Origin of the sequence: Parasphingorhabdus sp. JC815 (assembly GCF_040717415.1) — a bacterium.
Taxonomy (GTDB): domain Bacteria; phylum Pseudomonadota; class Alphaproteobacteria; order Sphingomonadales; family Sphingomonadaceae; genus Parasphingorhabdus.
Window position 1 is genome coordinate 230,687 of sequence record NZ_JBFEFM010000003.1, and the last position, 113,015, is coordinate 343,701.

Sequence of the window (113,015 nt, forward strand, 5' to 3'; positions counted from 1 at the left end):
TGACCAGAATAGCCAGCGACTGGACGAGGCATTTACCGTTGATGGCGGGGTGGCTTTTGCAGTGAGTGATCGGCTGTTGGTCGAAGGGCGGGTTGAAAATTTGTTCAACGCGCGCGTAGAAACCGCGATTAGCAACACGAATATTATAGAACGAGCATTTCCCAGAACATTTTGGATTGGACTTCGCTCCAGGATTGAATAGACATTCCCTATGGCCAGAAAACTTGATGACTTCTTACCCTATCAAATGTCCACTACATCGAATGCAGTGAGCGACCTGATATCCAATGACTATAAAAGCAAATTCGGTCTGAAAATACCGGAGTGGCGTGTCATGGCTGTTCTGGGCAGCCGAGGTGTTTCGACCCAGCGCGAACTGGTCGAGGCGACTTTGATGGACAAGGTGACGGTTAACCGCGCTGTCAAAAATCTGGTCGACAGGGCATTATTGGCGAGAAGCCCTAACAGCGCAGATGGCCGTTCCCACCATTTAATACTCAGCCAGACGGGTGAGAATCTTTATGATCAGATCATGCCCGCAGCAGAAGTGATGGAAAAGAAAATCATGCTGGTCCTCTCAGAAGATGAGCAGAAAACTTTGTCCGATATGCTGACCAGAATAAAGCAATCGGCGGATGATATTGCTAACGGCTAAGCGCCCGTTTTTTTTCTAATAAAAAGGGAGCGGTTGTTGAAAGCTGCTCCCTTTTTATTCTTTGGCCGGATAGCCCGCTTTACATCATCGAATCCGATATGGAACAGGCTGCCGGGCCAAGGATCACGATAAACAGCGTCGGCAGAATGAACAGGATAAGCGGGATTGTCATAATCGCGGGCAGGCGCGCGGCTTTTTCTTCGGCGCGCATCATCCGGTCATTACGGAACTCAGCCGACAGCACCCGCAAGGCAGAGGCAAGCGGTGTACCGTATTTTTCGGTCTGGATCATGGTTGTAACCACGCCTTTGACATGTTCCAGCGCAACACGATACGCCAGATTTTCAAAAGCCTGACGCCGTTCGGTCAGAAACCCTAGCTCGATCGAAGTGAGTGAAAACTCGTCAGCCAGTTCGGGGTAGGCATCACCCAATTCCCGTGCCACGCGGGCAAATGCGCTATCAACCGTCAAGCCGGCCTCTGCACAAATGACCAGCAGGTCAATCGCATCGGGCAGGCCCTTACGGATCAGATCGGTGCGCTTGGCAACCATGTTGTTCAGGTAAATATCCGCCGCTTTATATCCGATAATTGTCGCTCCGGCAAAAGCACCAAATCTTTTGATCGGTGACCAGTCAGGAAAATAATCAAAACCATATACCAGCAGCGCGGTGCCACCGCCCAATATTATCGGCAGCACGAGGCGGCTGAAAATAACGGCATAGACCCAGTCTTTTGAACGAATACCGGCTTGTGCCAGTCTCTGCTGCGATTCTTTTAACTGGTCGTCTTGCAATACTTTAAGGGAGGATAGCATGCCGCGCATACGGTCGGTTGTCTCGTTCTGCTGAACAAGTTTGGCGCGTTTTTTTGTGGTGGAGGCAGTAATACCGGCTTTTAGCTGTTCCCGCCGAGCGTTAAGCGATTTGACGCGCTTGGCCATGGGATCACGGACGGTTATGGCTGCATATATGGCAAAGACGGTGGCCAAGGTGGCAACAACAACCAATAGCGTTGCCACCCAGAGGACATCGATTCCCATTAATGTTGGACCGCTATCGGGCATTGCCTTATACCTTCCCCCTAAATCTCGAAGTTGACCATTTTGGCCATGATGAACACGCCGATGCTCATCCATGTCAAACCGCCAAGGCCAGCGATAATCAGCCGCTCTTCAGTGAAAAATCCGCTGAGATATTCAGGATTTACCGAATAAACCAATCCGAAAACAATGAACGGCAAAGAACCGACAATATAAGCGGAGGCCTTGGATTCAGAAGACATGGCCTTGATTTTGAGTTTCATCTGGCTGCGTTTACGCAGCACATCGGCAAGGTTCGCCAATGTTTCGGCAAGGTTGCCGCCGGTTTCGCGTTGAATAGCCAAAGTGATGCAGAAAAACTTGAATTCCGGAGTGTCTAGCCGCTTAGCACTTTCGCCCAGTGCATCTTCCATTGTCCGGCCAATTTTAATCCGGTCAACAACCTTGGTAAATTCCTCGCCAACCGGGCCGTCAATTTCCCTGGCAACGACGCCGATTGTTTCGGTAACGGGCAAACCGGAACGAAGCCCGCGAACCAACAGTTCGATGGCATCGGGAAAAGAGGCAGTAAATTTGTTTACCCGTTTGCCGATCAGGAAACTGACAATCATATGGGGTAAACCAAGACCGATTGCCGCGCCGCCGAACAAACAGAGCATCAGCGGTGCGCCCTTCAGCAAAAGCGCAGCCGCAACAATCGCAAATAAACCGCCGCAGACATAGAAAAATTGCGCTATTGACCATGTATAACCTGTGCGGTCCAAACGTATGGCCAGCGTATCGAGCCGGGATATATTTGCGCCGGCAGGCCGGTGGTTTTTCTTGCGTGCGCTGACGACCTTTTTAATCTGTGCTTCCATTTTGGCATTGGTGCTTTCCGAATGGCGGAAGCGCACTTTATCTAGCCGTTTCGCCTTTGCTGCCGCCCCGGAAGGGCCAGCAAATGCTAATATGACGAGGATCAGGAAAAGCAATACTCCTGTGCCCAATATGGTTGTCTGCATCATATCCATTATGTGCATCCTTGCCTATTCAAGAGGAAGTCACGCTGGTTCACGACCTGGCTGTCTCGCTCTCTTTCTTTTTCTTTGACGAGAGCAGCGATTTCATTCCGCCGAACTTGTCCATCAGGCTTGATTTGGCTTGGTCTTCGCCAATGTCTTCCCCGTTTGCACCTTCGACCGTTCCGAGTATCTGGTCCGACAAAGAAATAATCTTGCTGGTCGCCTTGCTCGCCTTACTCGCTTCGACAAAGGCTTGTCCCAGTTTGGCTGCGTGAGCCGCCGCTTTCGGGTCCGACGGGATCATGATGTCGATCTTGCGCTCGATGGAATTTTCAAAGTCCTGACGGGTAATTTCCAAGCTGCCTGATTGCACTTTATTGGCAACAACAATGACTTTGCTTTGCGCGGCATTTGATTTGAGCCATGAAAGCAAGCGAATGGCATCACGCGCAGATGCCAATGTCAATTCGGTGACAATCACAGTCGCGTTGACGTCACCCAAAAGATGCGGATAGTTGATCAACATATCGCGGGGCAGGTCGATCACTGTACATTCAAATGCAGCGCGGAACTCTTCCTGCAATTGGAAAAAAGCTGTTCCATCCGTCATCATCGGTGAGCCGATGGGGGCTTCTGCGGAAAGCAGCGACAGCTTGTCATTCGCTTTAATCATGGCGCGTTCGATGAACAGGCCGTCAATCCGGCTGGGATTGTCAATCGCGTCGGTCAGGCCGCGACCCGGTTCCAGATCAAGCGAGAGCGCGCCTGTGCCAAAATGGACATCAAGGTCAAGCATAGCAGTCAGGCGCTCATTGTTCGTGCTTAACAGCCACGCCAAAGATGTCGCAATGGTTGACGTCCCGACCCCTCCGCGCGTGCCGATAACAGCGGTGGAGATATGGGGCTTTTCACTGATATGCTCGTCCAATTTCGGAGCATTGAGCGTGGCTTGCGCGTGGCTCAATACGTCCCGCAATTGTTCGGGACTAAACGGTTTCAACAGATAGTCCTGAAGTCCGCTGACAATCAAATCCCGGTAAAGACGGACATCGTTAACCTGTCCCATGGCGATAACCACTGTGCCGGGTTCGCACACTTCGGCGAGAGCATTAATATCGGAAAGCGGATCACCGGATTCCGACAGATCAACCATCAGGATATTCGGACTAGCGGTAATGGACAATGATTGCACAGCACCGCGAAGACCGCCCTTGTGGCATTTGTCCGTTGGCCAGCCCATTTCTTCGATAACCGGGCGCAGCATGTCGAGTGTATCATCATCACAGACAAAGGCGGAGAACGGATCACGTCCGTTAACTGCGCCGGCTTTCCAGGGAGCGTTCATTATAGGCCTCCAGCTTTTTTGGCTTTATCACGATAGGCGCGAATGGCTTTTGATGCCTCCGCCTGGTCTTCTCCGTCACGGGTTTGACCGCGCACCAGATCTTCGGGATCGGCAATCATCGCCGCCATTGTGCTGTTGACTCCGCATCCGTAATTCTCGCTCGTGCGGGCCTGAAAATCGGTGTGGCTGCGGTTGCTCCAGTCGGGGCAGCCCGGTACGGCTGCGGTGGAACGTGAAACGACGATACGCATTGCGCCAGAAGGAATATGGCCCTGGGTTACAGGAGCAGTTTCGCTGACCAGCAGGCCTTTTTGTGCCACCAATGTTTCGACCGCGCTACGGGCTGAGGGGCCGGCACCATGGCCGGGGTCATCAATGGCGACGCGATCACCATATCCTAGTTCCAGTGCATCAAACCATCCGGCTAGGCGGCGAAACTCGCCATCGGGAAGAGAACCTGTTCCTGTGGTATTGACATCAAGAACGAAATGGGAGCGGGTGACGACCGGTTGCCGTTCGCTGTTCACGCTGCGATTGGCCGTCGTGCTACCGCATGCGGTAAGCGAAAGTCCGAGTGCTGATACAAGTGCTATAGAAACAAAACGCATGATGTTTTCTCCTGAAACGGACTATTTGTCGAAGCTGAAACCGGGGGCAGCACCGTTTGATTTACCGGCAGACTTATTCTTGGCAGGCGCGGACATGCTGCCCAGCGCAGGGCCGGTTCCAACCGGCGGAGCAACCGAGGGTTTCGGACGATCGCCGGTGCCTGTCGAGCTGTGCCGGTTCATAATGACCCGTTCAAAGTCATTGGCCTGTTTGAAGCCATCTGTCGGCAGGACAATATCACTGTCATTCACCGGTTTGACCAGATAGGGCGTAACCACGATCATCAGCTCGGTTTCATTTTTCCGATAGCCATCCGATTTGAACAAATTGCCCAGAACCGGCACGTCACCCAGACCCGGTGTCTTGTCGATTGTTGAGTTATAGTTATTTTGCATCAAGCCGGCGATCATGAAACTCTCGCCAGAGCCAAGCTCGACCGTGGTTTCTGCTTCGCGGGTCGTGATGGCCGGTATCTCAAAGTTATTCAGCCTGACTGCGCCATTGGACGAGATTTCCGAAACGCTGGGCTTGACCCGTATCGAAATGCGGCCATTGGATAGAACAGTAGGAGTATAAGACAGGCTGACACCAAATTCCTGATAGGTCACACTGATTTCACCCAGTCCCGACGACATCGGTATAGGGAAACGTCCGCCCGCAAGGAAAGTCGCGGTTTCACCGGAAATTGTAGTCAGATTGGGAGAGGCCAATGTCGTCGCCAAGCCAACCCGCTCCGAAACGTCCAATGCTGTCGAAATATCAAGGCCGAAAAGTCGTCCGGCCGCTGTTATAGTGTCCAGACCTACGGCCTGGTTGGTGTTGAATGTGGTTCCGCCCATACCGACAAACTGTCCGGTCTTCGTATTAAATGGCAGGGAGACAGAGCCAGCAGGCAAGCCAAATATATTGGATGCATCGAGTACCGGAAACCCGCTCGTGTCAAAATCCGTGATCGAGCCGAAATTCCGTCCGCGGGCAACGCCAAATTTAAAGCCGCCAGTGGTATCGCGGGTCATAATATTGCCGTTAATATTTTTGGCTAGCGAGCGGCTGACCTCAGCGAAACGGACTTTTAGATTTACCTGCATCGGTGTCGCGGTTTTAAGGCGGCTGACAACCCGTGTGTCTTCACCGACATAGGCCTGAACCAGATTTTCGGCCTCCTCGGCATCATCCGGATCGGCAATAGTGCCGGTCAACAAGACAAAATTATTGGTCGTGCTTACCGCTATTTTTGCATCCGGCATCGCCAGTCGCAGCATCTGGTTGACGGATGATATTTCGGCATCAACAGAAATTTCTGCGGAATAGACGACTTTGCCGGATCGGCTGGTCGCATAAAAGCTGGTCTGGCCGCCGGTTTTACCAAAGATATAGACTTGCCGGGGTGATCGCACCTGCACGTCGGCAATCTCATCATTGGCAATGAAAATATCTTCAATCGGCGCAGGAACCGTAATCAATTTACCACTGCCCACAGCAAGCGAGATCCGTGACTGGGGCGCAGTGACATTGGCCGATTGGGCATTGATCGGCGCTCCAGGGGTTGCAGCAAGCGCAAGCACGGCAGCGATGGTAGATAGTGCCACTTTTTTGGCAGAAATTACTGTTTGTGTGGACATTATTTGTCTCCAAACTTGACGTCGGTGACGTCATTACCGCGTGCGACCCGGACTTTTGGCCCTTCGGGCGTTTCTTCCTTGGCCAGCGGTGGCGGGGTGCGTGTTTCAAAACGAGACACTTCACCGCCGGTTGAATAGGTGGATTTTCTGGAATTGGGACGAGCGGCAAGCGTTTTTAGCATTGCTGCTTCTTCGGCCGGGTCATCGGTTTCGGGCAGTCTGATTTCGCCTGAAGCAATGGCTTCTTCAAGTTCAGCCGCACTATCGGTCAGCGACCGCAAAGACAGGCTTAATGTTCCCAATGTCTGGGCTACAGCGATTTTTTCAGCCATTTTCGGTGTCGCCTCCAGCGTCACTAACTTAGCCGTTTTCGCAATAGTTTGCCCGTCGTCATCCTTTGTCTGTGTAACGCGGTTGTCGGTAGCCAGAACCCGAAGGTTGCGAATTACCGTTTCCGATACTTTCAACTCTGGACCGTCACCCTTGATGGACTGTGTCAGCATCAGGTCAATGCGGTCACCGGGAAATACGAAGCCGGCCACACCCGTCAGGCTGGACACCGGAATAGTAACAGCGCGCATGCCGGGGCCGAGCGCCGCCGCCAGAAATCCGCGATCACCGGGGCTGACAATGGCACCTTTGGTAAGTGGCTGGCCAGCGGTGATGGCGATGCGTACAACCGTTCCGTTCAACGCTTCAATATCTGTGCCTTCTTTTTGGAAATAGGCTTCCTCGACCAGTTCTTCGGGCCATGGCTGAAAACTGAAAGCATCGGGTGTGATGATTGTGCCAACCGGCAGAGCGCGTGAAGCGACCAGAACTTCCTGACCCTGAACCTCTATCTTCTTCGCTTCCACCTGTGGCGCAGAAGCGCCGGTGAACATGTTCCGGGCGAGCAGGGCCGTGACCGCTGCCACTACCAATGCCCCGATGAGCAATATGAGTTTTTTCTTGTCCATGACGTCTTACGCCTCCTGAATGCCCTGCTGAAATCGATTTTATTGAAACGATCCGATGGCCGTATTTTCTCTTTCAAGTAAAATGGTTAAAATATCGTTCGTATATTATCCAAAGCCCCGCGAATGATATGGCGACGCCATAGGGAACCTTGACCGGACCTTGCTCTTTGCGGACTTTATGGGCAGTTATCATGAACAGCGTGAGCACACCGCCAGCGATTGACATGACCACCAGCAACTGGATCATGGTTAGCCAGTGAAGCCACAATGCGATGGCGGCCAACAGTTTGACATCGCCGCCACCCATGACGCCCATGGCAAAAAGCCCCGCAAATATAGCGAATACGAGTGTCGCAACGCCAATTTGCCACAGCATGTCGGGCCAGAAAGCCATGTCACTGGCTATCCAGAAAAGCGGCGCACCCAGCGCAATAGCCAGGTTGAGCTTGTTGGAAATATGACGGCTTTTGATATCCGTAATCGCCGCAACGATCAGTGCAATTGCCAATCCGCCCCAGAGCAAGTAGATGAGTTGTTCCCCGTTCACGGGAACAGCTTTAATAAAAATGCCTTACCAAATAGTAACCATGATGATTCGCGTGATGTCCCCCCGGATGTTTCCATGTAAACCGGAGCCTGTTTTTGAACCGACCGAACCCGCCTATTTTTGATCGACGGTCGGTTCCCGATGAAGTGCAGGAACTGGTCTGGCATGCGCCTGACGGCTGGGCGATCCGTCAGCTAGACTGGTTGCAACCGGATAAAAATGCACGCGGTTCGATATTGTTTATGACCGGACGAGCGGATTTTTACGAAAAATATCTTGAAACATTTAACGATTTTCATGCTGCTGGATGGAATATTACTTCGCCGGATTGGCGCGGGCAGGGTGGTTCGGGCCGGTGCGGGCCGCATCGTCATGTCGGGCATATCGAAAGTTTTTCGATCTGGGTGGATGATCTGACCGCTTTTTACCGGCAGTGGCGGCGCGATTATCCCGGCCCGCATATTGTCATTGGGCACAGCATGGGTGGCCATCTGGTCGCGCGCGCGCTTGCAGAGCAACGTATCCACTCTGATGCGGCGATATTATCAGCGCCTATGCTGGCTCTTGCAGGAGGCGGGATGCCGGAATGGACAGCGCATCTGGTCGCAAAGATAATGTGTCTATTTGGCCGGGGAAACCGCCGCGCTTGGAAAGTGAGCGAGAAGCCACTGGAACCGGAGGTGCTGCGGCAGGGCTTGTTGACCCATGATGCAACGCGTTATTCGGATGAGTTTTTCTGGTTCAAAGAGCGGCCTTTTGTGCGATTGGGACCGGGAAGCTGGCGCTGGGTAGAGCAAGCCTATGCTTCTGCGCGTAAGTTGCGGAACAAAAAGAATCTGAAAGCGGTGGATACGCCTGTATTGGTGCTGGCAACATCGGCTGATGAACTGGTGGATCATGCCACCATAGAACGCGCCGTTCACCTTATGCCCAATGCAGAAATGAAGCTGTTCGGCCCCGAAAGCGCCCATGAAATCTACCGTGAAGCAAACCCTGTGCGAAATGCAGCCTTGCAGGCCAGCTTTGAATTTCTAGATAGGGTAGCACCGCAAAAACCATTGCATGAGCATTGATTTATCATGAACTATGATGTCGCTATTATTGGTGCCGGAATGGCAGGGGCGAGCTTCGCCTATGAAATTGCTTCTGCAGTTTCTGACCAATATTCTATAATCATGCTCGAGGCGGAAGATCAGCCCGGTTATCATTCCACCGGGCGGTCGGCGGCATTCTGGACCGAAAGCTATGGCGGGCCGCAGATCCAGCCGTTGACCACGGCGTCTTTTGACTTTCTGAATGATCCGCCAAAAGAGTTTTCCCCGACCGGTTTTCTGGCAAAGCGCGGGGCGGTTAATATTATGCGTGATGGAGAAGACCATTTACTGCGTGGTTTTTTGACGGAATTTGCCGAAAGCGGTGTGACCATGACGCCATGGGAGCGGGACAGGATCACCGCGATCGTACCGAATCTGAAAGCGGGATGGGACAAGGCGGTTTATGAACCGGATTGCTGCGACATTGATGTGGCGGCTTTACACATGGCCTATTTGCGCGCTGCCAAGCGGCGCGGGGTGACATTATCCTGTAAAGCGCGGGTGGAAACGATTGAACATGTGGACGGCGCTTGGACAATAACCGCTGGCGGCCATGTCATCCGGGCGAAAAAAATTATCAATGCAGCAGGGGCATGGGCGGGAGAAATTGGCAGGATGGCCAGTGTCACACCCATAGAGATTCAACCGATGCGGCGGACGATGGTGCAGCTGCGTACCAACCCGCCATCAACGCCGGAAATGCCGCTGGTGGTTGCTCTGGATGGCAGTTTCTATTTCAAACCCGAAGCAGGCGGCAGCTTCTGGCTTAGCCCGCATGATGAAACGCCGGTCACGCCGGGCGATGCCGCTCCGGAGGAATGGGATGTTGCCGTAGCGATAGAGCGTTTCCATTCCGTCGTTGATATAGAGGTTGAGGCGGTGAGCCGTAAATGGGCGGGCCTGCGTAGCTTTGCGCCGGATCGTTTGCCGGTTTATGGATTTGACCCGCAGCAAGCCGATTTCTTCTGGTTCGCGGGGCAGGGCGGCTTTGGTATTCAAACGGCTCCGGCTGCGGCGAAACTGGCTAAATCGCTTTTTCTGGATATGGAACGCGAAGCCTGTGCGCGGTCGCTGGACGCCGGCTTATATGCTCCGGCGCGTTTTGCGGGCTGAATAATTTTTTACAAATCTGCCATTGCGTTCCGCGGCCTAAAGCGCAAAGAATCACTCGTCCGATAGAGACTCTTACAGATCAGGAAATGCCTAAAAAGGCCTAAAGAGGAGTGTAAAAATATGGCGCATACATTTGAGATTTATAAAGATAAAAAAAGCGAATTTCGGGTTCGTTTCAAATATAATAGCGAGATCATGTTCTCTACCGAAGGCTATTCAAGCAAAGCGAGTGCCGAAAATGCGATTGCTTCCATCATCAAATATGGTCCAGACGCTGAAATCGTAGATAATAGCTAGGCCATTAGCCTGTTAGAAAGGGTGTTCAAATCAAACACCGACCGATATTCCCGGCTTTTACGGGAATGATGGGATACGGGTTACGCTCTAGCTGCGATATTCATTGCCGCGTCGCTGGCCAACATGTCGGCGCGTTCGTTATCGGCGTCACCGGCATGACCCTTTACCCAGTGCCATTCGATATCGTGGCGCTTAACGGCTTCCAACAGATCCTGCCATAAATCGGCATTTTTAACTGGTTTCTTGGCTGCCGTGCGCCAGCCGTTTTTCTGCCAGTTGAACACCCATTTGGTAATGCCGTCTTTGACATAAGTGCTGTCGATGGACAGTTTGACCTTGCATGGCCGTTTCAGGGTATTGAGCGCTTCAATCGCTGCGCGCAGTTCCATGCGGTTGTTGGTGGTTTCAGGCTCTCCGCCCGAAATTTCTTTCTCTTTGGTGCCAAAGCGTATCAATGCGCCCCATCCGCCCGGACCGGGATTACCCTTGCACGCTCCGTCCGTGGCTATTTCAACGTAAGAAAGGTCGGTCATAGGGTGAAAACATCCGGATTCGCCTGATAAAAATGCAGGCGGTTGAGAAATGCCATCGGATCTTTGCGCGTCACCAGCGCATCGGCTGGTGTATTGATCCAGTCATAAGCGCGGGTCAGCAAAAACCGTAACGCCGCACCGCGTGCCAGAACCGGCAATGCAGCTTGCGCTGCCGGGCTAAGGGTGAATGTCTCCAGATACCCCCGGATCAAAGCCTCTGAAATAGCGGAATCAAATGTCGTGCCGTCATCCGAGAAACACCACGCAGCATGGGTGATTGCAACATCATAGGCGCGAATGTCGGTGCAGGAGAAATAAAAGTCGATCAGGCCCGTAACCTTGTCATCCAGCATCAGAACATTGTCCGGAAACAAATCGGCATGGATGACCGATACGGGCAATTCATCCGGCCAATGCGTATCAAGATAGTCCAGCTCCGCTTCGACCAGATCATGAAGGCCCGGTGCAATAGCGTCCAGTTCATCGGGGCCGCAATCAACTGCCAGCTTGCGCCATGTATCATGGTCCATGCTATTGGGCCGCTCGCAGGGAAAATCCTGCAACGCATCGTGCATCTCTCCCAAAGCGCGGCCCGTTGCATTGGCCTGCGCTGCTGTGGGCATGGTAACGGAAATGCCGGGCAGGAATTTGATCAGACAGGCATATCTGCCGTTTAACTGATGTATTTTCGTGCCCTGCTTATCTGCGATCATTGGCGGCACAGGGCAGCCTTTGTCAGCCAGATGATCAAGCATCGCGATAAAAAACGGCAGATCACCCGGATCCACCCGCTTTTCATAAAGGGTCAGAATGAAGCGGTCCTGCGTGGTTTCAATCAGGTAATTACTATTCTCTACCCCCTCCGCAATGCCTTTGGCAGAGACCAGACTCCCTGCATCGAACCGCCCTAGAAACGCGTCAATTTCTTCGGCACTAACCTTTGTATAAACCGCCATCAGGCTGCTTCAAGTCCGCGAGGGAGTTTAAAGACCATGCGTTCTTCAACCGTTTCAACTGTCTCTTCGTCAACAGTAAATTCTTGTCCCAGATGATCGATAACTTCACGCACCAATATTTCGGGCGCGGAAGCGCCTGCTGTTAAACCCAGTGTTTTGACACCCTTCATCCAGCTAAAATCAATCTCGTTTGCGCGCTGGATTAAATGGGCTTCTGTCCCCTCGCGCTGGGCGACTTCCACCAGACGCAGGCTGTTAGAGCTGTTGGGCGCACCGATTACCAACAGAAGATCACAGGATTTGGCGATGCCTTTGACAGCATCCTGCCGGTTGGATGTGGCATAGCAAATATCCTCGCCTTTGGGTGCAGCTATGGTGGGAAACCGTTTTTTCAGCGCATCAATTATGGCTCTGGTATCATCGACCGAAAGCGTGGTTTGGGTCAGGAAAGACAGCTTGTCCGGGTCTGGCGGGTCCAGCGTCGCAACATCATCCACTGTTTCAACAAGAGTCATCATGCCATCGTCCACCTGACCAAAGGTTCCGATCACTTCGGGATGGTTTTTATGACCTACAAAGATAATATGGCGGCCCGCCTCGACCTGGCGTTCGGCTTGACGGTGCACTTTGGATACCAGAGGGCATGTAGCATCCAGATAATCAAGGCCCCGCTCCTCGGCCTTATGAGGCACAGCTTTGGGAACGCCATGGGCAGAGAAAACGACAGGCACGCCGTCGGGCACTTCGTCCAGTTCCTCGACAAACACCGCGCCTTTATTTTTCAGTTCATCGACAACATAGCGGTTATGGACGATTTCGTGACGGACATAGACTGGCGGGCCATATTTTTTGATTGCCAGTTCGACAATTTTTATTGCCCTGTCCACGCCCGCGCAAAAGCCCCGCGGAGCGGCTACAAGCAAGCGAATACGGGGTTTTTCTGATTCTTGGTGTGTCATAATCAATGCCTTAGTGAAAAACGGAGGCGGCGAAAAGCCTGTCTGTTCATCCTATGGATGGTTGCGCGCTCTTAAAGGCATAGATAAGGGTTTCCATACCCTGAACAAGGATACAGTTTATATCTGTGTCGAACAGGACAAAAGGCAAGGAAGAAGCATGATATTCAACGGGCATTTCAAAAAGCTGTTATTGACGGGTGTAACGGTTCTGGCACTGGCAGGCTGTGCCAAGGATGGCGCGCTTGATGTTAGTTCAGGCGTAGGGGTCAGTGTGACGCGATCCGGTTGTCCGGCCGTTGCTGTTCCGGACCATACCGGCGATATCACCGTCTTTGATCCGGCTGGTAGCACAAATGCCAGTGCAATTGATGTTGTGGCCAATATTACCAATGTCCGCTCCACCTGTAACAGTGAAGGCCCGCGGATTTATACCGAGGCGACATTCGACATATATGCCAGACGGTCCCGCGCCGAAGGATCACGAACCGTAACGCTCCCCTATTTCGCAACCGTGGTGCAAGGCGGTACCGCAGTTGTTTCCAAACGGGTGAAAGATGTTACGCTGACTTTTGCTGACGGGCAATATCGCGCTTCGACTTCTGCTAAAGCCGGTTCCTATGTTGATGCGGCGGCGGCGCGGCTACCCGAAGATGTGGTTGAACGGCTTACCCGCCGCAGAAAGCCCGGAGATCCCGACGCTGCATTGGACCCGCTGGCCGATCCCGCTGTGAAGGCTGCGGTGACGCGGTCAACATTCGAGCTTTTGGTCGGGTTTCAGCTAACCCCCAAACAGTTGGAATATAACGCGACCCGATAAGGGCGACATAATAAAGCATGTTTAGAAGCATGTCCGCACTTTCATCCTTTGCTTGTCGGGGGATGGATAAGGCAGCTTCTTTGCATTTTTCGACCAGGCCGTTATGAGCGGGATTTATAAACCGGAAATCCTGACAAGCCCGGTATCTTGTAAACCCAGTATCAAATGAATCGGAAAAAATGATGTTGTTCCATATTTTTCAGCAGCATATTGAAAAGGCACTGGACGAGCTGGTGGTAGACGGGGATTTGCCCGGCGAGCTGGATCGCAAAAATGTCACATTGGAGCCACCGCGCGACGCTTCCCATGGTGATTTGTCGACCAATGCCGCGATGGTTCTTTGCAAGGCAGCGGGGCAAAAGCCGCGCGATCTGGCGGAAAAAATCGTCGAAAAGCTGAAATTACTGGACGATGTAAAAGCTGCGGAAATTGCCGGCCCGGGTTTCATCAACATGTGGGTCAGTGATGAAGTTCTTATCGCGGAATTGAAAGAAATTGCAGCCCTTGGCGCGGATTATGGCCGTTCGACCAAGGGACAGGGCATCACTGTCAATATCGAATATGTTTCTGCCAATCCCACTGGCCCCATGCATATGGGCCATTGCCGGGGGGCGGTAGTCGGTGATGCGCTGGCTGATCTTCTGGAGTTTATCGGTTATAAAGTAATCCGTGAATATTATGTCAATGACGCGGGCGGACAGGTCGATATTCTCGCAGAATCCACGCATATCCGCTATCGTGAAGCATTGGGCGAAACGATTCTGGCAATTCCCGAAGGCCTATATCCCGGTGATTATCTGAAGCCGGTCGGCTGGGCTTTGGCGCAGCAATTTGGTGATCAATATCGAGATGCGCCGATTGAGACATGGCTGCCCATCTTCCGCAAGGCCGCCGTTGCAGGAATGATGGATATGATCCGCGCTGATCTGGCGCTGCTCGGCATTAAACATGATGTATTTTCATCCGAGGCGGAATTATTGGAAGCCGGTAAGGCCGATGCGGCCGAGGCAGAGCTGCGCGCGCGCGATCTGGTTTATGACGGTATTCTGGAAAAACCCAAAGGCAAGACGGTTGATGACTGGGAAGCGGTGGAACTGCCGCTGTTCCGTTCGTCCCAATTTGGCGATGACCAGGACCGGCCGATCAAGAAATCCAATGGGCTCTGGACTTATTTTGGCGGTGATCTTGCCTATCATTTCCAAAAAGCACAAAGCGCTGATGAGCTTATTGATATATGGGGCGCCGACCATTCCGGCACGGTAAAGCGGATAAAAGCTGCGGTAGCGGCGCTGACGCAAGGCAAGACCAAATTCGACGTAAAACTGGTCCAGATGGTTCGCTTGTTGCGCGACGGCGAACCGGAGAAAATGTCCAAACGCTCCGGCAATTTCGTCACCATCGCCGATATGGTCAAGGAAGTCGGCAAGGACGCTGTGCGTTTCACTATGTTGACGCGCAAGGCCGACGCGCAAATGGATTTTGACTTTGTCAAAGTGACCGAAGCCTCACGCGACAATCCGGTATTCTATGTGCAATATGCCCATGCGCGGATTCAATCGACTTTGCGTAAAAGCGCAGCCGAAGATAATATCCACCCCTCGGCCGAGCATCTGGCTTTGCTGGGGGCCGAAGAACTGAACCTTATCAAACAGGCTGCACAATTTCCCCGCATCGTCGAAGCGGCAGCGGTCAATCGTGAGCCGCATAGAATTGCTTTTTATCTCAATGATTTGTCGGCGGCTTTTCATGCTTATTGGAACATGGGTAATGACCGGCCGGAGTTGCGGATCATCATCGCCAATAATCCTGAATTGACATCTGCGAGACTTTTCTTAGCCAGATATTTAGGACAGGTGATTAAAAACGGTCTTGCGCTGATGGGCGTCAGTGCTGCCGATAAAATGTAAGCAATATAAAATATTGAACACTCAAAAAAAACACGGGGTTTGAGTATGTCTAATGTGAATAATGACGGCCTGAATCTGGAGGATGACAATCGGCTGCCATGGCTGGAATCTGCCGAAAATTATGATGATGACGATGGGGAATATTCCCCTGTCAGGGTGGCCATATTTGTCGGTGTCGGCATATTGCTGTTGGCCGCAATTGTTGGCGCTATTTATTGGATGCAAAATCGTGATGCCATCGGGCTGAGCGGTGACGGCACCCTTATTGCCGCGCCAGAGGGCGATTACAAAGTGCAGCCCAGTGATCCGCAGGCCCGACAATTTGAGGGCGAGGGCGATGCCAGCTTTGCCGCCAGTCAGGGGCAGGGCACGACGGGAAAACTGGGCACGGCTCCGCCTGAAGAAGCGCCAATGAAAAATAATGCTCCTGCGACTCCATCTGCTCCAGATAGCGCAATGATACAGCTTGGCGCATTTAGTTCCTCTGGTCAGGCAGATAAAGCATGGCCCGGCTTCGCCCGTCGTTTCGCAGATATTGACGCTTTGCCAAAGAAGATCACACAAGGCACGGTTGAAGGCAGCACGATCTATCGTTTGAACGCAGTGGCGCCAAATCTTTCCGCCGCGCAGAAAATATGCAACAGTTTGAAAGCCGCTGGCGAAAGCTGCATTGTCGTTCCGTAAGAGGAAAACAGGGGACTCGCTGTGGATAATGGCGCTTTTCCCTTTACCGGCCTGCTAATTGCCCGCATGATATAATCATGCATTTGTGCGCGTTATTGGGTAGAGTAAGAATATGAAACCGGTTGTTTTTGGTATGTCGGCCCTGCGCCTGACGGCTGATGAAAAAGCTTTTTTCAAAGACGCCGACCCTGCCGGATATATTATTTTTGGCCGCAATGTCGAAAGCAAGACACAATTGCGGGCGCTAACCGATGAACTTCGCAATCTGCATGGCCGGGATGATGTCGCTATCCTGATTGATCAGGAAGGGGGCCGGGTGGCACGGATGAAGGAGCCAGTGTGGCCGCATTTTCCTTCAGGGGAAGTTTTCGACAAACTTTACAAAATTGCACCGGCCACAGCGATTGAGGCGGCCCGGATCAATGCACAGGCCATTGGCGAAAGCCTTCGTGAAGTTGGTATAACCGTCAATTGTTTGCCTCTTCTGGATGTACGGCAAGCTGATACGGCCGATGCCATCGGTGACCGCGCATTGGGCAGCGACCCGATGCAAGTGGCGGCTTTGGGACGGGCGGTGATTGACGGCCAGGCCAGAAGCGGTGTGGTCAGTATCGTCAAACATATCCCCGGCCATGGGCGAGCGGTCGTCGATAGCCATATGGAACTCCCCACGGTCAGTGCGTCTGCCGAACAGCTTGAAACCGACATTGCGCCGTTTCGTAGTTTGTCCAATGCCCCGATGGGGATGACAGCACATATCGTTTATACCGCATGGGACACAGAGCGATGTGCCAGCCTGTCACCGACGGTTATCGAGACTATAATTCGCGGGGAAATCGGGTTTGATGGGCTGTTATTCTCGGATGATCTCGACATGAAGGCGCTTAAAGGAGAAGTGCCGGAACTTGCGCGTGATGTGGTTGCGGCGGGCTGTGATATTGCCTTGAATTGCTGGGCGCGAATGGACGAAATGATCGGCATCGCGGACATGCTGGACGAAATGAGCGAGCCATCCCGCGTGCGGCTCGATAAAGCGATGGCGACACGTGATCCGGCGGGAGAAGAGGTTGAACTAGCCGAACTTCTCTCGCAAAGAGATGCGTTACTGGCGGCGGCCTGATGCAGCGTAATGCTGATCTCGATAGCGAAGCGGAAAGTTTTTTCTTCCCGCCACCTGTCGAGGAAGACGCGTCGCTAACACTAAATATTGACGGTTGGGAAGGGCCGCTTGACCTTCTGCTTGCTTTGGCGCGTAGCCAGAAAGTTGATTTGCGGGAAATCTCAATCCTTGAACTAGTGCAACAATATCTGAAATATATCTCCGAAGCGCAGAGTTTGAAACTGGAGCTGGCTGCCGATTATCTTGTGATGGCAGCGTGGCTGACCTATCTTAAATCCGGTCTATTGCTTCCCAAAGATCCCGAAATTGATCCCTCACCCGAAGAATTGGCGTTGCGTTTGCAAATGCGTCTGGAACGGTTGAACGCCATGCGAGAGGCCGGAGCAAGATTATTGACACGTGACCGGCTTGGTCGTGATGTATTTCCTCGCGGCGCACCGGAAGGCTTGCGGGTTGTAAAAAACCGCTATTGGCAGGCAGAATATTATGATCTGATCTCTGCCTATGGCCGTGTTAAACTGCGTGGTGTTCCGCCGGTCCATATCGTTAAACAACGGATGGTGATGACTTTGGAGGATGCTCTGACGCGGGTTTCCCTAATGCTGGGCGAAGCGATTGACTGGATGGATATACGCGACTTTTTGCCGCCAAATGCTCCGCCGCAGTTGCGAAAATCTGCGCTGGCATCAAGTTTCGTCGCGGCGCTGGAACTGGCACGGCAGGGTAAGCTGAAACTCAGTCAGGATGGAAGTTTTGCCCCGTTAAAGCTGAAAGCAAGCAGCGATGGATGAGCCAGTGAATGAAGAGCCCGGCCTTGCCATGGGGCAGCATCGAGAATTGGTCGATCGCGGTATGAATGAAATAACCCGCGCTGTAGAGGCGACTTTATTCGCGGCCGAAACACCTTTGACGATTGCCGATATTAAACTTTATGTCGGTGAAGATGCCGATATTCGCGGTGCGCTAAACGATTTGCAGAATGATTATTCGGGCCGCGGCGTATCTTTAGTCAAAACCGGTGACCGCTGGCATTTTCAGACCGCCCAAGATTTGTCCCACCTGTTGCGCCGTGAGCGCGCGCAGCTACGCAAACTTAGCCGAGCGGGGATGGAGACACTGGCAATCATTGCTTATCATGAACCTGTGAGTCGCGCTGAAATTGAAGCGATCAGGGGTGTTCAGGTTGCCAAGGGCACGCTGGATGTGCTGATGGAGACAGGATGGGTCCGTCCGGCAGGACGCCGTGAAGTGCCGGGCCGACCCCTTATTTATGCTACGACCGCTGAGTTTCTTACCCACTTCGGCCTGCAAAGTCGCAAGGAACTGCCCGGTATAGATGACTTGAAAGCCGCTGGATTGCTTGATCCTGTTGATTTGGCACTAGAGCGGCTTGAGATGGAAGCGGAGGATGAGCTCCCCTTCGATCAAGGGGCTGAACAAGACTCTGCACAAGAAAATGATGATGACCACGTAGACCCACTGGAAAGTGAGGCGTAAAGCGCCTAAGTATAGGGCCTAGATCAGGAGACTTTCGATGCAACCGAGTATTTGGCAGATTTTAATTGTAGCAGCATTGGTGCTAATTCTGTTCGGTCGCGGCCGGATTTCAGAGATGATGGGAGATGTCGGTAAAGGCATTAAATCCTTCAAAAAAGGCATTTCCGAAGAAGAGGAAAATGCAAAAATATCTGCCCAGATTGACAATAAGCCAGCCGATATCAGAGCAGATAAAGCAACCACCTCTGACAAGACTGCCGGTTAATGTCGGCCCGCCGGAATTAGCGGCGCACAGATATGTTTGACTTTTCCATATCCGAGATCGCGATTATCGTGATTATTGCTGTTGTTGTAATTGGCCCGAAGGAATTGCCGAGCGCATTGGCTACAGCAGGACGCTGGATGGCCAAGGCACGCGGAGTCATGGGTAATTTCCGTACCGGCTTTGATGCCATGGTCCGTGAAGCGGAATTACAGGAAATGGAAAAGAAATGGGCAGCCGAGAACGAGCGTATAATGCTCGAACATCCCATGGAAGCCACGGACGAACCGTCTATGCAGCATCTTGATGCTTCGGCTGAGAGTGATGCTTCGGCTGAGACAATTGTAAGCGATCAAAGTGAAGCAGATTTGCCGCATGATAACAGTGCGTCAGGCAATAAACCGGAAAATGAACCCGGCAAATGAATGATCCTTCCGCACCAGATATAAATGACAGCAAGGCTCCGCTGATCGAGCATCTGATCGAGCTACGCCAGCGTCTTGTGTGGGCGGTGGTCGCTTTGCTTATTGCTTTTGCGTTCAGCTTTTATTTTGCTGACGAGATATTCGGATTACTTGTCGTCCCTTTGACTGATGCCTTTCCTCCTGGGGAAGGCAGACTGGTTTATACCAAGCTCTATGAGGCCTTTTTTGTCGAGATAAAGGTTGCGATGTTTGCTGCTTTCTTTCTCGCTTTTCCAATTATTTCGAACCAGATCTGGGCATTTGTCGCACCGGGGCTTTATTCCAACGAGAAAAAAGCCTTTCTGCCGTTTCTCATTGCTACGCCGATATTGTTCACCGCTGGCGCGGCGCTCGCTTACTTCATAGTCATGCCGACTGCCTTCCGGTTCTTTCTGGGTTTTGAAGGGCAAGTGGGCGGAATGACACAAGAGGCACTGCCGGCTATGGGCGATTACCTTGATCTGGTGATGCGCTTCATTCTTGCTTTTGGGGTTTGTTTTCAACTGCCGGTGCTGCTGTTGCTGTTGAACCGGGCCGGGTTGGTCACTCGCGAACAGTTAAAAAGTCTGCGCCGCTATATGGTTGTTGGCGCATTTATATTGGCTGCGATATTGACGCCGCCGGATATAGTATCGCAATTCCTGCTCGGTATTCCGCTGATCTTACTTTATGAATCTTCACTTGCGATCATGTGGTTTACCGAGCGTAGGAACGCAAAGAAAAAGGCTGTCGAGTAAACAGAGCCTGATTGCATGATATTAGGGCTAGTTTATTACCTCTTCGCCCTTTTCACCGACCGATTCAATATCTTCGCCTGCGCCCTGTACAGTATTGCACGCTGCAAGAACCATGGTTGATGACAGGAAAAAAGTCATAATAATCTTACGCATTTCATTCTCCTAGCTGCCGGACATTTTATGCCGGTTATAAAGAGAAATGCGTAAGTCAGGCTTTTGTTCCGGCATCGATTGCATATTCGCAAGTTTAGCGGTCAATGCCGGAAAATATACGATCAGTCGATGGCGCGCTCACCTGCACGGCCAACGGATTTAATATCATCTCCGACACCCTGCACAGTGTTGCATGCGCCCAGCAAGAGCGTCGATGATATAATGATAGAAGCAATGATCTTTCGCATTTGGGTAACTCCTGATTCTGCGTTCAAGCGGAAATCCGGAGTTACCCGATTACCGCTAGAAACTAAACTTTGCGCTGATACGAATATCACGTCCTGCCAGCGGTACATAGTCTTTCGTGAATGAAGCATGACGACGCGCATTCACATCAAAGATATTATTTGCTGAAGCGAGCAAGGTTATACCGCCGTCTTTGCCCATTGGCCGCCATGCGGCAGAGGCATTGACCATGGTGAAACTGTCGGTCGGCGTTTCAAAGGTCGCTACACGGTTCTGACTATCGGACCATTCCACTTCTGCGCGCAGATCAATAGCATCGCTTTGTGCTTCGATACCGCCCAATAGCCGCAAGGGCGGTATCCGGGGAACCGGCCCGCCGCCGTCTTTGACTTTAGCGCGGACATAATCGGCAACTCCGTCGGTGACGAAATTAAATCCGCCTGCACGTGCCACTGCAAAGGAAGCGGAGGCTTCGAAGCCATAATATGTCGCGTCCTGTTGAAAATACTGGAATACCGGCAGACCATCCTGTTCGGCTCCGGTCTCTGCTTCATAAATATAATCATCAAATAAATTGGCGAAAACGGTCGCGCTTAACTGGATATCGTCTGATTCCCAACGCGCATATAGCTCTCCGCCCCAGCTTTTCTCCGTAGTGAAACCCGGGTTGCCAATTTCATAGGCTTGTGTCGCAATATGGGGGCCGTCGGACAGTAGCTCTTCAGCCGAGGGCGCGCGTTCAGAGCGTGAGAGGTTCACGCCGATCTTCAAACCGCTATTGTCAGGAGCATAAGCAAAACCGAGCGCACCCGAAAAACTGTCAAAACTACGTTCAAAGTTGATGCTGTTTGCAGTGATGTCGCTATTGTCATAACGCGCGGCGGCTTCGATTTCAAAATTGCCGAGATCGACTTCCTGCACAGTGAATATAGCCCTGTTCTTAACCGTATTTTTAGGGACAAAGGCTTCTGCGCCAATGGCATTAAAATCGCGGGCCAATAGCTGTGTTCCCACCACTCCTCGCCAGCCATCACGCTCTGCCTGAACCAGTTCTGCGCGTGCTTCTATCCCTTCGACCTGAAAGACTGTGCCGACTTCATCACCTTCAAATTCGGTGTGTTTATAATCGGAAAAGCCGGCGCGCAGATTGAGGGTTTCAAAAAAGCCGCCAAGGTCAACGCCTGCGCGAAGGTCGGCGCGAAATTGCTCCAGACCAATTGTCACGGGTGCATCGCCATGTTCCTCATGCCCGTCATGATCTCCGTGATCGTGGTCATGATCATGATCATGCACATGCACCGTCCCGGGACGGGTAGGAACGCCATAATCCGTATCATAATAGCTGACAGAAAAGCCGATATGGCCGCCATCACCAATATAGGCGAGGCCGGTTGCTGCGTTAACCGTGCGGCTACCCGTATTCGGGACTTTGCCGCGCTGATTGGCAAGTTCAGTCAGTTCCGCTGCTTCATCAAGATGTCCTTCCTCGGCTTCTTCGCTGGCCTGTGCCAGTATTTCACCGCGTAAACCGGGTGACAGGACGTAACCGGGAATATTCACATCATCGGTATCACGAAAGCTACCGTTGATATGAAATACCAGATTATCCGTCAGTGGCACGTCAAGCGAACCGCCCACGCTCCAATCATTGGCCGCGCTGCCATAGCCGCCTACTGCGTCAAGGTGAAAAGCCTCATCCGGCACAGCGCGCGGAATACGCTTGTCGATAATATTCACGGCGCCGCCAATTGCATCGCCGCCAAACAGCAGGACTGCTGGCCCGCGTAATACTTCGACCCGCTGGGCTGTCAGGGGATCAATTGCGACAGCATGGTCAACCGAGGTATTAGAGGCATCAAGCGAACCTATGCCATCCGTCAAAACACGCACGCGCGGGCCTTGAAAACCGCGTAAGACAGGGCGGGATGCGCCGGGCGCAAAGCTGGTCGAAGAAATACCGGGAAGGCTGGTCAGACTGTCACCGATCTGGCCGCGTAAATTTTCAGTCAATTTATCACCGGATAATACGGACGTACCGGCCAGAATGTCCAGTTTTTTAACATAAGGTGCTGTGACCACAATCGCGTCATCACTGTGAAAATCGTCAACCGTTCCGCGCTGCCGCGGTGCTTCAGCAATATTTCCGGCATCGTTCGATTGTGCAAGGGCAGGGGCGACGGGACTGAACAATAGCGCTGTTGAGAGTAAATATTTGATATGGGGCATGGATACTCGCCTGAATATATGAGTGGGGGTTAATCCGCATATCCGTTAAAGGAAATGATATAACATATCAAACAGAAATTTCATCATGTGGAATATTCTGGCAGAAGTAAGTCTGGTGTTAGAGCTAAAAAAGCTGGTGTGATGGGGTTTTTATAAAGGAAAGATTTTTCCGGCTATCAAGTTATTTGGCCTCGATTACGCCAAAATCGTTTCAGCATGACGGGCCAATATATTCCCGCTATTAGAATCATCATGACATTCAGTAAAAAAATCCTGATTCTGGGTTCCGGGGAACTGGGCCGTGAATTCACTATATCTGCTAAACGCCTCGGCGCCTATGTCATTGCTTGTGACGCTTATTCAGGCGCACCGGCGATGCAGGTCGCTGATGAAAGCGAGATATTTTCCATGCTCGACGGCGATAGATTGCGCGCGGCCATTGAAAAGCATAGCCCCGACCTGATTGTCCCTGAAATCGAAGCTATTCGCACCGAAATTCTGGTAGAAATGGAGGACAAGGGGTATAATATCGTACCATCTGCCCGGGCGGCGCAATTGACGATGAACCGCGACGCCATCCGCGATGTTGCGGCGCAGGAATTGGGCCTTGCGACCTCGCGCTATCATTATGCTGAGAGTTTCTCCGAGGTGCAGGCCGCAGCCAGTGACATCGGTCTGCCGCTGGTGATCAAGCCGGTCATGTCCTCTTCCGGCAAGGGGCAGACCAAGGTTGATAATATCGACGCGCTGGAAACCGCATGGACCTATGCCGTTGACAATATGCGCGGCGACCGTGCCCGCGCGATTGTCGAGCAATTTATCGATTTTGACTATGAAATCACTCTCCTTACTGTGCGGACCCGTGATGGCATATTGTTCTGCCCGCCTATCGGTCATCGGCAAGAACGCGGCGATTATATGGAAAGCTGGCAACCGGCGGCCATGTCAAAAGATGCATTGGCCACCGCGCAGGCCATGGCGCGAAAGGTGGTGGATAACCTGGGTGGTTACAGTATATTTGGCGTGGAGTTTTTTGTTACCAAAGACGCTGAGGTCATTTTCTCTGAACTCAGCCCCCGTCCGCATGATACGGGCATGGTCACACTGATCGGTCAGAATCTGACCGAATTTGACCTGCACGCCAGGGCCATCATGGGGCTGCCTATCCCCCATATCGCATTAACCGCTCCGGCGAGTGCCAGTGCCGTAGTTCTGGCTGATCGTAATAGTGAGAGTTTTACTTTTAGCGGGATAGCAGATGCCTTGGCCTTGGGCAGCAAAGAAGGGGAAGTGGATGTGCGGATTTTTTGCAAACCTGTCACGCGGCCCTTCCGGCGGATGGCAGTGGCTCTTGCGACGGGGGATGACACCAATGCGGCGCGGCGTCTGGCAAAACGCGCTGCGGATGCCGTCGGGATTATATATGATTGAAGCGAGAAACGCAGAATAAGCTCTTTACTCTTGCTTGCTGCGGGGTTCTATTATCCCCTCATAAAAAAGGGCGCCGTCACTTCCTAATTGCGGTTTAGCCCGTCACTTTTCAAATGGAGAATCCAGCCCCATGACCGCACCTTATATCCTTTATGGCTCGCCTTTATCCCCGTTCCAGCGCAAGGTTGAAGCGATATTTGCGCTGAAAGGGCTCGATTACGAACGCGAAGCAATCAACATCATGGCTATGCCGGACTGGTATCTTGAGATTAGCCCGACAGCGCGTATTCCTGCGTTACGTGATACGTCTATTGCCACAGAAGGACCGGAGGGTACAATTTCTGACAGCTCGGCGATTTGCGGATATTTGGAGAAAAAACACCCGCAACCCGCCTGCTATCCCGAAGACCCTTATTTATACGGGCGGGCATTGTGGCTGGAAGAATATGCGGACAGCGCACTCGCCATGACCTGTGGCATGGGGGTATTCCGGCCATTGATCTTTGCTTTGATGGGCGGAAAGAAACCGGATGTGGCATCCGCACGCGCGACATGGAACGAAAAGCTGCCACCCCTATGGGATTATCTGGAAAAGCAGCTGGATGGCGGCACTTATTTTCTTGGGGACAGGCTATCTATTGCCGATATTTCGATTGCTGCACAATTGATCCAGATGGATTTGATCGCCCTTCCGTTCGATACCACAAAATGGCCCGGGTTGGCTTCATTTTTGAAGACAATGAACGCGCATGACATTTTCCGGCATAATATAACGACTTGCCAAAAAATGCTGACCAAAATGGTTCCAGAGAAATTCGATTTGTCGCTTTGATATATTGGCATCAAACGCAATGACTTGCCATGTAACAAGTTGTTCATCGACGGCTAAGCGCAGTTCGTCTAAAACATAATTTCATACGCAACCTTTTTGCCTTTTTGTGCCCTGCTATTGTAAGAAGGTATCGAGCCCGAAAGGGTCACATGGTTCCATTGCCTCTTACCGGGGGCAGTATTTCCTATTTCTTGGAGAGATATATATGCGATTTTCAGTATCCAGCCGCAAATTTTTTCTGGGCGTTTCCACCGCTGCTTTATTGGGCATCGGTAGCACCCCGGCCATGGCAGAGCAGAGCACTGCACAGCTTAACCAAATGAGCGCAAACGGGAATGTTGCCATGAAAAAATCATCTGATGATATATCTGAAAATAGCATTTTGCAGGAATGGACCGGCCCCTATGGCGGCGTACCCCCGTGGGACGAGATCAAGGTTTCCGATTTTCCGCAAGCCTTTGAACAGACGATGAAAGACGTCAAAGCCGATTTTGTTGCTGTGCGCGACAATCCGGAGCCAGCGACTTTCGAAAATACTGTCGTGCCTTTGGAGCTTCTAGGCACAAGTGCAGACGAGCTTTTCGCTATTTGGGGCGTATATTCAAGCAATCTTTCCAATGATGAGGTTCGCAAGATCCAGAGAGAGTGGCTGCCGAAAATATCGGCTTTCTTTGATGAACTGACTCTCGATCCAAAGATGTTCCAGCGTTACAAAACCGTATATGACAACCGCAAAACTGCCGGTCTGGATGCACAGCAGATGCGTCTGGTCGAGCGTGAATATGAAGCTCTTGTCCGTAACGGCGCGTTGCTTGAGGGCGCGGAAAAACAGCAGTTGATTGCTTATAATACCGAATTGTCAAAAGCGTTTAACGAATTTTCCAACAAGGTATTGGCCGATGAAGAAACTTTCATCTTCCTGACCGATGAAGCCGATCTTGCCGGACTGCCCGACAGTTTTATTGCTTCGATTGCCGAAGCAGCAAAGAAAGAGGGCAAAGAAGGCTGGGCACTTAAAAACACTCGTTCTGTCATGCAGCCTTTCCTGCAAAACTCGACGCGCCGTGATCTGCGTGAGAAAGTATATAATGCTTATATCAACCGCGGTGACAATGGTGATGAAAATGACACCAATGCAACTATTGCCAAAATCCTGAAGCTGCGCGCGGACCGTGCCAAGCTGCTCGGTTTCAAAACGCACGCGCATTACCGCATGGCCGATACGATGGCGAAAGATCCTGAAACCGCGATGGAGCTGATGATGAAAGTCTGGCCTGCTGCTGTTGCGCGGGTCGATGAAGAAGTAGCCGATATGCAGGCAATTGCCGATGCAGAGGGCGCAAATATCACGATCAAGCCGTGGGATTACCGCTTTTACGCTGAAAAGGTCCGCAAGGCGAAATATGACCTCGATGAAGCGGAGATTAAACCCTATTTCAAACTGGACAATATGGTTGCCGCAATGTTTGACGCGGCGAATAAACTATATGGCATGACCTTTACCGAAAACACCGGCAGCGTTCCGGTTTTCGATCCCGAGGTCCGCACTTTTGAAGTGAAGCGCGGGGACAAGCTGGTCGGGCTTTTCTATCTCGACAATTTTGCCCGTGCCGGAAAACGGTCGGGTGCATGGATGACAACCTATCGCAGCCAACATGATCTGGGCGGCAATAATGATTATGTTCTAGCGTCCAACAACAATAATTTTGTCAAAGGTGGCGAGGGTTCACCCACGCTCATCAGTCTGGACGATGCCTCGACTTTGTTCCATGAATTTGGTCATGCGCTGCATTATCTCAACTATGATATTACTTATCCGGGCCTTGGCCGGACGCCGCGAGATTTTGTCGAATATCCCAGTCAGGTGAACGAGAATTGGCTACTCACCCGCTATGTGTTGGATAATTATGCCAAGCATTCCGAAACCGGCGAGCCCATGCCGCAGGCGCTGGTTGACAAGATCAACAAGTCGAAAACCTTTAATGAAGGCTTTTCAACAGTGGAATATCTGTCTTCCGCGATTGTGGACATGAAATTGCACAACCGCGCAGAACCTGTCACCGACCCGGATGCGTTCGAGCGGGAAACACTGGCGGAAATTGGTATGCCGGATACGATTGTGATGCGTCACCGCCTTCCACAGTTTAATCACCTGTTCTCATCGGATGCATATTCGGCTGGATATTACAGCTATCTGTGGTCCGAAACCATGGACGCGGATACCTGGGCAGCCTTTGAAGAAGCCGGTGATGTCTGGGACAAGGATACAGCAAAACGTTTCCGCTCGATCATCCTGTCCACGGCGAACGAGACAGACCGTAAAGAAGCCTATCGTAAGTTCCGTGGTCGTGATCCGGAAGTGAAGTATATTCTCAAAAAACGGGGGTTCCCGGTACCGGGTGAAACATCCGGCGGCGAGTGACGGGCCGATAGACGAAAGAAAATAAAAGGGCGCGCTAGCCATTGGATAGCGCGCCCTTTCTTTGTCAATTAACGCTATTTAGAAGCGCACACCAACACCGGCCAGCACCTGATGCCGGTCAAGGTCAATGCCGATTGAGCTATTATCGTTGAATAGCTCATCATCGTATTTCATGCTGCTATAGTTGGAATAGCGATATTCCAGTTTTACGTAGCCAGGGCCAACCAGCTGTTCAATACCAGCACCGACCCGGTAACCATCGACGGATTGCCCATCGTCAAAATCCAGCTCATAGCCATCATCTTCGACGCGGTCCTGAAAACGGGATTCAACCCGCGTGTTGGTGTAACCGCCTTTTGCATAAAGCAAAGTGGTTGGCGTTACCTGCGCACCGATCCGTGCACCAATGTAAAGGTCGCGGTTTACGTTGATCCGATAACCGAATGGTGCCGCAATGTCCTCGCTGGATGATTGTTTTCCAGTTGAGTCCATATATTCGGCTTCCAGACCGACAATCGCTGATCCCAGATCGAAATCATAACCGGCGGCTACACCATAAGCGAAGCCGTCTACGGATTGATCCAGGCCATTATCTTCAAAAATACCGTCTTCATCTGTATCAATATCGACATCACTGCCAGAACGAAGCTGGTCATAACCGCCGATAATTTCGATGCGGGGTCCGGAAAAGGGGGAGGATTCCTGGGCTTGAGCAGCCGCTGAAACCATCATGCTACCGGCGAGGAGAGAGATTACTAGGGGGGTTTTCATACTTTACTCCACTATTATTATTAAAAATCTACAGGATAACAATCCTGCAGGGACTCATTTGTTCACTATGTGAACCCACTCATAATGCATAAAATTGTCTGAACACCCGGTGAGGCATTTCGAGATTTGGGGAAAAAATGAAAATAGTTAGAACCTGTTGTATTTTCGACACGTGGTTAACAGGTGCTATTGGATCGTGTTGACGCCCGGAAGTGCCAGTAAAATCTGTTCTAAAGCCGCTTTGTAAACGGGCATGCGACTAACAAAGTCTAAGGCCTTTCAGAAAAGTCCAACTTCTGAAGAAGTGATCAATGAAGATTGTCGGTCCTTCGTGTGCCTTCCGGTTGGTCGTGCAAGACCAATGGCTATACATTCAATTATAGCTGGAAATTATAGCTGGATCAGGCCGCCATAGCGGTTTTGCTAAATTTCTCGGTAAAACGGGGCTCCATCGGCTGGCTTGATACCACGGCCAGCGGCAAAGCTGTTTCGCAATATGCACATTCTGCACTGAACCGACCAACATACCAGTGGGATTTACCGCATCCGGGGCAGCGATTAACTATGTCCGAATGATACATAGGACGATAGCCGCGTTGTTGGACAGCCGCTTTTTGAGAATGAGTAGCGTCGCCTGATACATTTGAGTTGCGGTCAACGAATGATTTAAGAGGTAAATACATCGTTCTTCCTTCTTCTTATTGCTGGTCAAATACCAACGCACGAACCAAGATAACGAGACAAGCACTACGACGAGCCGTTGCCTATCAGCGATAAGATGCTACTCTGGCACAGATTAAATGATAGGAATTTTTAGACATTACCCAAAAAGTTTCGCACTTCCCGGGACAAGCCGTTGAAACAAGCAGGAAATTACACATAAGGAAATGTAGCAGAAATCCGCGAAATATTAGCTGCTAATATTAACTTGTGAAGAAACAAGGTTAATTTCAGAGCCAATAAGGCAAGTGGCGACTCGGCTGAAAAATAGCTTGCCGTTATATCTGTTTGATGACCGTCAATCGCTATCCACGAGATTGACCACATTCGCGACGTTATATTTCAGGGCTTCTTCCTTGGTCAGGCACCGGCGGGTCGATTGATCCTCACCGTCCGTTTTTACCGCTTTCTGCTTATACATTATATCGGTCAGCAGCTTGCGGGACACGCCCATACGTATCAAAAAATCATTATCTTCCGTGGCGAGCAGGGCGCTTTCCTGTTCCACTTCCCCGATTAACTCGACCGTGGAATCCGTACCCATTTCGACACTGTAATTTATGGCCGTGCGATCATTTGTCATGGTGAACATATGCACCATGAAACCGCCATCAGCTTCTATAATGCGGGCCCGTCCGCCCATGAACACGAAATTGCAAGCACTGAAACAGGTCCAACCTGCAGGAATACGGGTGATAAGCGCGCCGCCTTCTTCACGAATGATCCGCCCGGCTACATTGCCGGCGCGGGCATCTCCCCCCGGCGAACGCAGCCAGATTTCGGTAATCTCGGGGTTGTTTTCCAGTGCTATCTTCAGCCTGTCCGGTAAGCCGATATCAATAGCCCCTTCGGCAAACAGCACCATTGTGCCGTTCTTTTCCTTGGGGGTGAGTGTCATTTTCTTGTTATTTGTCCAATTGGGCTCGGCGGGGCAGGTCGGATTTTCCGGGTCCATGACCGGGGCACTGGATTTTGCTCTATCATCCCGGGTATCAGGCGCCATATTCCCTTGAATAGCCAGCATAGCCGTCAGCAAAAGCAGTGATCTGACAAATGTTTTCATGAGCGTTCCTTCCATCCGGTGAAGGCATAATATGAGCCGATTATACAACATGGTGAGAATTGTCACAAGAAATAGGATATTTACTGTTATCTTGATATAAATGGTTTTTTCATGTTCCCTTCACGAGGCTAGTGGATGGAACAAATCAGGGTCGTTGGTCGCCATTCGGAGCCAGTGAATTCGAAATAAAGGGGCTAAAATGACAAAACGGACGCACAGCATGTCTTATGCACTGATTGCAACATTGGGTATGATGTTGGCAACCCCCGCCTTATCCAATGGTCAGGATGTCACGCAGGAGCAAGACTTGGCTGACCGGGCTTATGTTCCGCCCGCATCACCCGAACCGGCCCTGCCGTCGCTACCTCCGACGCCTGTATTAACCACAGAAAGCTATCCTGATTGCCGGGAAGATTTTCAAAAATTCGCTGCGCCTTTTGACAAAGCGAAGGATATCAATCGCTGCACCGCTCTATTGGACCGTTATTATGCCGAAGTTCTGACGCCGTTTCGCGAACGGATGATTGAACATCAGAATGAAATTTCAGCCATTTTCACCTCTCAAGTGGCTGGAAAAATGGTTTATACGGCAAAGTCCCGAAACGCTTTTTACCAGACAGTTATGAAAGAGCATGCTGCCTCTGATCCCCAAGGAGCCAATCTTTCCGAATATCGGGATTTAGAGTCGCGCTATCAGCAAGATCGCGCTTATTTACAGGACCGCTTTTGTTTCAATACCGGCTGCGGCGGCTATGAAATACCCGAATATGTAGCGGCCGACAAAAAAGCGTCAAAGAGTAAGAAAGACAAGCAGACTAAAACTGCCAAAAACGCCGATGGCCCACAAAAATGCAAAAAAGCCAGAGGGCGCGGTGGGCTGATTGGTGGAATATTGGGCGGAGTTGCCGGTAATGCGACCGGACTTGGAAATGTCGGGACTTTGATTTCCAGCGGCGTCGGGGCGCTATTGGTCGGGGAAATTGCCTGTCAGCTGACCGAAAAAGAACAAAAAGAAGCGGCAAAAGCCACAGTCGCAGTTACCAAAGAAGAAAAACTTGGTGCCACCGCTAGTTGGAAAAGCCCGACGCGATCAGGCGTTTCAGGATCTTCAACAGTCACCGCACTCAATACCCGGCCCAATGGACAAAAATGCCTTAGCATTACAGATGTTGCGATCATCGAGGGTAAAGAAACCCGGGTTTCAAAACAGATGTGCCGCGGGCAGGGTGATGAAGGCTATGTGATTGTCGTCTAACGGGAAAATATACTCAGACAGTATCCGTGAATTGGGTAAATAGCTTTCCTACACGCATGCTCTTCTGCTATTTTCCAGAGTGGCTCTTTCTTAATTTTGAATAGAAACTCTGCGCGGTCGAGGGGTGTGACTTGTGTGAACTTTGGAATAAAGTTGCGCGAGGTTAACAGGTTGTAAACTTCATTTTATACATCTCACTTCCACGATGGACCGTCATCCCGGAGAAAGCCGGGATAACGGTTCAAACGCGTGTGAATTGTGTGAACTTTGGGACATGCTCCTATCCTTACCCCAGATCCGCCCTGATGAAATCTGCGGCCCGCTCGCCAATCATGATGCTCGGTGCATTGGTGTTGCCACTGACAATTTCAGGCATGATCGACGCGTCGGCAATATATAGGCCATCCAGCCCTTTGAATTTAAGCCGATTGTCTACCACAGCATTATCATCTTGGCCCATGCGGCATGTGCCGACAGGATGATACACAGTATCGGCACGATTTCTGATGAGCGTGTCCAATGCGTTATCATCGCTCATATCAATGGGGTGACGGTTTGTGGGTTTGAAGTCGGTGAGCGGCGGTGCTTCCATAATCCGCTGCATATGGCGGACACCTTTTCGCAAAGTCGCAATATCGCGATCATCATCAAGGAAATTGGGGTCGATGGCGGGCGGCGCTGCGGGATCGGTTGAACCCAGCCGGACCGTGCCCTTGCTATAGGGACGCAACACACATGCGTGACAGCTAAAGCCATGGCCTTTGACCTTTTCACGGCCATGGTCCTCAAGCACAGCGGGCACAAAATGATACTGGACATCAGGGGCCGGTACATCAGGGCCGGATGACCAGAAGCCTCCCGCTTCGGCATAAGGTGTGGTCATGATGCCAGTGCGTTTCATCCGGTGTTCAAAAATCGCCTTGCCCATGCGGATCGTGCCTTCTAGGGAATCTCCGATCAGCTCTTTGGACTCGGTTGTATAGCCAGAGACAAAATCAATATGGTCTTTCAGGTTTGCTCCGACTTCCGGTTTGTCGACGATGATATCCACGCCTTTATTTTTCAGATGCTCCGCCGGACCAATGCCGGAGAGTTGCAGGATATGCGGCGATCCGAATGCACCAGCAGAAAGAACGACAGCGCCTTTGGCCAATATAGTTTCCCGTTTGCGGCCCTGTAAAAGCTGAACGCCCATAACGCGGCCATTTTCAATGACCAGCCTTTCAACCAGCGAATTGGTCCTTATATCAAGGTTCTTGCGCCCGCGCGCCGGATCGACATAGGCCCGCGCTGCGCTCCAACGTTCCCCGTTTTTCTGGGTTACCTGATAAATGCCGATCCCTTCCTGCTTCGCACCGTTAAAATCGTCGAGGACAGGAATCTGTAGATTACGGGCTGCTTCCACAAAGGCAAGGCTACCGGGGTTAGGCCATTTTTGATCCGACACTGACAGGGGGCCGTCGCCGCCATGAAATTCATCGCCGCCGCGTTCATTGCCTTCGGATTTTTTGAAATAGGGCAGAACATCTTCATAGCTCCAGCCCTCACAACCCATTGCGGCCCAATTGTCATAATCCCATTTATTACCGCGGATATAGATCATTGCGTTGATGGCACTGGAGCCGCCAAGGCCGCGTCCGCGCGGTTGATACCCAATGCGTCCGTTAAGCCCCTTTTGCGGGACGGTATCAAATTTCCAGTTCGCATTTTTTAACAGAAACGGCATCATTCCCGGTGTTTTGACCAGGAAATTATTATTATTTCCTCCCGCTTCGACCAGACAGACCGAGCGTGTACCATCTTCGCTTAACCGTCCGGCAACCGCGCTCCCTGCTGATCCGCCACCGATGACGATGATGTCATATTCTGCCATTTTACTCTCTCCTGTTGTGCCCAGCGTGCCTTTATAGTTTCACTGCTTTCTCTGGAGCCATCATGGCTCCAACCCGGCGGTTTTATTAGATAGTTTAATTTGTAGCGCCAGGGCGCTGACCACAGATCCTGGGCCATGCCGATCCATTCGTGAAAAGCGGCCCAAAAAATATTATAACTGGTCAGGTTCTTGACGATCCCATAATTAATTGTCTCGTCAATGGTTTCTGGTTCAAACGTTCCGAACATCTTGTCCCAGATGATGAAAACTCCGGCATAATTGCGGTCCAGATAGCGGGGATTGGTCGCATGGTGAACGCGGTGGTGCGAGGGAGTGTTCATCACCGCTTCAAACCAGCGGGGCATCCGGTCAATCGCTTCGGTATGGATCCAATATTGATAGACGAGATTCAGCCCCGCCAAAAAGAATATCAACGCAGGCGGGAAGCCAAGAAAAAAGAGAGGCATGCGAAAAATAAAGCTGAGCGCAAAAAAACCGGTCCACGTCTGGCGTAGTGCGGTTGTCAGGTTGTAATGTCGGCTGCTGTGATGAATGACATGCGCGGCCCAGAACCAGCGGACCCGGTGTGCAGTGCGGTGGAACCAGTAATAGGCTAAATCATCGAGAATGAATGCGACAGGGACAAGCCATAGAGCATTGGGCCAGTTCATCGGTAAATCGAACAGGCGATATTCATATGCCCAGAGAGCGAGCATTAATACGACCCCGCCCGTAAGCAAACCCGCAACCACACTGCCAATGCCAAGAGAAAGTGACGTTATCGCATCCCTGGTTTCATAACGGATATGATTATTTTTCCGGCTCCACAGCCATTCGCCCGCAACCGTGGCTACGAAAAAAGGAATCGCCCAAAGCGTAGGGGACGGAAAGCTCTCCATCCCTGATTGTTTACATGAATGTTAGTTGCTGTCCAGCGTCTATGCACTCCCGCCAGATAAAGCATCGACCATCGCACGAACCGGTGTAATATCATATCCGGCATTACCGGCAAGGCGAGCAATTTCATCCGGCGAAAGGCCTATTTTTGCCTGTGCCAATGACCATAGCAAAGTCGATCGTGTGCCTGATTTGCAATAAGCCAGCGTTTTGCCATCAGCGCCATCAAGAGCCGAGATCATGGCGTCAACTTGTGGCGCGGAAAAACCGCTATGGGTGATGGGGATGCTAATAAAATTGATCCCGGCTGTTTTCGCAGCAGCTTCAATTTCGGCGCTTTGCGGAGCATTAGGGTCTTCGCCATCCGGACGGTTGTTAATGATCAGTGTTACGCCATCGGCCTTGGCCGCGTCGACATCTTCCAATGTGATTTGCGGCGATACGATGACTTTTTCATTAATCGGGCGGAACATGGATCGGATTTCCTTTTCTATCGTCTTTGTTGAATATTCTGAACAGCTTTCATATCATCACTGACAAGGAAAGCATGTAGTTCATTCACACGCTTTCTTCTTGTATCTTTGTAACCTCTTGAATCACAGCAAGAAATGATGCGCCATATTTTTCAAGCTTAGCAGTGCCAATACCGGGTAATTCTGCTAATGAGGACAAATTGCGCGGTTTAAAGCCGGTCATATCGCGAAGCACGCTGTCATGAAAAATCACATAAGGCGGGACGCCGTGCTCTTGGGCAAGCTCCATCCGCTTGGCCCGCAGCGCATCGAATAATGGATCACCAACCGGATTGGGAGAAGAGCCTCCGCGCCGTTTTTTGCGCCCGCGCACGGGTGGTTCGATAATCGCCACCTCTTCCTCACCTTTCAAAATAGCTCGCGCTTCCGGTCCGAACATTAATCCGCCATGCTCTGTATTCCGCAGCGCATCTCGTAGCAAAAGGGACCGCGAGACAGGCTTTATCAACGACGCTTCTTCGGCATCAACAATGTCAAAAACAGAAAGTCGATCGTGTCCACGCGATAGCACCTTGTCTTCTTGCTTGCCGGTCAGCACCGCTTCCAAATGGCCAACGCCAAAGCTTTGTCCGGTACGATAGACAGCCGACAGAAATTTGCGCGCAAGCTCTGTGACGTTGCGTGTGACAGGGGCGTTGAGACAATTATCGCAATTTCCGCAGCTTTGTGGCGGTTCCTCGCCGAAATGCCTGAGCAGGATTGCCCGGCGACAACCCGCCGCCTCGACTAGCCCACCCAAAGCGGCAAGCCTTGTTCGTTCGCTGGCAAGGCGCGTTTCATCGACTTCGGACAATCTTTGACGGGCGCGCGCGAAATCTTCGGCGCCCCAGAACATATGCGCCTCCGCCGGATCGCCATCACGGCCTGCGCGGCCGGTTTCCTGATAATAAGCCTCAATTGATTTTGGCAATCCGGCGTGAGCAACAAAGCGAACGTCCGGCTTGTCGATACCCATGCCAAAGGCAATGGTTGCGACCATGACCATATCTTCTGATGCAACAAAATCCGCCTGATTACGCTGACGGACTTCCGCGGGTAACCCCGCGTGATAAGCCCGCGCACTACGGCCTGTACGGGCGATCTGAGCCGCCATTTTTTCGGTAGCGTTGCGGGTGGGGGCATAGATAATTCCGGGACCGGCTATGCGTTCGACTAGATCAGCGGTCTGCCGAGCAAGCCCGGTACGCGGGGAAATATGATAACGGATATTGGGACGGTCAAATCCGGCAATGATCAGTCCTTCCTGTTCTATACCCAGCTGCACCAGAATGTCGTCTCGGGTATGCCGGTCTGCTGTAGCTGTCAGGGCAAGACGAGGGACATCGGAAAAATGGTCGAGCAAGGGACGGAGCGAACGGTAATCGGGCCGGAAATCATGCCCCCATTCTGACACGCAGTGAGCCTCGTCAATCGCAAAAAGCGAAATCCGGGCCTGCTCTAGCAAATCACGGAAATGATCGCCAGAAGCACGTTCCGGCGCAGCGTAGAGCAGGTCCAGTTCTCCCGCTCTCAACCGCTCGATCGTCTCTGCGCGATTGCTATCTGCGGATGTAAGCGTGGCGGCGCGGATACCAACTGCTTCGGCGCCGCGCAATTGATCGTGCATGAGTGCGATCAGTGGAGAAATAACCACAACCGTCCCTTCATTAGCCATCGCGGGCAATTGATAGCATAAGGATTTTCCTGCACCGGTCGGCATAATCGCTAACGTATTTTTCCGGTTCATAACTCGCGTCAGAACTTTATCTTGCACACCGCGAAAAGCAGTAAAACCAAAGGTTGATTTTAACAGGGGAAGAAGATTCTCGATCATCTGGTTGTCCTACCCAGAGGAGCAGCGGAACGGAACAGCTAAAGTGGTATCAGCCTATTTAGCGTGAATTGCCGGATATATGATCCCGTAACGATGAACGAAGTTACGAGAGGGGCGCGCAAATGCTCCATATATTACTGGGGAGTGATACTGTCGGAAACGATTAACGTCGAAAGCTGCGCTCCTCTTTCATATCCTAATAGAATGCGACTTACTATGTATTCGGGAAGGTAATAAAGTTACGTTGCTTGCGTTTGTGCAAATTATGCAATTCAGTTGCAAAAATGAAACTCGCACATGCAACATTTCACATTGCTACTTATTTTTGTCTCATCATATTATCTGATTAGCTTTACTGGTTTTATCGGAGTCTTATTATGAATAAATTTGCTACTATCATTCTTGGCGCTGCTGCGCTCTCGTTAACTGCTCCTGCAGCCTTTGCTGCTGATGCTCAGCGAAATGACCGTCTCTATGATGCGTCTGGTTCAAGTGTCGCTCGGGTAAACCGGGTTAATGATGATGGTGATGTGTTGATTATCTACAAAGGTAAAGTGCGTCTTGTTCAAGCTGAAACACTTTCCAAAACCGACGGCAAGTTGATGACAACATTGACCAGAAAAGAAATTCGCCGCTTGAAATAATTAGACTGTTACCAGCTGATTTTCTACGGTTGGTTGCAATTATAAAAGCCAGTGCACATTTGCTGTGCGCTGGCTTTTATTTATGAATAATCATTGCGTTTAGCAATCGCCAGATCTTCAGGTGTGTTAATATTTATAAATGCTGCTTCGTCGGGCCAATCGAAAGCTATGGCGTTACATTGTTGTGCCAGCCATTGTAATGACAAGGATTGCTTATTCGCTCCCTGACTTTCGCGCACACCATTGACAATATCGCTTTGCCAATGACCAAAAACCGGATGCAGTCGCTGATCCGTTTTTGCAACAGAACAGCCGGAAACGGCGTGTAATCGAGAGACAATATCATCCGGTGCAAATGGTGCGTCGACCGGAATTGTCGTAAAGCTGGTGGCTTCGGAGCATAATGAACGCAATTGCGCCGCAATCGTAAAAATGGCGCCAACCGGCCCATCGGGCATGTCCGGATCGTCTGGGATATAATCTAATCCAGTATCAAAATCATGCGTTGCAGACAGAAATATTCGGTCAACGGATGATTGATAGCGTGCAATGGCGCGGTCGATCAAGCGTTGTCCATCAAACTGAAGCGTGGCTTTGTCCCGGCCCATCCGTCGCGATTGGCCGCCAGCCAATATGACTAGACAGCTAAAAGAATTGTCGTTCATTCACTACGCTCCAGCGCGATTTGATCTAACGCTATCGTTACCGCCGGGACCATTTCTGTCCAGCGTTTCCCTTATTACCTTAGTGGATAGGGAATGATAAAGTCTGAAGCACTAATAAAACCGGGACTGCCGCCTTTAACAGCGCGCCGCCGTATGTTGCCAGTATATTTGAGCCGACATATTTGAGAGGCAGTTGAACAGAGCTGTGCATAATGCCTACCTATGCATAAGGTGCAAATTTACTGCTAAGATTATTGGTTAACGCATCGTAACTTTGCCGCCGGAAACTTTGAAGTGAAGTCTAGTATCGGGAGTGTCGTCAAACAGCTCTGGTTCAGTGCCGGTTAGCCACACTTGCCCACCTTTCTCCGAGAGTTTACCGAAAAGCGCTGCCCGGCGTTTGGGGTCTAGATGGGCGGCCACTTCATCGAGCAATAATATTGGTCGGCTCCCCCGTTGCCGGGCAATCAGGTCTGCGTGGGCCAGAATGATTGAGAAAAGCAAAGCCTTTTGTTCGCCGGTTGAGCATTTCTCTGCGGCTTGATCTTTTGTCGAATGAAAAACTGTGAGGTCAGCGCGATGTGGCCCTTGCAGAGTTCGTCCGGCTGCTCTGTCTGCTTGGCGGTTTGCTTTTAGAGCATGTAACAAAGCCTCTTGTTCGTGAAATCCGCTATCGTCCAAATGCAGTTTTGCCGCGGCGAACAGTCCGTCATCAGTTTCCTCCAGCAACATATTCAAGGCTTGTGTAATCCGACGCCGGGCCTGTGCAACTGCGGTGCCGAACTTTATAAGCTGTCTGTCCAGCGCCTCTAGCCATTCGGTGTCCGGCATATAATCATCCGCCAGTAGCCTGTTACGCTCACGTCTTGCTGCATCATAGCGGGTGCAGTTGCGGGCATGGTCGGGTTCCAATGCTGTTACAAGGCGGTCAAGAAAATTGCGCCGCCCCGACGGGCCCTCCATGAACAGACGATCCATTGCCGGGGTCAGCCATAGGATAGATAGCCATTGTGCCAGATCATTTGTCGGCACGGCTGCGCCGTTGACCCGCGTTTTCCGGCGTTCCGGATATTCCGCGCTGGTGCCGGTTCCCAATTGCACGTCCCCCAGCTCGGCGGCGACAGCGAAATCACCGCTCCCCTTCTCATAAGCTATGTCTTTTAGAGCAGCCCGCCGCAAACCGCGCCCCGGGGAGAGAAGCGATACCGCTTCGAGAATATTGGTTTTTCCTGCGCCATTATCTCCGCTCAACACAATGAAGCCTGGCGCCGTTTCAAGACGCAACTGCGGGTAGTTTCTGAAATTTTGCAGAGTGAGCCGGGAAATGGTCATGACAGGCCAGTGACTCTAGCTTCGCCCAAAGAGGATGAGAAGGGAAATCGCAATATTGCCAGCATCATTGTTCATCCTCCGTTCAGTAAATGCTAAAACTTAGGATAAAATACCAAATATAGGTTTCGGATAATATCTCATATTTAATGAATACCATTCAAGATATTGAAAAACAACGATTTTATAAATTGGCACGGCCTGTGCAAAGTAAGAACCATCTTCGCTGACATGGTCACGAAGCCTGTATTTAACCACTGAGAATTTAATCACTGAAAGGAAGTCACAATGTTTACCAATGTTTCAAATCATATCACCGCAGCTTTTGCCGCCGTTGTTTCAGCTACCATTTTCATCAGCGCCAGCGTTGGCCCGGCAATTGGAAATGCCGGTTCGCTGGTTATCTGAACATATTATTATTGAAAGGAAATATCATGTCTTACGCACTTAAAAATAAAATTATTGCTGGTGTCGCTGCCCTCTTCTCCGCCGCGATTTTCGTTAGCGCCAGCATCGCTCCCGCCGTCAATAATACTGCTTTGGTAATCTGAGGAAGTCTAAAAACATCAGACTGATGCTGCGCCATATTGTTTGAACCCACTTCATTATAAGAAAGAATAGCATCATGAATGAAATATTGCGTCTTGATAAACCTAATGGAAAACTGATGGGCGTATGCTCGGGACTGTCAAATTGGAGCGGGATAGATGCAAATGTTTTACGCATTATCTTTGTGCTCGCAGCGATTTTCGGTTTTGGTTCTGCGATCCTTGTCTATCTGGTGATTGGTCTGATCGTTGATTGATTGCTGACTATGGTATATGTTATAACATACAGAAAACATTTATAAAATTACTGAGCGCTCTGGTAAAATACTATAATTAATGGCATGTTGGCCCTCATTGATATTGGCCAATTTACCGGAGCATGCATGTCGGCAGAGTCCCATCGCAACCATCATCTTGGGCATAGTCACCATGACCGCCATGGGCCCAATGGTCATCAGCCAACGGATTTTGGCCGGGCTTTTGCGCTCGGTATTACACTGAACATAATCTACATTGTCATTGAAGTCGCTTACGGATTGCTATCCGGATCCATGGCCTTGCTGGCCGATGCTGGCCATAATCTTTCGGATGTTCTGGGACTGGCTGTCGCATGGGCAGGCGCGGAGCTTGCGAAAAAGCCGCCTAATAATCAGTTTACATATGGGCTGGGCGGATCTTCGATATTGGCGGCATTACTAAATGGCCTGTTTTTGTTGGTGGCTTGCGGCGCGATTGCATGGGAAGCAATAGGCCGGTTCAATACGCCCAGCGAAGTGGCATCAACTACGGTCATCATTGTGGCTGCCATCGGTATCGTAATTAATTTTGGTACCGCGATGCTCTTTGTCAGTGGACAGAAAGAAGACATTAACATTCGCGGCGCGTTTTTGCACATGATGGCTGATGCAGGCGTATCTGCGGGCGTTGTCATTGGCGGGATCTTGATTTTCTATACCGGAATGAACTGGATTGACCCGCTGATTAGCCTGTTGATCGTCGCCCTGATCTTCTGGAGCACATGGGGGTTGTTAACCGAAGCCGTAAGAATGTCGCTCGCTGGCGTGCCGCGGGGTATAGATGCAGAGGAGGTGCTTGAGTTTCTGTCCAACATGCCGGGCGTAGCGACGGTGCATGACCTTCATATCTGGCCTATGAGCACGAGTGAAACCGCGATGACGGCCCATCTTGTGATGCCGGACGGCCATCCGGGGAAAGGGTTTCTGGCCAAGGTGCAGGATGAGATGAAAGCGCGTTTTGCCATTCATCATATCACCATCCAGATTGAGCTGGAGGACGAGGAAGCAGATATCTGTGAAACGGATTCTGCCTGCTGACTGTGGTAAAACCAGCAACTTTCACATAGCCGATCGGGGCCACAGATGCGAAGTGTATTTCTTCAAAGTTCACACAATTCACACATGGTTCTTTCAGAGTTATTTCAGAAATTTCTTTCGTGCCGGCATCCGGAAGAGCAAGATTTTATGCACATCTGGCTGTAAAGCCCAGATGTTTCGCTGGATGCGAAACTTTATGGCAAAGTTCACACAAATCACACTCGTCGATAGCGAGTAAAACATCTATACAGTTGAGAAAGAGCCACGTTGGGAATTAGCACGGAGGCTTAGCTGTAGGAAAGCATTTTTGCTATTCGACAGGAGCGAATAGCCTTATCTACTTGCGAGTAGCCATGCCGGTGTAGTCATTGTTAACCTTTGTATAAACATAAGCCGTTATTGTCCAATGGTGTCAGGCACTGCTGGCCATAAAGGCCTGTGAAGATGCCGGCTGTTAGGTCAGGATGTTATTGGCGATGCGCGAGAAAACACATCATTTTCTGGACAAGCAGTTCATGCCGGGGGACCATCGGTTGGCAACTCGTTCCAGTGTGGAAATTCCGGCAGGGGTCCGTGAACCGGGACTGGGCCGGATGAGTGTCATGATTATCGATCTGTCTTTGACCGGATTCCGTATGCGCTGCCTGACCCGCTTGACCGGTGAAAAATATATTTACATGACATTGCCATCTTTTGCTGCGTTAGAGAGCAAGATTTGCTGGTCCGACAACGATATTTATGGCTGCCAGTTTACACAAGCTCTTTATCCTGCGGTTTTTGACCATATTGTGTCCAGATATCCATCGCTAAAAACGGGCGATACCTGATAGTTATCTGATTTTTGATATATTCTTTGGCGCGGCGACAGGATCAAGCCGCTGCTGCCAGAACCTTATTCTCGATAATCCGGGCAAAAACATCGCTATCTTGTGCGCCGGGGACCATGAATTTGCCATTGAAGATAAAGGCCGGAACACCGGAGATGAAACGGTCTTGCCATTCGGCCTCGATGGCACGCACTTCTGATGAAAATTCGTCACTGGCCAATATCGATTTGGCGCGTTCACTGTCCAGACCGACTTCACCGGCAATAGCGGCGAGGGTTTCGTGGTCACTGACATTTTTACCATCGGTAAAATGGGCTTTGAACAGCGCCAGTTTTAATACTGTTTGCTTGTTCTGTGGTTCATCTGTCTTCGGGAATGTGCCGGCCCAGTGGAGAAGGCGATGAGCGTCAAATGTGTTCACCATCCTCATATTGTCATGATAGCTGAATTCGAAATCAAGATCGCGGCCAGCGCTACGCAGCCGTTCACGATTTCCTTTGCTTTGTTCGGGCGTGGCGCCATATTTTTGCGCCATATGCTCGTTAATGTCTTGCCCCTCTGGCGGCATGCCGGGGTTTAATTCAAATGCGTGCCAGGTGAGCGCGAATTCAGCCTTGCCGTCAAAGCGCTGCATGGCTTTTTCCAGCTTTTTATACCCGATGATGCACCACGGACAGACGACGTCGGAGACTATATCTACGGTAATTACCGGTGTCTCTGCCATGGTCATAATCCTTATGTTGTTAGGCTTTTTCTAAGGTGCATTGCAGGGGGTGTTGGTTCTTGCGGGCAAAGTCCATCACCTGTGTCACTTTTGTTTCAGCAACTTCATAGCTGAAAGTTCCGCAGATACCGACGCCTTTTTGATGAACGTGGAGCATCACGCGGGTTGCTTCGTCAATATCCATCTGGAAGAAACGCTTCAGCACCAGAACAACAAATTCCATCGGTGTATAATCATCGTTTAGCAGCAACACCTTATAAGGATTTGGCTTCTTTGTTTTGGCTCGTGTTTTGGTGGCGATGCCAAGATCAGTGTCATCACCCGTGCCGGAATTTGCATTGTCATCATTATCGCCGTCATCTCCAGCCATATATTCAGCCAGAAGTTCAGCTAATAACGCGGGGTTGCCAGCCTGCATTAGAGGCGGTTTGGGATCGGACGGGATCAGGGAAAGAATCTCTGCTTTAATCATGATATATAGAATATGGTATTTTAGCCCCCTAGGGCAAGTAGCCGTTTGATAAATGGTGATGATGTTGCCACAAATCATTCGATAGGCGCCCATGCAAAAGGGCCGCTCCCCCACGGGAACAGCCCTTTTACATGACGATAGTCAAAGCGGATTAAGCGGCTTTTTGAATTTCCTTGCGGACGGTGGTGACACGATCAGCGATAGGTTGATAAGCCTGACCCGCCAATTTGGTCACAGCATCAATATTGCTGGACGTCTGATCCATCATACGGTCCATGCTGGTTCGCAGGGTATCAGCCTGTTTTTCAAAAAAGTCTTTTGGGGTTGCAACGCTGAAAACACCTTGCAAAGCGCGGCTGGCTTCAACAAAATTTTCACGGGTGTATTCCAGGTTCGTTTTACCAATTTCCTGAGCGCCTCGAGCTGTAATTTTGCCGCTTTCAATCATGGTTTCAATATTCTCGCGATTAAATTCAACGGCGTTTTTAGAAAGTTCAACCGCGCGGTCAGCGGCTTGTTTCGCGCGCTCTTGCGCTGAAGCGGTCAATTTTTCAAAACGCTTGCCGAGTGTTTCAGCTGCATTTTTTGCGCTATTGGCTGCCTTGCTATTAGCGGCCTTGGTGTTTTTCGCTACGCGCTTTGTGGCGGTATTCTTGGTGGTCATTTTTGTGATTCCTTTTTTAAAGGTCTTGCGGGCCGTTGCATTTGTCTGCTTTGGAGCAGCCTTGCGCTTCGTAACGGGACGTTTTGTTGCGGGTTTTACTGTCTGTTCAGAGGATATTGATTCCGTCGTTGAAGCAGCATCAGCAGAGAGGCCAGCAGGCTTTTCTGTAGCCGGAACAGCGGTATGATCGTTTGTATCGGCCATCTCTGCCTCCATTCTTTGTTGCAGTGCACAAATACCTATGATTGACGTTATAGTCAAGAATAAATGTTGCAGTGCACAATGAAAAAGGGGTCTAGGTATATAAGTCAATTATATCAAAGGGGTAGAGAAAATCAGTCGCTATTGACGCGACATTCCTTGCGGAGTGTTTGGTGCTGAAAAAATAATCCTAGCTTTGTTGTTGCGCAACATTCTTCCGCATAACCTATTTATATCGCAAAAGCTGATCTTTTTTTAAATTGGATCACATAATCATGTTGGACTTGAACCAGCATTTTGTGCGGTTAAAACTGACAGAGTGACCATACACAGAAAGTAATAATAAGAAATTTTAGGGGGCTAATTATGAATTCGAAATTGAAGGGGCGATCAATCGAATTGTATTTCGTGGATGGTCATCCCCAAGGCATGAAAACTGCAACTATACCGTTTCAGTGGACCGGACATGTGTTGGTGATAAATCGCACCCAATTGCCTAAGGCTATGCAGCGATCTGAAGTGGAGAGGCCCGGCGTATATTTGTTAGTAGGCGAAAATGAAGGCCGGCCGCTTTTATATATTGGCGAAACTGATGACATAAAAACACGTTTGAGAAACCATGCTAGCAAAAAAGATTGGTGGTCAGAAGCTATTTGCATAACTTCAAACGGCGAGCCTTTAAACAAAGCTCATGCTCGATATCTGGAAAGCAAGTTGATAAGCGATGCTCTTAGATTACGGAAAATAGCGCTAGAAAATGAGCAGTCGCCTCCGGAGCGTACTCTGAGTGAGGCAGCTCGGGCTCATATGGATGATTTTCTAGAAAATACCTATTTGGTTTTGCCTGCATTGCGATATGATTTTTTCACTGAGAACAGGAAGGTTTTATTCCCTAAGGGATCTGAAACAACTGCGAGCGATGCTGTCAGGTTTATAACAAGAGTTCCGGGGCTCGGAGTTGAGGCCTCTGCTGTACTAATAGATGAGCAATTTGTAGTTCAGATGGGATCAGGCGCGCGATTAAGTTGGGTAGGCGCTCAGAAAGGCCATCCCGGGTACCAGACGCTATTCAACGAGCTAATTGATCAAGGTATATTAGTTGAAAATGGCGACCATAGGATTTTTTCTGATAATTACGGATTTAGTAGTACGAGTGCAGCAGGGGCAATTATTAAGGGGCGGGCAACAGCGGGGCCCACAACTTGGACAGTTGAGGGGACCAATCAAAAATACAGTGACTGGGAGGCAGATCAACTAGACGTTGTTTCTAAAGAGGGATAAACCGTCATTGTGAACAGCAATCACGCCTGATCCCCTGTTGACGTTTTAGCGAATCCCCGCTAAGGGGCGCGCTTCTGTTAGTGGGAATAGCAATTCTGCCTGTCGGGGTAGCATATTTCGCTTCCGGGAAAGCACATAGGCAAAACACTTTCAGCGGTTTGCGCTGTTAGAGTAACCCTAGTTTATCTAGATCCAATAAGGTGAAGACTTTATGCCAACGATTAACCAGCTCGTCCGTAAGGGGCGGGTGGCTCAAAAGAATAAGTCCAGTGGACCGGCGCTTGAGGCAAGCCCGCAAAAACGCGGTGTGTGTACACGTGTCTATACGACGACTCCGAAGAAACCAAACTCCGCTTTGCGTAAAGTTGCGAAGGTTCGCCTGACCAACCAGCGTGAAGTTATCAGCTATATTGGCGGTGAGGGTCACAACCTTCAGGAACATAGTGTTGTTCTGATCCGTGGCGGTAGTGTGCGCGACCTTCCCGGTGTGCGTTATCACGTTGTTCGCGGTGTTCTTGATACCCAGGGTGTTAAGGACAGAAAGCAGTCCCGTTCCAAATATGGCGCCAAGCGTCCTAAGTAATCGGCCAAATAATCAGGCTACATAATTTTGGCCGAATATACGGCTAATTGGAGTTATATAATATGGCACGTCGTCGTCGTCCCGAAAAACGGGTAATTCTTCCTGATCCAAAGTTTAAGGATCAGATTCTTTCAAAATTCATGAACAACCTGATGATGGATGGTAAGAAATCCACAGCAGAACGTATTGTCTATGGTGCGCTGGATAGCGTAGAAGCCAAAGCGAAAAAAGATCCGTTGCAGATGTTTCATGATGCACTCAACAATGTGAAGCCGGGCATTGAAGTCCGCTCTCGCCGTGTTGGTGGTGCAACCTATCAGGTTCCGGTCGAAGTTCGGCCAGAACGTGCTCAGGCTCTTGCTATTCGCTGGGTCATTGCCGCGGCTCGTGCGCGCAGTGAAACCACAATGGCAGCGCGCCTGTCCGGCGAAATCCTTGATGCTTCCAACAATCGCGGCAACGCGGTCAAGAAGCGGGAAGATGCACATAAAATGGCTGATGCCAACCGTGCGTTTGCCCACTATCGCTGGTAAGCGTAAGATAGTAACCGTTAGCGACTGGCCAGCTATTTGGCATTTTGCGAAAAATGTGTTTGGCAAAGCTTGTCGCTGACGGATTTAGATATTAAATTTCCTGTTAATCAGGTCTGGTCAATGCTGGCCTGTTTCACTATAGGGCGGCGCTAATTAGGGCCCCTTAAGATTCTGGAGTAAAGATTATGGCACGCAGCCATCCGCTCGAACGATATCGTAATATCGGCATTATGGCCCATATTGACGCTGGAAAGACAACTACCACAGAACGTATCCTGTTCTATACGGGCAAGTCTTATAAAATCGGCGAAACCCACGAGGGTACGGCGACGATGGACTGGATGGAACAGGAGCAGGAGCGCGGTATTACCATTACCTCAGCTGCGACGACCTGTTTCTGGAATGCCGAAGATCGTAAAGGTCCAGAGCACCGGATTAACATCATTGATACGCCGGGCCACGTTGATTTCACCATTGAAGTGGAGCGGTCTTTGCGTGTGCTTGACGGCGCGGTAGCCTGTTTTGACGGCGTTGCCGGCGTTGAGCCGCAGTCCGAAACCGTATGGCGTCAGGCGGATAAATATAAAGTGCCGCGGATGTGCTTCATCAACAAGCTTGACCGGACCGGTGCGAATTTTGAATTTTGCGTTCAGTCGATCGTTGAGCGTCTGGGCGCGACACCGGCTGTTCTTTATCTTCCGATCGGTATCGAATCCAGCTTGGTCGGTCTGGTCGACTTGATCAACCAGCGTTCGATCACGTGGAAAAACGAAGATCTGGGCGCTGAATATGTCTATGGCGAAATTCCTGAAGACATGGCTGATAAAGCTGCGGAATATCGCGAAAAACTGATTGAACTGGCTGTTGAGCTGGATGATGATGTGATGGAGCAGTATCTGGAAGGGAACGAGCCTGATGCAGCGACATTGAAGGCGCTTGTCCGTAAGGGTACGTTGAACCAGAATTTTGTTCCGGTGCTTTGTGGTTCGGCCTTTAAGAACAAAGGTGTTCAGCCGCTTCTCGACGCTATTGTCGACTTCATGCCCAGCCCGCTGGATGTTGCAGCGATCAAAGGTGTAAAGCTTGATGGCGAAACAGAGGACTCCCGTCCGTCCAGCGATGACGAGCCGTTTGCTGCTCTTGCCTTTAAAGTCATGAACGACCCGTTTGTTGGCAGTCTGACCTTTGCCCGCATCTATTCCGGTAAACTGGAAAAAGGTGCTGTGCTGAACTCGGTCAAGGACAAGAAAGAAAAAGTTGGTCGTATTCTTGAGATGCACTCGAATGACCGGAAGGACATTGAGGAAGCATTTGCTGGAGATATCATTGCTCTGGCAGGTATGAAAACGACAACGACCGGCGATACCCTTTGTGCGCCCGAGCATCCGATCATCCTGGAGCGGATGGAGTTTCCGGACCCTGTGATCGAGCTTTCGGTTGAACCAAAGACTAAGGCTGACCAAGAAAAAATGGGTGTGGCGCTGAACCGTCTTGCTGCGGAAGATCCATCATTCCAGGTGACGACTGACCATGAATCTGGTCAGACAATCATTAAGGGCATGGGTGAGCTTCACCTCGATATTCTTGTTGACCGGATGAAGCGCGAGTTCAAAGTGGAAGCCAATGTTGGTGCGCCACAGGTGGCTTATCGTGAATCGCTCGGCAAAGCTGTTGAAGTTGATTATACGCATAAAAAGCAGTCCGGTGGTTCTGGCCAGTTTGCGCGTATCAAATTTGAAGTTACACCGGGTGAGCGCGGTTCAGGAATTACCTTTGAAGATGAAATCAAGGGCGGTAATATTCCAAAAGAATATATTCCGTCAGTTGAAAAAGGTATGCGTGAAACCGCTGAAACTGGCAGTTTGCTCGGCTTCCCGATTATCGACTTTAATATTCGTGTTTATGATGGTGCCTTCCATGATGTTGACTCTTCGGCGCTGGCTTTTGAAATTGCGGCGCGTGCGGCAATGCGTGAAGCGGCCCAGAAGTCTGGTATCAAGCTGCTTGAGCCAATTATGAAAGTCGAAGTGATTACACCGGAGGATTATCTTGGTGATGTCATCGGCGATCTTAATTCCCGTCGTGGTCAGATCCAGGGCACCGATTCGCGTGGTGTTGCACAAGCTGTCGATGCATTGGTACCGCTGGCGAATATGTTCGGCTATGTGAACGAGTTGCGCTCTTTCACACAGGGACGTGCACAATATTCCATGCAATTCTCTCATTACGAAGAAGTACCACGGAATGTTGCAGATGAATTGAAGGAGAAGATGGCTTAACCGCCGCTGCTCTTTTTACGAATAACCGCGCTTACTTTTTGTTTCCGGCTCAAGAATAAAGCCCAGAAGCCGAAAGGGTGTTGACAGATTTGGATAGTCTCGCCAAAGCGCGGCACAGACTATCAAGATGATAGAAATTAGAGGTAATATAAAATGGCAAAAGCAAAGTTTGAACGCAATAAGCCGCATTGCAATATCGGCACCATCGGTCACGTTGACCACGGTAAAACCACGTTGACCGCAGCGATTACGAAAGTACTCTCTGAATCAGGCGGCGGTGATGCCGTTGACTTCGCAAATATCGACAAGGCTCCTGAAGAGCGTGAGCGCGGTATCACCATTTCAACATCGCACGTTGAATATGAAACCGAATCCCGCCACTATGCGCACGTCGATTGCCCGGGTCACGCTGACTATGTTAAAAACATGATCACCGGCGCTGCCCAGATGGATGGTGCTATTCTTGTTGTGAACGCAGCTGATGGCCCTATGCCTCAGACACGTGAGCACATCCTGCTTGCCCGTCAGGTCGGTGTTCCTGCTCTTGTTGTATTCATGAACAAAGTTGACCAGGTTGATGACGAAGAGCTGCTTGAGCTCGTCGAAATGGAAATCCGTGAACTGCTTTCTTCTTACGACTTCCCGGGTGACGATATTCCTATCGTTGCCGGTTCTGCTCTTGCAGCTCTGGAAGGCCGTGATGACAATATCGGTAAAGAAAAAATTCTTGAACTGATGAAAGCTGTTGACGATTTCATTCCTCAGCCAGAACGTCCGGTTGACCAGAACTTCTTGATGCCAATCGAAGACGTGTTCTCAATTTCAGGTCGTGGTACGGTTGTTACCGGCCGTGTTGAAACCGGCATTGTGAATGTGGGTGACGAAGTTGAAATCGTTGGTATCAAAGATACGACGAAAACAACGGTTACCGGTGTGGAAATGTTCCGTAAGCTGCTCGACTCCGGTCAGGCTGGTGACAACATCGGTGCCTTGATCCGTGGTGTTTCTCGTGAAGATGTTGAGCGTGGTCAGGTTCTTTGTAAGCCTGGTTCAATCACACCGCACACCGAATTCAACGCAGAAGTTTATGTGTTGTCCAAGGATGAAGGTGGCCGTCATACGCCATTCTTTGCTAACTATCGCCCACAGTTCTACTTCCGTACAACGGACGTAACGGGTGAAGTTATTCTCCCCGAGGGCACTGAAATGGTTATGCCTGGTGACAACGTAACCATCGGCGTGAAATTGATTGCTCCGATCGCTATGGACTCCGGTCTTCGCTTTGCTATTCGCGAAGGTGGACGTACCGTCGGTTCCGGGGTTGTCAGCGCGGTAACAAAGTAATATAGGACTGCATCGCCGCCCGGATTTAGTGATTCGGGCGGCTGCTTCCACGGCCAAAGTAATGGCCATGGCGCTAGGACCGCTCGCTAAATCGGGCGGTTTTTATTTTGAAGGTTTTTTTAACATAGTATTCCTTCGTTAGGACTTGGTAGCTTATCTACTGAAGATTTTGACGAAGGTTGGCTCTTTGACATTGGTATAGGTTTTTATGGAAACGCAGAATATTCGCATACGCTTGAAGGCATTCGATCACCGGGTTCTTGATCAGGCGACCAGCGATATCGCTGACACTGCTCGCCGCACTGGCGCGCTGATCCGGGGACCAATACCATTGCCAACGCATATAGAGAAATTTACTGTAAACCGTGGCCCGCACGTCGATAAAAAATCACGTGAACAATTTGAGGTCCGGACTTACAAGAGGTTGCTCGATATAGTGCAGCCAACACCGCAAACCGTTGATGCTTTGATGAAGCTCGACCTTGCTGCTGGTGTGAATGTAGAGATTAAGCTCGCGTAATGTGAGTGATGACACTATCCGGTTCAGGGTAGTGGTGACATGGGAAACCGCCGGACAATAGTCCGGGTCATGTGTCCCCCGTCTTAGTTTGGATGCTCTTTGAGTCATTCAGGCGCTTTGGCCCGGACGGGGCGATATTCAAAAAAACTGGGCTGAGTATTTTGTAACACGCCCGCTAGCAATGACGCGACCGGGCCTCTGTAAGGAGAAATGATCGTGCGTACTGGCGTGATCGCGAAAAAAATGGGGATGACCCGCTTGTTTCAGGACGATGGTCGGCATGTGCCGGTAACCGTTCTTTCCCTGGAAGAATGTCAGGTTGTTGGAGCCCGCAATCAGGAACGTGACGGCTATTTTGCTGTTCAGCTTGGTGCAGGTGCCCGTAAAGCGAAAAATGTAAACAAACCACAGCGTGAAGCTTTTGCCAAGGCGGAAGTCGAGCCAAAGGCACGTGTTGCCGAGTTCCGTGTTGATAGCGAAGAAGGCTTACTGCCTGTTGGCGCTACTATTACTGCGGACCATTTTATTGCTGGCCAGATGGTCGATATTCAAGGTGTGACACAGGGTAAAGGCTTTGCCGGCGCTATGAAGCGTTGGGGCTTTGGTGGTATGCATGCCAGTCACGGTGTGTCTATTAGCCACCGTGCGCATGGTTCGACCGGACAAAACCAGGATCCTGGTAAGGTCTTCAAAAACAAGAAGATGGCGGGCCACATGGGCGCCAAGAACCGCACACAGCAAAATCTGGAAATTGTTCGCACGGACGCCGATCGCGGTTTGATCTTTGTTCGTGGCAGTGTTCCTGGTTCAAAGGGTGGTTGGCTTCTGGTTAAAGATGCGGTTAAAACTGCGCTTCCAGAAGGTGTTCCATTCCCGGGTGCTTTGCGTCGCAATGCTGATGAGACTGCAACCGAAGATGCGCCGGCAGGTATGATCGAGCCGGATGCGGAAATTGAGGCAGCAGTCGGTCCAACTGATGAAGAAATCGCAGCAGCAGCGGAGGCTCCCGCAGAGACACCAGCAGAAGAGAAATCTGATGCTGCAGATGACGCAGGGAAGGAGGGCTAAGCCATGAAAATCAAAGTGAAATCCCTCGAAGGTAAGGCTCCGACTGGCGCGCAAGCTGACATCGAATTGAATGATGACATATTTGGTGTTGAGGCGCGTGCGGACATTCTGCACCGTGTAGTCAACTGGCAGCGCGAAAATGCACGCGGCACCGCCCGTGCTGTTCGTGAGCGCGGCGACGTTGCGCGCACTGGTAAAAAGTTCGGCAACCAGAAGGGTGGTGGTACCGCTCGTCATGGTTCACGCCGTGCTCCGATTTTCGTTGGTGGTGGTAAGGCCCACGGACCACGCAAGCGTGATTTTAACCCGTCACTGAACAAAAAAGTTCGTGCTTTGGGTTTGAAAATGGCGCTTAGCGACAAGGCGAAAAACGATAATCTGATCGTGCTGGAAAATATCGAGTTGAAAGACGCGAAAACCAAAGCATTGTTAGAGCTTATCACGAAACTTGGTTTCGGAAATTCGGCTCTCGTCATGGACGGTGATGCAGTGAATGATGCTTTTTCCAAAGCGTCATCCAACATCCCGCGCCTGAACGTCATGCCGGCTGCTGGTGCCAATGTTTATGACATTTTGAACCACGACACTCTGGTGCTTACCCGTGCCGCAGTCGAAAAGCTGGAGGCGCGCTTCAATGGCTAAAAAAGAAGCAGTAGACATTCGTCACTATGACGTGATTGTCGGCCCGCATATCACTGAAAAATCAACTTTGCTTAGCGAGAATAACGCTGTGGTATTCAAAGTCGCTAACACCGCGACAAAGCCACAGATCAAAGCCGCTATCGAGGCTTTGTTCGATGTTAAGGTGAAGGCCGTGAATACGCTGGTGCAAAAAGGCAAAAACAAGCGTTGGAAGGGTCGTCCCTACACACGCAACGACGTTAAGAAGGCTGTTGTTACTTTGGCTGAAGGCCAGACTATCGACATCACAACCGGAATCTAGGGCGGGAATAGAAGATGGCATTAAAATCCTATAAACCGACAAGCCCCGCGCGCCGTGGTCTTATCCTGGTGGATAAGAGCGGCCTTTGGAAAGGCAAGCCCGTTAAAAAGCTTGTTGAAGGCAAGCGCAAAACTGGCGGTCGTAACAATAAAGGTCATGTAACCTCTCGCGGTATCGCCGGTGGTCACAAGCAAAAATATCGTCTGGTGGACTTCAAACGCCGCAAGTTCGATGTTTCGGCTACCGTTGAGCGGATTGAATATGATCCCAACCGCACGGCTTTCATTGCACTGATTAAATATGATGACGGCGAGTTGAGTTATATTTTGGCTCCACAGCGTCTGGCTATCGGTGATAAGGTCATTGCCGGTGAAAAAGTGGACGTGAAGCCAGGTAACGCGATGAAATTGTCGCAAATGCCAATCGGCACAATCGTACATAATGTAGAGATGAGACCAGGCAAGGGTGGTCAGATTGCTCGCTCAGCCGGTACTTATGTCCAGATTGTCGGTCGTGATCGCGGCATGGTTATCGTTCGCCTGAACTCCGGCGAGCAACGTTATATCCGTAGTGATTGCATGGCTACTGTTGGCGCGGTTTCTAACCCTGACAACTCTAACCAGAATTTCGGTAAAGCTGGCCGCACTCGCTGGAAGGGGCGTCGTCCTCTTACTCGTGGCGTTGCCAAAAACCCGATCGATCACCCGCACGGTGGTGGTGAAGGGCGGACATCCGGTGGTCGTCATCCTGTGACACCATGGGGCAAGCCGACAAAGGGTGCTCGTACTCGTAAGAATAAAACGACGGACAAGATGATCATCCGGTCGCGTCACGCTAAGAAGAAGAGGTAAGCATGGCACGTTCCATCAAAAAAGGTCCGTTCGTTGACCTTCACCTGCTGAAAAAAGCTCAGGAAGCTCAGGAAGCCAGCAAACGCGCGCCGATCAAAACCTGGTCGCGTCGTTCCACGGTTCTGCCTGATTTCGTCGGGCTTACTTTCAACGTTTATAATGGCCAGAAATTCATTCCGGTTTCCGTGAATGAAGACATGGTTGGCCACAAGCTGGGCGAGTTCGCACCGACGCGGAACTATTACGGCCACGGCGCTGACAAAAAAGGCAAGAAATAATGGGTAAAGCATCATCACCCCGCCGCGTTGGCGACAATGAAGCTTTGGCTGTTGGCAATTCCATTCGTGGTTCTGCCCAAAAGCTAAATCTTGTTGCCCAGCTGATCCGAGGTAAAAAAGCGGAAGAGGCATTGAACATCCTGTCATTCTCTAAAAAGGGAATGGCGAAAGATGTGAGCAAGGTTCTTGCTTCCGCCATCGCTAATGCTGAAAACAACCATAATCTGGATGTTGATGCATTGATCGTTCAGGAAGCGAGTGTCGGAAAAAGTCTGACCATGAAGCGGTGGAAAGCCCGCGCACGTGGTCGTTCAGCCAAAATCATCAAGCCATTTAGCCGCGTTCGTATCGTTGTTCGCGAGACGCAAGAAGAAGAGGCGTAAACCATGGGTCAAAAGAGTAATCCTATCGGGCTCCGCCTGCAGATTAACCGGACTTGGGACAGCCGCTGGTATGCGGATGGTTCTAATTATGGCGACCTCTTGATGGAAGACATCAAGATGCGCAAATATATTTTGGAAACCGTGCCACAGGCCGCAATTTCCAAAGTAGTAATTGAGCGTCCTGCCAAAACCTGCCGTGTTTCGATCTATGCTGCCCGTCCTGGTGTTATCATCGGTAAAAAAGGTGCGGATATTGAAAAGCTGCGTCGTAAACTGTCGGAAATGTCTTCAGGCGATGTATCTTTGAATATTGTTGAAATTCGCAAGCCTGAAGTTGATGCACAGCTGGTGGCACAGGGTATCGGCGATCAGCTTATTCGCCGCGTTGCTTTCCGCCGCGCTATGAAGCGCGCGGTACAGTCCGCTTTGCGTCTGGGCGCTGAAGGAATTAAAATTGTTTGCGGTGGCCGTCTTGGTGGTGCAGAAATTGCCCGCGTTGAATGGTATCGTGAGGGCCGCGTGCCGCTTCATACGCTGCGTGCGAATATTGACTATGCCGAATATGAAGCTCTGACAGCTTATGGCATTATCGGTATCAAGGTCTGGATTTTCAAAGGCGAGATATTGGGTCACGATCCGATGGCTCAGGACCGGTTGATGGTGGAAGCGCAAACTTCCGGCGTCCGGCCATCGCGTTAAATTCAAGCGTTTATTGATACGTTGTTAGATTAGGGAATAGGTAAAGCATCATGCTGCAACCAAAGAAAACAAAATTCCGGAAGGCTCATAAGGGCCGGATTAAAGGAAACGCTCGGGGCGGCACGACGCTGAACTTTGGCTCTTATGGCTTGAAAGCTATGGAACCAGAGCGGATTACTGCTCGTCAGATTGAGGCGGCTCGTCGTGCAATTACACGTCACATTAAACGGCAGGGCCGTTTGTGGATACGTATTTTCCCGGACGTTCCGGTTTCGAAGAAGCCTGCTGAAGTTCGTCAGGGTAAAGGTAAAGGATCGGTCGAATATTGGGCGGTTCGTGTTAAACCAGGCCGGATCATGTTCGAGCTTGACGGTGTTCCTGGTGCTCTGGCAGCGGTTGCATTTGAACGCGCAGCAATGAAGCTTCCTATTAAGACTAAAGTTGTGGCTCGCCTTGGCGATACCTCACATTTGGAAGGTTAAGGACATGAGCAAGATAGAAGATTTGCGAACCAAAACCGATGATCAGCTTGAAGGCGATCTGGGCGATTTGAAGCGCGAGGCATTTAACCTGCGCTTTCAATCCGCAACCAACCAGCTTGAAAAGCCAAGTCGGATGCGTGAAGTGCGCCGCACAATTGCGAAGATTAAAACCCTGCAAAACGAGCGTGCGAAAGCCGCTGTCGCAGATAAGGCGTAAGGAACCGATATGCCAAAAAGTATTCTCACCGGGACGGTAGTGTCAGACAAGGGCGACAAGACCGTTGTCGTGAAAGTGGAGCGCAAAGTTAAGCATCCGCTTTACGGAAAAATCATGCGGCGCTCGAAAAAATATCATGCGCATGATGAAAATAACGAAATGCGTACTGGTGAAACAGTGCGAATTGAAGAAACAAAACCGATTTCCAAGCTGAAAACTTGGAAGGTGCTTGAACGGGTTGGCGCCGCTGCTGCCCCTGCAACACCAAAGGTTGCTGAAATTACTGCCGAAGACGAAGGCGAAGTCAAAGCCGAAAGCTAAGGCAAGGTTTAACTGTGCTCCGGCTTTTCGGAGCGGAATGAAGAAGGAATTGGATCCATGATCCAGATGCAATCGAACTTGGAGGTCGCTGATAATAGCGGAGCCAAACGCGTGCAGTGTATCAAGGTGCTGGGCGGTTCCAAGCGCCGGTTCGCTGGCGTTGGCGACATTATTGTTGTGTCGATCAAGGAAGCTGCACCGCGCGGTAAGGTCAAAAAAGGTGATGTTCACCGGGCCGTTATCGTTCGCACACGCAAGGATATCCGCCGTAAAGACGGTTCGGTTATTCGCTTCGATAGCAATGCGGCCGTTCTGGTCAATAATGCGAAAGAGCCTATTGGCACTCGCATCTTTGGCCCTGTGGTTCGTGAATTGCGTGCCAAGAAGCACATGAAAATCATCAGCCTTGCGCCGGAGGTGCTATAATCATGGCCAATGCAAAGATTAAAAAGGGTGACACGGTGGTTATTCTGTCCGGTAAGGACAAGGGTAAATCCGGTGAAGTGACCAAGGTTATGCCAAAAGACGGCAAGGTGATCGTCGCTGGTGCTAATGTTGCTGTCCGTCACCGCAAGCCTACTCAGGCCAATCCGCAAGGTGGTCTGGAACGTCGTGAAGCACCGATGCATATCAGCAAGGTTGCTCTGGCCGATCCAAAAGATGGCAAGCCGACACGTGTTCGCTTTGAAGAGAAAGACGGTAAAATGGTCCGTGTGGCCGTGAAATCCGGGGAGAAAGTCGATGGCTGATAATTATTTGCCACGTATGCGTAAAAAATATGACGAAGAGATCGTCAAAGCGATGCGGGAAAAGTTCAACTACTCGAACCACATGGAAGTGCCGCGCATCGAAAAGATCGTGATCAACATGGGTGTTGGTGAAGGCAGTCAGGACAAGAAAAAAGTCGCGACAGCAGCGAAGGAAATGGAACTGATTGCCGGTCAGAAGCCTGTCATCACCAAAGCGAAAACGTCAATCTCTACGTTTAAGCTGCGTGAAGGCATGCCAATAGGCTGTAAAGTTACTTTGCGCCGTCAGCGGATGTACGAGTTTCTTGACCGTTTGGTCACCGTGGCTATGCCTCGTATTCGTGACTTTCGTGGCTTGAACCCTAAAAGCTTTGATGGCCGCGGCAATTTTGCCATGGGCATTAAAGAGCAGATCGTTTTTCCCGAAATTGCCTATGACGACATCGATGTGGTGCGCGGCATGGACATTATCGTGACGACGAGCGCGAATACAGATGACGAGGCACGCGAGCTTTTGAAATTATTTGGTTTCCCGTTCCCGGTCGAAGAAGAAGAAAAAGCAGCAGCATAAGAGCCGCTGGTCAATTTATAAGTTCCCCGCTTTTCCGGGGACACGCAAGAAAGGAAGAGAACTTAAGTCATGGCGAAACTGAGTTCCATTAATAAAAACGAACGTCGCAAAAAACTGGTGAAAAAATATGCCGGTCGTTATGCGAAGTTAAAGGCAATGGCCAACGATCAGTCTCTCGACGAGACAGAGCGGTTGATGGCGCGTCTGAAAATGGCGGAGATTCCGCGCAACGGTAATCCAACCCGCGTGCGTAACCGCTGCGAAACCACAGGGCGTCCGCGCGGCTATTACCGCAAGTTTCGTCTCTGCCGCATTGAGCTGCGTGATATGGCCAATAAAGGTCTTATCCCCGGCGTAACGAAATCCAGCTGGTAAAGGGAAGACAATATGGCTTTTACCGATCCCTTGGGTGATATGCTCACCCGTATCCGTAATGGACAGCAAGCGCGTAAGGACAGTGTGGTTTCACCTGCTTCCAAATTGCGCGGTGCTGTTTTAGAAGTTCTCCAGCGCGAAGGCTATATTCGCGGCTACAGCGAAGAAGAGGTGAACAAGCACCCCGGTCTTCGTATTGAACTGAAATATTTTGAAGGCGAGCCGGCTATCCGCCACGTGGCCCGTGTTTCAAAACCTGGCCGCCGTATATATAGTGGCTCGCAAGAGCTGCCGACTGTGCGTAATGGTCTGGGCATTACAATTGTTTCGACGCCAAAAGGTGTTTTGTCTGACGCAGAAGCGCGTAGCCAGAATGTCGGCGGCGAAGTACTCGCAGAGGTGTTCTGATCATGTCACGTATCGGAAAAAAAATAGTGAATATTCCGGATGGCGTAACTGCCACCATGGAAAATGGTCTTGTCAAAGTCAAAGGACCAAAGGGCGAGCTTTCGACTCCTATGGTTGATGACCTCAGCTATGAACTGAGCGACGGTGGTTTGCTGGTAACACCTGCAAACAAAACCACTCGCGCGCGGGCCTATTGGGGGATGCAGCGGACGCTTGTTCAAAACCTCATTGATGGTGTAACCGAAGGTTTTACCACGGTTCTTGAGATTAGCGGTGTTGGTTATCGTGCTGCAGTAAAAGGTAAAGTCCTTAACCTGCAGCTTGGTTTTAGCCATGATGTCAATTTCGATATTCCGGAAGGCATTACCGTCAAGACACCGGACCAGACAACTGTCGAGATTTCAGGTATTGACAAGCAGCAGGTTGGTCAGATTGCCGCCGAAATTCGGCGCTGGCGTAAACCGGAGCCTTATAAAGGCAAGGGTATTAAATATCGCGGGGAATATGTTTTCCGCAAAGAAGGGAAGAAGAAATAAGCCATGGCTAATCTTTCTTTATTCAAACGGCGTCAGCAGCGCGTTCGCACCAAATTGCGTAAGCGCGGACTTTCCAAGCCTCGCTTGACTGTGCATCGCACAGGTCGTCATATCTATGCACAGGTCATTAATGATGCAGAAGGCACAACTGTTGCCTCTGCCTCGACTATCGACAAAACGTCCCCGACCAAAACGGGGAAGATGAAATCCGGTGCCGATAGTGCAGCGGCAGCAGATGTTGGTAAGCGCGTTGCAGAAGCAGCGCAGAAAGCCGGCATCAAGGAAGTAATTTTTGATCGCGGCGGTTTCCTGTATCACGGACGTGTGAAGGCCCTGGCCGACGCGGCCCGCGAAGGCGGATTGGAGTTTTAATATGGCTGATGAAAACAAAACACCAGAAGGTGCAGCACAGCCCGGTACAACCGGCGAAGGCAATCAGCCTGAAGCTGCTGTAGCACCTGAAAATAAAACCGGTGGCAATGAGCGTCAATCACGCGGCGGAAATCGCGGCGGACGTGACAATCGTGGCGGTGGTCGTGATGGCGGACGTGGTCGTGGCCGTGGTCGCCGTGATCAGGATCAGGGCGAAGAACTGATTGAAAAACTGGTCCACATCAACCGTGTTTCTAAAACTGTAAAGGGTGGTAAGCGCTTCGGTTTTGCTGCTCTGGTCGTTGTCGGCGATGGTAAAGGTCGTGCAGGGTTCGGTAAAGGTAAAGCACGTGAAGTGCCGGAAGCTATTACCAAGGCAACTGCTGCGGCGAAGAAGAAAATGGTTCGTATTCCATTGCGCGAAGGTCGTACGCTTCACCATGATGGTAAAGGTCAGTTCGGTGCAGGTAACGTGACATTGCGTTCGGCACCTCCAGGAACCGGAATTATTGCCGGTGGTCCAATGCGTGCTATTTTTGAAAGTCTTGGCGTCTCTGATGTTGTCACCAAGTCTAACGGAACGTCCAACCCTTATAACATGATCCGGGCGACTTTTGTTGCCCTTGGTGAACAGACCAGCCCCAAGGCTGTATCGCAGCGGCGCGGCAAGAAAGTTGCCGATCTGCTCGGTCGCGGCGGCGCTTCTGAAGCAGAGGCTCAGGCCGATGCTGCCGCAGTTACGGAGTAAGGCATAATGGCTAAAGTGAAAATTAAGCAGATTGGTTCACCAATCCGTCGCCCCGAAGAACAGCGCAAGACGCTGATCGGCTTGGGGCTTAATAAAATGCACCGTGTTACCGAATTGGAAGACACGCCGGAAGTGCGTGGCATGATCCGTAAGGTGCAGCATCTTGTAGAGGTTGTTGAAGGGTAAATCCCCATACAGCCGTGCGAATAAAAGCGAAAGCGAGTACATATAATGAAATTAAACGAAATTAGAGATAATGACGGCGCACGCAAATTGCGTACCCGTATTGGCCGCGGCATTGGCTCCGGCAAAGGCAAGACTGGCGGACGTGGTCAAAAAGGTCAGAAGTCCCGCTCCGGTGTTTCCATCAAAGGCTTCGAAGGCGGTCAGATGCCTCTTCACATGCGGCTTCCGAAACGTGGATTTAACAATCCGTTCGGTACCGACTATGCTGAAGTCAATCTGGGTATGATCCAGAAGTTTATCGACAATAAACGGCTTGCCAACAAAGGCACGCTCGATCAGGCCGCTTTGAACGAAGCCGGTTTGACCCGTGGTGGCAAAGACGGTGTTCGCTTGCTCGCTAAAGGCGAAATTAAAGCGAAAATCAACATTGCGGTTGCAGGAGCTTCCAAAGCAGCTATCGAGGCAGTCGAAAAAGCTGGTGGTAAAGTTGAAATAGTCTCCGGCGCAGCTGCTCATCGTCCTAAAAACGAGAAAAAAGCTGTTGCTTCCAAGTCTGCTAAAGAGAAAAAAGCAGCTAATAGAGCCAAGAAGAAAAACTAATTTCTAAAAAGAGGCTCTGTGATAGAGCCTCTTTTTTTTCTGCCTCTTGTCTTTGGCTTTCCAACAACCGATATGAAGGCAGTTATATTTCCGCCCCGGCGGGAATCGTTTTCGTAGCAAGGATAAACGGCTTGCTGGAAGACAATCCTCCGTCTTTACGGGGATTCGGAATTTAATGACCGTTATGACGGTATAGTGAGGCAGGGAAGTCGAGCATGGCATCAAAAGCCGATCAGGTTGCAGCAAATTTGAGCCTGTCAAAATTCGGGCAAGCAACCGAACTTCGTAAACGGATATGGTTCACACTGGGCGCTCTGGTGATTTTTCGCCTGTTGAGCTTCGTTCCGCTACCGGGTGTTGACCCTGTAGTGCTTGCGGATCTTTATGATCAGACGCGAGGCGGTGTTCTTGATATTTTTAATACTTTCTCTGGTGGTTCGCTAGAGAGGATGAGCCTTATCGCTCTGGGCGTCATGCCCTATATTACTGCATCAATTGTTGTTCAATTGGCCGCGGCCCTGTCCCCGACATTGGCGGCGATCAAGAAAGACGGCGAGGCGGGACGCAAAAAGCTAAATCAATATACGCGCTACGGAACGGTCGGTCTGACCGCGGTTCAGGGGTATTTTATTGCGGTCGGGCTTGAAAGTTTTGCATCACAATCCGGTCTGCAAGCTGTGGTTAATCCTGGCATGGGCTTTCGTATCGGTGCGGTTATCAGTCTTGTTGGTGGTACACTATTTCTGATGTGGCTGGGCGAACAGATCACCAGCCGGGGTATCGGTAACGGTATTTCTCTTATCATCATGGCCGGTATTGTCGCGCAGATGCCGACTTTTGTCGGTAACCTGATGGAAGGCAGCCGTACTGGTTCCATTGGTTCGCTGACTATCATTGGTCTGCTTGCCATGGTTATTGGTCTGGTCCTGTTCATCAGCTTTATGGAAAGGGCGCAACGACGTGTGCTGATCCAATATCCCAAACGCGCCACACAAAATGGCGTGATGCAAGCGGATCGGAGTCATTTGCCGCTCAAGGTCAATACAGCAGGTGTTATCCCGCCAATCTTTGCGTCGTCATTGCTATTAATGCCGCTAACGGTGAGCCAATTTGCTGGCAATACGACAGCGGGGGAAAGCGTAACGGGTGATTTCATCATCGCGCTCAACCAGTATCTTGCCCACGGTCAGCCGCTATATATGGCGCTTTATGCAGCGGGAATTATCTTCTTCTGTTTCTTCTACACGGCGGTTGTATTCAATCCCGAAGAAACAGCGGATAACTTGAAGAAGAACGGCGGGTTCGTACCGGGCATTCGACCAGGTAAAAATACCGCTGATTATCTGGATTATGTGCTGACCCGGATCACGGTAGTTGGTGCAGCCTATTTGGCTTTGGTTTGTGTTTTGCCGGAATATGTGATGGCGCAAACCAACTTACCACTGTTTTTCCTCGGCGGGACCAGTTTGCTGATTATCGTGAATGTAACCGTGGATACAGTGACCCAGATTCAAAGCCATTTGCTGGCCTTGCAATATGGTGATCTGCTCAAGAAAGCGAAACTTAAAGGTGGACGGCGCAGGCGCTAAGCCACAAGGGTGTTTTCGCAAGATTTTCATAGGTTATAGAGGACAATAAGATATGGACATCATCCTGTTGGGACCGCCGGGGGCGGGTAAAGGTACACAAGCCGGGTTGCTTGAAAACAAATTTGGCATGGTGCAACTTTCCACCGGGGATATGTTGCGCGCCGCAGTTAAAGCCGGCACTGAGGTTGGTCTCAAGGCCAAAGCGTTGATGGATGCAGGCGAGCTGGTTCCCGATGAAGTGGTGTCGGGTATCATTGGTGACAAGTTGGATGAGCTCGGCTCTGATCAGGGTGTTATTTTTGATGGCTATCCCCGCACAGCGACGCAGGCTGTATCACTTGACGAAATATTGGCTGAGAGAGGCCGCAAGCTGGACCATGTAATCGAATTGGTCGTTGATGAGGATGCGCTCGTTGTCCGTATCACGGGGCGCTTTACTTGCGGAAATTGTGGAGAAGGCTATCACGATACGTTCAAACAGCCAGCCAAAGCAGATGTTTGTGATGTTTGCGGTTCCAGCGATTTCAAACGTCGTCCCGATGATAATGAAGAAACTGTACGTACGCGTATGACCGAATATCGCGCCAAGACACAGCCCATTCTACCGATCTACGAAGAGCGTGGTATCGTGACAAAAATTGATGGTATGGGCAGCATGGACGATGTCAGCCAAGCGATAGAGGCTGTATTGGCACAAAATTAAACTGCTTATCAAATAAGCTTGAATTTCAACGTTTAACTATCTGATGAATTGCTTCTAATATAAGCTTATCCGGTTGCGAATCCAGCGCGTCATAAGCGACAATGGGCGCGCAAACAATCATCGTAGGGGGAATATAACAATGGCCGTTTCCGATCATGTGGATTTTAATACCTTCATTGAAGGTGTAAAACATCGCAATCCCGGGCAAACCGAGTTTGTACAGGCAGTGCAGGAAGTCGCCGAAGATATTTACGATTTCATCGAAGACAAGGAAGAATATCATACGGCCCAGATTTTACGGCGTATGGCAGAGCCTGATCGTGTGGTTTCATTCCGTGTATGTTGGGAAGATGATACACACCGTATCCGGGTGCAACGTGGTTGGCGCGTACAAAGTAACAATGCAATTGGTCCGTATAAAGGCGGGATCCGGTTTCACCCAAGCGTGAACGAGAGTGTTCTGAAATTTCTGGCGTTCGAGCAGACTTTTAAAAACTCGCTGACCGGTTTGCCGATGGGCGGAGCCAAAGGTGGTGCGGATTTCGATCCGAAGGGCAAATCTGATGCTGAAGTCATGCGGTTCTGCCAATCTTTCATGACAGAGCTTTATCGTCATATTGGCCCCGATACGGATGTGCCAGCGGGCGACATTGGCGTCGGTAGCCGTGAAATTGGTTATATGTTTGGGCAATATAAACGTATCACCAATCGCTGGGAGGGCGTTTTGACAGGTAAAGGCCGCGAATATGGCGGTAGCGAACTTCGTCCCGAAGCCACAGGCTATGGCGCGGTTTATTTTCTCCAAAATATGCTGGCGCACAAAAAAGACAGCATTGAGGGTAAAACAGTAGTTATTTCCGGATCCGGAAATGTCGCCACTCACGCAGCGGAGCAGATTCTCAAGCAAGGCGGCAAAGTGCTGACTTTATCTGATAGCGGTGGTTTTGTTCACGATCCTGAAGGATTTACTCAGGAAAAAATCGATTGGGTCAAAGAGCATAAGACACTGCGCCGTGGCCGTATGTCTGAATATGTTGATGAGTTTAAAGGCGCATCTTACCATGAAGGTTTACGTCCTTGGGGGGTTGCCTGTGACCTTGCTATGCCATGTGCTACGCAAAACGAATTGAACGAAGTTGAAGCCAAGATGCTGGTTTCCAACGGTGTGATTGCCGTGTCCGAAGGGGCAAATATGCCTACTACCTTGGAAGGTGTGCATGTTTTTCATGATGCAAAGATTATGTACGGCCCCGGGAAGGCTGCCAATGCCGGAGGCGTTGCTGTATCCGGTCTTGAAATGAGCCAGAATGCCGAGCGGGTTAGCTGGAACCACGAGCGGCTTGGGACGATGTTGACCGAACTAATGGCCGGAATCCACAGCCAATGCGTCGAATATGGCGATCAGGGCGGTGGCTATGTTGATTATGCAAGAGGCGCCAACATAGCCGGCTTCAAAAAAGTTGCAGATGCGATGCTTGCCTATGGGGTCGTTTAACGCCTGTTTTTGTAGCGCTTAGAACAATCTACCCGGAAATCGCTATGCGCGATTATAGCCTTGCCTATCATGATGCCATCGCCCACATATTGGTCGATGGTCACTATGAATCCTGCAAAGCCGCTGCGCTTGCGCCGAAAGTTAAAAGAACCCTGTGAAATAGGCTGGTGTGAACTTGTCAGCTTGCCTGAATTGGGCATCAAGAATATTCGCGCGAAAATTGATAGCGGAGCAGCCACATCTTCGCTGCATGCTGTCAAGGTCAAGCCGTTTGACCGCGACGGGGAGTCATGGGTCGCATTCACTATTCCAAAATCACCTGCATTTCCGGCTATCCGCTGTGAAGCGAAGCTTTTGGAAAAACGTTTAATAAAAAGCTCGAACGGGAAATCACAGGAAAGATATGTTATAGAAACGATTATGGAACTCGGCCCGCTCAGGTGGGTTGGTCATATGACACTGGCGAACCGCCACTCCATGGCATTTCCGGTATTGATAGGACGGCGGGCATTAAAACGGGGGTTCCTGGTGAACAGTGCCAAACGATGGGCGCTGGGGCAGCCTGCTACTCATTCTGTAACAAAGGGGTAATTCATGAAAATTGCCATGCTTGCGCGTAATCCAAATCTATATTCGCACCAGCGATTGTTGGAGGCAGCAGAAGAGCGTGGACATGAGTTGCAGATCCTGAACACGCTTCGCTGCACCATGAACATCACATCTCACCGGCCATCAATTCTTTATAATGGCGAAACATTGAAAGGCTTTGATGCCGTGATACCCCGCATCGGGGCGTCCATAACCCATTATGGCTTAGCGGTATTGCGACAGTTTGAAATGATGGGTGTATGGCCGCTTAATGAAAGTGTTGCGGTAGGCCGGTCACGGGACAAATTGCGCTCGATGCAGATATTCGCGAAACATGGCCTTGGCTTGCCAGTTACCGCATTTGCTCATGACCCGAAACAGACCGAAGAGGTTTTGAAGATTGTTGGCGGTGCGCCAGCGGTTATCAAGCTGCTGGAAGGAACGCAGGGTATCGGTGTTGTGCTTGGGGAAACCGCTAATAGTGCTAAGTCGGTTATCGAGGCGTTCCGTGGACTGAACGTCAATATTCTTGTGCAGGAATTTATCAAAGAGGCAGGCGCTAGCGATATTCGTATCTTTGTAATTGGCGGCAAAGTGGTTGCAGCGATGAAGCGCACAGGGGCGGAGGGTGATTTCCGGTCGAATCTCCATCGCGGAGGGTCGGCAAAGATGGTCAAGATCACACCGGAGGAACGGTCGACTGCCGTACGAGCAGCCAAGGTAATGGGGCTGAACGTCGCAGGCGTGGATATTCTACGCGCCAATCATGGCCCGGTCATTATGGAAGTGAACAGTTCACCGGGATTGGAAGGTATTGAAAATGCAACAGGCAAGGATGTTGCCGGTCAGATCATTCAATTTATTGAAGCCAAAGCTAGTCCCGGGAAGACAAAGACCAGGGGCAAAGGGTGATTTCTCAGAACCGGCAGTATTACGACGCTTGACAGGGAAAGCCTATCCACCTATTCCAATTTTATTCGAAACCAAACACAACCGGCAACGCTTTCGTGGCGTCCGCTGGTTTTGTGCGTTTTGAATGTGTTTTTAACCACTTAGCGATGAGATAGAGGCCGGCGAATCGGTTTCTGTGGAGCAGGAGAAATATATTGGCACGTATTGCCGGGGTAAATATCCCAACTAATAAGCGCGTAATTATCTCGCTTACCTATATTCATGGTATCGGGCGCACCAAAGCGGCCGAGATTGTTGAAAAACTGAAAATCGATCCGGCCCGTCGGGTTCAAGATCTTTCCGATCAGGAAATTTTGCAGATTCGGGAAACCATTGATGCAGAATTGACTGTTGAAGGTGATTTGCGGCGTGAAACCGCAATGAATATCAAGCGCCTTATGGACCTGGCCTGCTATCGCGGTCTTCGTCATCGTAAAGGACTTCCTGTTCGTGGACAGCGTACGCATACCAATGCGCGCACCCGTAAAGGCAAGCCCAAGGCTATTGCTGGTAAGAAGAAATAGGACAGGGAATTGGTCCTTGCGACCGATTTTTCTATTTCGCCACCGGCAGGTTGCTCCAGGGATTATAAGATTGATCGGGCAGCTTAACACAGGATAATAGGTAGGAATTGATTACATGGCACGCGAACCGCAGCGCATAAAAAGAAGCGCGCGCAAAAATATTTCGGCAGGCGTAGCACACGTCAACGCCACATTTAATAACACGATGGTCACCATCACCGATGCACAGGGGAACGCAATAAGCTGGTCCTCTGCCGGGATGATGGGTTTCAAAGGCTCTCGTAAATCTACGCCCTATGCGGCGCAGGTTGCAGCAGAAGATGCAGGCAAGAAAGCGGCGGATCATGGTGTCCGTACATTGGAAGTCGAAGTTAAGGGACCTGGCTCTGGCCGTGAGTCCGCGCTTCGTGCACTGCAAGCTGTTGGCTTTACCATTACTTCGATTCGTGATGTGACACCGATCCCGCATAATGGTGTTCGTCCGTCCAAGCGTCGCAGAGTCTAAGCCGCTTATGTTTATGGGAGCTATCCGGCCGGTAGTTCCCAATTTTTGGTAATTCAGAGTGGTAACGGTCCAACCCACTCTTTGAACTCACTAGGGGAAGTCCATGACTGTCAATATGAAGAACTGGCAAGAACTGAAAAAGCCCAACGTTCTCGATATAAAATCTGGTGGTGATCCCAAGCGCAAAGCTACTTTCGTAGCTGAACCTCTTGAGCGCGGCTTTGGCTTGACTATTGGTAACGCGTTGCGTCGTGTTTTGCTATCATCGCTTCAGGGCGCTGCTGTAACGTCAATCAAAATCGAAAATGCACTGCATGAATTCTCGTCGCTTCCTGGCGTGCGTGAAGATGTCACCGATATCGTTCTGAACGTCAAGCAAATTGCGTTGAAAATGGAAGGCGAGGATGCCAAGCGTTTGCAGCTTTCCGCAACGGGCCCTGCTACAGTAACAGCAGGTGATATCGCGGTTTCCGGTGACATTGAAGTCATGAATCCCGATCTGATCATTTGCCATCTTGATGATGGTGCATCGTTTAACATGGAACTGACTGTCAATGTCGGCAAAGGCTATGTTCCTGCGGTGGCTAACCGTCCCGTTGATGCGCCCATTGGCTTGATCCCGGTTGACTCGCTTTATTCGCCTATCCGTCAGGTTTCTTATAAAATCGATAATGCCCGTGTTGGTCAGGAGCTTGACTTTGACAAGCTGAACCTCACCATCGAAACGGATGGCACCGTAACACCCGAAGATGCGATTGCTTATGCTGCACGTATTCTTCAGGACCAGTTGCAACTGTTCGTCCATTTCGAAGAAGCTTTGGAAAGCGTATCATCGCCCATCGGCATGGCCGCCGCGCAAAGCCAGCAGGAAAGCGACGCCAACCAGCTCAATCGTTATCTACTCAAGAAGGTCGACGAATTGGAGCTTTCGGTCCGTTCGGCAAACTGCCTGAAGAACGACAATATCATTTATATTGGCGATCTGGTGCAGAAAACCGAAGCCGAAATGCTGCGTACGCCTAACTTTGGTCGCAAATCTTTGAACGAAATCAAGGAAGTGCTGTCTAGCATGGGGCTGCGTCTGGGCATGGATATTCCTGGCTGGCCACCTGAAAATATTGAAGAAATGGCCAAGAAGCTGGAACAAGAGCTTTTGGGTTAAAGGTTTCTCTCCATAATGGAGAGAGCTTCTTAGAAAGGGAAATGGGCCGACCCTTAAAACGGCCTGCATCGGGGTACCTCATACGGCCCCAATACGAACGGAGAATAAGAATATGCGTCATAGAATGAAGGGCCGCCGTATGCAGCGGACCGGTGCCCACCGTCAGGCTTTGCTCAAAAATCTGGCTGCGGCATTGATTAAGCACGAACAGATTATGACCACCTTGCCCAAAGCCAAAGAATTGCGGCCTTATGTTGAGAAACTGATTACGCTGGGCAAAAAAGGCGGTCTTTCCAATCGTCGTCTCACGCAATCGCGTTTGATGGACGAGGTTCAGACAAAGAAAATTTTCGATGTATTGGCAGAGCGCTACAGCGATCGTAACGGCGGCTATACACGGATTATCCGTGCCGGTTTCCGTGCTTCTGATGCTGCGCCAATGGCGGTTATCGAATTGGTAGACCGCGATACGGATGCAAAAGGTCAGGACAGCGGTCCAGACCAGAATGCAGAAGAAGAATTTGACGAGGCATAAGTCCTTCTCGAAAGACAGTTTCATTTGAAATCGGGGGCTGCAAGCGATAAGTTTGCGGCCTCTTTTTAATTGTATCTTCTGCTTTTCGGGAAATTATACATGCGTATCACTCATCTTCTTGCGCTGGCACTGGCCAGCAGCACTGCAATCCTCCCCATTTCTGCATTGGCTCAAACCGGTGCAACACCGAAAGATGATGCTTTGGCTTATCCCGAAACCAAAATTGTTGATGTGGTAGAAAATCAATTCGGCGAAAAAATTGCCGACCCTTATCGCTGGTTAGAAAATGACGTTCGGGAAGATCAGGACGTTGCAGCATGGGTGCGTGACCAGAATGCGGTTACGGATGCTTATCTGGAAAAACTGGATGGGCGTGGGGCATTGGCTGCATCAATGACGAACCTGTTTGATTATGATGCGCTTGGCGTGCCGGTCGAGGCTGGCGGGTCATATTTTTATGAGCGTAAGAGCGGCGGCCAGAATCAAGCAATACTATATGTTCGTGATGGCAATGAAGGCGAAGAGCGCATCCTTATCGACCCGTCAAAATGGTCCGAAGACGGCGCAACAGCTTTAGCAGAATGGAAGCCATCAGAAGATGGTAGCTTGCTTGTCTATGCAATTCAGGACGGTGGGTCTGACTGGCGCACAGTGAAAGTGATTGACGTAGCTACCGGTAAAATATTGGAAGACACGGTTGAATGGGTCAAATTTAGCAATCTTGCGTGGATGCCGGATAATACGGGTTTTCTCTATTCCCGTTTCCCAAAGCCAGAAGAAGGAGAGGCTTTTCAATCGCTCAACAAAAACCAGACGATATATCTACACATTATTGGCCATAAACAGGATCAGGACATAAAGGTTTACGCGACCCCGGATCGGCCTGATCTTAATCACATGGCAGAAGTGACTTCTGATAAGGAATGGGTGGTTATCACATCATCGTCCGGGACGGATGACCGCTATGAAATTACCCTGATAAAGGTTGATGCGCCCAAGCTTGAAACACGTAAACTTATCGAGGGGCTTGAAAATAACTGGACCCTTGTCGATGGCGTAGGTGATACGCTGTATTTTGCGACCAACAAAGACGCGCCTCGCTTACGGATCATGAAAACGGATGTCAGCGCAGAAACTCCCGAATGGACAGAGATCGTGCCAGAGCATCTTGCCACGATCGATCACGCAATCCTGGTCGGTGAAACATTAGCGGTTGATTATATTGATGATGCAAAAAGCCGTCTGGAGCTATTTACGTTAGATGGCAGCCCCAAGGGCGTTGTGGATTTACCCGGATTAGGACAAGTCGGCGGCCTCAATGGTTCAGCCAAGGATAGCGAAGCATTTTTTGCCTTTACCAGTTTCAACCGGCCTTCCACCATCTATCGCTTTGATGATGTCGGTGCTCCGAAAGTCTGGGCACAGCCTGATATTCCTTTTGATCCTGACAATATAATGGTTTCGCAGCACTTTTACAAAAGTAAGGATGGCACCAAGATTCCGATGTTCGTTGTTCACCGGAAAGACATTGACCTAAGCGAAGGCGCACCGACCCTGCTTTATGGTTATGGTGGTTTCAATATCTCTCTTTTGCCTGAATATAGCGCTCCAAAAATGGCGTGGATTGAAGCGGGCGGTGTCTATGCTTCTGCCAACCTGCGTGGCGGCGGCGAATATGGTAAGGATTGGCATGATGCCGGACGCTTGCAAAACAAGCAAAATGTCTTTGATGACTTTATCGCGGCGGGAGAATATCTGATCGGGGAAGGCATTACGCCGAAAGACGGTCTTGCTATTGAAGGGCGTTCCAATGGAGGCCTTCTTGTCGGTGCGGTCATGAACCAGAGACCGGATCTGTTCTCCGCCGGTCATGCTGCTGTGGGCGTGATGGATATGCTGCGTTTTGACCGGTTTACTGCCGGACGCTATTGGGTAGATGATTACGGCTATCCCGACAAAGAAGCAGATTTCCGCAATCTGCTCAGCTATTCGCCCTATCACAATATTAAAGATGGCACGGATTATCCGGCGATTATTGTATCAACTGCTGATACAGACGACCGTGTGGTTCCCGGGCACAGCTTTAAATATACCGCACGGTTACAGGCATTGGATACCGGAGACAAACCACATCTGATCCGCATCGAAACACGGGCAGGTCATGGCAGTGGCAAGCCGACAGATAAGCTGATTGAAGAATATTCCGATATTTACGGGTTTATGGCTGATGCCGTTGATCTAAAAATTGCCGACTAACCATTAGCCGGCAATTTTAAGATATTGCTGTTTTAAATATCCAGATTGGCGACATTCAGCGCGTTATCCACAATAAATTCGCGACGGGGCTCGACAACATCACCCATGAGCTTGGTGAATATTTCGTCGGTCACATCGGCTTGTTCGACTGTCACTTGCAATAACGAGCGGACTTCGGGGTCCAGCGTAGTTTCCCAAAGCTGTTCGGCGTTCATCTCTCCCAGCCCCTTATAGCGCTGGAACGACAGGCCTTTACGCCCTGCAGCCAATATAGCGTCAAGCAACTCGGATGGCCGCGTTATCAAGATACCCTGTGATCCGGTGATATCTTCCTCTGCATCGGCATCCTCAGTCACGCCTTTTACAAGACGGCTACCGCTGGCAAAAGTGCTGCTTTGTTCAGAAGCAAGACTATGAAGCTTGCGTGCTTCGGCAGATTCAAGGAACTTGGCTTCGATAATGTGATGATCGGTAACACCGCGCCACAGACGTTCGAACAGATAGCCCCCTTCCTCGGAAACTTTGCCGGACCAGCTTCCTTCTTCATCGACAGCATCCATCCACGCGGCGGCTGTATCTACCGCTGCTTGCCGTTCGGCATGACCATGTTCAGGATTGAGTGCACCTGTAAGTGCCATGCCTTCAACAATTGTGCTGTCATAACGGCGCGGAACATAGGCCATTAACGAGCGCATGCGCCGGCCATGTTCGACCAGACTGCGTAAATCTTCACCAGATCGCGCACCTTCACTGGTTTGCAATACCATATTTTGAAGACCGGCATCGACAAGATATTGATCAAGCGCGTTATCATCTTTGAGGTAAACTTCGCTCTTGCCCTTGCCAACTTTATAGAGCGGTGGCTGAGCAATATACAGATGTCCGTTTTCAACGATTTCCGGCATTTGCCGATAGAAAAATGTCAGCAATAATGTGCGGATATGTGCACCATCCACATCAGCGTCGGTCATGATGACGATCTTGTGATAGCGCAGCTTTTCTATGTTAAAATCTTCACGGCCAATACCCGTGCCCATCGCCTGTATCAGGGTGCCAACTTCTTTCGATGATAGCATCCGGTCAAAGCGCGCACGCTCAACGTTAAGAATCTTACCTTTGAGAGGCAAGATCGCCTGATAGTGCCGGTCGCGTCCTTGTTTGGCGGACCCGCCAGCAGAATCGCCTTCCACCAGAAAAAGTTCTGATTTTGTCGGATCGCGTTCCTGGCAATCGGCTAGTTTGCCGGGAAGGGAAGCAATATCCATCGCCCCTTTGCGCCGGGTTAATTCACGCGCTTTTTTCGCTGCTTCACGCGCCGCAGCTGCGTCGATAATCTTCTGAACAACCATGGAAGCATTCTGCGGGTTTTCTTCGAGCCATTCAGCCAGCTTGTCAGCCATCAGGCTTTCAAGTGGTTGGCGTACTTCAGAAGATACCAGCTTGTCTTTGGTCTGCGAACTGAATTTCGGATCCGGAAGTTTAACCGACACAATAGCAGTCAGGCCTTCACGCATATCATCGCCGGTCAGCTTGACCTTCTCTTTCTTGAGCGCGCCGGAGCTTTCGGCATAATTGTTTAGCGTTCGCGTCAGCGCCGACCGGAAAGCGGCCAGATGCGTTCCACCATCCCGCTGAGGGATGTTGTTGGTGAAACACAGCACATTTTCATAATAGCTGTCGTTCCATTCCAGCGCGACGTCGATAATGACATCATCACGATCACCGTGAATGGCAATCGGTTCGGGGACAATAGGCGTTTTATTACGGTCAAGATAACGCACAAAAGCAGCAATTCCGCCTTCGTAAAACAGGTCGATTTCCTTGGTTTCCTCTCCGCGGGCATCACGAAGCAGAATATGAACGCCGGAATTCAAAAATGCGAGTTCGCGGTAGCGGTGCTCGAGCTTGTCAAAATCAAATTCGGTAATTTTGAATGTGTCTGGCGACGGGTAAAATGTGACACGTGTTCCCTTTTTCCCATTCGCATCGCCGGTTACTTCTAGCGAGCGCACGGCATTGCCAAATTCAAAGCGCATATTATGCGCTTTACCTTCCCGCCAAATATCTAGCTCTAGCCATTCGGACAGGGCATTAACGACTGATACGCCAACGCCGTGAAGGCCGCCGGATACTTTATAGGCATTGTCGTCTGAAGTATTTTCAAACTTACCGCCTGCATGGAGCTGGGTCATTATGACTTCGGCTGCGCTGACACCTTCTTCCTTGTGCATGCCCACAGGAATACCGCGGCCGTTATCTTCAACAGAAACACTGCCATCAGGGTTCAAAGTGATCTGGATAAGGTCACAATGGCCGGCCAATGCTTCGTCAATCGCATTGTCGGAAACCTCGAACACCATGTGATGCAGACCCGATCCGTCGTCGGTATCGCCAATATACATGCCGGGGCGTTTGCGAACCGCATCAAGGCCTTTCAGGACCTTGATAGAATCCGCGCCATAGTCATTTTGATTGGAACCATTGGAGGCACTATCCGTGCTTTCCATAATCTCGTTTTCTGTGTTTTCGCTCATATAATACTCATAGCCTGATGCGCCTCGAAACCCAAGGAGTTTGTTTGAAAAACCGATATTTTAATACTTGTTTTTCAGTTGGTTACAGGGATTTGAACGGTTTTCATTTGCAGCAGTGCTGTTCGCCGCTGAAATGCTCCTCTAGACTATTATTTCGGGAGGAGAATAGCATATGACGAACCCTGCGGATATCGTGCCATTTGCCAAGACTATGGGTATAAAAATTACCGAAATGACCAAAGAAAAAATCTGCGGGGAGATGCTGGTGCGGCCAGAAATCTGCACCGCTGGCAATGGCCGCAATACACCTTCTATCCATGGTGGTGCGGTGATGACTTTTGCCGATGTTCTGGGCGCATTTGGCGGCTTTGCAAATTTACCCGAAGGATCGGCCGGAACCACAACATCCGAAAGTAAAACCAATTTCCTGAACGCCGCGCCTCAAGGCCAGATCGTTTACGGCGAATCCACTCCCTTGAAAGTGGGGAAAAGACAGTCGGTCTGGCAAACGCGAATATCGCTGGATGATGGAACGCTGGTCGCTGTTGTGACCCAGACCCAGATTGTTCTTTGAGCCGGTTTAACATTCTCATCTTTCCATCGGCGTGGTTATTAGGCTAGGCTGCAAGAATGATGAGAACCCTTTTTGCTCTTGCCCTGATCGGTTATACCGCCAGCGCCTGTTCTGAAACCACAGAGGTTAGCGATGACCTGCAAAACAGCCAGACGGATATTGAAAACCCGACCGGCCAGACCGAAAGAGTGGGAACCAGCCCGGGTGAACGGCCTGTGCGTATTGGCGAAGGCGGGCCACGCTTTGATGCTTGCCAAGGGATGGGCAGGGTGGCTGACCTGCGGGAAGCGGAGCTGGAAGTTCTGATCGCACCATTTGATCGTGCAAAACGCAAAGATGCCCTGTCGATCGGACAATTTGTCCATATCTGTAGCCGCAGCCATGACCAACAATGGCTGGGCATTGTCTATGCTCCGGCAGAGGATACAGACACCATAGATTGTGGCGTTTCTACGCCCGTCCGATCCAAGCGTGATTATGACGGCCCATGTAAAAGCGGCTGGGTCGAAAGCACTTTTATCAAATTGGTAGCGGGTTAAGTAATTTCTTTATGCCATCCATCCATTGCAAACGGAAAATTGTCACATGAGCCTGAACCCCGTCACTTATCTTGAACAACCCTTCGGACATTTTGCCGACCTTATCAACGCCCATGCCGTCAATCAGCCTGACCGGGTTGCGCTGGATGATGGTGAAGAAAAATTGACATGGGCACAGACAGCCCAATTGGTAAACCGCGTCGCGGCGCAGCTTCAGGCCGACGGGCTTGAAAAAGGGCAGGCGGTATCGATTCTTGGCACAACGACAATTCATTATGCGGTTGCCTATCTTGGCGCCATTGCAGCAGGCGGTTGTGCGGCGCCGTTAACGACCTCGGCCACCCCCAAACAGCTTGCTAATATGATGGCTGACAGCGGAGCCATGCATTTATTTGTCGACAGCGCGAAGCGAGCGGAGTTGATTGACAGCGGGATCAGCCTGCCGCCGCTCAAACATGTCATGCTGGACGTGGCAGAGAAAGACGCGCCGGTGATGCAAGACTGGATGGCCGGGGAAGGCGCTATGCCAAAAGATATGGGCGCTGGTCCGAAAGACCCGTTCAATATCATCTATTCCAGTGGCACGACCGGCACGCCGAAAGGGATTGTGCACAGCCGCCAGATGCGCTGGTATCAAATAGCCGTGGGCGAGAATACGGGATATGGCAAGCCGGGTCAGGTGTCGCTGTTATCCACTCCACTCTATTCCAACACGACACTTGCGGTTTTTCTGCCCACTATGGCTTATGGCGGGACGGCTGTTCTCATGCGAAAATTTGATTGCCGGAAATGGCTGGAACTGGCGCAGGAAAACCGCGCGAGCCACACAATGCTGGTTCCCGTGCAATATCAACGGCTGATGGATTTTGAAGATTTTGACGATTATGATTTGAGCAGCTTTACCCATAAATATTGCACTAGCGCACCATTTTCCGCCGAATTAAAGGCTGAAGTGTTAAAACGTATGCCCGGCGGTTTGATTGAAGTCTATTCGATGACCGAAGGCGGCGTGGTGTGCCTTTTGCTAGCGCACGCGCATCCGGACAAATTGCACACTGTCGGCATCCCATGGGGTGGCAGCGAAGTGATTACGGTAGACGAAGACCTGAATCGCTTGCCGCCCGGTGAAATGGGCGAATTGGTCGGGCGCTCGCAAACGATGATGAGCGGCTATCAAAATCAGCCGGAAAAAACCGCCCAGGCAAGCTGGTATGACGAAAATGGTGACCGTTGGCAACGGATGGGCGATATTGGCAAAGTCGATGAAGACGGCTTTGTCACCCTGATGGGCCGATCAAAGGACATGATTATTTCAGGCGGTTTCAATATTTATCCACGCGATCTGGAAGAGGCATTGATGGCGCAGCCAGATGTTGCTGATGCGGCGGTAGTTGGTATCGCGTCCCGGCAATGGGGAGAGACACCGGCTGGATTTGTAGTGGCAGAAGAAGGCGCCTCGCTGGATCTGGAAGCCTTGAAAACAGCGACCAATGAACAGCTTGGCAAGACGCAGCGCCTTTCCGAGCTTCATCTGATTGACGAATTGCCGCGCAGCCATATCGGTAAAATATTAAAAACCGAATTGCGGGAGATGATCGAACCGCAAGCGGCAAAATAACGCTGCTGATCACGTCCGGGGAGTTTTGAGAGCAAGGATTCTGCCATTCTAGGCTATAGAGTCTATAGACTCTTTCCGCGCGTCAGATTAAGCGCTTATCCATGTCCATAGCTCATGAAGAAACCATCCTGATCGTTGATTTTGGCTCTCAGGTCACGCAACTTATTGCCCGCCGGGTCCGTGAGGCGGGAGTCTATTCAGAGATCGCCCCGTTTAACAATGCCCAAGAGGCGTTTGAACGGATGAAGCCCAAGGGGATCATCCTCTCCGGTGGCCCCGCAAGCGTCACAGAAGACGGCAGCCCGCGTATTCCGCAGGCGTTTCTGGATGCCGGTATTCCTGTGCTTGGTATCTGTTACGGTCAACAGGTAATGACCACGCAATTGGGCGGTCAGGTGCAGGGCGGCGAAAGCGGCGAGTTTGGCCGTGCCTTTATCGAGATTTCGGAAAGCTGCGTATTGTTCGACGGCTTGTGGAAAGTCGGTGAAAAGCATCAGGTGTGGATGAGCCACGGCGACAAGGTAACAGAATTTGCCCCCGGTTTCCGTATCGTCGCAACTACCGAAGGCGCACCCTTTGCGATTATCGCGGATGACGAGAAACGCTTTTATGGCATGCAATTCCATCCCGAGGTTGTGCACACGCCCGATGGTGGCCGTTTGATCGCCAATTTTGTCCGTCATGTTTGCGGCTGTTCCGGCGACTGGACAATGGCCGAGTTCAAAGAAGCCAAGATCAAGGAAATTCGCGAACAGGTTGGCGACAGCAAAGTCATCTGCGCGCTTTCCGGCGGCGTTGACAGCGCAGTTGCGGCAGTGCTGATTCACGAAGCAATTGGCGATCAACTTACCTGCGTTTTTGTGGATCACGGCCTGATGCGGATGGGTGAAGCGGATCAGGTAGTCAGTCTGTTCAAAGGCCATTATAATATACCGCTGGTCAATCTGAACGTAGAAACCTTGTTCATGAACGGCCTGAAAGGTGAGACAGACCCCGAAAAGAAACGCAAATTCATTGGCAAGACCTTCATTGATGTGTTTGAGATTGAAGCAAAAAATGTCGGGGGTGCTGATTTTCTTGCACAAGGGACACTTTATCCCGATGTGATCGAAAGCGTCAGCTTTACCGGCGGGCCGAGTGTCACGATAAAATCGCACCATAATGTCGGTGGTCTTCCCGAACGCATGAATATGAAGCTGGTCGAGCCATTGCGCGAATTGTTCAAGGATGAGGTCCGTGAGTTGGGCCGCGAGCTTGGTTTGCCAGAGATTTTCGTTGGTCGCCACCCGTTTCCCGGCCCCGGCCTTGCCATCCGTATACCCGGAGAAGTGACCAAGGAACGTTGCGATATCTTGCGTAAAGCGGATGCTATCTATCTGGAAGAAATCAGAAACGCTGGCTTATATGATGCAATCTGGCAGGCTTTTGCAGTGCTGCTTCCGGTTAAAACAGTCGGCGTGATGGGCGACCACCGCACTTATGACAATGTCTGTGGCCTGCGCGCCGTGACCAGCACAGATGGCATGACCGCCGATGTTTACCCGTTTGACGCCAGCTTCCTGACCCGTGTTTCGACCCGGATTGTCAACGAAGTGAAGGGCATTAACCGGGTGGTCTATGATTATACCAGCAAGCCGCCGGGCACGATTGAGTGGGAATAAAGCTGGTTGGTCTGCTGATAACTCTCTGGTAACTCGTAACGTTGAACTTGTTTCATCACCTCTTTTAGGCAAATATGTCATATTGACATACATAAGTTCGGGTTCACCGAACGGAAAGCCTTTAGGAGAAACCCATGAAAGCCATTCAACTTCACGCACCTGCGTCGCTCGATAATCTCAAGCTCGTTGATATCTCTGATCCTGCGGCTCCCGGTACGGGGGAAATCTCGGTTCGGCTGCGGGCTTCGTCGCTCAACTATCATGATTATGCAGTGGTGAAGGGGATGATACCGACAGCCGAAAACCGGATTCCGATGTCCGATGGGGCAGGCGAAGTGACGGCGGTTGGCGAAGGGGTGAGCGAATTCAAGGTTGGCGATGCGGTTGTATCAACCTTTTTCCCTGACTGGATTGATGGCGCGCCGCCAGAGGGCGGTTTCAAACGGGTGCCCGGTGACGGGATTGACGGCTATGCCTGTGAACAAGCCGTTGGGCCGACGACTTCGTGGACACATGCGCCCAAGGGTTATAGCGCAGCGGAAGCGGCGACGCTGACCTGTGCAGGTCTTACTGCGTGGCGCGCACTGTTTGTTGATGGCTGCGTAAAGCCCGGTGACACAGTGTTGGTGCAAGGGACGGGCGGCGTGTCGATTTTTGCCCTGCAATTTGCCAAGGCGGCGGGCGCAAAAGTTATTGCTACATCCTCTTCGGATGAAAAACTGTCGCGGCTCAAGGAGTTGGGCGCGGACCATCTGATCAATTATAAAGAAGTTGAAGCATGGGGACCAAAAGTGCTTGAGCTTACTGGTGGGACGGGTGTCGATTGCGTGGTTGAAATTGGCGGACCGGGCACTCTTGACCAATCCATGATGGCAACGCGCATTGGCGGCCATATCGCCCTGATCGGCGTGTTGACCGGCTTTGCCGGGCCAGTGCAGACGGGGCTGTTAATGGGTAAAAACTTGCGGGTGCAGGGGCTGACCGTTGGTAGCCGGGCGCATCAACGTGATATGATTGCCGCCATTGAAAGTAATGGTATCAAACCTGTAATTGACAAGCATTTCCCGCTTGCCAAGCTGGCTGATGCTTTCCGGCATCAGGAATCAGGAGCGCATTTCGGTAAGATTGTCGTAGATATCTGATCGCTAATATTATCTCTGCTTGGTTAGCGGAGAAAGTGGCGTGACGATTTTAGTGCAATGCCCTGATAGGCTTTGCATGACGGGCGATTCTGGCGTATTCGGATTGGAACGAATATCAGCACAGTCCGGAGTTCCCCGTGTGACCGATGTCTCTCAAGTGACGTTTGTCTCTGGCCTGCTGCGTAGACTGAATAGGGTGAAGAAAATGAGTAACGAAACAAAAATGTATGGCATCTCCAATTGCGACACGATCAAAAAGGCGCGTAACTGGATGGAGAAAAACGGGATAAATTACGTTTTTCATGACTATAAAGTATCCGGGATTACCAAGGACAAGCTGGAAGAATGGGTGATGCAGGTCGGTTGGGAGCCATTGCTCAACAAGCGCGGTACGACCTTCAAAAAGCTGCCTGATATGGTGAAGGAAAATGTCAACGAAGACAGCGCGATCATGTTGATGCAGGAAAACCCCAGTATGATTAAACGGCCAGTGCTGGAACATGGTGATGAGCTGGTTGTCGGTTTCAAGGCGTCTGATTACGAGACAGCGGGACTGACTGCGCGTAACGGATAGGAGTATGGGCCGGTTTGATGGCGCGACGTTATTTCCTTTCCCTGCTCATGTTAATGGGAACGGCTGCTTGCAATATGCAAACGCGAAATGACGATAATCCTCAGCCGGCCATGCCGACATTAACCGGTGAGCGGCCCATCGTGTCGCCCATCGCGGGCTAGTGGTAATGTCATAGAATATACATTGGAGTCTTGTCAGCGGGGAATAGAGTTTGGCGCTGATTGAACCTTATCTGGTACTGACCAGTGACGCTGTTCTGGTTGCCCGGCATGAAAATGAAATTAGCGGAACAACCATGGCTGTGGATCAATTTTGGGCGGAATGAAACAGCAGAACCGAATTTGACGATTAATGTTTGACTTTACGCCCATATAACGGTGATTTCATGTTAGTGCGCTTTTAACGTTTCCTGGGAGCTAACAGAATATCCATGTCTACAACTTACACACTCGACACGTCTACAAGCCGTGCCAATCCGACACCACAGCCAATGAAACGGCTATCGGTTCCCAAAATACAGCGCCGCAAGGTTGATGGCGTTACATCGGAGCCTGTGGTCATGCTAACCGCCTATACTGCGCGTATGGCACAGTTACTGGACGCCCAATGTGACATGTTGCTGGTTGGTGATTCTCTGGCGCAGGTCATTTACGGTTTACCTTCCACAATCCCTGTGACCATGGAGATGATGTGCAATCACGGCGCTGCGGTTGTGCGGGGCAGCTATCACAGCGTTGTTGTCGTGGATATGCCGTTCGGCTCCTATGAAGCATCACCCCAGCATGCCTATGAAAATGCGGCGCGGATTCTGAAAGAAACCGGCGCAGCAGCCGTTAAGCTGGAAGGCGGTGAAGTCATGGCAGAAACTGTCCGGTTTCTGGTAGATCGCGGTATTCCCGTGGTCGGTCATGTGGGATTGACACCGCAGGCGATTAATGTGCTTGGCGGCTATGGCGCACGCGGACGCAGTGATGCAGAGGCCAAGAAAATTATCGGTGATGCTATCGCTCTTGATCAGGCAGGTGCCTTTGCGATTGTGCTAGAAGGCGTGTTGGAACCGATTGCAATCGAAGTAACGAATACGGTTGGTGCTATAACCATTGGTATCGGTGCTTCTGCAAAATGTGATGGGCAGGTGCTGGTTACGGAAGATATGCTGGGTATGTTTGAACGTACGGCACGTTTTGTGAAGCGTTATCACAATATTTCCGAAAATATTGAAAAGGCCGCCAGAGATTATGCTCATGAAGTGCGAAACCGCAGTTTTCCAGGGGCCGATCAACTTTATCAACCAAAGAAATAGCTGCCAAACATCAAAATAATAGGCTGTCGTTCAGCATTTGGAAATGGACGATATACTTGGACTTTTGACTGACCATCGGTAAAGGACACGCGACGGATTTTCGGAAAGCGTAATTATCTTTCCCAACAAGTTTAAATATTAAAGGAAGCTATTTTGGCCAAAGACGACAAAAATACGCCAGAAGAGAAGCCTGATCGTCAGGAACAGGTGTTCATGCGGGAAGTTGATGACGCCGTTCGTGAAGATGATCTCAAAAATTTCGGTCGCCGTTACGGGATATGGCTTGGTTTGGCTCTGGTTGCCGGTTTGGCTGCGCTAGCTGGCTGGATATTCTATAATAACAGTCTGAATGAAGAATCCGGACTACGCAGTGAGGAATATGTTGCCGCGATAGACAGCGTGAATCGGAATAATCTGGATGGCGCAGCAACCGCTTTGAAATCGCTCGAAGATGCGGATCAAAAGGGCTATCGCGCCGCAGCCAAAATGATGCAGGCCAATATTGCATTGGAAAAAGAAGATATAAAAGCTGCTGTTGCCGGTTATAAAGCGATTGTAGCTGATACAAATCTACCGCAACCTTTCCGCGATCTGGCGCTTATCCGGCAAACCGTAGCTGAATTTGACACGTTGAAACCAGAGCAGGTCGTTGACCGGCTAAAGCCGTTGGCGGTTCCCGGCAATCCATGGTTTGGTAGCGCTGGAGAAATGGTTGCACTATCTTATCTGAATATGGAAAAAAAGGATCTTGCAGGCCCGCTATTTGCTCAGCTTGCAAAGGATGATAGCGTTCCGCCAACGATCCGGTCGCGTGCATTGCAAATGGCCGGAATCCAAGGCATCGACGCTGTTGAACTTGACGATGATGAAATTAGTCCCGCTGCGAAGGCTGTAAGTTCAGCAGCTCCCGTAGCGAGTGAGGGAGAAACAGAGTAATGATTTCGGTTAAAAACAAGCAGGTCGCAAAGATTTGTGCTGGATTACTAACTGTTTCCTTTTTGTCAGCTTGTTCAATTCTGGGCGGTGGTGACAAGAAAAAAGATACGCCGACATTAGGTGAGCGCGTGAATATCCTGAGCGGGGAAAGCGGTGCAGAAGTTGATCCTGCTCTCGCTGGTATTTCTGTTGTCGTGCCAGCGCCTCGTGCCAATGCCGACTGGGCTCAGCCAGGCGGGAATGCTAGCAAGTCGATGGGACATTTGGCGCTTGGTTCTGCGTCTACGCGGGTATGGACAGCAGATATTAGCGGCACGACCAAGCGGGAACGGCTGGCGGCTGCTCCGGTCGTTGCAGACGGACGGCTTTATGTGATTGATACGCAAGCTATGGTTCATGCTTTTGACGCAAAGACCGGCGCTAAAATCTGGTCTACGCAGGTTGAAACGAAGAGCGATAGCAAGCCTTCGCGCTTTGGCGGCGGAGTGAGCGTTGCAGGTACAAAGGTTTTCGCCACCAATGGTGTTGGCGATGTTATGGCGTTGAATACAGCAGATGGCAGCCAAATATGGACTGTACGCCCAGCAGGCCCATTGCGCGGGGCGCCAACCCTTTCCAATGGCAATGTTTATGTAATGACCCAGGATAACCAGATATATGCACTGAGCCAGAATGACGGTTCTGTGCAATGGAATGAGGCTGGAACAGTCGGTCTGGCCGGTATCTTTGGTGTGGCAGCTCCCGCAGCGGCGCAGGGCACAGTTATCGCAGGCTATTCGTCCGGTGAGCTAACTGCTTATCGTTATGAAAATGGCCGAAATCTTTGGAGTGATGCGCTGGCGCGGACCAGTATTTCAACATCTGTGGCAACATTGTCAGACATTGATGCGGACCCGGTTATTGATCGTGGTCGTGTTTTTGCGCTAGGGCAGGGAGGCCGGATGGCGGCTTATGAACTGGTTACTGGGCAACGCATCTGGGAGCTGAACATTGCTGGCATTTCGACTCCTGTTGTTGCTGGAGAATGGGTGTTCGTCCTGACAGATGATGCCAAGCTATTAGCTATTGCTCGGCCTACTGGTAAGATTCGCTGGATCAGCCAGCTGGCGGCCTATCGCAACGTAGAGAAGAAGAAAAAACCAATCAGCTGGACTGGCCCGGTATTGGCTGGCAATCGTTTGATTGTGGCAAATACCGAGGGCAATGTTGTGTCGCTTTCTCTGGAAGAGGGCGTCAGCACCAATCTGACTGAATTGAAGGAGGGCGTGTCGTTGCCACCGGTTGTAGCAGACGGGATGCTCTATATACTGGACAATAGCGGGCGCATTTCCGCGTTCCGGTAAAGGTTCAACAATTAAGGAACGGAAACAGCAACATGCTGCCCAATATCGCAATTATCGGGCGCCCGAATGTTGGCAAGTCCACTCTTTTCAACCGGCTGGTTGGCAAAAAACTTGCCTTAGTTGACGACCGTCCCGGCGTTACACGCGACCGGAGGGAAGGTGCTGCTAATTTACTGGGGCTTGAATTTAATATAATTGATACCGCCGGCTATGAGGATGAAGACGCGAAAAGTCTTCCCGGCCGGATGCGGCGTCAAACAGAAATGGCGGTTGCCGAGTCCGAACTAGCTTTGTTCATCATTGACGGGCGGGCCGGCCTGACTCCACTGGATGAGGAAATCGCGCGCTGGCTACGTGGAGCAAAAAAACCGGTTGTTTTACTGGTCAACAAAGCAGAAGGAAAATCGGCGGAATCCGGCATTTTGGAAAGCTATGCGCTTGGCTTTGGCGATCCCATTCCTATCAGCGCAGAACATGGGGACGGGATTGCGGATCTGTTTCAGGTGCTTCGTCCTTATATTGAATCTTTTGAAGCCGCGGCAAAGGATGAACCGCTTGACGAAAGCGCGCCGTTGAAGCTGGCTATCGTCGGACGACCAAATGCAGGGAAATCCACACTGATTAACAAAATGCTGGATGAAGACCGTTTGATTACGGGTCCGGAAGCGGGGATCACCCGCGACAGCATATCGGTTGAGTGGGTTTGGCACGATGATGCTTTAAGCGAAGAGGATAAGCTGGACGGGGTTCATCCCGACCGCAAAGTCCGTTTGATCGATACAGCCGGTATGCGAAAGCGCGCCAAAGTAGACGACAAGCTAGAGAAACTGTCTGTTGCCGATGCCAAGCGGGCGATTGATTTTGCTGAAGTTGTGGTGCTTTTGCTGGATGCAACCAAGGGGCTTGAAGCCCAAGATCTGAGGATTGCTGACAAGGTCATACAAGAAGGGCGCTGTCTGGTCATTGCGATCAACAAATGGGATGTGGCAGAAGGGCCAAGCAAGCTGTTCAACGGTATTCGTAGCGCGCTGGATGATGGTTTGGCACAGGTGCGTGATGTTCCTTTGATCGCGGTTTCAGCGTTCACCGGCAAGGGCATAGATCAACTGATGAAAGCGGCGTTCAACACGCGGCGGGTCTGGTCACAGCGGGTCGCTACCGGAAAATTGAACCGCTGGTTTGAGGATGCTATCGAAGATAATCCGCCACCGGCGCCGGGCGGCAAGCGGATTAAGCTGCGCTATATTACGCAGGCGAAGACCAGACCACCATCTTTCGTGATTTTCGGAACGCGTGTCGATGACCTGCCCGAAAGCTATCGGCGCTATCTGATCAATGGTATCCGTCGCCAGCTTGGCTTTGGTGGGGTTCCGGTGCGGCTTATCATCCGCTCGCCCAAAAACCCTTTTCATGAAAAGGATTAATTTTCGCCCATGGCACGGTTACTCTTGTTACAATTGAGGATATTTTGATCCGGTAACAAAGCCTTTACGGTTTACGCGGTATTCTGGGGATTATGACCATTCCCTCAAATGCTCTTTTTACGAATAGATCATCTTGTGCAGCCTGATATCGCGCTGATTGATCGAGCAATTTATGGCGCAACACGGTCCACGCTTGGGCCCGATTTTGTTCGTATATTGGGATATTTCCGTGAGGATGGAGCGCAGTCGGTAGAAAATATTGAAACGGCTATGCGCGCCAGTGATGCTGCTGCAATGATAATGCCTGCTCATAGATTAAAGGGTGAATCCTTGCAATTCGGGGCCATGCGTTTAGCCGCTGTGACGGAGCGGATCGAGATGACAGCGCGTAAATGCGTGGAACAACAACAGGCACCCGACGAAATATTAGAGCAGGTGGGTGGTTTGCGTTCGCTATTCGAGGAGACTTTACCGATACTCGAATATGATTCCAGTCCGGTTGTGCGCCGTGAGTCCATGGAGCAATCCATGCCCGTCAAACGCCGCACAACCTTATTGGGTGGTATATTAGGCGGTTAGAGTGGCAACAGATAAAGTCATCGCCCAAGTCGCTTTATTCCGCCGATTCTGACTGTAACTGGATATAATTTTCGATACCCATACGTTCGATCATATCAAATTGTTTTTCCAGCGTATCAATATGATCTTCTTCACTTTCGAGGATCTCGGCAAGCAGTTCCCGTGTTACATAGTCACGGATTTTTTCACAATATTCGATACCATCCCTAAGCGGTGGCAGCGCTTCTTGTTCAAGTTCCAGATCGGCTTTGAGAATCTCTTCCACGGATTCACCGATCTTGATCCGGCCAAGCAACTGGAAATTTGGCAAACCGTCGAGGAACAAAATCCGCTCGGCCAGCTTGTCTGCATGCTTCATCTCGTCAATTGATTCTTCATACTCGAACTTAGCGAGTTTGCTGACGCCCCAGTTGTCGAGCATCTTGCTGTGCAGAAAATATTGGTTGATCGCAGTAAGTTCGTTTTTTAACGCTGCGTTCAAATATTCAATGACTTTGGCATCACCCTTCATGGCGTAATCCTTTTAATTAGGGGAACTATATGCAGAGAGATATACACCACAGAAGCCCGTTAGGGAAGGTCTGGCCCAGAAAAAGTCAAATATTTCAGTGAGTTTCTAACGATAATACTAAGCGCTTGCAACTTCACTTTCGATAATGCCTCGCGCATAAGAAAGACACTGACCGCATTTGGGTTTGCGTCCCAGCTTCGCATAAACCGCACTGGGCTTATCAGAACCGCTGCGTACTGCGGCACGCAGGTCTTTTTCTTTTATCGCATTGCAAACACAAACTACCATAGGTGCTCCTTATGCGATTCTTATATGGCTAATGAGAATAGATCGCAATAGCAAAAATACATCCTTTTGTATTTATTTGTATATTATCATTTTTTGCCTTTCGCCCCGCGCCAGTGAGCGCCAGAGCCATTCCAGCGGTCCGTAACGAAAACGAATCAGCCACGGCTTTGACCATAGCAGCATGATCGCCCATGTAATCAGCACCAATATAATCATCCAAATCCGCCCGATTGTGCCAAAAAGCCCAAGTCCCCAGCCATAAAACAGAAAGGTCATGATGATACTACTACCGAGATAATTTGAGAAAGCTGCCCGTCCCGCAGCGGCAACACGCTGTATTAGCGGGTGGGCGGAGAAACGCTGGATGAGATGTAAGAGCAGCGCCGTATAGCCCAAAGCCAACAGCAGACGCGGCAGGGTGGACCATGCCTGCGTGATGTTCATCATCAATATAATATCGAAACCCTTTACTACTGCTAGCCATGCCATAGCTACATAACTCAGCACGCCGATAGCCGTTGTCCATATTCCAATACGGATATAAGACTCGCCATGCCCGGTCAGAAATCCGGTTTTATATAATCCCATGCCGATCATCATAAGCGGAATGGTTTCAAACGGGGCGAGTAGCAGGTTCTCAAAAGGTATCAGCCGCTGGCTGGTCAGCTTTTCCATCAGTATCCCGATAAATGACCCCCTGTATAAGGCCGTTTCGTCGGCAAGTTCTTGGCGGGAAATAGCAAGATCATCAATCATAGCGGTGAAGCGATCAAGCACGTCTCGGCTTGCTCCCGGATGCATAGCTTCGTTTTGCAGCGATAGCATATCGGCCATACCGATAATCAGCAGTGCAGAGGCAATGACATAAGCGAGTATGCCACGCTTGATCAATATCTCCCCTGACCAGTCACGAAAGAGGAATATGACCCCGCCGGATACGGCATAGAGAAACAATATATCTCCCCACCACAAAAAGTAAAAATGGCAAAGGCCGAATATCGCCAACCAGAACATGCGCCAATTATGGACCCGCGCTGGCGATAATCCGGTAATTTCAGCGCGTTCAATGATCAACATCATGCTAGCCCCGAACAGCAGCGAGAAAATAGCCCGCATTTTGCCGTCGAAAAAGATGAACGAAATGATCCATGCTGCGACATCAGATGCGCTGCCGGATGTACCGATTGCCGGACTGAGAAAAGCCATTTCCGGAAATCCAAAGGCGACCACATTGACCCATAATATGCCCATGACCGCAAAGCCGCGCAGAGCATCAAGCGTGATATGGCGGGTGTGGCTGGTGGTCGCGTTCATCCGGTAACCCTGAATATGTTAGCTTTGAAAAAGTCGTGAAAATTGCACGAGGATTAAAACTGGTTCGCAAAAGTGTCATGCTATGAGGCTGTTATGACTGTGAAATAATATTCCAAAGTTCACACAAGTCACACCCTCTTTTTCTATCGCTTGCCCTCTTTGAGCGCTGCACTCTCACCCCTTATGCATAGGAGTTTGACCGCAGGTAGGAAAGCAAATAGCTACTATTGACACCAATGTTAATAGTAGCTATTATGGTTCCACTTATAATTATTAAAGTGATTCTGTGATGACGAATACGACCCAGTTTGCGTCCCCGGCGGACATGCCACTGCATAACCGCGATTTTGCCGCGCCCAAATTCCGTCCGATTAAGGCCTTTCGTCATTTCCGTAACCTGATCGCGGACAAGGAAGATACCGCCGAGGTATTCCACATTATCGAAGCACTGGCCGGTAAAGCCTTTGTTCGTAATGCCAAAGATTTTTTGAAAAGCCCCCATGCACAGGAATTGATGGAGCGTAATGTCGATCTTCCGGCTATGCTGGATAATCATGACAAATTGCGTGAGCTACCGGCAGATAGTCTGGGGCAGGCTTATGTCCGCTTTATGGAAAGAGAAGGTCTGACCGCTGCTGGGTTGGTGGCCGAGTCCGAAAGTCTTGGCACGGATAATCGAAAACGCAATGATATTACCGAATGGTTTGGCAACCGGATGCGCGACACGCATGATCTGCTTCATGTGCTGACCGGCTATGGCCGCGACGCGCTGGGCGAACAATGCGTATTGGGCTTTACCTATAGCCAGAACCCCAATCTGGGTATTTTGTTCATCGCCTATGCCGGTGCACTGGAAATGAAGAAGCAATCGCCATCCAATGCGCCAGTTCTACGCGCCGTCCGTGAAGGACAGCGTCTGGGCAAAGCCGCGAAACGCTTGGCTTATTATGATATCGAGAAAATACTCGCGATGCCCATTGGCGAAGCACGTGCGTTCCTGAATATTGGTAAGCCCACATATTATCAGCAAGCGCATCGGGCTTATGAAGCACAGGGCATTGATCCCTATAATCTGCTCGGCCAGCCTGCTTAATTAAAGCCCGGCCTGCCTAGTTAGCGTGTCTAATTAGCCTGCCGAATTGAGACATGGCCCCAATACCGTCATCTCCGCATAAGCGGAAACGACGGTTTTCAGTTACGAGACTTCAGGATTCCATCCAGTCGCGGAAGAAACTGTCACTGGCTTCGCGGATATCAGATAAAGCAACGGGACGCCCTTGAATATCCAACGCGTCGCCGCCTGTCGTACCTAGCCGCAACGCAGGAATACCTGCTGCTTGTATTCTGTCAGGATCGGCAGTGGTTATAACATAGCGGGCCTGATCTTCGCCAAATGCAGTCCTGTGATCGCTTAATTCTTCAAGCGTCGCGCCGATATTTCCGGCCAATGCCATTTCGGCAATAGCAACCAGCAAGCCGCCATCCGAAACATCATGAACCGCAGTGACATTGCCGTCATGAATCAGCCCGCGAACGAAATCGCCGTGGGTTTTTTCTAGCTGAAGGTCGACCGCAGGGGCTTCTCCGTCTTCAAGGCCATGTATTTCGCGTAGCCATGTTGACTGGCCCAGATGACCATCATTTTTGCCAATGACAAATATCGCTTCGCCTTCATTTTTGAAGCCGATTGTCATCATTTTATCAAGATCGTCCAGTAATCCTACGGCGCCAATGGCAGGCGTCGGTAAAATTGCGTGGCTTATGCCATCCGCGCCGGTGGTTTCGTTATACAGGCTGACGTTACCGGATACTATCGGCATGTCGAGCGCGATGCAGGCTTCTGCCATGCCTTCGATACAACCGACGAATTGCGCCATGATATGCGGTTTTTCTGGATTGCCGAAGTTCATGCAATCGGTCGTGGCTAGCGGCTTTGCGCCAACAGCGGTCAGATTGCGATAGCTTTCTGCAATGGCTTGCTTCCCGCCTTCGACCGGATCGGCCTTGCAATAGCGCGGTGTGCAATCGGTGGTAATCGCCAGACCTTTATTGGTTTCATGAACCCGAACGACAGCGGCATCTCCGCCAGAACGCTGAGCGGTGTTTGCGCCAACCTGACTGTCATATTGTTCCCAGATCCAGCGACGTGAAGCCAGAGCAGGGCTTGCCATCATTTTCAGCAAATCCGCGCCAAGGTCGCTGCTAGTCGGAACGTCATCCAGCGGCTTGATCGCAACATGCGCTTTATATTCTTCCTGGGTCATGTGCGGGCGGTCATAGAGCGGCGCATCATCGGCCAGTGGGCCAAGGGGAATATCGCACACGGTTTCGCCTTTATGCGTCAACACCATGCGGCGGGTGTCCGTCACTTCGCCAATGACAGCAAAATCCAGTTCCCATTTGGTGAAAATTGCCTCGGCCATTTTTTCGCGGCCCGGTTTCAGGACCATCAACATGCGTTCCTGACTTTCAGAAAGCATCATTTCATAGGCGGTCATCCCGGTCTCGCGGCAGGGCACTTTATCCATGTCGAGGATGATGCCAACCTCGCCATTGGTCGCCATTTCCACGCTGGAGCTGGTCAGTCCCGCTGCGCCCATATCCTGGATCGCGACAATCGCGTCGCTGGCCATGAGTTCCAGACACGCCTCGATCAACAGTTTCTCGGTGAACGGATCGCCAACCTGCACAGTGGGGCGCTTTTCATCGCTGTCATCGTCAAACTCTGCGCTGGCCATGGTTGCACCATGAATGCCGTCACGGCCTGTTTTGGAACCGACATAGACAATCGGGTTGCCAACACCGCTGGCGGCGGAATAGAAAATCTTATCCGCATCAGCGACGCCGACCGTCATAGCGTTGACAATGATATTGCCGTCATAAGCGGGGTGGAAATTGGTTTCGCCGCCGACAGTGGGTACGCCCACGCAGTTGCCATAGCCACCGATACCCGCAACCACACCTTTGACCAGATGCTTCATCTTTGGATGTTCGGGACGGCCAAAACGCAAAGCATTGAGATTTGCCACTGGCCGCGCGCCCATCGTGAATACGTCGCGCAAAATGCCTCCGACGCCGGTTGCTGCGCCCTGATAAGGTTCGATGTAAGACGGGTGGTTGTGGCTCTCCATCTTGAAGATCGCGGCCTGTCCGTCACCGATGTCGATGACGCCGGCATTCTCGCCGGGACCGCAAATGACTTGCGGGCCGGTTGTCGGCAGTTTTTTAAGATGCAGGCGGCTGGACTTATAAGAACAATGTTCCGACCACATGACCGAAAATATGCCAAGCTCGGTAATATTTGGTTCCCGGCCAAGGGCGTTGAGGATACGCTGATATTCTTCTTTGTTGAGGCCGTGCTCGGCAACAATCTCTGGAGTGATTTTTTCAGCGGTGCGTGAAGATGTTTTTGTCATGGCAACCCTTTAACGAGCCGACCCGATTCCGCCTAGTGCGAATTATCAGTTTAGCCCGTAATATTACAATTTTGCATGACATAATATCTATAGGGAACCCCGAAGGCGGAGGGCGATCGACGTTATAGTGAAAATAAGCAGTGCAAAGCCATCGAGAGAAGATGTAGCTTTTTGGTCACGCTGTAGAATATAGCTGACCAGATTTTACTAAACCAACAAGGATATCTCTTATGGGCAAGACTATTGAGCTTGTTTTCGATTTTGTCAGCCCCAATGCCTATTTGATCTGGCACCCGTTAAGGGAGCTGGCAAAAACATATGGTGCTAAAATCGAGGTGATACCGGTATTTCTTGGCGGGATGCATAAGCTCACAGGAAATGCTCCACCGTTTATCCGCGACGCAGAGATCAAAGGCAAAAACGCCTATGCGATGCTTGAGACACAGCGATTCATCGTCAAACATGGTTTGATCAAATGGCAGATGAACCCGCATTTCCCGTTTAACAGCATAGTTTTGCAACGCATGCTGGTCGCTATTGAGCCGCATAAACGCGCCGAGTTGGTTGAGACATTATTGCCTCCGATATGGGAAGATCAGCTGGATGTTACGGATACCAAAGCACTGGGCAAGATCCTTGATGATGGCGGTTTTGATGCGAAGGCTTTATTTGCCAAAAGTCAGGATCCGGCGGTGAAACAGGCGTTGATAGACAATGTGGAGACGGTAATTGAGCGTGGTGCATTTGGCATACCGACCGTCTATGTTGATGGCGAGATGTTCTTTGGTAAAGAGCGTTTGGGACAAATTGAGGAACAGCTTTCTTCATAAATCTGTTTATTTTCAATTTGTTAGATATATCCATCAATCCCTGATATGAATGACACCGATATGGAATCCCCCTGTAATAATATTTGCAAGATAGATCGCATAAGTGGATTTTGTATCGGCTGTGGGCGCAGTCTGGATGAAATCACGGAGTGGAGTTCTGCTCCTCCGGCCCGTCAGCAAAAGATATTGGTTCAGTTGCCTGAAAGAATACGCGTAATTGCAGCAAGAGCGAAACGGTAATTGCCCGCCTGATTGTTCAGGCAAATATTGGCGCCTGATTGTTCAGGCAAATATTGGCGCCTGATTGTTCAGGCAAATATTGGCGCCTGATTGTTCGATTATGTTTTAACGTGCGTGTTGCGCCGATGCTTTGGGATGAGTCGCGGCGATCAGGGCTGGCGCAAAATGTCCGATAAATATGGTTGTCTTTCCCCCTATTGATCTTTTTTACGTTCTTGTATCGGGTCAGAACCTACGCCTGATGTTTGAGAAAGACTTATCCGGCTCTTGACCGGAACCCAAAGCACCGTCATTGGAATGGGGATGAATGATAGCACCCAAAATAAATCAGGCGACACCGCCAATCAGGATTTTGCCAATCTGAACTTTGAAGATGCGTTGAAGCGTCTGGAAGAAATTGTCAGAAAGCTGGAAAGCGGAGATGTGCCGCTCGATCAATCAATCGCGCTCTATGAGCAGGGCGAAAAGCTTCGCGGATTATGCCAGAAACGCCTGGAAGATGCACAAGCCAAAATTGAAAGAATTACCCTCGACCGCAATGGTAAAGCCCAAGGCACAGCTGCCTTTGATGCGGATTGATAATGTCTGTCAGTATTAATTTTGAGCTGCAACAGGAAATGGCCCGTGTTTCTAGCGCCATTGACAAGCAGTTTGATCTTATACTGGCCGTTCCCGATGATGCGCGTGCACAGCTTTTTCAAACCATGCGCCATGCGGCCATTGGCGGTGGCAAAAGGTTGCGGCCATTATTAGTCATGGCGACATCGCGCCTGTTCAATGTTGATGACAGCTGCGCCCTGCGCGCGGCAACAGCGGTTGAGGCGCTCCATGTTTATTCGCTGATCCATGATGATTTACCATGTATGGATGATGACGATATGCGGCGCGGTAAACCCACAGCGCACAAGGCTTTTGGAGAAGCACAGGCGGTTCTTGCCGGGGATGCGCTTCATGCGCTGGCATTTGAATTATTGTCGGATGAGGACGCTCATAGAGATCCGTTTGTCAGGGCGGAGATGGTTGTATGTCTCGCTAAAGCAGCAGGATATTCGGGCATGGCGGGCGGTCAGATGATGGATCTGGTTGCAGAAACCGCGACATTTGATTTGGCGACTGTCACCAGATTACAGCAACTGAAAACCGGCGCGTTGATTAGCGCTTGTGTAGAAATTGGCGCCATATTGGGACGGGTTCCGGTTGAGGGGCGCAAGGGGCTGCGCGGTTACGCGCATGATCTTGGGCTTGCCTTTCAAATTGCCGACGACATTCTGGATGTCGAGGGGGATGAGGAGCTGGCCGGAAAGGCGCTGCACAAAGATGAAGCTGCCGGAAAGCAGACATTTTTAACCCTGATGGGTCTGGAACGTGCCAGGGAGCAGGCGCAAATGCTGGTCGATCAGGCCGTATCACATTTGAAAAGCTATGGCAGTGAAGCTGATTTGCTTCGCGCTATTGCTAAATTTGCGGTTCAGCGGAACCGATAATCTGAAATTAGGGCCGATATTATGGCTTGGGGAGGAATATTATGAAAGTTGGCGTCTATCCTGGGACTTTTGACCCCATTACGCTGGGGCATATGGACATCATTCAACGCGGAACGCGGCTAGTGGATAAGCTGGTCATTGGTGTTACGACCAATCCATCCAAATCACCGATGTTCTCGCTGGAAGAACGGTTGGCAATGGTGCGCCGTGAAACCGCCGATCTGGGCGATGCAGTTGAGGTGGTTGCCTTTAATGCGCTGCTGATGAAATTTGCCCAGAAACAAGGCGCCAGTGTCATCGTTCGCGGATTGCGCGCTGTTGCCGATTTTGAATATGAGTATCAAATGGCCGGAATGAACCAGCAACTGAATGACCAGATTGAAACAGTATTTTTGATGGCCGATGTTTCATTGCAGCCTATTGCATCCCGTTTGGTCAAGGAAATCGCGGTCTATGGCGGCGATATTCATAAATTTGTCTCGCCCCAAGTCCGTGACGAAGTGGTTAGCCGGGTTGCTGAAACAGGGTTGAAAGGCGAGCAATAGCAGCCATAATAAAATGCGAATAAGCACGTCATGTTCGTGATTGGACAAGCAGTTCATTGCAGCGAAAGCAAAACTCGTTCAATAAGCCGCGATATTGTAACCGGGCGCATTATGTAATCCGGAGGGCCATAGCTGCCGTCAGGATGACCAAAGAACAGGTGAGTAGTTGAACCATGCTAAGCAAATTGTTTATTTCTTTTTTCGCGGTCGCCATGATCAGTACCGGCGCAGTGGCGCAAGAACAAACCACGCCGGAAACACCGGCTCCTGCGGAAGTCCCTAAAGAAGAGAATATATTATATCTTGATCTTTCAACCGGCGGCCGCGTAGCAATTCAGCTGTATCCAGCCTTGGCTCCCAACCATGTTGAACGTATCAAAACGCTGACCCGGCAAGGGTTTTATGACGGGGTGATTTTTCACCGGGTCATTGAAGGCTTCATGGCCCAGACCGGCGATCCTACCGGCACGGGAATGGGTGGTTCGGAATTGCCGGACCTAAAAGCTGAATTTCATGCCTATCCCCACTTGAGAGGCGTAGTCTCGATGGCGCGCGCGCAAGGTGAGGACAGTGCAAATAGCCAGTTTTTCATCGTGTTTTATCCGCGATTTGCGCTGGATAAAAAATATACCGTTTTTGGCCGGGTTACCGATGGCATGCAATATGTCGATGCGATCAACCGCGGCGAACCGCCCGCAAATCCAAGCCGGATTCTTCAGGCATCAATTGCGGCTGACGGAAAAGCCCCGCCAGCACCGCGCAGCGTCGGCGTCTTATCTGAAGCAGGGGTTTCGGATGACAAGATAACAGTCGACGATCTGAACGCGCCAATAGAACAATAGGTCAATGCGTGTCGATCTTTTTGACTTTGCGCTACCGTCTGAAAATATTGCGCTAAGGCCCGCCGTTCCACGGGATAGTGCGCGGTTGCTTGGTGTTACGGGAGCAGGGCAGTTTTCCGATCATAAAGTGGGCGATCTGCCGCAGCTTTTATCCAGCAAGGATATATTGGTGTTTAATGATACCAAGGTGATTCCTGCCCAGTTGGAAGGCCGTCGTGGTGAAGCGAAAATTGGCGCAACATTGCATAAACGCGTGGACCTTAGGCGTTGGCAGGCTTTTATTCGCAATGCCAAGAGATTGAAAATTGATGATGTCGTCGATTTTGGCGAAAATGTTTTGGCACGGGCCGAAGAAAAATACGCCGATGGCAGCTTCCTTCTCCATTTCCTTGGGGATGAGCCGGTAGAAGTTTTGCTTGGCCGGGCAGGGACCATGCCGCTTCCCCCTTATATCGCTAGCAAACGGGACATTGATGCGCGTGATGCGGACGATTATCAGACAATGTTTGCGCGGGAAAAAGGCGCTGTGGCCGCGCCCACAGCTGCGCTGCATTTCACCGACAGGTTAATGGCGGCGCTTTCCGATGCCGGAATTGGTCAGGAGATTTTGACGCTACATGTCGGCGCGGGGACCTTCCTGCCAGTGAAAGTGGATGAAACCGATGACCATAAAATGCACAGCGAATGGGGGCGGATTGAACCGGCGGTTGCCGATCGCCTGAACCACGCGCGGCAAAATGGTGGCCGGGTCATTGCGGTCGGAACGACAAGCCTGCGCCTGCTGGAAAGCGCGACCGGCGATGACGGGATCATTCGACCGTTTGAGGGCGATACGGATATTTTTATCACGCCGGGTTATAAGTTCCGCGCTGTTGATGGATTGATGACCAATTTCCATCTGCCCAAATCCACTTTGTTCATGCTCGTCAGTGCGTTAATGGGCCTGCCGGTGATGCAGGAAGCCTATGCCCATGCGATTGCCAAGGGTTATCGGTTCTATAGCTATGGGGATTCCAGCTTGCTATTGCCCTGAAAAACCTTTTTTGGTGTTTGTTTCGCTATTTGGGATAAATTTTCATGGCTGACCGCTTTTCATTTTCGATCGCCGCCACCGATGGCAAGGCGCGCACGGGCAAAATAACCATGCAGCGCGGGGAAATCCGCACGCCTGCTTTCATGCCCGTTGGCACTGCCGCAACCGTAAAGGCGATGAAGCCGGAAACGGTGCGCGCGACGGGCGCGGATATAATTTTGGGCAATACCTATCATTTGATGCTTCGGCCCGGTGCGGAGCGAGTGGCTAAACTTGGCGGGCTGCGCAAGTTTATGAACTGGGACCGGCCTATATTGACCGACAGCGGCGGTTATCAGGTGATGAGCCTGTCCGCCCTCACGAAAATGAGCGAGAATGGCGTAGAGTTTCAAAGTCATCTGGATGGATCGCGCCATATGCTGACGCCCGAACGCTCGATGGAAATACAGCGGCTGCTTGGCAGTGATATTGTCATGGCCTTTGATGAGTGCACGAAAAATGGCGCAACGCGTGAGGAAGCTGCTGCATCAATGGAACGCTCTATGCGTTGGGCCAAACGGTCCCGTGATGGCTTTGACAGTGGCAAAGAGCATGCGGCAAAGGCTGCGCTGTTCGGTATCCAGCAAGGGTCATTGGATAAAGACATGCGCGCCGCTTCGGCTCAGGCACTGATCGAGATCGGCTTTGACGGCTATGCGATTGGCGGCCTGGCGGTGGGTGAGGGGCAAGAGGCGATGTTCGAAGTGCTCGACTATGCCCCCGGCCAATTACCCGCTGATAAGCCACGCTATCTTATGGGGGTTGGCAAACCGGATGATCTGGTCGGCGCGGTGGAGCGCGGGGTTGATATGTTCGATTGTGTGCTGCCCAGCCGGTCGGGCCGCAATGGTCAGGCATTTACAACCTACGGCCCGGTGAATATCCGCAACGCGCAATTTGCCGAGGATATGGAGCCACTGGACGCGACTTGCGCCTGTTCGGTTTGCCAGACCTATAGCCGGGCCTATCTCCATCATCTGGTCCGGTCCAAGGAGATATTGGGCGCAATGCTGATGACAGAGCATAATATTTCTTATTATCAATCACTTATGTCAGGAATGAGAGAGGCTATCGCAGAGGGGGGCTTTGCGGATTTTGCCAGCAATTTCCGCAGCAATTATCTTCAGAAAACTTCGGAGCAATGATAGGCGGCTTGCCTCAACCGATCAGCCTGAGCGACGCGTTACATCGCGCGGAGGAGCATGCGCCTTATTTGTGTCTTGCGCTGGATATATTGCCGGAATTAAAAGAATTGCTGGCGGCGGAGGACTTGAAATCCGCTTTTGCCTTTGTGCAGGAAGCTGGCACCGGCGCGCAAACCGTCCGGCAAAAATTGCGGCGGGAAAAGCGCGCACTGGCCGTCACTTTGGCGGTCGGTGATCTGGCTGGACAGCTCAGTTTGAGTGAGGTTGTCGAGCATTTGTCGGATTTTGCCGACCGCGCGTTGGAAGAAGCCTTGGCGGATATATATGCCGAGCGTTATCCCGATGCCGAGCGTCAAGGCTTTGCGGTCATCGGGCTAGGCAAACATGGCAGCCGCGAATTAAACTATTCTTCGGATATCGACCCGATATTCATCTATGACCCCGACAAAATACCTACGCGGGGGAGGGAAGAACCCAGCGACGCAGGGCGGCGGATTGGTCAGCAACTGGTCGATGCCTTGAACGCGCGCGACGACGACGGTTATGTATTTCGCGTCGATATGCGCCTGCGTCCCTCGCCGGAAGTCAGTCCGGTTGCACTGCCGGTTGAAGCGGCAATCGGCTATTATGAATCCAACGCTCTGGCGTGGGAGCAGGCGGCGTATATCCGATCCCGCTTTGCCGCCGGTGATAGCGACCTTGGCCATTATTTTCTCGATACAATCAGCCCGTTTATCTGGCGGCGCACACTGGATTACGGGGCGATTGCCAATATTGGCGCGGTTTCGGTCCGCATTCGTGACCATTATGCAGCGGGTCAGCAATTCGGCCCCGGATATGATCTGAAACGCGGACGGGGCGGGATCAGGGAAGCTGAATTTTACGCCCAAATGCACCAGTTGATCTATGGTGGACGTGACCCTGCGTTGCGCGTTCCTGCTACGAGAGACGCTTTGCGCGCGCTGGCCGATGCAGGGCGGATTGATACGGAAAAAGCCAAGATACTGGCCGAATCCTATGAGCTTTACAGGGTGATCGAACACCGTCTGCAAATGGTCAATGACCAACAAACCCATAGTCTTCCCGAAGATGAGGCAGCCCTCGACAGGGTAGCGCGGCTTCATGGGCTGAACCAGGGTGATGACCTGATTGAACTTCTGTCCGGGCCGGTTGAGAAGGTCGGCAAGATTTATGATGACTTGATCATGTCCGATGACAATAGCGCCTTGCCGCAATCAGATCACGCGCTGGCTACGGCTCTTGAAGAGCGGGGCGTTACCGAACCGGCGGCCTTTATCAAAAAAATCAAGCGCTGGCGTAGCGGTAAAGTCATGGCGCTCAGAAGCACTGCGGCGGTCGAATCCTTTGAAGCGGTATTGCCGGAGATGGTCGAATCCATTGCCGGATCACCGGACCCTCATCACGCGTTGCTGCGGTTAGAGAGTCTGATTGACAAGCTGCCGACAGCGATCAATTTTTTCCGGCTGTTAGAGGCACGGCCCGGCCTGCGCGACATGCTAGGACGGATATTGAGCCATGCGCCGGTTCTGGCTGATGAGCTGTCACGTAACGTTGGGTTGCTCGAAGGTTTAATAGATGCGACCGCCCTTGACCTGCCGCCGTCTGTAGCTCTGTTGGAAGAAGAGTTTGCGCGGCGTGAAAATGGTGATGATTATCAGATGCTGCTCGACCGCGTGCGTGAACGGGTTGGTGAAAAACGGTTTGCTCTTGGCACCCAATTGATTGAATCGCGCCACGACCCGTTGGCCATTGCTGGCGGCTATGCGGACGTTGCAGAAGCAGCCATCCGTGTTCTGACTGACGCTACGATACAGGAATTTGAAAATGTCCATGGCAAGGTCGCGGGCAGCGAGATGTTGATTCTCGCGCTTGGCAGATTGGGCGGGAAAATGTTGACCCATGCCTCGGACCTTGATCTGATATTTCTGTTCACCGGCGATCATGGCGGGGAATCGGACGGGGACCGTCCTTTGGGTGCCGCGCGCTATTTCAATCGCCTGGCCCAGCGTATTGTCGCGGCTTTATCTGTTCCGACGGCGGCTGGACCGCTTTATGATGTGGACACCCGTTTGCGGCCTTCTGGCGCGCAAGGGCCGATGGCCGTGACGACGGATAGTTTTTTCAAATATCAGAATGAAAACGCGTGGACGTGGGAACATATGGCTTTGACCAGGGCGCGGCCTGTTTACGGTAGCGCAGATGCTTGCGAGCAATTGCAGGAGCAGATAAACATGATCCTGAAAAAGAAACGCGAGCCAGAGGCATTACGTAAAGCTGTTCGCAAAATGCGGCTGGACATTGTAGAACATAAACCGCCCAAAGGGCCGCTGGATACAAAACTGATGGAGGGCGGTCTGGTGGATTGGGAGTTCATCATCCATTTCTTACAGCTTAAAACCGGGAAAGCCCTACATTCCCAATTGGGAGATGCGGCACGCGGATTGGTAGCCAGTCAGGATTTGGACGAGGATATGGTTACCGCCTATGAATTAATGTCCCGCTTGCTGGTTGCTCTGCGATTAATGTCGCCCGACTGTGATTATCCACCGGAAACAAGCCGCGACCTGATTGCAAAAGCGGCACGGCAGCAAAGCTGGGAAGCACTTTTGCATGGCTATGATATAGCCCGGCAACGCGTTATTGATGAGTGGAACCGCCATTTGCGGCCGGACCCCAATGAAATCCTAGGAGATATTATATGATCGAAGCTGGCGATAAAATGCCCGACGCCGAATTGACTGCGCCAGATGGTAGCACGGTGAGATTATCCGACTATCATGGTAAAAAACTGGTGCTGTTTTTCTATCCCAAGGCGAGCACGCCGGGCTGCACGACCGAATCAAAAGACTTTTCAGCATTGTTGCCGGAATTTGAAAAAGCTGGAGCGGCGGTGCTGGGCATGTCCGCTGACACCCCGAAGCGGCAACAGAATTTCATCAATAAACAGGAATTGACCGTGGATATTGCGTCGGATGAATCGACCGAATTCCTAAGTAAAATTGGTGTTTGGGCCGAGAAAAAAATGTATGGCAAAACATTCATGGGCATTATCCGGTCAACCTTTCTGATCGGGCCGGATGGAACCGTTTTACAGGCATGGCCAAAGGTCAAGGTCAAGGGGCATGCCGAAGAGGTGCTGGCCGCGGTTCAGGCAGGGTAGGCTACAAACTTGAATAGATTACCCGAAAAGCTCTCCGCCGGAGAGGCCGTAAAACGCGTCCTGATGACGCCGGAGCCAGCCGCCAAAGTTATGGCCGCCCGTGCTGCTGCCCGGCAGTGGCGTAAAGGCAGGCTGACCGCTGATTTTGATAGTGTAATGCCCGATGTCCCTGCGCGGCCGGATAGGCCCGAATTGCTGCGTCCTGGACAAATGCCGCGACGCGGCAAAGGAACCTCGCTGACCAAACGGGTCGCTTTGATTCATGCCTTGGCCCATATAGAGTTTGTCGCAATTGATCTTGCATTTGATATGATCGGGCGGTTTGCAGCGCAGTTCCCACGCGAATTTGCTGATAACTGGTTTCGTGTCGGCGCAGAAGAAGCGATGCATTTCGTCTTACTGGACCGCCGATTGCGCGAGATGGGAAGTTTTTACGGTGCGTTACCCGCCCATGATGGACTTTGGGACACAGCACGTGAAACTGCTTATGATGCTTCGGCCCGTTTGGCGATCGTTCCCATGGTGTTGGAGGCGCGCGGCCTTGATATTACGCTGGACACTGTAGAGCGGTTCAAGGCGCAGGGTGATCCACTCACCGCGAAAGTGTTAAACCGTATTTTCCACGATGAAATAAATCATGTTTTTTTTGGAACCAAATGGTTTGAGTGGTGTTGTCATAAGCAAAAGAGCGATCCACATCGCCATTGGAAAGGTCTGGTTAAAACTCACTTTAGGGGTGGGTTGAAGCCTCCTTTCAACGACTCAGCGCGCCTTGCAGCCGGTCTAACTCAAGATTATTATCTTGGTATTGAATAATTAACCAAATTAAACTTAGTCCTGTTCTCACGACACGGGGGCAGAATTTCTGTCAAAAAATATCCGGAATTATTTTCCGAATGACAAGAGCGGGACTCGATGAGTTTATGACCGATAGCGTAGTAGGTTTGTATACAAAGGCTGTGAAAAAAATCACAGCAGTCGCAGTATTAGGATCTGCGATAAGTTTTTCCTCCACAGCAATGGCTGCTGAAGAAGCGGAAACCGTTAATGCAATCGACGCATTGCGAAGCATTTCCAAGAATGGCGAGAATATCCTAGGTCAGGCTGATCCGGCCTTTCGCCTTCTTTTTGACAAATGGTCCGGACAGGGAAAAGAGGCTCCTGTTAAACTGACCATTCCTTCTCGCAAACCTGTAGAAAATTTCAAATTGACCAGTTCCTACGGATTCCGGTCCGATCCTTTCCGCGGACGCCGCGCCCGTCACAAGGGGCTGGATATGGCTGGCCCGGTAGGCACGCCCATTTACGCCACAGCAGACGGCATCGTGGGACGCGCCCAATGGCTTGGCGGATATGGCAATTATATCGAAATCAATCACGGCAACGAAATACAAACCCGCTACGGGCATATGTCCCGTTTGAATGTGAAGCCCAATACACGCGTCAAAAGTGGCGATTTAATCGGTTTCATGGGATCAACTGGCCGGTCGACTGGCAGCCATCTTCATTATGAAGTTCGTATTGCCGGAGAAGCTGTTAATCCAGTTCCTTTCATGCAGTCCAATGATTTTCTTTTGGCCCAGAAAAACGATCCTTCTTCAGGATTGGGCGGTCCCGCTGATTAACGCGGTCTGAAAACGAATACACCTTTGGGAGAGGGTGATAGGGGGTTGGTGATGCTGAAACGCTCGCCGACCCTTTTTTTTTGTTCTCACCACCAGCGAATAATTCTATCGCCTCCTTTTGACACTATGCGGCACAGTCCCTATCTTGGGGTTATGACACAGATAACCGAAATTACTGCTCAGGATTCTGGGCAAGATATTATTCTGACCGCTAATGCAGCCAAACGCGTAGCTGCTATCGCTGAAAAACAGAAAAAGCCTGCGATACTGCGTTTGTCAGTAGAAGGCGGTGGATGTTCCGGTTTTCAATATCGCTTTGGTCTGGCCGAAGATATTGAATCGGATGATATTATGGTGGAGGAATCCGGTGTGACTTTAGTGGTGGATGAAATCAGCCTCGATCTCGTTCGCGGGAGCGCTGTGGATTTTGTGGAATCCCTTGGCGGTAGTGCATTTCAGGTAACCAACCCCAACGCCGCCTCCGGCTGTGGTTGCGGTTCCAGTTTTTCTGTCTGACCGCCGGTGAGAATAGCCAGCTTTAACATTAACGGCATCAAAGCGCGTTTGCCGCGTTTATTGGAATGGCTTGAAGAGACAAAGCCCGATGTTGCCTGTCTACAGGAAATCAAAACACAAGATGAAGGCTTTCCCGCCGCCGAATTTGAGAAAATCGGATATGGCGCGATCTGGCATGGTCAGAAAAGCTTCAACGGTGTTGCGATATTGACCCGTGACCAGCAACCCGATGAGGTCAAGCGCGGTCTGGATGGTGAGCCAGAGGATGAGCATAGTCGCTATCTTGAAGCCAATGTTCAAAGTGCGGGCGGAAAAACAGTGCGGGTGGCAAGCATATATTTGCCCAACGGCAATCCGCAACCGGGACCGAAATTTGATTTCAAACTGCGCTGGATGAAGCGTTTACGAACTCGCGCGGCTGAAATCTGGCAAGAGGAAATCCCGGCGGTACTGGCCGGTGATTATAATGTGATTCCGCGTGACAATGATGTGTTTTCGGTCAAAACTATGGAAAATGACGCCTTGATGCAGCCGGAAAGCCGGGAAGGCTACCGGCGCATCCTCAACGACGGGTGGACCGATGCCCTTGGCATTACATATCCGGGCGGTAATATCTGGACCTATTGGGATTATCGCAGTGGCGGTTGGCAGCGCGATCAGGGTTTCCGGATCGACCATTTGTTGCTTAACCCGCTGGCGGCGGATCAATTGCGCTCTTGCGGAGTGGATAAGGAACACCGGGGACGGGAAAAAGCCAGCGACCATGCTCCAACCTGGATTGATCTAGATATTTAATGCGGTCGATACTGATAAGCCTGATCTTTGTTGCAGGGCTTTATCTGTTATTTGTGGCATTGGCTTATGTGTTCCAGCGCAATTTAATATATTTCCCCGATCAAAATCTCCTCTCCTCGCAAAAGTTAGATGAGCGCGGGTTTGAGGCCGTAGAAATTGCGAGCAGCAGCGGTGCGTTAATATCTCTATGGCGCGCACCAAGTGACCAGACGAAGCCGATCATCATCCATTTTCATGGCAATGCGGGATCGCTTGCCGCGCGTTTACCCTTATATCAGGCTTTGGCTCAAGATGGGGCAGGTGTGTTGGCGGTGGGCTATCCGGGTTATGGCGGGAATATAGGAGCAGCTGCGGAAGATGCCTTTTACGAGGCGGCGCAGGCCAATTATGACTGGTTGGTTAAACAAGGCTTTGGTGCGGACCGATTTGTCATCGCCGGACAATCGCTTGGCTCAGGTGTAGCGACATGGCTTGCATCAGAAAATGAAGCGTCGGGACTGATTTTAGAGGCGGCTTTTACGGGCATGGATGATATGGCACAGCGGCAGTTTCCAATGCTGCCGGCTAAATTGTTAATCAAAGACCGCTATCGCTCGATTGACCGGATTGCCGGGATTGATATGCCGTTGAGCTGGATTCACGGCACGGGCGATGAATTGATACCCTTTGCCATGGGTCAACGGTTGTTTGATGCCGCGGCTGAACCGAAAAACGCCTATCCAATCAAAAATGGCGGCCATAATGATTTATGGTCGCGCGGCATTGATGTGCTAATACGAAAAGACGCCCAGTATTTTGTATCAAGGCGCTAAACCGCTGCACAATAAGCGGTCAGATTGTTTTTTCGTATAATGTATAAACCCGGTTTACCTTGGCATTAATGGCCTCGGCAATGGCGACCATGCCTTTGTTATCATCCAATATCCAGCCCAGCTCACCGCGGGTTGCACCATAATTTGCCACTGCTTCGCGACGAATATATTCAACCATCATAAATGCCATCTGGCTGGCGACGCGGCTGTTTTGTAATTCCTTGACTACGCCCATCAATGGCACGCGCATTGTCGGAGACTTGGGGAATTTCAACCACCAAAGCAGCTTGGCCCAGTTGAACGGCAGCAAACTGCCCTTCATCCCCTTGGTCCGGTCATTCAAATCGGGCAATGTTATCATGAATGCTACCGGCTTGCCTTCCAGCTCGGCAATCATGATGAGGTCTTCATAAACAATCGGCTTTAATTTTACGCCTACATGGTCAATCTCATTAGGCGTCAGCGGTACAAACCCCCAATTTTGCGACCAGGCATCGTTCAGAATATCCATTATGATCTTCGCTTCGCGGTCAAATTGCGATTTATCGACCTTCCTCAGCTTTAACTTGCTATTACGCTCGCCCGATTTCACAATCCGGTCAATTAAGGGCGGAAAACCATCCACAATCGGTAGATCGTAAGTAGAAAGCTCTTTGACGCTTTTATAAGCTTCTTCTTCGATCCACCCCTGATATTCCCGGTTGTGATGGCCCATCATCACAGTCGGGCTATGATCGTGTCCAAACGTCAACAGGCCCGGCTCGTCCCATACGGACAGGCTGATCGGCGCGATCACGCGGTGCATGCCTTGTTGTTTCAACCATTGTTCAGCAGCATTAATCAATGCTGTAGCGGTTGCATCATTGGCCGCTTCCATCAGCCCCCAATGCCCCGTTCCCGGCCCAAAACCCTGTTCCACCGGCTGAGCCAAGGCCAGCTCGTCAATATGGGCGCTGATCCGGCCCACAATTATGCCGTTTTGTTCGGCTATGTAGAGCTGGACTTTGGCATGTTCAAAAAACGGATTTTTCTTTGGATTGAGTAACGCATAAACTTCCGATTTTAATGGCGGTATCCAATGGGGATCATCTGCATTCAACCGATAGGCGACTTCAACAAAACTCTTTAGCTGGGCCTTGGTAGTGACAGGATGTATAACTATATGCGAGGACACGGCGGTTTTTCACCTTTACAAAGGTTGGTGTTCAATCGGTTTTGCCGTGCTGTGCCGCTAATAAGGCTGATATGTCAAGCGCGTGCACATGTTAGCAATATCACAGAGGCCCGAGAATATACCCGGCTCAAGGGATCGCGAGAAAACATAGCAATGCCATTTTCTCGCCATGATATCCTGCTGTAGGCAGCAGATTAGGAAGAAGTAACTTATGAAACATTCTACCCCTTTGGCCGCTTCGCAGGATTTGGACACCTCAAAATCACCTGATTTTGTCGAAGAAAAATCTGTTGATAATGCGCCATTTGATGACAATGAGCTGATCCGTACGGCGGCAAAGGTCACGCGCGATCTTAATGCCGTTCGTCCAATGGTTTACTGGTCTGACTTTCTTGCGTCCGTGTTCATCGGATATGGCGCGATGATCGCTGCGATACTATTGGAGTCTGTTGGCTTGGCGGTATTGGCGGGCATTATATCTGTTCTCGCTCTCTATCGCGCCGGCAGCTTTATTCACGAATTGACCCATATCCGGCGCGGATCATTACCGGGATTCCGCTTCGCATGGAATGCGCTTCTGGGTGTTCCGCTATTACTGCCTTCGTTCATGTATGAAGGGATCCACAACCTTCATCATGCCCGCACCCGCTATGGCACCGCGCAAGACCCCGAATATCTTCCACTGGCTTTGATGAAGCCTTTCACCGTTCCCTTGTTCGTGCTGGTATCAGCATTGGCACCTATTGGCCTGTTCATTCGCTATGCCTTGCTTGCTCCGTTATCGGTTTTCATACCTCCGCTACGCAAACTGGTGGTCGAGCGCTATTCCGGTTTGATAATAAACCCTGAATTCCGCCGTCGTCCGCCGGAAGGTTCGTTCAAAAAAATATGGTATGCACAGGAAATTGCCGCAAGCATCTGGGCGATCGCATTGCTGACAGCGGTGGCAACCGGGTTCCTGCCGCTTCGTGCTTTTCTGATTGCGATTGCGATTGCCGCTGGTGCAATTGTGCTTAACCAGATTCGTACGCTGGTGGCGCATATGTGGGAGAATGACGGGGAGGTTATGAGCGTGACAGAACAATATCTGGATAGCGTGAATGTTCCGCCTCCCGGTTTCTTGCCTGCATTATGGGCGCCGGTCGGATTGCGCTATCATGCTTTGCATCATCTTTTGCCCGGTGTGCCCTATCATGCGCTGGGTGAAGCGCATCGCCGTATTTCCGATGCGCTGCCACAGGGATCAACCTATTACCGCGCCAATCACCCCGGCCTATGGTCATTGGTGGTTGAATTGGTGCGTGGCAGCGCGAGTGATACGCCATCCCGTCCGAAAACGGTTGGCTAAACCTATTCTTCCGTGCGGATAAGCACTGTTTCACCGATCAGGAAAAACAGAATAAATGGTGCCCATGCTGCTAATATTGGTGGATAAGCGCCAATAGTGCCCATAGCGAGCGAGAAGTTATCCGCGACGAAATAGGCAAAGCCAAGCGCCATGCCGATAACCGCGCGGATAAAAAGCTGTCCGGATCTAGCCAGACCAAATGCAGCCACTGCGCCAAGTAATGGCATTAATACCGCTGATAACGGGCTTGAAATCTTGTGCCACAGGTTCGATTGCAGTGCCATTGTCGGACGCCCGGCTTTTTTCAGCTCTGTAATCGCGGACATTAACTGGGGAAAGGATAGGCTCGCTGCATCCACATTCGCCAGCGTGAATTGATCGGGTCGCAAACTGTCCCCGATCGTTATGCTTTCTTTCAGTTCTTCCGTGCCGGTCAATACGTCGAACTTGGTGACGCCGGTTACATTCCATGTAGTCCCGGTAAATCGGGCTTCATCACCATGCATCAGGCTACGTAAGCTGTTACCGGACCGGTCATAAATAGTTATATCTTGCAAAAGGACATCTGTTCCGCGCCCGGTGACTGTTTTGGCATTGACCAGATTATTGCCATCACGAACCCAGACATTGGTTCGCACGTTGCTGGCTGCTGGAATCGGCCCATAGTCCACTCTTTCCCATGCCGAAAGCCGCGCCGTAGCAGGCGCCACGACCGTTTCGTTGAACAGAAATGATATTATGGCGACGATCAGGCTGGTGATGACCAGAGGCGCGAGAATCTGATGTGCAGAAAGGCCTCCCGCTTTCATTGAGATAACTTCACTATTCTGGTTCAGGGTAGCCGCCGTAATGATAGTGCCGAGCAAAACTGCAAAAGGCAGGAAGCGCTGAACCAGTTGCGGTGCGCGCAAGGTGATATAGGTCCACAATTCGGACTGGCCGTTGCCCTGCTGCGCCATAATGCGGCCACTTTCGCCCAGAAGGTCCAATGCCTGTAAAACCAGCACCAGCATAGCCAGCACCGCCAAAGTCCGTAGCGTTAGCATTTTGGCCATGTAAAGAGCCAGTGTCCGCGAAGGGAAAAAATTCATGCCTGTGCGTCTCCGTTCACGACAATATAGCCGATATACTGCTGTGCTTGTTATCTGACATCAGACCGTTTCCGATTGAAATTCAATAGCCCTTTGAAAACCCCGCCGAATTTTGAGAATGCCTTTTCCAAGGCACCGATCGGTTGTCCGCCGGGGACATGGGCGACCATATGATACATCCAGATAATCAACGAGCCGAACAATATGAACGGCACCCATAAGGCGATGATCGGATCAACAATGCCAAGCGCGCCGATATCCTCACCATATTGATTGACCTTGTGATAGGTCACAATCATCACAATGGAGATAAAAACCCCCAGCGCGGAATTGGATCGCTTTGGCGGAATGGCCAGTGCCAACGCCAAAAGAGGCATCAACAGCATCATGACGACTTCAACCATACGGTAATGGAAATTAGCCCGGCTCTGGTTTCGTTCTGTCTCGGGCCGATCCTGATCCAGTCCGATCCGTACCAATTCCGGGATAGTATATTCCAGATCTTTTTCACCCCTTGATCGAAATGCTGCAATATCGGGTAGATCAATCGGCAGATCATGGCTGCTAAAGCTCAATATCCGGGGTTTTTCATAATTCGGTGCGTCATGTATGAGCACGCCCTTGGACAGGCGCAATATGATTGTGTCAGGGTCGTCAGTGGCAAGAAACTGGCCATTTTCGGCAGTAACGGAAATGGTTTGCCCGGATTTATTTTCTGCGCGGACAAACATCCCGCTTAATTTTGTGCCATTGTCGCGGCTTTCCTCGATCCGCATGGTCATTTTTGAACCAAGATTGGTAAATTCGCCGACCTTGATCGAGGCTCCCAGCGCACCGGACCGCAATTCAAAGCGCAATTCCTCGTAATAATAGCGCGATAACGGCTGTATAAACCCGACCAGCGCCAGATTGACCAACATCAGAGCGACCGCAAACATATAGGGCACTTTTAACAGGCGGGTGTAGCCTTGTCCGACAGCCCTGAAAACATCCAGTTCAGAGCTAAGCGCGAGCTTCCGAAAAGCCAGTAATATTCCCAGTAACAAGCCGATCGGGATGCCCAGCGAGAGATATTCGGGGATAAGATTAGCCAGCATCCGCCACACTACACTGACGGGGCCGCCCTCTGCGGCAACAAAGTCGAACAGGCGCAGCATTTTTTCCAGCACGAGCAGCATTGCAGCAATAACCAGCGTGCTAAACAGCGGAACGGCAATCAGCCGGGCGATATAACGATCGGTGGAACTTAAGAATTTCAACTTATCGTCGCCCTCTCACCATGATTCTGCCGTAAATCATTTGCATAACGGCATGCTTAAAGGGGGGCCGATTCTTTGACCACCGCAGAGTATTCGCGGTTATAACGACTAGGAGTATTTTCGTCATGTTGAAAATTGCAGCTTCGTTTGTACTTTCAACCATTCTTTTGGCTTTACCAGTGTCTGCGGCAAATGCAGGCCAGAAAATTCCCAATGATATGAGTAAATGCAGGGCGGGTAATGGTCCGGCTGTGCTGGTGAGTTTGAATGGCATTAAACAATCATCGGGAAAAATTCGTGTGCAAAGCTATCGAGGAACACGGGCGGATTGGCTGACTAAAGGGGCGTGGATCAATCGTATCGAAGTTCCGGCAAAGAGAGGGAGCATGATGTTTTGCGTGCCTGTTCCGAAAAGCGGAACCTATGGCATCGCTGTGCGCCATGATGTGAATGGCAATGGAAAAACCGATATTTCGACCGACGGTGGCGGCATGTCAAATGATCCGAGCATCAATATATTTAACCTGGGTAAACCCAGTTACAAAAAAACCGCTTTTTCAGTGGGTAATGAAGTGAAGTCTATCAGCATCCAGATGAAATATATGTGACAGACGGAACAGGGAAACGGATAATTAAATAATGACGAACGTAGCATTGCTTTCTAATCCAAATTCCACGGGTAATCGTGCGATATTACCGCAGGTGCGTTCTTATTGTGTCAATAATAGCGATGTTTTTCATTATGAAGTCGATGATGTAGATGAAATTACCAAGGCATTGCATACCATTGCCAAGGTGAATCCCAAGGTGCTGGTGATCAACGGCGGTGATGGCACGGTTCAGGCCGCGCTCACCGAATTGCATCAGGGTGGACATTTCGGTGACAATCCGCCGCCGGTTGCGGTGCTACCCAATGGCAAGACCAATCTGATTGCGTTGGACCTTGGAGCAGAGGGCAATCCGCTGAAAGCTTTGGAACGCATTGTGGAAATGGCCAAGCATGATTTGCATGATCATCTGGTCAACCGGGAGCTTATCGCATTGTCTGACGGTCGCAAGGACAGTAAAGTCGTTTTGGGCATGTTCCTTGGCGGAGCGGGATTGTCGGAGTTTATCTTATATTGCCGGCATAAAATATATCCGCTGGGTTTGCCCAATGCGGCATCCCATATTCTGACTGTCCTGGCTGCTTTAGCCTCGCTACTATTTGGTATAAGCGCTAAATTCTTGCCGAACAGGCCTTCTCCGATCAGCATTTCACTGATTAAAAACGGCCAGTATCAAGGCAATTTCGCCATATTGATTGTTACTACTCTGGAAAAATTGCTGCTAATGCGCCGATTGACCCAGCCGCGCAGAAAAAACGGGCATTTGCAATTCATGGCCATAGATCAGAAGCCGGCGGCACTGGTCCGTTTTATCTTCTCTGCGCTCTTTGGTCGTCTGGGCAAATCCGTGCAAAAGGGTATTTATCTTGAGCATGGCGATATGATCCGGATTGAAGGCAAAAACAGCAATGTTGTTATGGACGGCGAATTATTCTTTGCACAGGAAGGCAGGCCGATTGTTTTGAAATCGACCAAGCCGGTGTCCTTCCTTCGCCTCGCAGCTTAGGCTAATATCCTGCGGGTGAGCGACCTTAAGCATCTCGTTGAAAGTGAACTGGCAGAGCCAGTCGAACGGCGCGTCGCTGATTTTGCATCGGCGATTGCCGCGCAATATGGTGAAGCCTCTCGGGCTGTGCTTTTTTACGGTTCATGCCTTAGAACGACCGAGCTTGAAGGTCAGATGCTCGACTTTTATTTGATCGTTTCAAATTATGAAGCGGTCTATGGAAAAAGCTGGTTAGTGCGCGCGAACAAAATATTGCCGCCAAATGTTTTCCCGGCGGAGCATGACGGGCTTGTTGCCAAAATCGCTGTGCTGAGTGAAGCTGATTTCCATAGATTAAATCGCCCGGAAGCGAGCACGGTGAGTGTCTGGGCCCGCTTTGCCCAACCGTCACGGCTGGCATGGTGCGCGGACCAACAGGCCAGAGAGACTGTGGTCGCGGCCATTGAAGCTGCGCCGGTTACACTGCTCAATGGTGCTTTGGCCCATCTGGATGAAATACAACAGCCCGCTACACTTTCGCAGCTTTGGGAAAAAGGCTTTGCGCTGACTTATGGTGCGGAATTGCGGGCAGAACGAAAAGAACGATCACAGTCGGTCGTCGATTTTGCTCCAGAGCGCTATGAGCGGTTCGGTTCACTAGCAATCCCGCAATGCTCCATAGCCGCCAGAGTGAAAAACGGCACAGTTCAAATTGCCCACGGCCAGCAACAGCAGATCGCAGCGGAAAAAAGGCGCTGGCCACGCTTGCGCCGGAATGGCAAAATGCTGACCCTTGCACGGCTGGCCAAAGCATCTGCAACTTATGCCGGCGGGATCGATTATCTTGCATGGAAAATAAACCGCCATGCCGGGACAAATTATGTCATCAAGCCATGGCAACGCAAATGGCCGATATTAGGTGCGCTGGTCATGTTGCCAAAACTGGTAGCGGGAGGCGCAATAAAATAAGCGGGGCTACAGATCAGGAGAAGCAGAAATGCCAGAAAAACTATCCTATAATCCCGTTCATCTAGGGCATGGGGGGAGCGCGGTAACCCAACCGGAGTTTAACGGTGATCCCGATTGGTATGAAGCCTATAGCAAGCGTCATGAAGCAGATGGTGAAGAAGGGCGGCTGGTATCGCTGCACAGTTTTTCCGAATCTTGGACCATGTGGGAGATGCACCCTGTTGGTGCTGAAATGGTGCTGTGTATCAAAGGTGAAATTATTTTGATCCAGCAATTGTCAGACGATACGCAAAAGCGGACTGTCCTGCGCGAAGGAGAATATGCGATAAATCCGCCGGGTGTCTGGCATACCGCTGATATTGAAAGCGAGGCGTCGGCGGTGTTTATTACAGCAGGGCAGGGGACAGAGCACCGGGATCGTTAGAGGTCTGAGTTTACCAAATCCGAGCGTCTTTTTGATAAGGATTAGGGATTTAGTTTGCCTTCAAAATCTGGAACGGGGCGCGCTAAGGCTTTTGCATCCGTCGTAGCTTTGCCATTTTGGTCAATATCCTTGATCAACCATTGCATTTCCTTGATTTCTTTGCGTTGGGCCTCGATAATTCTATCGGCCAGATCACGCACTCTCTTGTCCTCGATATTGGCGCGCTCACTTGTCAGAATGGCGATACTATGATGAGGGATCATCGCTTTTTGCCATGCCTGATCAGAAACCGTATTTTGTGACCTTACAAGAAATAACGATCCGGCGAAGATGATAATGGCGCTCACAAAGATCATGATATTCTTGCGTTTGTCCTGATACATTCCAAGCATGAATAACAGCATGATAATCGCCATGGCTGCGCCCATATATACCGCCATCCATGTGCGGGTTTCGCTAAAATAGACATGATCCATAGCGTAGGTGTTGAGATACATCAGTCCGTACATCACCAGAGTAGCTGTCAAAATCATAACAATGTAGCGAGTATAGCTGCCCATTCTTGCTTCTCCTGGCTCTTATAATGTCTAACAACAATACGCAGGCACAGCATATAAGTTCCGATACGGGACTTATATTAAAAGCAAAACGGAATATGTCATGCCCACCGATTGCGCGGACATATTCCTAATATATAAGAAGAAAACCGAGCGTAAGAACCGAGAGCGTGGAGCTAATCTGTCTTAGCGGTCTTTATACTCCGGTTTCCGCTTGGCGAAGAATGCTTTGGCTGCTTCTCTACTATCTTCAGTCATGCTCAACATGACCTGCTGTCGGTCTTCTATGGCCAATGCAGCCTCAAAACTCTGGGCATCGATATTGCGGTTCAGCGCGTCCTTTGTCAGCCGCAGACCCATGGGTGCGGTATCAAGCATTTCCTCTGCCAGTGATAGACCAGTGGAAAGCAGCTGATCTTCATCGACCATAGCGCTGATCAGTCCTTGCCTTTCCGCGCGTTCTGCATGGATAAACCTTCCTGTCAGGATCAATTCCGATGCCAGCGATGCTCCGACAAGCCGGGGCAGGAAATAGCTCGATCCCATATCACATCCGCCAAGGCCGATTTTGATATATGCCGCATTCATTTTCAGGCTCGGTGCGCCATAACGAACGTCGCTGGCCAGCAGCAGCGAAAAGCCACCACCGCAAGCTGCGCCCTGCGCCAGTGAAATAATGGGCTGAGGACATTGCCGCATCAATTGCATGACCGACGCGATGCTGCGCTGAGTCCGCCACATATGCTGGATATGCCCCCGGGTGCCGTCATTTTTCCATGCGCCGATATCTAGTCCCGCACAAAATGCCCGGCCTTCTGCCCGAAACAAAACGACGCGAACATCTTGGCGGTCCTGAAGCCCGCGAAAATAATCCTGCAAGGCGAAGATCATATCTTCGTTCATCGTATTGAGCTTGTCTGGCCGGTTAAGCGAGAGAATCTCGATAGCGCCGCGCTGTTCGATGGCAATGCTATTGGTGTGTAAATTCATTAAAATGCTTTCTTCCGGCGTAAAACCAGTTGCCTAAATCGCGCCGACCGCTTTTCCGGCAGCTTCAAACATGCCCAAAATCTGGTCCACCTGTTCCGACGTATGTTCCGAGCACAGCGAACATCGCAGCAGCGTCATATTGCCGGGCGTAGCGGGAGGGCGCGCGAGATTGACGTAAAGGCCTTCTGCCAGCAATGCTTGCCACATCATCGCGCCGCGTTCCAGATCGGGCATAATCACGGCGATAATCGCGCTTTGCGCTTCGG

The 113,015-nt window shown here is 50.8% G+C and carries 125 protein-coding genes (2 of these 125 running past the window's edge); 90 read left to right on the top strand and 35 right to left on the bottom strand.

Annotation, left to right across the window (positions count from 1 at the left end; translation table 11 throughout):
* Both AB1K62_RS09120 and AB1K62_RS09125 read left to right on the top strand, forming a co-directional pair.
* On the top strand, positions 1–202 hold the final stretch of the coding sequence (locus tag AB1K62_RS09120) for a TonB-dependent receptor (RefSeq protein ID WP_367003152.1). Its footprint begins 1,904 nt before the window's first position; 202 of the gene's 2,106 nt are visible here — the last part of the coding sequence; the start codon falls outside the window, past its left edge; the stop codon is at positions 200–202.
* Between the two features lie 9 nt (positions 203–211).
* Positions 212–655, top strand: a complete 444-nt coding sequence (locus tag AB1K62_RS09125; protein ID WP_367003155.1) for a MarR family winged helix-turn-helix transcriptional regulator — start codon at positions 212–214, stop codon at positions 653–655.
* 79 nt (positions 656–734) lie between these two features.
* Here AB1K62_RS09125 and AB1K62_RS09130 read toward each other — a convergent pair whose 3' ends face one another.
* The 7 genes from AB1K62_RS09130 to AB1K62_RS09160 form a co-directional block, all read right to left on the bottom strand.
* On the bottom strand, positions 735–1,721 hold the full coding sequence (locus tag AB1K62_RS09130) for a type II secretion system F family protein (RefSeq protein ID WP_367003158.1): 987 nt from the start codon (positions 1,719–1,721) through the stop codon (positions 735–737).
* A 17-nt stretch (positions 1,722–1,738) separates the two neighbouring features.
* Positions 1,739–2,710, bottom strand: coding sequence for a type II secretion system F family protein (locus tag AB1K62_RS09135; RefSeq protein WP_367003161.1), 972 nt, complete (start codon positions 2,708–2,710; stop codon positions 1,739–1,741).
* Between the two features lie 40 nt (positions 2,711–2,750).
* A complete protein-coding gene (locus tag AB1K62_RS09140) occupies positions 2,751–4,046 on the bottom strand; it encodes a pilus assembly protein CpaE (protein ID WP_367003163.1) in 1,296 nt (431 codons plus the stop codon).
* The gene (locus tag AB1K62_RS09145) at positions 4,046–4,654 is read right to left on the bottom strand and encodes a CpaD family pilus assembly protein (RefSeq protein WP_367003166.1); all 609 of its coding nucleotides are present in this window, start codon (positions 4,652–4,654) and stop codon (positions 4,046–4,048) included. The genes AB1K62_RS09140 and AB1K62_RS09145 overlap by 1 nt, the downstream gene beginning before the upstream one ends.
* Positions 4,655–4,675: 21 nt before the next feature.
* Positions 4,676–6,277: a type II and III secretion system protein family protein gene (locus AB1K62_RS09150; protein ID WP_367003168.1), complete on the bottom strand. Its 1,602-nt coding sequence runs from the start codon at positions 6,275–6,277 to the stop codon at positions 4,676–4,678.
* The gene (gene cpaB / locus AB1K62_RS09155; RefSeq protein ID WP_367003171.1) at positions 6,277–7,236 is read right to left on the bottom strand and encodes a Flp pilus assembly protein CpaB; all 960 of its coding nucleotides are present in this window, start codon (positions 7,234–7,236) and stop codon (positions 6,277–6,279) included. Before cpaB ends, AB1K62_RS09150 begins: the two co-directional genes overlap by 1 nt.
* A gap of 73 nt (positions 7,237–7,309) precedes the next feature.
* Complete coding sequence (locus AB1K62_RS09160) at positions 7,310–7,783, bottom strand: prepilin peptidase (protein WP_367003172.1); 474 nt, start codon at positions 7,781–7,783, stop codon at positions 7,310–7,312.
* A gap of 95 nt (positions 7,784–7,878) precedes the next feature.
* On the opposite strand from AB1K62_RS09160, the gene AB1K62_RS09165 reads away from it, so the two are divergent.
* The 3 genes from AB1K62_RS09165 to AB1K62_RS09175 all read left to right on the top strand — a co-directional run bounded on the left by AB1K62_RS09165 (position 7,879) and on the right by AB1K62_RS09175 (position 10,287).
* Positions 7,879–8,856 (top strand): alpha/beta hydrolase, encoded by a 978-nt coding sequence (locus AB1K62_RS09165; protein WP_367003173.1) that lies wholly within the window; start codon positions 7,879–7,881, stop codon positions 8,854–8,856.
* Between the two features lie 6 nt (positions 8,857–8,862).
* Positions 8,863–9,990 carry an FAD-dependent oxidoreductase gene (locus AB1K62_RS09170; protein WP_367003175.1) on the top strand — a complete coding sequence of 376 codons (1,128 nt, stop codon included), beginning with the start codon at positions 8,863–8,865 and terminating at the stop codon, positions 9,988–9,990.
* 120 nt (positions 9,991–10,110) lie between these two features.
* Positions 10,111–10,287 carry a DUF1508 domain-containing protein gene (locus AB1K62_RS09175; RefSeq protein ID WP_367003177.1) on the top strand — a complete coding sequence of 59 codons (177 nt, stop codon included), beginning with the start codon at positions 10,111–10,113 and terminating at the stop codon, positions 10,285–10,287.
* Positions 10,288–10,367: 80 nt separating this feature from the next.
* Here the strand turns inward: AB1K62_RS09175 and rnhA are convergent, their stop codons facing one another.
* The 3 genes from rnhA to ispH are packed head-to-tail and all read right to left on the bottom strand — an operon-like array spanning position 10,368 to position 12,735.
* On the bottom strand, positions 10,368–10,820 hold the full coding sequence (rnhA, locus tag AB1K62_RS09180) for a ribonuclease HI (RefSeq protein ID WP_367003179.1): 453 nt from the start codon (positions 10,818–10,820) through the stop codon (positions 10,368–10,370).
* Entirely contained in the window at positions 10,817–11,776 is a 960-nt protein-coding gene (gene thrB, locus AB1K62_RS09185; protein ID WP_367003180.1) for a homoserine kinase, read from the bottom strand. Before thrB ends, rnhA begins: the two co-directional genes overlap by 4 nt.
* Positions 11,776–12,735 (bottom strand): 4-hydroxy-3-methylbut-2-enyl diphosphate reductase, encoded by a 960-nt coding sequence (gene ispH, locus AB1K62_RS09190; protein WP_367003181.1) that lies wholly within the window; start codon positions 12,733–12,735, stop codon positions 11,776–11,778. The genes thrB and ispH overlap by 1 nt, the downstream gene beginning before the upstream one ends.
* A 157-nt stretch (positions 12,736–12,892) precedes the next feature.
* On the opposite strand from ispH, the gene AB1K62_RS09195 reads away from it, so the two are divergent.
* The 9 genes from AB1K62_RS09195 (at position 12,893) to tatC (ending at position 20,223) form a co-directional block, all read left to right on the top strand.
* Positions 12,893–13,552: a hypothetical protein gene (locus AB1K62_RS09195; RefSeq protein WP_367003183.1), complete on the top strand. Its 660-nt coding sequence runs from the start codon at positions 12,893–12,895 to the stop codon at positions 13,550–13,552.
* Positions 13,553–13,731: 179 nt separating this feature from the next.
* Entirely contained in the window at positions 13,732–15,459 is a 1,728-nt protein-coding gene (argS, locus tag AB1K62_RS09200) for an arginine--tRNA ligase (protein ID WP_367003184.1), read from the top strand.
* Positions 15,460–15,504: 45 nt separating this feature from the next.
* Entirely contained in the window at positions 15,505–16,143 is a 639-nt protein-coding gene (locus AB1K62_RS09205) for an SPOR domain-containing protein (RefSeq protein WP_367003185.1), read from the top strand.
* 112 nt (positions 16,144–16,255) lie between these two features.
* Positions 16,256–17,263: a beta-N-acetylhexosaminidase gene (gene nagZ / locus AB1K62_RS09210; RefSeq protein ID WP_367003186.1), complete on the top strand. Its 1,008-nt coding sequence runs from the start codon at positions 16,256–16,258 to the stop codon at positions 17,261–17,263.
* On the top strand, positions 17,263–18,054 hold the full coding sequence (locus tag AB1K62_RS09215; protein WP_367003188.1) for a ScpA family protein: 792 nt from the start codon (positions 17,263–17,265) through the stop codon (positions 18,052–18,054). The genes nagZ and AB1K62_RS09215 overlap by 1 nt, the downstream gene beginning before the upstream one ends.
* Positions 18,055–18,115: 61 nt before the next feature.
* Positions 18,116–18,760, top strand: coding sequence for an SMC-Scp complex subunit ScpB (gene scpB, locus AB1K62_RS09220; RefSeq protein ID WP_367003350.1), 645 nt, complete (start codon positions 18,116–18,118; stop codon positions 18,758–18,760).
* A gap of 37 nt (positions 18,761–18,797) precedes the next feature.
* Positions 18,798–19,025 (top strand): twin-arginine translocase TatA/TatE family subunit, encoded by a 228-nt coding sequence (locus AB1K62_RS09225; RefSeq protein ID WP_367003189.1) that lies wholly within the window; start codon positions 18,798–18,800, stop codon positions 19,023–19,025.
* 32 nt (positions 19,026–19,057) lie between these two features.
* Positions 19,058–19,447 carry a Sec-independent protein translocase protein TatB gene (gene tatB, locus AB1K62_RS09230; protein ID WP_367003190.1) on the top strand — a complete coding sequence of 130 codons (390 nt, stop codon included), beginning with the start codon at positions 19,058–19,060 and terminating at the stop codon, positions 19,445–19,447.
* Positions 19,444–20,223 (top strand): twin-arginine translocase subunit TatC, encoded by a 780-nt coding sequence (tatC, locus tag AB1K62_RS09235; protein WP_367003192.1) that lies wholly within the window; start codon positions 19,444–19,446, stop codon positions 20,221–20,223. Before tatB ends, tatC begins: the two co-directional genes overlap by 4 nt.
* 27 nt (positions 20,224–20,250) lie before the next feature.
* Here the strand turns inward: tatC and AB1K62_RS09240 are convergent, their stop codons facing one another.
* The 3 genes from AB1K62_RS09240 to AB1K62_RS09250 form a co-directional block, all read right to left on the bottom strand.
* Positions 20,251–20,361 carry an entericidin A/B family lipoprotein gene (locus AB1K62_RS09240; protein ID WP_367003352.1) on the bottom strand — a complete coding sequence of 37 codons (111 nt, stop codon included), beginning with the start codon at positions 20,359–20,361 and terminating at the stop codon, positions 20,251–20,253.
* Between the two features lie 137 nt (positions 20,362–20,498).
* Positions 20,499–20,624 carry an Entericidin EcnA/B family protein gene (locus tag AB1K62_RS09245; RefSeq protein WP_367003193.1) on the bottom strand — a complete coding sequence of 42 codons (126 nt, stop codon included), beginning with the start codon at positions 20,622–20,624 and terminating at the stop codon, positions 20,499–20,501.
* A gap of 55 nt (positions 20,625–20,679) precedes the next feature.
* Positions 20,680–22,848 carry a TonB-dependent receptor gene (locus AB1K62_RS09250; protein ID WP_367003194.1) on the bottom strand — a complete coding sequence of 723 codons (2,169 nt, stop codon included), beginning with the start codon at positions 22,846–22,848 and terminating at the stop codon, positions 20,680–20,682.
* Positions 22,849–23,100: 252 nt separating this feature from the next.
* Here AB1K62_RS09250 and purT point away from each other — a divergent pair, with 252 nt between their 5' ends.
* From purT to AB1K62_RS09265, 3 genes are all read left to right on the top strand, one after another.
* Complete coding sequence (purT, locus tag AB1K62_RS09255) at positions 23,101–24,279, top strand: formate-dependent phosphoribosylglycinamide formyltransferase (protein ID WP_367003195.1); 1,179 nt, start codon at positions 23,101–23,103, stop codon at positions 24,277–24,279.
* Positions 24,280–24,409: 130 nt separating this feature from the next.
* Positions 24,410–25,111, top strand: coding sequence for a glutathione S-transferase family protein (locus tag AB1K62_RS09260; RefSeq protein WP_367003197.1), 702 nt, complete (start codon positions 24,410–24,412; stop codon positions 25,109–25,111).
* A 205-nt stretch (positions 25,112–25,316) separates the two neighbouring features.
* Positions 25,317–27,533 carry a M3 family metallopeptidase gene (locus AB1K62_RS09265; protein WP_367003198.1) on the top strand — a complete coding sequence of 739 codons (2,217 nt, stop codon included), beginning with the start codon at positions 25,317–25,319 and terminating at the stop codon, positions 27,531–27,533.
* 78 nt (positions 27,534–27,611) lie between these two features.
* On the opposite strand, the gene AB1K62_RS09270 is transcribed toward AB1K62_RS09265, so the two are convergent.
* Both AB1K62_RS09270 and AB1K62_RS09275 read right to left on the bottom strand, forming a co-directional pair.
* Positions 27,612–28,304: a porin family protein gene (locus AB1K62_RS09270; RefSeq protein WP_367003199.1), complete on the bottom strand. Its 693-nt coding sequence runs from the start codon at positions 28,302–28,304 to the stop codon at positions 27,612–27,614.
* 1,018 nt (positions 28,305–29,322) lie between these two features.
* The gene (locus AB1K62_RS09275) at positions 29,323–30,087 is read right to left on the bottom strand and encodes a hypothetical protein (protein ID WP_367003201.1); all 765 of its coding nucleotides are present in this window, start codon (positions 30,085–30,087) and stop codon (positions 29,323–29,325) included.
* Positions 30,088–30,286: 199 nt separating this feature from the next.
* Between AB1K62_RS09275 and AB1K62_RS09280 the strand changes: the two genes are divergently transcribed.
* The gene (locus tag AB1K62_RS09280) at positions 30,287–31,342 is read left to right on the top strand and encodes a hypothetical protein (protein WP_367003202.1); all 1,056 of its coding nucleotides are present in this window, start codon (positions 30,287–30,289) and stop codon (positions 31,340–31,342) included.
* A 286-nt stretch (positions 31,343–31,628) separates the two neighbouring features.
* On the opposite strand, the gene AB1K62_RS09285 is transcribed toward AB1K62_RS09280, so the two are convergent.
* The 4 genes from AB1K62_RS09285 to recQ all read right to left on the bottom strand — a co-directional run bounded on the left by AB1K62_RS09285 (position 31,629) and on the right by recQ (position 36,458).
* The gene (locus AB1K62_RS09285; protein ID WP_367003203.1) at positions 31,629–33,215 is read right to left on the bottom strand and encodes a GMC family oxidoreductase N-terminal domain-containing protein; all 1,587 of its coding nucleotides are present in this window, start codon (positions 33,213–33,215) and stop codon (positions 31,629–31,631) included.
* Positions 33,149–34,114: a sterol desaturase family protein gene (locus tag AB1K62_RS09290; protein ID WP_367003204.1), complete on the bottom strand. Its 966-nt coding sequence runs from the start codon at positions 34,112–34,114 to the stop codon at positions 33,149–33,151. Before AB1K62_RS09290 ends, AB1K62_RS09285 begins: the two co-directional genes overlap by 67 nt.
* 39 nt (positions 34,115–34,153) lie before the next feature.
* Entirely contained in the window at positions 34,154–34,585 is a 432-nt protein-coding gene (locus AB1K62_RS09295; RefSeq protein WP_367003205.1) for a TIGR01244 family sulfur transferase, read from the bottom strand.
* An 85-nt stretch (positions 34,586–34,670) separates the two neighbouring features.
* Positions 34,671–36,458, bottom strand: coding sequence for a DNA helicase RecQ (gene recQ, locus AB1K62_RS09300; RefSeq protein ID WP_367003206.1), 1,788 nt, complete (start codon positions 36,456–36,458; stop codon positions 34,671–34,673).
* Positions 36,459–36,835: 377 nt separating this feature from the next.
* Here recQ and AB1K62_RS09305 point away from each other — a divergent pair, with 377 nt between their 5' ends.
* A complete protein-coding gene (locus tag AB1K62_RS09305) occupies positions 36,836–37,102 on the top strand; it encodes a hypothetical protein (protein ID WP_367003207.1) in 267 nt (88 codons plus the stop codon).
* A gap of 80 nt (positions 37,103–37,182) precedes the next feature.
* On the opposite strand, the gene AB1K62_RS09310 is transcribed toward AB1K62_RS09305, so the two are convergent.
* The gene (locus tag AB1K62_RS09310; protein ID WP_367003208.1) at positions 37,183–37,767 is read right to left on the bottom strand and encodes a molybdenum cofactor guanylyltransferase; all 585 of its coding nucleotides are present in this window, start codon (positions 37,765–37,767) and stop codon (positions 37,183–37,185) included.
* Positions 37,768–38,025: 258 nt separating this feature from the next.
* A complete protein-coding gene (recF, locus tag AB1K62_RS09315) occupies positions 38,026–39,099 on the bottom strand; it encodes a DNA replication/repair protein RecF (RefSeq protein ID WP_367003209.1) in 1,074 nt (357 codons plus the stop codon).
* 622 nt (positions 39,100–39,721) lie between these two features.
* Between recF and AB1K62_RS09320 the strand changes: the two genes are divergently transcribed.
* From AB1K62_RS09320 to AB1K62_RS09330, 3 genes are all read left to right on the top strand, one after another.
* Entirely contained in the window at positions 39,722–39,901 is a 180-nt protein-coding gene (locus AB1K62_RS09320) for a PspC domain-containing protein (RefSeq protein ID WP_367003211.1), read from the top strand.
* 126 nt (positions 39,902–40,027) lie between these two features.
* Positions 40,028–40,978: a cation diffusion facilitator family transporter gene (locus AB1K62_RS09325; RefSeq protein WP_367003212.1), complete on the top strand. Its 951-nt coding sequence runs from the start codon at positions 40,028–40,030 to the stop codon at positions 40,976–40,978.
* A 476-nt stretch (positions 40,979–41,454) separates the two neighbouring features.
* The gene (locus AB1K62_RS09330) at positions 41,455–41,805 is read left to right on the top strand and encodes a PilZ domain-containing protein (RefSeq protein WP_367003214.1); all 351 of its coding nucleotides are present in this window, start codon (positions 41,455–41,457) and stop codon (positions 41,803–41,805) included.
* A gap of 43 nt (positions 41,806–41,848) precedes the next feature.
* Here the strand turns inward: AB1K62_RS09330 and AB1K62_RS09335 are convergent, their stop codons facing one another.
* From AB1K62_RS09335 to AB1K62_RS09345, 3 genes are all read right to left on the bottom strand, one after another.
* Positions 41,849–42,529, bottom strand: coding sequence for a DsbA family oxidoreductase (locus AB1K62_RS09335; protein ID WP_367003215.1), 681 nt, complete (start codon positions 42,527–42,529; stop codon positions 41,849–41,851).
* A gap of 19 nt (positions 42,530–42,548) precedes the next feature.
* Positions 42,549–42,899, bottom strand: coding sequence for an ATP-dependent Clp protease adapter ClpS (clpS, locus tag AB1K62_RS09340; RefSeq protein WP_367003353.1), 351 nt, complete (start codon positions 42,897–42,899; stop codon positions 42,549–42,551).
* A gap of 253 nt (positions 42,900–43,152) precedes the next feature.
* Positions 43,153–43,869, bottom strand: a complete 717-nt coding sequence (locus AB1K62_RS09345; protein WP_367003216.1) for a phasin family protein — start codon at positions 43,867–43,869, stop codon at positions 43,153–43,155.
* A 363-nt stretch (positions 43,870–44,232) separates the two neighbouring features.
* Here AB1K62_RS09345 and AB1K62_RS09350 point away from each other — a divergent pair, with 363 nt between their 5' ends.
* The 36 genes from AB1K62_RS09350 (at position 44,233) to AB1K62_RS09525 (ending at position 70,501) form a co-directional block, all read left to right on the top strand.
* On the top strand, positions 44,233–45,147 hold the full coding sequence (locus AB1K62_RS09350; RefSeq protein ID WP_367003217.1) for a GIY-YIG nuclease family protein: 915 nt from the start codon (positions 44,233–44,235) through the stop codon (positions 45,145–45,147).
* A gap of 211 nt (positions 45,148–45,358) precedes the next feature.
* The gene (gene rpsL / locus AB1K62_RS09355) at positions 45,359–45,730 is read left to right on the top strand and encodes a 30S ribosomal protein S12 (protein ID WP_367003219.1); all 372 of its coding nucleotides are present in this window, start codon (positions 45,359–45,361) and stop codon (positions 45,728–45,730) included.
* A 62-nt stretch (positions 45,731–45,792) separates the two neighbouring features.
* Positions 45,793–46,263, top strand: a complete 471-nt coding sequence (gene rpsG, locus AB1K62_RS09360) for a 30S ribosomal protein S7 (protein WP_367003220.1) — start codon at positions 45,793–45,795, stop codon at positions 46,261–46,263.
* Positions 46,264–46,448: 185 nt separating this feature from the next.
* Positions 46,449–48,542 (top strand): elongation factor G, encoded by a 2,094-nt coding sequence (gene fusA / locus AB1K62_RS09365; RefSeq protein ID WP_367003221.1) that lies wholly within the window; start codon positions 46,449–46,451, stop codon positions 48,540–48,542.
* A gap of 153 nt (positions 48,543–48,695) precedes the next feature.
* The gene (gene tuf, locus AB1K62_RS09370) at positions 48,696–49,886 is read left to right on the top strand and encodes an elongation factor Tu (RefSeq protein WP_367003222.1); all 1,191 of its coding nucleotides are present in this window, start codon (positions 48,696–48,698) and stop codon (positions 49,884–49,886) included.
* A 208-nt stretch (positions 49,887–50,094) separates the two neighbouring features.
* The gene (gene rpsJ, locus AB1K62_RS09375; protein ID WP_367003223.1) at positions 50,095–50,406 is read left to right on the top strand and encodes a 30S ribosomal protein S10; all 312 of its coding nucleotides are present in this window, start codon (positions 50,095–50,097) and stop codon (positions 50,404–50,406) included.
* A 216-nt stretch (positions 50,407–50,622) separates the two neighbouring features.
* Positions 50,623–51,474 (top strand): 50S ribosomal protein L3, encoded by an 852-nt coding sequence (rplC, locus tag AB1K62_RS09380; RefSeq protein ID WP_367003355.1) that lies wholly within the window; start codon positions 50,623–50,625, stop codon positions 51,472–51,474.
* A gap of 3 nt (positions 51,475–51,477) precedes the next feature.
* Positions 51,478–52,116 carry a 50S ribosomal protein L4 gene (rplD, locus tag AB1K62_RS09385; protein ID WP_367003224.1) on the top strand — a complete coding sequence of 213 codons (639 nt, stop codon included), beginning with the start codon at positions 51,478–51,480 and terminating at the stop codon, positions 52,114–52,116.
* On the top strand, positions 52,109–52,417 hold the full coding sequence (locus AB1K62_RS09390) for a 50S ribosomal protein L23 (RefSeq protein ID WP_367003226.1): 309 nt from the start codon (positions 52,109–52,111) through the stop codon (positions 52,415–52,417). The genes rplD and AB1K62_RS09390 overlap by 8 nt, the downstream gene beginning before the upstream one ends.
* A 14-nt stretch (positions 52,418–52,431) precedes the next feature.
* Positions 52,432–53,268, top strand: coding sequence for a 50S ribosomal protein L2 (rplB, locus tag AB1K62_RS09395; RefSeq protein ID WP_367003227.1), 837 nt, complete (start codon positions 52,432–52,434; stop codon positions 53,266–53,268).
* 2 nt (positions 53,269–53,270) lie between these two features.
* Positions 53,271–53,546: a 30S ribosomal protein S19 gene (gene rpsS, locus AB1K62_RS09400; RefSeq protein ID WP_367003229.1), complete on the top strand. Its 276-nt coding sequence runs from the start codon at positions 53,271–53,273 to the stop codon at positions 53,544–53,546.
* Positions 53,546–53,929, top strand: a complete 384-nt coding sequence (gene rplV / locus AB1K62_RS09405; protein ID WP_367003231.1) for a 50S ribosomal protein L22 — start codon at positions 53,546–53,548, stop codon at positions 53,927–53,929. Before rpsS ends, rplV begins: the two co-directional genes overlap by 1 nt.
* A 3-nt stretch (positions 53,930–53,932) precedes the next feature.
* Entirely contained in the window at positions 53,933–54,628 is a 696-nt protein-coding gene (gene rpsC, locus AB1K62_RS09410; RefSeq protein WP_367003232.1) for a 30S ribosomal protein S3, read from the top strand.
* A gap of 50 nt (positions 54,629–54,678) precedes the next feature.
* The gene (rplP, locus tag AB1K62_RS09415; protein WP_367003233.1) at positions 54,679–55,110 is read left to right on the top strand and encodes a 50S ribosomal protein L16; all 432 of its coding nucleotides are present in this window, start codon (positions 54,679–54,681) and stop codon (positions 55,108–55,110) included.
* Positions 55,111–55,114: 4 nt separating this feature from the next.
* Complete coding sequence (gene rpmC, locus AB1K62_RS09420; RefSeq protein WP_367003234.1) at positions 55,115–55,327, top strand: 50S ribosomal protein L29; 213 nt, start codon at positions 55,115–55,117, stop codon at positions 55,325–55,327.
* Between the two features lie 9 nt (positions 55,328–55,336).
* Positions 55,337–55,648: a 30S ribosomal protein S17 gene (rpsQ, locus tag AB1K62_RS09425; protein WP_367003235.1), complete on the top strand. Its 312-nt coding sequence runs from the start codon at positions 55,337–55,339 to the stop codon at positions 55,646–55,648.
* Between the two features lie 57 nt (positions 55,649–55,705).
* Positions 55,706–56,074 carry a 50S ribosomal protein L14 gene (rplN, locus tag AB1K62_RS09430; RefSeq protein ID WP_108810509.1) on the top strand — a complete coding sequence of 123 codons (369 nt, stop codon included), beginning with the start codon at positions 55,706–55,708 and terminating at the stop codon, positions 56,072–56,074.
* 2 nt (positions 56,075–56,076) lie between these two features.
* Positions 56,077–56,397 (top strand): 50S ribosomal protein L24, encoded by a 321-nt coding sequence (gene rplX, locus AB1K62_RS09435; protein ID WP_367003236.1) that lies wholly within the window; start codon positions 56,077–56,079, stop codon positions 56,395–56,397.
* Positions 56,390–56,968 carry a 50S ribosomal protein L5 gene (rplE, locus tag AB1K62_RS09440; protein ID WP_367003237.1) on the top strand — a complete coding sequence of 193 codons (579 nt, stop codon included), beginning with the start codon at positions 56,390–56,392 and terminating at the stop codon, positions 56,966–56,968. The genes rplX and rplE overlap by 8 nt, the downstream gene beginning before the upstream one ends.
* Before the next feature lie 69 nt (positions 56,969–57,037).
* On the top strand, positions 57,038–57,343 hold the full coding sequence (gene rpsN, locus AB1K62_RS09445) for a 30S ribosomal protein S14 (protein WP_108810506.1): 306 nt from the start codon (positions 57,038–57,040) through the stop codon (positions 57,341–57,343).
* 12 nt (positions 57,344–57,355) lie between these two features.
* Positions 57,356–57,751 carry a 30S ribosomal protein S8 gene (rpsH, locus tag AB1K62_RS09450; protein WP_367003239.1) on the top strand — a complete coding sequence of 132 codons (396 nt, stop codon included), beginning with the start codon at positions 57,356–57,358 and terminating at the stop codon, positions 57,749–57,751.
* A gap of 2 nt (positions 57,752–57,753) precedes the next feature.
* The gene (gene rplF, locus AB1K62_RS09455; protein WP_367003240.1) at positions 57,754–58,287 is read left to right on the top strand and encodes a 50S ribosomal protein L6; all 534 of its coding nucleotides are present in this window, start codon (positions 57,754–57,756) and stop codon (positions 58,285–58,287) included.
* A 3-nt stretch (positions 58,288–58,290) separates the two neighbouring features.
* Positions 58,291–58,659, top strand: a complete 369-nt coding sequence (gene rplR, locus AB1K62_RS09460; protein WP_367003241.1) for a 50S ribosomal protein L18 — start codon at positions 58,291–58,293, stop codon at positions 58,657–58,659.
* Position 58,660: 1 nt separating this feature from the next.
* On the top strand, positions 58,661–59,407 hold the full coding sequence (gene rpsE, locus AB1K62_RS09465; RefSeq protein WP_367003242.1) for a 30S ribosomal protein S5: 747 nt from the start codon (positions 58,661–58,663) through the stop codon (positions 59,405–59,407).
* Positions 59,408–59,413: 6 nt separating this feature from the next.
* On the top strand, positions 59,414–59,593 hold the full coding sequence (gene rpmD / locus AB1K62_RS09470; protein WP_367003243.1) for a 50S ribosomal protein L30: 180 nt from the start codon (positions 59,414–59,416) through the stop codon (positions 59,591–59,593).
* Between the two features lie 45 nt (positions 59,594–59,638).
* On the top strand, positions 59,639–60,193 hold the full coding sequence (gene rplO, locus AB1K62_RS09475) for a 50S ribosomal protein L15 (RefSeq protein ID WP_367003244.1): 555 nt from the start codon (positions 59,639–59,641) through the stop codon (positions 60,191–60,193).
* A gap of 215 nt (positions 60,194–60,408) precedes the next feature.
* Entirely contained in the window at positions 60,409–61,782 is a 1,374-nt protein-coding gene (gene secY, locus AB1K62_RS09480) for a preprotein translocase subunit SecY (RefSeq protein ID WP_367003245.1), read from the top strand.
* Between the two features lie 52 nt (positions 61,783–61,834).
* Entirely contained in the window at positions 61,835–62,485 is a 651-nt protein-coding gene (locus tag AB1K62_RS09485; RefSeq protein WP_367003246.1) for an adenylate kinase, read from the top strand.
* 139 nt (positions 62,486–62,624) lie between these two features.
* Positions 62,625–63,980: an NADP-specific glutamate dehydrogenase gene (gdhA, locus tag AB1K62_RS09490; protein ID WP_367003247.1), complete on the top strand. Its 1,356-nt coding sequence runs from the start codon at positions 62,625–62,627 to the stop codon at positions 63,978–63,980.
* Between the two features lie 69 nt (positions 63,981–64,049).
* On the top strand, positions 64,050–64,571 hold the full coding sequence (locus AB1K62_RS09495; protein ID WP_367003248.1) for a RimK/LysX family protein: 522 nt from the start codon (positions 64,050–64,052) through the stop codon (positions 64,569–64,571).
* 3 nt (positions 64,572–64,574) lie between these two features.
* Entirely contained in the window at positions 64,575–65,480 is a 906-nt protein-coding gene (rimK, locus tag AB1K62_RS09500) for a 30S ribosomal protein S6--L-glutamate ligase (protein ID WP_367003249.1), read from the top strand.
* 194 nt (positions 65,481–65,674) lie between these two features.
* Positions 65,675–66,043, top strand: coding sequence for a 30S ribosomal protein S13 (rpsM, locus tag AB1K62_RS09505; RefSeq protein ID WP_367003251.1), 369 nt, complete (start codon positions 65,675–65,677; stop codon positions 66,041–66,043).
* A 115-nt stretch (positions 66,044–66,158) separates the two neighbouring features.
* Positions 66,159–66,548 carry a 30S ribosomal protein S11 gene (gene rpsK, locus AB1K62_RS09510; protein ID WP_367003252.1) on the top strand — a complete coding sequence of 130 codons (390 nt, stop codon included), beginning with the start codon at positions 66,159–66,161 and terminating at the stop codon, positions 66,546–66,548.
* A gap of 103 nt (positions 66,549–66,651) precedes the next feature.
* Complete coding sequence (locus tag AB1K62_RS09515) at positions 66,652–67,710, top strand: DNA-directed RNA polymerase subunit alpha (protein WP_367003253.1); 1,059 nt, start codon at positions 66,652–66,654, stop codon at positions 67,708–67,710.
* A 112-nt stretch (positions 67,711–67,822) separates the two neighbouring features.
* On the top strand, positions 67,823–68,245 hold the full coding sequence (gene rplQ / locus AB1K62_RS09520) for a 50S ribosomal protein L17 (RefSeq protein WP_367003254.1): 423 nt from the start codon (positions 67,823–67,825) through the stop codon (positions 68,243–68,245).
* 99 nt (positions 68,246–68,344) lie between these two features.
* On the top strand, positions 68,345–70,501 hold the full coding sequence (locus tag AB1K62_RS09525) for a prolyl oligopeptidase family serine peptidase (protein ID WP_367003255.1): 2,157 nt from the start codon (positions 68,345–68,347) through the stop codon (positions 70,499–70,501).
* Positions 70,502–70,533: 32 nt separating this feature from the next.
* Here AB1K62_RS09525 and gyrB read toward each other — a convergent pair whose 3' ends face one another.
* Positions 70,534–73,008, bottom strand: coding sequence for a DNA topoisomerase (ATP-hydrolyzing) subunit B (gene gyrB / locus AB1K62_RS09530; protein WP_367003357.1), 2,475 nt, complete (start codon positions 73,006–73,008; stop codon positions 70,534–70,536).
* A gap of 199 nt (positions 73,009–73,207) precedes the next feature.
* Here gyrB and AB1K62_RS09535 point away from each other — a divergent pair, with 199 nt between their 5' ends.
* The 11 genes from AB1K62_RS09535 (at position 73,208) to AB1K62_RS09585 (ending at position 84,728) form a co-directional block, all read left to right on the top strand.
* Positions 73,208–73,609 (top strand): PaaI family thioesterase, encoded by a 402-nt coding sequence (locus tag AB1K62_RS09535; RefSeq protein WP_367003256.1) that lies wholly within the window; start codon positions 73,208–73,210, stop codon positions 73,607–73,609.
* A gap of 56 nt (positions 73,610–73,665) precedes the next feature.
* Positions 73,666–74,148 carry a hypothetical protein gene (locus AB1K62_RS09540; RefSeq protein ID WP_367003257.1) on the top strand — a complete coding sequence of 161 codons (483 nt, stop codon included), beginning with the start codon at positions 73,666–73,668 and terminating at the stop codon, positions 74,146–74,148.
* A gap of 46 nt (positions 74,149–74,194) precedes the next feature.
* A complete protein-coding gene (locus AB1K62_RS09545; protein WP_367003258.1) occupies positions 74,195–75,766 on the top strand; it encodes a class I adenylate-forming enzyme family protein in 1,572 nt (523 codons plus the stop codon).
* A 101-nt stretch (positions 75,767–75,867) separates the two neighbouring features.
* Positions 75,868–77,427, top strand: a complete 1,560-nt coding sequence (gene guaA, locus AB1K62_RS09550; protein ID WP_367003259.1) for a glutamine-hydrolyzing GMP synthase — start codon at positions 75,868–75,870, stop codon at positions 77,425–77,427.
* 134 nt (positions 77,428–77,561) lie between these two features.
* On the top strand, positions 77,562–78,569 hold the full coding sequence (locus AB1K62_RS09555; RefSeq protein WP_367003260.1) for an NAD(P)-dependent alcohol dehydrogenase: 1,008 nt from the start codon (positions 77,562–77,564) through the stop codon (positions 78,567–78,569).
* 223 nt (positions 78,570–78,792) lie between these two features.
* The gene (locus tag AB1K62_RS09560) at positions 78,793–79,143 is read left to right on the top strand and encodes an ArsC family reductase (RefSeq protein ID WP_367003358.1); all 351 of its coding nucleotides are present in this window, start codon (positions 78,793–78,795) and stop codon (positions 79,141–79,143) included.
* Positions 79,144–79,573: 430 nt separating this feature from the next.
* A complete protein-coding gene (gene panB, locus AB1K62_RS09565) occupies positions 79,574–80,446 on the top strand; it encodes a 3-methyl-2-oxobutanoate hydroxymethyltransferase (RefSeq protein WP_367003262.1) in 873 nt (290 codons plus the stop codon).
* 153 nt (positions 80,447–80,599) lie between these two features.
* Entirely contained in the window at positions 80,600–81,382 is a 783-nt protein-coding gene (locus AB1K62_RS09570; RefSeq protein ID WP_367003263.1) for a tetratricopeptide repeat protein, read from the top strand.
* Positions 81,382–82,725 (top strand): PQQ-binding-like beta-propeller repeat protein, encoded by a 1,344-nt coding sequence (locus tag AB1K62_RS09575; RefSeq protein ID WP_367003264.1) that lies wholly within the window; start codon positions 81,382–81,384, stop codon positions 82,723–82,725. The genes AB1K62_RS09570 and AB1K62_RS09575 overlap by 1 nt, the downstream gene beginning before the upstream one ends.
* A 32-nt stretch (positions 82,726–82,757) precedes the next feature.
* Positions 82,758–84,149 (top strand): ribosome biogenesis GTPase Der, encoded by a 1,392-nt coding sequence (gene der / locus AB1K62_RS09580; RefSeq protein ID WP_367003265.1) that lies wholly within the window; start codon positions 82,758–82,760, stop codon positions 84,147–84,149.
* A gap of 135 nt (positions 84,150–84,284) precedes the next feature.
* Positions 84,285–84,728 (top strand): Hpt domain-containing protein, encoded by a 444-nt coding sequence (locus AB1K62_RS09585; RefSeq protein ID WP_367003266.1) that lies wholly within the window; start codon positions 84,285–84,287, stop codon positions 84,726–84,728.
* 34 nt (positions 84,729–84,762) lie between these two features.
* Here AB1K62_RS09585 and bfr read toward each other — a convergent pair whose 3' ends face one another.
* The 3 genes from bfr to AB1K62_RS09600 form a co-directional block, all read right to left on the bottom strand.
* The gene (gene bfr, locus AB1K62_RS09590; protein WP_367003268.1) at positions 84,763–85,239 is read right to left on the bottom strand and encodes a bacterioferritin; all 477 of its coding nucleotides are present in this window, start codon (positions 85,237–85,239) and stop codon (positions 84,763–84,765) included.
* A 117-nt stretch (positions 85,240–85,356) separates the two neighbouring features.
* Positions 85,357–85,527, bottom strand: coding sequence for a (2Fe-2S)-binding protein (locus AB1K62_RS09595; protein WP_367003270.1), 171 nt, complete (start codon positions 85,525–85,527; stop codon positions 85,357–85,359).
* Positions 85,528–85,599: 72 nt separating this feature from the next.
* Positions 85,600–86,841 carry a DUF418 domain-containing protein gene (locus tag AB1K62_RS09600; protein ID WP_367003271.1) on the bottom strand — a complete coding sequence of 414 codons (1,242 nt, stop codon included), beginning with the start codon at positions 86,839–86,841 and terminating at the stop codon, positions 85,600–85,602.
* Between the two features lie 289 nt (positions 86,842–87,130).
* On the opposite strand from AB1K62_RS09600, the gene AB1K62_RS09605 reads away from it, so the two are divergent.
* Positions 87,131–87,934, top strand: coding sequence for a Coq4 family protein (locus tag AB1K62_RS09605; RefSeq protein WP_367003272.1), 804 nt, complete (start codon positions 87,131–87,133; stop codon positions 87,932–87,934).
* A 112-nt stretch (positions 87,935–88,046) separates the two neighbouring features.
* Here the strand turns inward: AB1K62_RS09605 and purL are convergent, their stop codons facing one another.
* Entirely contained in the window at positions 88,047–90,257 is a 2,211-nt protein-coding gene (purL, locus tag AB1K62_RS09610; protein WP_367003273.1) for a phosphoribosylformylglycinamidine synthase subunit PurL, read from the bottom strand.
* Positions 90,258–90,487: 230 nt separating this feature from the next.
* Here purL and AB1K62_RS09615 point away from each other — a divergent pair, with 230 nt between their 5' ends.
* The 15 genes from AB1K62_RS09615 (at position 90,488) to AB1K62_RS09685 (ending at position 103,344) form a co-directional block, all read left to right on the top strand.
* Positions 90,488–91,087, top strand: coding sequence for a 2-hydroxychromene-2-carboxylate isomerase (locus AB1K62_RS09615; RefSeq protein ID WP_367003275.1), 600 nt, complete (start codon positions 90,488–90,490; stop codon positions 91,085–91,087).
* Between the two features lie 60 nt (positions 91,088–91,147).
* Positions 91,148–91,327, top strand: coding sequence for a DUF1289 domain-containing protein (locus AB1K62_RS09620; protein WP_367003360.1), 180 nt, complete (start codon positions 91,148–91,150; stop codon positions 91,325–91,327).
* Between the two features lie 303 nt (positions 91,328–91,630).
* Complete coding sequence (locus AB1K62_RS09625; protein ID WP_367003277.1) at positions 91,631–91,906, top strand: exodeoxyribonuclease VII small subunit; 276 nt, start codon at positions 91,631–91,633, stop codon at positions 91,904–91,906.
* A 2-nt stretch (positions 91,907–91,908) separates the two neighbouring features.
* Positions 91,909–92,811: a polyprenyl synthetase family protein gene (locus AB1K62_RS09630; RefSeq protein WP_367003278.1), complete on the top strand. Its 903-nt coding sequence runs from the start codon at positions 91,909–91,911 to the stop codon at positions 92,809–92,811.
* A 41-nt stretch (positions 92,812–92,852) separates the two neighbouring features.
* Complete coding sequence (gene coaD, locus AB1K62_RS09635; protein ID WP_367003280.1) at positions 92,853–93,356, top strand: pantetheine-phosphate adenylyltransferase; 504 nt, start codon at positions 92,853–92,855, stop codon at positions 93,354–93,356.
* 173 nt (positions 93,357–93,529) lie between these two features.
* Positions 93,530–94,198, top strand: a complete 669-nt coding sequence (locus AB1K62_RS09640) for a peptidylprolyl isomerase (RefSeq protein WP_367003281.1) — start codon at positions 93,530–93,532, stop codon at positions 94,196–94,198.
* Positions 94,199–94,202: 4 nt separating this feature from the next.
* The gene (queA, locus tag AB1K62_RS09645) at positions 94,203–95,231 is read left to right on the top strand and encodes a tRNA preQ1(34) S-adenosylmethionine ribosyltransferase-isomerase QueA (RefSeq protein ID WP_367003282.1); all 1,029 of its coding nucleotides are present in this window, start codon (positions 94,203–94,205) and stop codon (positions 95,229–95,231) included.
* A 44-nt stretch (positions 95,232–95,275) separates the two neighbouring features.
* On the top strand, positions 95,276–96,415 hold the full coding sequence (tgt, locus tag AB1K62_RS09650) for a tRNA guanosine(34) transglycosylase Tgt (protein ID WP_367003284.1): 1,140 nt from the start codon (positions 95,276–95,278) through the stop codon (positions 96,413–96,415).
* A complete protein-coding gene (gene glnE, locus AB1K62_RS09655) occupies positions 96,412–99,138 on the top strand; it encodes a bifunctional [glutamate--ammonia ligase]-adenylyl-L-tyrosine phosphorylase/[glutamate--ammonia-ligase] adenylyltransferase (protein WP_367003285.1) in 2,727 nt (908 codons plus the stop codon). The genes tgt and glnE overlap by 4 nt, the downstream gene beginning before the upstream one ends.
* Positions 99,135–99,596, top strand: a complete 462-nt coding sequence (locus AB1K62_RS09660) for a peroxiredoxin (RefSeq protein WP_367003286.1) — start codon at positions 99,135–99,137, stop codon at positions 99,594–99,596. Before glnE ends, AB1K62_RS09660 begins: the two co-directional genes overlap by 4 nt.
* A 63-nt stretch (positions 99,597–99,659) precedes the next feature.
* Positions 99,660–100,412: a ferritin-like domain-containing protein gene (locus AB1K62_RS09665; protein ID WP_367003362.1), complete on the top strand. Its 753-nt coding sequence runs from the start codon at positions 99,660–99,662 to the stop codon at positions 100,410–100,412.
* Between the two features lie 80 nt (positions 100,413–100,492).
* Positions 100,493–101,221, top strand: coding sequence for a M23 family metallopeptidase (locus tag AB1K62_RS09670; protein ID WP_367003287.1), 729 nt, complete (start codon positions 100,493–100,495; stop codon positions 101,219–101,221).
* Between the two features lie 153 nt (positions 101,222–101,374).
* Positions 101,375–101,737 carry an iron-sulfur cluster insertion protein ErpA gene (gene erpA, locus AB1K62_RS09675; protein WP_367003288.1) on the top strand — a complete coding sequence of 121 codons (363 nt, stop codon included), beginning with the start codon at positions 101,375–101,377 and terminating at the stop codon, positions 101,735–101,737.
* A gap of 6 nt (positions 101,738–101,743) precedes the next feature.
* Positions 101,744–102,532, top strand: coding sequence for an exodeoxyribonuclease III (gene xth, locus AB1K62_RS09680; protein ID WP_367003289.1), 789 nt, complete (start codon positions 101,744–101,746; stop codon positions 102,530–102,532).
* Entirely contained in the window at positions 102,532–103,344 is an 813-nt protein-coding gene (locus AB1K62_RS09685; protein WP_367003290.1) for an alpha/beta hydrolase, read from the top strand. Before xth ends, AB1K62_RS09685 begins: the two co-directional genes overlap by 1 nt.
* A gap of 19 nt (positions 103,345–103,363) precedes the next feature.
* On the opposite strand, the gene AB1K62_RS09690 is transcribed toward AB1K62_RS09685, so the two are convergent.
* Positions 103,364–104,518 (bottom strand): N-acetyltransferase, encoded by a 1,155-nt coding sequence (locus AB1K62_RS09690; protein ID WP_367003291.1) that lies wholly within the window; start codon positions 104,516–104,518, stop codon positions 103,364–103,366.
* Between the two features lie 211 nt (positions 104,519–104,729).
* On the opposite strand from AB1K62_RS09690, the gene AB1K62_RS09695 reads away from it, so the two are divergent.
* Positions 104,730–105,866: a fatty acid desaturase gene (locus tag AB1K62_RS09695; protein WP_367003292.1), complete on the top strand. Its 1,137-nt coding sequence runs from the start codon at positions 104,730–104,732 to the stop codon at positions 105,864–105,866.
* A 2-nt stretch (positions 105,867–105,868) separates the two neighbouring features.
* Here the strand turns inward: AB1K62_RS09695 and lptG are convergent, their stop codons facing one another.
* Together lptG and lptF are read right to left on the bottom strand one after the other, a co-directional pair.
* Entirely contained in the window at positions 105,869–106,957 is a 1,089-nt protein-coding gene (gene lptG, locus AB1K62_RS09700; RefSeq protein WP_367003294.1) for an LPS export ABC transporter permease LptG, read from the bottom strand.
* A 50-nt stretch (positions 106,958–107,007) separates the two neighbouring features.
* On the bottom strand, positions 107,008–108,216 hold the full coding sequence (gene lptF / locus AB1K62_RS09705) for an LPS export ABC transporter permease LptF (protein WP_367003296.1): 1,209 nt from the start codon (positions 108,214–108,216) through the stop codon (positions 107,008–107,010).
* A 125-nt stretch (positions 108,217–108,341) separates the two neighbouring features.
* Here lptF and AB1K62_RS09710 point away from each other — a divergent pair, with 125 nt between their 5' ends.
* The 4 genes from AB1K62_RS09710 to AB1K62_RS09725 are packed head-to-tail and all read left to right on the top strand — an operon-like array spanning position 108,342 to position 111,202.
* Positions 108,342–108,824, top strand: coding sequence for a DUF2141 domain-containing protein (locus AB1K62_RS09710; RefSeq protein ID WP_367003297.1), 483 nt, complete (start codon positions 108,342–108,344; stop codon positions 108,822–108,824).
* A 31-nt stretch (positions 108,825–108,855) separates the two neighbouring features.
* Positions 108,856–109,830 (top strand): acylglycerol kinase family protein, encoded by a 975-nt coding sequence (locus tag AB1K62_RS09715; protein WP_367003299.1) that lies wholly within the window; start codon positions 108,856–108,858, stop codon positions 109,828–109,830.
* 15 nt (positions 109,831–109,845) lie between these two features.
* Positions 109,846–110,778 carry a hypothetical protein gene (locus tag AB1K62_RS09720; RefSeq protein ID WP_367003300.1) on the top strand — a complete coding sequence of 311 codons (933 nt, stop codon included), beginning with the start codon at positions 109,846–109,848 and terminating at the stop codon, positions 110,776–110,778.
* A gap of 28 nt (positions 110,779–110,806) precedes the next feature.
* Entirely contained in the window at positions 110,807–111,202 is a 396-nt protein-coding gene (locus AB1K62_RS09725) for a cupin domain-containing protein (RefSeq protein ID WP_367003301.1), read from the top strand.
* A 41-nt stretch (positions 111,203–111,243) separates the two neighbouring features.
* Here AB1K62_RS09725 and AB1K62_RS09730 read toward each other — a convergent pair whose 3' ends face one another.
* From AB1K62_RS09730 to AB1K62_RS09740, 3 genes are all read right to left on the bottom strand, one after another.
* Entirely contained in the window at positions 111,244–111,762 is a 519-nt protein-coding gene (locus AB1K62_RS09730) for a DUF305 domain-containing protein (protein WP_367003302.1), read from the bottom strand.
* 183 nt (positions 111,763–111,945) lie between these two features.
* On the bottom strand, positions 111,946–112,749 hold the full coding sequence (locus AB1K62_RS09735; RefSeq protein WP_367003304.1) for an enoyl-CoA hydratase-related protein: 804 nt from the start codon (positions 112,747–112,749) through the stop codon (positions 111,946–111,948).
* Positions 112,750–112,782: 33 nt separating this feature from the next.
* Positions 112,783–113,015, bottom strand: the final stretch of a protein-coding gene (locus tag AB1K62_RS09740; RefSeq protein WP_367003306.1) for an aminotransferase class I/II-fold pyridoxal phosphate-dependent enzyme. It continues 967 nt past the right edge of the window; the window shows 233 of its 1,200 coding nt (coding positions 968–1,200); the start codon falls outside the window, past its right edge — the gene reads right to left on this strand; the stop codon is at positions 112,783–112,785.

Bases quoted from the DNA above. Each gene is read 5' to 3' on its own strand.
- tatC (WP_367003192.1), top strand. From the start codon at position 19,444: ATGAATGATCCTTCCGCACCAGATATAAATGACAGCAAGGCTCCGCTG.
- recQ (WP_367003206.1), bottom strand. From the start codon at position 36,458: ATGATCGAGAATCTTCTTCCCCTGTTAAAATCAACCTTTGGTTTTACT.
- recF (WP_367003209.1), bottom strand. From the start codon at position 39,099: ATGACCATTTCCCGGCTCACTCTGCAAAATTTCAGAAACTACCCGCAG.
- AB1K62_RS09525 (WP_367003255.1), top strand. From the start codon at position 68,345: ATGCGTATCACTCATCTTCTTGCGCTGGCACTGGCCAGCAGCACTGCA.
- AB1K62_RS09295 (WP_367003205.1), bottom strand. From the start codon at position 34,585: ATGTTCCGCCCGATTAATGAAAAAGTCATCGTATCGCCGCAAATCACA.
- AB1K62_RS09195 (WP_367003183.1), top strand. From the start codon at position 12,893: ATGATATTCAACGGGCATTTCAAAAAGCTGTTATTGACGGGTGTAACG.
- rnhA (WP_367003179.1), bottom strand. From the start codon at position 10,820: ATGACCGACCTTTCTTACGTTGAAATAGCCACGGACGGAGCGTGCAAG.
- rpsG (WP_367003220.1), top strand. From the start codon at position 45,793: ATGGCACGTCGTCGTCGTCCCGAAAAACGGGTAATTCTTCCTGATCCA.
- AB1K62_RS09390 (WP_367003226.1), top strand. From the start codon at position 52,109: ATGGCTAAAAAAGAAGCAGTAGACATTCGTCACTATGACGTGATTGTC.
- rplB (WP_367003227.1), top strand. From the start codon at position 52,432: ATGGCATTAAAATCCTATAAACCGACAAGCCCCGCGCGCCGTGGTCTT.
- secY (WP_367003245.1), top strand. From the start codon at position 60,409: ATGGCATCAAAAGCCGATCAGGTTGCAGCAAATTTGAGCCTGTCAAAA.
- AB1K62_RS09685 (WP_367003290.1), top strand. From the start codon at position 102,532: ATGCGGTCGATACTGATAAGCCTGATCTTTGTTGCAGGGCTTTATCTG.
- rpmC (WP_367003234.1), top strand. From the start codon at position 55,115: ATGAGCAAGATAGAAGATTTGCGAACCAAAACCGATGATCAGCTTGAA.
- rpsH (WP_367003239.1), top strand. From the start codon at position 57,356: ATGGCTTTTACCGATCCCTTGGGTGATATGCTCACCCGTATCCGTAAT.
- AB1K62_RS09695 (WP_367003292.1), top strand. From the start codon at position 104,730: ATGAAACATTCTACCCCTTTGGCCGCTTCGCAGGATTTGGACACCTCA.
- rplF (WP_367003240.1), top strand. From the start codon at position 57,754: ATGTCACGTATCGGAAAAAAAATAGTGAATATTCCGGATGGCGTAACT.
- AB1K62_RS09280 (WP_367003202.1), top strand. From the start codon at position 30,287: ATGACAAAACGGACGCACAGCATGTCTTATGCACTGATTGCAACATTG.
- rpsE (WP_367003242.1), top strand. From the start codon at position 58,661: ATGGCTGATGAAAACAAAACACCAGAAGGTGCAGCACAGCCCGGTACA.
- rpsJ (WP_367003223.1), top strand. From the start codon at position 50,095: ATGGAAACGCAGAATATTCGCATACGCTTGAAGGCATTCGATCACCGG.
- rplN (WP_108810509.1), top strand. From the start codon at position 55,706: ATGATCCAGATGCAATCGAACTTGGAGGTCGCTGATAATAGCGGAGCC.
- lptG (WP_367003294.1), bottom strand. From the start codon at position 106,957: ATGAATTTTTTCCCTTCGCGGACACTGGCTCTTTACATGGCCAAAATG.
- purL (WP_367003273.1), bottom strand. From the start codon at position 90,257: ATGACAAAAACATCTTCACGCACCGCTGAAAAAATCACTCCAGAGATT.
- queA (WP_367003282.1), top strand. From the start codon at position 94,203: ATGCGTGTCGATCTTTTTGACTTTGCGCTACCGTCTGAAAATATTGCG.
- rpsC (WP_367003232.1), top strand. From the start codon at position 53,933: ATGGGTCAAAAGAGTAATCCTATCGGGCTCCGCCTGCAGATTAACCGG.
- AB1K62_RS09270 (WP_367003199.1), bottom strand. From the start codon at position 28,304: ATGAAAACCCCCCTAGTAATCTCTCTCCTCGCCGGTAGCATGATGGTT.
- AB1K62_RS09305 (WP_367003207.1), top strand. From the start codon at position 36,836: ATGAATAAATTTGCTACTATCATTCTTGGCGCTGCTGCGCTCTCGTTA.
- AB1K62_RS09545 (WP_367003258.1), top strand. From the start codon at position 74,195: ATGAGCCTGAACCCCGTCACTTATCTTGAACAACCCTTCGGACATTTT.
- AB1K62_RS09145 (WP_367003166.1), bottom strand. From the start codon at position 4,654: ATGCGTTTTGTTTCTATAGCACTTGTATCAGCACTCGGACTTTCGCTT.
- AB1K62_RS09560 (WP_367003358.1), top strand. From the start codon at position 78,793: ATGTATGGCATCTCCAATTGCGACACGATCAAAAAGGCGCGTAACTGG.
- AB1K62_RS09625 (WP_367003277.1), top strand. From the start codon at position 91,631: ATGAATGATAGCACCCAAAATAAATCAGGCGACACCGCCAATCAGGAT.
- AB1K62_RS09715 (WP_367003299.1), top strand. From the start codon at position 108,856: ATGACGAACGTAGCATTGCTTTCTAATCCAAATTCCACGGGTAATCGT.
- AB1K62_RS09285 (WP_367003203.1), bottom strand. From the start codon at position 33,215: ATGGCAGAATATGACATCATCGTCATCGGTGGCGGATCAGCAGGGAGC.
- rplR (WP_367003241.1), top strand. From the start codon at position 58,291: ATGGCTAATCTTTCTTTATTCAAACGGCGTCAGCAGCGCGTTCGCACC.
- coaD (WP_367003280.1), top strand. From the start codon at position 92,853: ATGAAAGTTGGCGTCTATCCTGGGACTTTTGACCCCATTACGCTGGGG.
- AB1K62_RS09350 (WP_367003217.1), top strand. From the start codon at position 44,233: ATGAATTCGAAATTGAAGGGGCGATCAATCGAATTGTATTTCGTGGAT.
- AB1K62_RS09325 (WP_367003212.1), top strand. From the start codon at position 40,028: ATGTCGGCAGAGTCCCATCGCAACCATCATCTTGGGCATAGTCACCAT.
- AB1K62_RS09265 (WP_367003198.1), top strand. From the start codon at position 25,317: ATGCGATTTTCAGTATCCAGCCGCAAATTTTTTCTGGGCGTTTCCACC.
- nagZ (WP_367003186.1), top strand. From the start codon at position 16,256: ATGAAACCGGTTGTTTTTGGTATGTCGGCCCTGCGCCTGACGGCTGAT.
- clpS (WP_367003353.1), bottom strand. From the start codon at position 42,899: ATGGCTGGAGATGACGGCGATAATGATGACAATGCAAATTCCGGCACG.
- AB1K62_RS09345 (WP_367003216.1), bottom strand. From the start codon at position 43,869: ATGGCCGATACAAACGATCATACCGCTGTTCCGGCTACAGAAAAGCCT.
- rplD (WP_367003224.1), top strand. From the start codon at position 51,478: ATGAAAATCAAAGTGAAATCCCTCGAAGGTAAGGCTCCGACTGGCGCG.
- AB1K62_RS09730 (WP_367003302.1), bottom strand. From the start codon at position 111,762: ATGGGCAGCTATACTCGCTACATTGTTATGATTTTGACAGCTACTCTG.
- glnE (WP_367003285.1), top strand. From the start codon at position 96,412: ATGATAGGCGGCTTGCCTCAACCGATCAGCCTGAGCGACGCGTTACAT.
- AB1K62_RS09540 (WP_367003257.1), top strand. From the start codon at position 73,666: ATGATGAGAACCCTTTTTGCTCTTGCCCTGATCGGTTATACCGCCAGC.
- rplV (WP_367003231.1), top strand. From the start codon at position 53,546: ATGGGTAAAGCATCATCACCCCGCCGCGTTGGCGACAATGAAGCTTTG.
- AB1K62_RS09735 (WP_367003304.1), bottom strand. From the start codon at position 112,749: ATGAATTTACACACCAATAGCATTGCCATCGAACAGCGCGGCGCTATC.
- tgt (WP_367003284.1), top strand. From the start codon at position 95,276: ATGGCTGACCGCTTTTCATTTTCGATCGCCGCCACCGATGGCAAGGCG.
- ispH (WP_367003181.1), bottom strand. From the start codon at position 12,735: ATGACACACCAAGAATCAGAAAAACCCCGTATTCGCTTGCTTGTAGCC.
- bfr (WP_367003268.1), bottom strand. From the start codon at position 85,239: ATGAAGGGTGATGCCAAAGTCATTGAATATTTGAACGCAGCGTTAAAA.
- AB1K62_RS09290 (WP_367003204.1), bottom strand. From the start codon at position 34,114: ATGGAGAGCTTTCCGTCCCCTACGCTTTGGGCGATTCCTTTTTTCGTA.
- rpsL (WP_367003219.1), top strand. From the start codon at position 45,359: ATGCCAACGATTAACCAGCTCGTCCGTAAGGGGCGGGTGGCTCAAAAG.
- AB1K62_RS09135 (WP_367003161.1), bottom strand. From the start codon at position 2,710: ATGGATATGATGCAGACAACCATATTGGGCACAGGAGTATTGCTTTTC.
- AB1K62_RS09600 (WP_367003271.1), bottom strand. From the start codon at position 86,841: ATGAACGCGACCACCAGCCACACCCGCCATATCACGCTTGATGCTCTG.
- rpsS (WP_367003229.1), top strand. From the start codon at position 53,271: ATGGCACGTTCCATCAAAAAAGGTCCGTTCGTTGACCTTCACCTGCTG.
- AB1K62_RS09665 (WP_367003362.1), top strand. From the start codon at position 99,660: ATGACGCCGGAGCCAGCCGCCAAAGTTATGGCCGCCCGTGCTGCTGCC.
- cpaB (WP_367003171.1), bottom strand. From the start codon at position 7,236: ATGGACAAGAAAAAACTCATATTGCTCATCGGGGCATTGGTAGTGGCA.
- rpmD (WP_367003243.1), top strand. From the start codon at position 59,414: ATGGCTAAAGTGAAAATTAAGCAGATTGGTTCACCAATCCGTCGCCCC.
- rimK (WP_367003249.1), top strand. From the start codon at position 64,575: ATGAAAATTGCCATGCTTGCGCGTAATCCAAATCTATATTCGCACCAG.
- AB1K62_RS09335 (WP_367003215.1), bottom strand. From the start codon at position 42,529: ATGGCAGAGACACCGGTAATTACCGTAGATATAGTCTCCGACGTCGTC.
- AB1K62_RS09495 (WP_367003248.1), top strand. From the start codon at position 64,050: ATGATGCCATCGCCCACATATTGGTCGATGGTCACTATGAATCCTGCA.
- rpsK (WP_367003252.1), top strand. From the start codon at position 66,159: ATGGCACGCGAACCGCAGCGCATAAAAAGAAGCGCGCGCAAAAATATT.
- AB1K62_RS09215 (WP_367003188.1), top strand. From the start codon at position 17,263: ATGCAGCGTAATGCTGATCTCGATAGCGAAGCGGAAAGTTTTTTCTTC.
- argS (WP_367003184.1), top strand. From the start codon at position 13,732: ATGATGTTGTTCCATATTTTTCAGCAGCATATTGAAAAGGCACTGGAC.
- rplQ (WP_367003254.1), top strand. From the start codon at position 67,823: ATGCGTCATAGAATGAAGGGCCGCCGTATGCAGCGGACCGGTGCCCAC.
- rplO (WP_367003244.1), top strand. From the start codon at position 59,639: ATGAAATTAAACGAAATTAGAGATAATGACGGCGCACGCAAATTGCGT.
- AB1K62_RS09330 (WP_367003214.1), top strand. From the start codon at position 41,455: ATGCGCGAGAAAACACATCATTTTCTGGACAAGCAGTTCATGCCGGGG.
- AB1K62_RS09125 (WP_367003155.1), top strand. From the start codon at position 212: ATGGCCAGAAAACTTGATGACTTCTTACCCTATCAAATGTCCACTACA.
- AB1K62_RS09310 (WP_367003208.1), bottom strand. From the start codon at position 37,767: ATGAACGACAATTCTTTTAGCTGTCTAGTCATATTGGCTGGCGGCCAA.
- gyrB (WP_367003357.1), bottom strand. From the start codon at position 73,008: ATGGAAAGCACGGATAGTGCCTCCAATGGTTCCAATCAAAATGACTAT.
- tatB (WP_367003190.1), top strand. From the start codon at position 19,058: ATGTTTGACTTTTCCATATCCGAGATCGCGATTATCGTGATTATTGCT.
- AB1K62_RS09150 (WP_367003168.1), bottom strand. From the start codon at position 6,277: ATGTCCACACAAACAGTAATTTCTGCCAAAAAAGTGGCACTATCTACC.
- AB1K62_RS09660 (WP_367003286.1), top strand. From the start codon at position 99,135: ATGATCGAAGCTGGCGATAAAATGCCCGACGCCGAATTGACTGCGCCA.
- gdhA (WP_367003247.1), top strand. From the start codon at position 62,625: ATGGCCGTTTCCGATCATGTGGATTTTAATACCTTCATTGAAGGTGTA.
- AB1K62_RS09640 (WP_367003281.1), top strand. From the start codon at position 93,530: ATGCTAAGCAAATTGTTTATTTCTTTTTTCGCGGTCGCCATGATCAGT.
- AB1K62_RS09170 (WP_367003175.1), top strand. From the start codon at position 8,863: ATGAACTATGATGTCGCTATTATTGGTGCCGGAATGGCAGGGGCGAGC.
- AB1K62_RS09575 (WP_367003264.1), top strand. From the start codon at position 81,382: ATGATTTCGGTTAAAAACAAGCAGGTCGCAAAGATTTGTGCTGGATTA.
- AB1K62_RS09555 (WP_367003260.1), top strand. From the start codon at position 77,562: ATGAAAGCCATTCAACTTCACGCACCTGCGTCGCTCGATAATCTCAAG.
- rpsN (WP_108810506.1), top strand. From the start codon at position 57,038: ATGGCGAAACTGAGTTCCATTAATAAAAACGAACGTCGCAAAAAACTG.
- rpsQ (WP_367003235.1), top strand. From the start codon at position 55,337: ATGCCAAAAAGTATTCTCACCGGGACGGTAGTGTCAGACAAGGGCGAC.
- AB1K62_RS09605 (WP_367003272.1), top strand. From the start codon at position 87,131: ATGACGAATACGACCCAGTTTGCGTCCCCGGCGGACATGCCACTGCAT.
- AB1K62_RS09240 (WP_367003352.1), bottom strand. From the start codon at position 20,361: ATGACTTTTTTCCTGTCATCAACCATGGTTCTTGCAGCGTGCAATACT.
- der (WP_367003265.1), top strand. From the start codon at position 82,758: ATGCTGCCCAATATCGCAATTATCGGGCGCCCGAATGTTGGCAAGTCC.
- AB1K62_RS09245 (WP_367003193.1), bottom strand. From the start codon at position 20,624: ATGCGAAAGATCATTGCTTCTATCATTATATCATCGACGCTCTTGCTG.
- AB1K62_RS09595 (WP_367003270.1), bottom strand. From the start codon at position 85,527: ATGGTAGTTTGTGTTTGCAATGCGATAAAAGAAAAAGACCTGCGTGCC.
- AB1K62_RS09250 (WP_367003194.1), bottom strand. From the start codon at position 22,848: ATGCCCCATATCAAATATTTACTCTCAACAGCGCTATTGTTCAGTCCC.
- erpA (WP_367003288.1), top strand. From the start codon at position 101,375: ATGACACAGATAACCGAAATTACTGCTCAGGATTCTGGGCAAGATATT.
- AB1K62_RS09725 (WP_367003301.1), top strand. From the start codon at position 110,807: ATGCCAGAAAAACTATCCTATAATCCCGTTCATCTAGGGCATGGGGGG.
- rplE (WP_367003237.1), top strand. From the start codon at position 56,390: ATGGCTGATAATTATTTGCCACGTATGCGTAAAAAATATGACGAAGAG.
- AB1K62_RS09140 (WP_367003163.1), bottom strand. From the start codon at position 4,046: ATGAACGCTCCCTGGAAAGCCGGCGCAGTTAACGGACGTGATCCGTTC.
- purT (WP_367003195.1), top strand. From the start codon at position 23,101: ATGACATTCAGTAAAAAAATCCTGATTCTGGGTTCCGGGGAACTGGGC.
- rplP (WP_367003233.1), top strand. From the start codon at position 54,679: ATGCTGCAACCAAAGAAAACAAAATTCCGGAAGGCTCATAAGGGCCGG.
- AB1K62_RS09485 (WP_367003246.1), top strand. From the start codon at position 61,835: ATGGACATCATCCTGTTGGGACCGCCGGGGGCGGGTAAAGGTACACAA.
- tuf (WP_367003222.1), top strand. From the start codon at position 48,696: ATGGCAAAAGCAAAGTTTGAACGCAATAAGCCGCATTGCAATATCGGC.
- thrB (WP_367003180.1), bottom strand. From the start codon at position 11,776: ATGGCGGTTTATACAAAGGTTAGTGCCGAAGAAATTGACGCGTTTCTA.
- AB1K62_RS09515 (WP_367003253.1), top strand. From the start codon at position 66,652: ATGACTGTCAATATGAAGAACTGGCAAGAACTGAAAAAGCCCAACGTT.
- rplX (WP_367003236.1), top strand. From the start codon at position 56,077: ATGGCCAATGCAAAGATTAAAAAGGGTGACACGGTGGTTATTCTGTCC.
- AB1K62_RS09630 (WP_367003278.1), top strand. From the start codon at position 91,909: ATGTCTGTCAGTATTAATTTTGAGCTGCAACAGGAAATGGCCCGTGTT.
- AB1K62_RS09225 (WP_367003189.1), top strand. From the start codon at position 18,798: ATGCAACCGAGTATTTGGCAGATTTTAATTGTAGCAGCATTGGTGCTA.
- AB1K62_RS09535 (WP_367003256.1), top strand. From the start codon at position 73,208: ATGACGAACCCTGCGGATATCGTGCCATTTGCCAAGACTATGGGTATA.
- AB1K62_RS09130 (WP_367003158.1), bottom strand. From the start codon at position 1,721: ATGCCCGATAGCGGTCCAACATTAATGGGAATCGATGTCCTCTGGGTG.
- panB (WP_367003262.1), top strand. From the start codon at position 79,574: ATGTCTACAACTTACACACTCGACACGTCTACAAGCCGTGCCAATCCG.
- AB1K62_RS09205 (WP_367003185.1), top strand. From the start codon at position 15,505: ATGTCTAATGTGAATAATGACGGCCTGAATCTGGAGGATGACAATCGG.
- AB1K62_RS09620 (WP_367003360.1), top strand. From the start codon at position 91,148: ATGGAATCCCCCTGTAATAATATTTGCAAGATAGATCGCATAAGTGGA.
- scpB (WP_367003350.1), top strand. From the start codon at position 18,116: ATGAATGAAATAACCCGCGCTGTAGAGGCGACTTTATTCGCGGCCGAA.
- AB1K62_RS09260 (WP_367003197.1), top strand. From the start codon at position 24,410: ATGACCGCACCTTATATCCTTTATGGCTCGCCTTTATCCCCGTTCCAG.
- AB1K62_RS09175 (WP_367003177.1), top strand. From the start codon at position 10,111: ATGGCGCATACATTTGAGATTTATAAAGATAAAAAAAGCGAATTTCGG.
- fusA (WP_367003221.1), top strand. From the start codon at position 46,449: ATGGCACGCAGCCATCCGCTCGAACGATATCGTAATATCGGCATTATG.
- AB1K62_RS09670 (WP_367003287.1), top strand. From the start codon at position 100,493: ATGACAAGAGCGGGACTCGATGAGTTTATGACCGATAGCGTAGTAGGT.
- AB1K62_RS09320 (WP_367003211.1), top strand. From the start codon at position 39,722: ATGAATGAAATATTGCGTCTTGATAAACCTAATGGAAAACTGATGGGC.
- AB1K62_RS09710 (WP_367003297.1), top strand. From the start codon at position 108,342: ATGTTGAAAATTGCAGCTTCGTTTGTACTTTCAACCATTCTTTTGGCT.
- AB1K62_RS09275 (WP_367003201.1), bottom strand. From the start codon at position 30,087: ATGAAAACATTTGTCAGATCACTGCTTTTGCTGACGGCTATGCTGGCT.
- AB1K62_RS09615 (WP_367003275.1), top strand. From the start codon at position 90,488: ATGGGCAAGACTATTGAGCTTGTTTTCGATTTTGTCAGCCCCAATGCC.
- guaA (WP_367003259.1), top strand. From the start codon at position 75,868: ATGTCCATAGCTCATGAAGAAACCATCCTGATCGTTGATTTTGGCTCT.